At 46.7% G+C, this 115,343-nt stretch carries 98 protein-coding genes and 2 tRNA genes (1 of these 100 cut by a window edge); 47 read left to right on the top strand and 53 right to left on the bottom strand.

Going from position 1 to position 115,343, the window contains the following annotated elements; translation table 11 throughout:
* Window positions 1–2,106: the 5' portion of a putative PEP-binding protein gene (locus ACQ4M5_RS08645; protein ID WP_430675180.1), read on the bottom strand. Its footprint begins 48 nt before the window's first position; 2,106 of the gene's 2,154 nt are visible here — the first part of the coding sequence; the start codon lies at window positions 2,104–2,106; its stop codon lies beyond the left edge, outside the window.
* A 335-nt stretch (window positions 2,107–2,441) separates the two neighbouring features.
* Here ACQ4M5_RS08645 and ACQ4M5_RS08650 point away from each other — a divergent pair, with 335 nt between their 5' ends.
* The 3 genes from ACQ4M5_RS08650 to ACQ4M5_RS08660 all read left to right on the top strand — a co-directional run bounded on the left by ACQ4M5_RS08650 (window position 2,442) and on the right by ACQ4M5_RS08660 (window position 9,938).
* Entirely contained in the window at window positions 2,442–3,098 is a 657-nt protein-coding gene (locus tag ACQ4M5_RS08650; RefSeq protein WP_430675181.1) for a ComF family protein, read from the top strand.
* Between the two features lie 359 nt (window positions 3,099–3,457).
* Entirely contained in the window at window positions 3,458–6,577 is a 3,120-nt protein-coding gene (locus ACQ4M5_RS08655; protein WP_430675182.1) for a PAS domain S-box protein, read from the top strand.
* 13 nt (window positions 6,578–6,590) lie between these two features.
* Window positions 6,591–9,938, top strand: coding sequence for a PAS domain-containing hybrid sensor histidine kinase/response regulator (locus ACQ4M5_RS08660; RefSeq protein WP_430675183.1), 3,348 nt, complete (start codon window positions 6,591–6,593; stop codon window positions 9,936–9,938).
* Between the two features lie 136 nt (window positions 9,939–10,074).
* Here the strand turns inward: ACQ4M5_RS08660 and gatA are convergent, their stop codons facing one another.
* Window positions 10,075–11,523 (bottom strand): Asp-tRNA(Asn)/Glu-tRNA(Gln) amidotransferase subunit GatA, encoded by a 1,449-nt coding sequence (gene gatA, locus ACQ4M5_RS08665; protein ID WP_430675184.1) that lies wholly within the window; start codon window positions 11,521–11,523, stop codon window positions 10,075–10,077.
* 61 nt (window positions 11,524–11,584) lie between these two features.
* On the opposite strand from gatA, the gene ACQ4M5_RS08670 reads away from it, so the two are divergent.
* The 3 genes from ACQ4M5_RS08670 to xth all read left to right on the top strand — a co-directional run bounded on the left by ACQ4M5_RS08670 (window position 11,585) and on the right by xth (window position 14,289).
* On the top strand, window positions 11,585–11,917 hold the full coding sequence (locus tag ACQ4M5_RS08670; protein ID WP_430675185.1) for a hypothetical protein: 333 nt from the start codon (window positions 11,585–11,587) through the stop codon (window positions 11,915–11,917).
* Between the two features lie 296 nt (window positions 11,918–12,213).
* Window positions 12,214–13,464, top strand: coding sequence for a protein kinase domain-containing protein (locus ACQ4M5_RS08675; RefSeq protein WP_430675186.1), 1,251 nt, complete (start codon window positions 12,214–12,216; stop codon window positions 13,462–13,464).
* 36 nt (window positions 13,465–13,500) lie between these two features.
* Entirely contained in the window at window positions 13,501–14,289 is a 789-nt protein-coding gene (xth, locus tag ACQ4M5_RS08680; RefSeq protein ID WP_430675187.1) for an exodeoxyribonuclease III, read from the top strand.
* Between the two features lie 199 nt (window positions 14,290–14,488).
* Here xth and ACQ4M5_RS08685 read toward each other — a convergent pair whose 3' ends face one another.
* From ACQ4M5_RS08685 to ACQ4M5_RS08695, 3 genes are read right to left on the bottom strand one after another with little or no spacing between them, the layout of a single operon-like run.
* Window positions 14,489–15,184, bottom strand: a complete 696-nt coding sequence (locus tag ACQ4M5_RS08685; RefSeq protein ID WP_430675188.1) for an SDR family NAD(P)-dependent oxidoreductase — start codon at window positions 15,182–15,184, stop codon at window positions 14,489–14,491.
* A gap of 10 nt (window positions 15,185–15,194) precedes the next feature.
* Window positions 15,195–15,608, bottom strand: coding sequence for a hypothetical protein (locus ACQ4M5_RS08690; protein ID WP_430675189.1), 414 nt, complete (start codon window positions 15,606–15,608; stop codon window positions 15,195–15,197).
* Window positions 15,605–16,288: a GNAT family N-acetyltransferase gene (locus ACQ4M5_RS08695; RefSeq protein ID WP_430675190.1), complete on the bottom strand. Its 684-nt coding sequence runs from the start codon at window positions 16,286–16,288 to the stop codon at window positions 15,605–15,607. Before ACQ4M5_RS08695 ends, ACQ4M5_RS08690 begins: the two co-directional genes overlap by 4 nt.
* Window positions 16,289–16,384: 96 nt before the next feature.
* On the opposite strand from ACQ4M5_RS08695, the gene ACQ4M5_RS08700 reads away from it, so the two are divergent.
* On the top strand, window positions 16,385–16,975 hold the full coding sequence (locus tag ACQ4M5_RS08700; RefSeq protein ID WP_430675191.1) for a TetR/AcrR family transcriptional regulator: 591 nt from the start codon (window positions 16,385–16,387) through the stop codon (window positions 16,973–16,975).
* Here the strand turns inward: ACQ4M5_RS08700 and ACQ4M5_RS08705 are convergent.
* Both ACQ4M5_RS08705 and ACQ4M5_RS08710 read right to left on the bottom strand, forming a co-directional pair.
* Complete coding sequence (locus ACQ4M5_RS08705) at window positions 16,963–17,862, bottom strand: Uma2 family endonuclease (protein WP_430675192.1); 900 nt, start codon at window positions 17,860–17,862, stop codon at window positions 16,963–16,965. The two genes, ACQ4M5_RS08700 and ACQ4M5_RS08705, sit on opposite strands and share 13 nt — an antisense overlap.
* A gap of 31 nt (window positions 17,863–17,893) precedes the next feature.
* A complete protein-coding gene (locus ACQ4M5_RS08710) occupies window positions 17,894–18,646 on the bottom strand; it encodes a TIGR00297 family protein (protein WP_430675193.1) in 753 nt (250 codons plus the stop codon).
* 98 nt (window positions 18,647–18,744) lie between these two features.
* Between ACQ4M5_RS08710 and ACQ4M5_RS08715 the strand changes: the two genes are divergently transcribed.
* On the top strand, window positions 18,745–19,137 hold the full coding sequence (locus ACQ4M5_RS08715; protein WP_430675432.1) for a VOC family protein: 393 nt from the start codon (window positions 18,745–18,747) through the stop codon (window positions 19,135–19,137).
* Here the strand turns inward: ACQ4M5_RS08715 and ACQ4M5_RS08720 are convergent.
* From ACQ4M5_RS08720 to ACQ4M5_RS08730, 3 genes are all read right to left on the bottom strand, one after another.
* Window positions 19,134–19,919, bottom strand: coding sequence for a hypothetical protein (locus tag ACQ4M5_RS08720; RefSeq protein ID WP_430675194.1), 786 nt, complete (start codon window positions 19,917–19,919; stop codon window positions 19,134–19,136). The two genes, ACQ4M5_RS08715 and ACQ4M5_RS08720, sit on opposite strands and share 4 nt — an antisense overlap.
* A gap of 152 nt (window positions 19,920–20,071) precedes the next feature.
* A complete protein-coding gene (gene recR / locus ACQ4M5_RS08725) occupies window positions 20,072–20,683 on the bottom strand; it encodes a recombination mediator RecR (protein ID WP_430675434.1) in 612 nt (203 codons plus the stop codon).
* A 33-nt stretch (window positions 20,684–20,716) separates the two neighbouring features.
* Complete coding sequence (locus ACQ4M5_RS08730; RefSeq protein WP_430675195.1) at window positions 20,717–21,067, bottom strand: histidine triad nucleotide-binding protein; 351 nt, start codon at window positions 21,065–21,067, stop codon at window positions 20,717–20,719.
* 85 nt (window positions 21,068–21,152) lie between these two features.
* On the opposite strand from ACQ4M5_RS08730, the gene ACQ4M5_RS08735 reads away from it, so the two are divergent.
* Window positions 21,153–22,679: a YifB family Mg chelatase-like AAA ATPase gene (locus ACQ4M5_RS08735; protein WP_430675435.1), complete on the top strand. Its 1,527-nt coding sequence runs from the start codon at window positions 21,153–21,155 to the stop codon at window positions 22,677–22,679.
* Window positions 22,680–22,690: 11 nt separating this feature from the next.
* Window positions 22,691–23,890, top strand: coding sequence for a DUF2252 domain-containing protein (locus tag ACQ4M5_RS08740; protein WP_430675196.1), 1,200 nt, complete (start codon window positions 22,691–22,693; stop codon window positions 23,888–23,890).
* 35 nt (window positions 23,891–23,925) lie between these two features.
* Here the strand turns inward: ACQ4M5_RS08740 and ACQ4M5_RS08745 are convergent, their stop codons facing one another.
* From ACQ4M5_RS08745 to ACQ4M5_RS08765, 5 genes are all read right to left on the bottom strand, one after another.
* Window positions 23,926–26,331: an AMP-binding protein gene (locus ACQ4M5_RS08745; protein ID WP_430675197.1), complete on the bottom strand. Its 2,406-nt coding sequence runs from the start codon at window positions 26,329–26,331 to the stop codon at window positions 23,926–23,928.
* Window positions 26,332–26,502: 171 nt separating this feature from the next.
* Window positions 26,503–27,093 carry a Uma2 family endonuclease gene (locus ACQ4M5_RS08750; protein WP_430675198.1) on the bottom strand — a complete coding sequence of 197 codons (591 nt, stop codon included), beginning with the start codon at window positions 27,091–27,093 and terminating at the stop codon, window positions 26,503–26,505.
* A gap of 48 nt (window positions 27,094–27,141) precedes the next feature.
* On the bottom strand, window positions 27,142–29,235 hold the full coding sequence (locus tag ACQ4M5_RS08755; protein WP_430675199.1) for a DUF262 domain-containing protein: 2,094 nt from the start codon (window positions 29,233–29,235) through the stop codon (window positions 27,142–27,144).
* A 118-nt stretch (window positions 29,236–29,353) separates the two neighbouring features.
* A complete protein-coding gene (gene metH / locus ACQ4M5_RS08760) occupies window positions 29,354–32,989 on the bottom strand; it encodes a methionine synthase (protein WP_430675200.1) in 3,636 nt (1,211 codons plus the stop codon).
* A gap of 457 nt (window positions 32,990–33,446) precedes the next feature.
* Window positions 33,447–33,635 carry a hypothetical protein gene (locus ACQ4M5_RS08765; RefSeq protein WP_430675201.1) on the bottom strand — a complete coding sequence of 63 codons (189 nt, stop codon included), beginning with the start codon at window positions 33,633–33,635 and terminating at the stop codon, window positions 33,447–33,449.
* A 150-nt stretch (window positions 33,636–33,785) separates the two neighbouring features.
* On the opposite strand from ACQ4M5_RS08765, the gene ACQ4M5_RS08770 reads away from it, so the two are divergent.
* From ACQ4M5_RS08770 to ACQ4M5_RS08785, 4 genes are all read left to right on the top strand, one after another.
* Complete coding sequence (locus ACQ4M5_RS08770) at window positions 33,786–34,613, top strand: alpha/beta fold hydrolase (RefSeq protein ID WP_430675202.1); 828 nt, start codon at window positions 33,786–33,788, stop codon at window positions 34,611–34,613.
* A gap of 278 nt (window positions 34,614–34,891) precedes the next feature.
* The gene (locus tag ACQ4M5_RS08775; RefSeq protein ID WP_430675203.1) at window positions 34,892–35,749 is read left to right on the top strand and encodes a peptidoglycan DD-metalloendopeptidase family protein; all 858 of its coding nucleotides are present in this window, start codon (window positions 34,892–34,894) and stop codon (window positions 35,747–35,749) included.
* Window positions 35,750–35,752: 3 nt separating this feature from the next.
* Window positions 35,753–36,463, top strand: a complete 711-nt coding sequence (cobA, locus tag ACQ4M5_RS08780) for a uroporphyrinogen-III C-methyltransferase (RefSeq protein ID WP_430675204.1) — start codon at window positions 35,753–35,755, stop codon at window positions 36,461–36,463.
* On the top strand, window positions 36,460–37,254 hold the full coding sequence (locus ACQ4M5_RS08785; protein ID WP_430675205.1) for a uroporphyrinogen-III synthase: 795 nt from the start codon (window positions 36,460–36,462) through the stop codon (window positions 37,252–37,254). Before cobA ends, ACQ4M5_RS08785 begins: the two co-directional genes overlap by 4 nt.
* Here ACQ4M5_RS08785 and ACQ4M5_RS08790 read toward each other — a convergent pair.
* The 4 genes from ACQ4M5_RS08790 to ACQ4M5_RS08805 form a co-directional block, all read right to left on the bottom strand.
* Window positions 37,233–38,630, bottom strand: coding sequence for a cytochrome P450 (locus tag ACQ4M5_RS08790; RefSeq protein WP_430675206.1), 1,398 nt, complete (start codon window positions 38,628–38,630; stop codon window positions 37,233–37,235). The genes ACQ4M5_RS08785 and ACQ4M5_RS08790 overlap by 22 nt on opposite strands.
* A 105-nt stretch (window positions 38,631–38,735) precedes the next feature.
* Window positions 38,736–40,025: a hypothetical protein gene (locus ACQ4M5_RS08795; RefSeq protein WP_430675207.1), complete on the bottom strand. Its 1,290-nt coding sequence runs from the start codon at window positions 40,023–40,025 to the stop codon at window positions 38,736–38,738.
* A complete protein-coding gene (locus ACQ4M5_RS08800; RefSeq protein ID WP_430675208.1) occupies window positions 40,019–40,663 on the bottom strand; it encodes a CatB-related O-acetyltransferase in 645 nt (214 codons plus the stop codon). Before ACQ4M5_RS08800 ends, ACQ4M5_RS08795 begins: the two co-directional genes overlap by 7 nt.
* 212 nt (window positions 40,664–40,875) lie before the next feature.
* Window positions 40,876–41,382, bottom strand: coding sequence for a pyridoxamine 5'-phosphate oxidase family protein (locus tag ACQ4M5_RS08805; RefSeq protein ID WP_430675209.1), 507 nt, complete (start codon window positions 41,380–41,382; stop codon window positions 40,876–40,878).
* A 356-nt stretch (window positions 41,383–41,738) separates the two neighbouring features.
* Here ACQ4M5_RS08805 and ACQ4M5_RS08810 point away from each other — a divergent pair, with 356 nt between their 5' ends.
* On the top strand, window positions 41,739–41,867 hold the full coding sequence (locus ACQ4M5_RS08810) for a hypothetical protein (RefSeq protein ID WP_430675210.1): 129 nt from the start codon (window positions 41,739–41,741) through the stop codon (window positions 41,865–41,867).
* Between the two features lie 19 nt (window positions 41,868–41,886).
* On the opposite strand, the gene ACQ4M5_RS08815 is transcribed toward ACQ4M5_RS08810, so the two are convergent.
* Both ACQ4M5_RS08815 and ACQ4M5_RS08820 read right to left on the bottom strand, forming a co-directional pair.
* Window positions 41,887–42,297 carry a hypothetical protein gene (locus ACQ4M5_RS08815; protein ID WP_430675211.1) on the bottom strand — a complete coding sequence of 137 codons (411 nt, stop codon included), beginning with the start codon at window positions 42,295–42,297 and terminating at the stop codon, window positions 41,887–41,889.
* Window positions 42,298–42,363: 66 nt separating this feature from the next.
* The gene (locus tag ACQ4M5_RS08820; protein WP_430675212.1) at window positions 42,364–42,528 is read right to left on the bottom strand and encodes a hypothetical protein; all 165 of its coding nucleotides are present in this window, start codon (window positions 42,526–42,528) and stop codon (window positions 42,364–42,366) included.
* A 381-nt stretch (window positions 42,529–42,909) separates the two neighbouring features.
* Between ACQ4M5_RS08820 and ACQ4M5_RS08825 the strand changes: the two genes are divergently transcribed.
* Window positions 42,910–43,269, top strand: a complete 360-nt coding sequence (locus tag ACQ4M5_RS08825; protein WP_430675213.1) for a hypothetical protein — start codon at window positions 42,910–42,912, stop codon at window positions 43,267–43,269.
* Between the two features lie 84 nt (window positions 43,270–43,353).
* Window positions 43,354–44,049, top strand: coding sequence for a DUF4079 domain-containing protein (locus tag ACQ4M5_RS08830; protein ID WP_430675214.1), 696 nt, complete (start codon window positions 43,354–43,356; stop codon window positions 44,047–44,049).
* Between the two features lie 2 nt (window positions 44,050–44,051).
* On the opposite strand, the gene ACQ4M5_RS08835 is transcribed toward ACQ4M5_RS08830, so the two are convergent.
* Window positions 44,052–45,080 (bottom strand): DMT family transporter, encoded by a 1,029-nt coding sequence (locus ACQ4M5_RS08835; protein ID WP_430675215.1) that lies wholly within the window; start codon window positions 45,078–45,080, stop codon window positions 44,052–44,054.
* 102 nt (window positions 45,081–45,182) lie between these two features.
* Between ACQ4M5_RS08835 and ACQ4M5_RS08840 the strand changes: the two genes are divergently transcribed.
* Both ACQ4M5_RS08840 and ACQ4M5_RS08845 read left to right on the top strand, forming a co-directional pair.
* Entirely contained in the window at window positions 45,183–45,701 is a 519-nt protein-coding gene (locus ACQ4M5_RS08840; protein WP_430675216.1) for a DM13 domain-containing protein, read from the top strand.
* A gap of 257 nt (window positions 45,702–45,958) precedes the next feature.
* Entirely contained in the window at window positions 45,959–47,008 is a 1,050-nt protein-coding gene (locus ACQ4M5_RS08845; RefSeq protein WP_430675217.1) for an AI-2E family transporter, read from the top strand.
* 123 nt (window positions 47,009–47,131) lie between these two features.
* Here ACQ4M5_RS08845 and ACQ4M5_RS08850 read toward each other — a convergent pair.
* Window positions 47,132–47,203 (bottom strand) — tRNA-Thr (locus ACQ4M5_RS08850).
* A gap of 100 nt (window positions 47,204–47,303) precedes the next feature.
* Here ACQ4M5_RS08850 and ACQ4M5_RS08855 point away from each other — a divergent pair.
* On the top strand, window positions 47,304–47,570 hold the full coding sequence (locus ACQ4M5_RS08855; RefSeq protein ID WP_430675218.1) for a DUF3493 domain-containing protein: 267 nt from the start codon (window positions 47,304–47,306) through the stop codon (window positions 47,568–47,570).
* Between the two features lie 2 nt (window positions 47,571–47,572).
* On the opposite strand, the gene ACQ4M5_RS08860 is transcribed toward ACQ4M5_RS08855, so the two are convergent.
* On the bottom strand, window positions 47,573–49,210 hold the full coding sequence (locus ACQ4M5_RS08860) for a DUF1565 domain-containing protein (RefSeq protein WP_430675219.1): 1,638 nt from the start codon (window positions 49,208–49,210) through the stop codon (window positions 47,573–47,575).
* A 248-nt stretch (window positions 49,211–49,458) separates the two neighbouring features.
* On the opposite strand from ACQ4M5_RS08860, the gene gshA reads away from it, so the two are divergent.
* Window positions 49,459–50,598, top strand: coding sequence for a glutamate--cysteine ligase (gene gshA, locus ACQ4M5_RS08865; protein ID WP_430675220.1), 1,140 nt, complete (start codon window positions 49,459–49,461; stop codon window positions 50,596–50,598).
* A gap of 94 nt (window positions 50,599–50,692) precedes the next feature.
* Here gshA and ACQ4M5_RS08870 read toward each other — a convergent pair whose 3' ends face one another.
* A complete protein-coding gene (locus ACQ4M5_RS08870; RefSeq protein WP_430675221.1) occupies window positions 50,693–51,115 on the bottom strand; it encodes a type II toxin-antitoxin system VapC family toxin in 423 nt (140 codons plus the stop codon).
* The gene (locus tag ACQ4M5_RS08875; protein ID WP_430675222.1) at window positions 51,112–51,345 is read right to left on the bottom strand and encodes a hypothetical protein; all 234 of its coding nucleotides are present in this window, start codon (window positions 51,343–51,345) and stop codon (window positions 51,112–51,114) included. Before ACQ4M5_RS08875 ends, ACQ4M5_RS08870 begins: the two co-directional genes overlap by 4 nt.
* An 89-nt stretch (window positions 51,346–51,434) precedes the next feature.
* Here ACQ4M5_RS08875 and rbsK point away from each other — a divergent pair, with 89 nt between their 5' ends.
* The 4 genes from rbsK (at window position 51,435) to ACQ4M5_RS08895 (ending at window position 56,569) form a co-directional block, all read left to right on the top strand.
* Window positions 51,435–52,382, top strand: a complete 948-nt coding sequence (rbsK, locus tag ACQ4M5_RS08880) for a ribokinase (protein WP_430675223.1) — start codon at window positions 51,435–51,437, stop codon at window positions 52,380–52,382.
* Between the two features lie 378 nt (window positions 52,383–52,760).
* Complete coding sequence (locus tag ACQ4M5_RS08885; protein WP_430675224.1) at window positions 52,761–53,144, top strand: response regulator; 384 nt, start codon at window positions 52,761–52,763, stop codon at window positions 53,142–53,144.
* Between the two features lie 16 nt (window positions 53,145–53,160).
* The gene (locus ACQ4M5_RS08890; protein WP_430675225.1) at window positions 53,161–55,455 is read left to right on the top strand and encodes a PAS domain-containing protein; all 2,295 of its coding nucleotides are present in this window, start codon (window positions 53,161–53,163) and stop codon (window positions 55,453–55,455) included.
* A gap of 220 nt (window positions 55,456–55,675) precedes the next feature.
* Window positions 55,676–56,569 (top strand): DMT family transporter, encoded by an 894-nt coding sequence (locus ACQ4M5_RS08895; RefSeq protein ID WP_430675226.1) that lies wholly within the window; start codon window positions 55,676–55,678, stop codon window positions 56,567–56,569.
* A 49-nt stretch (window positions 56,570–56,618) separates the two neighbouring features.
* Here ACQ4M5_RS08895 and ACQ4M5_RS08900 read toward each other — a convergent pair whose 3' ends face one another.
* On the bottom strand, window positions 56,619–57,869 hold the full coding sequence (locus ACQ4M5_RS08900; RefSeq protein WP_430675227.1) for an aminotransferase class I/II-fold pyridoxal phosphate-dependent enzyme: 1,251 nt from the start codon (window positions 57,867–57,869) through the stop codon (window positions 56,619–56,621).
* Between the two features lie 125 nt (window positions 57,870–57,994).
* Between ACQ4M5_RS08900 and ACQ4M5_RS08905 the strand changes: the two genes are divergently transcribed.
* Together ACQ4M5_RS08905 and ACQ4M5_RS08910 are read left to right on the top strand one after the other, a co-directional pair.
* Complete coding sequence (locus tag ACQ4M5_RS08905; RefSeq protein ID WP_430675228.1) at window positions 57,995–58,813, top strand: acyl-CoA desaturase; 819 nt, start codon at window positions 57,995–57,997, stop codon at window positions 58,811–58,813.
* Window positions 58,814–59,185: 372 nt separating this feature from the next.
* Window positions 59,186–62,092: a tetratricopeptide repeat protein gene (locus ACQ4M5_RS08910; RefSeq protein WP_430675229.1), complete on the top strand. Its 2,907-nt coding sequence runs from the start codon at window positions 59,186–59,188 to the stop codon at window positions 62,090–62,092.
* A 68-nt stretch (window positions 62,093–62,160) separates the two neighbouring features.
* On the opposite strand, the gene ACQ4M5_RS08915 is transcribed toward ACQ4M5_RS08910, so the two are convergent.
* From ACQ4M5_RS08915 to ACQ4M5_RS08930, 4 genes are all read right to left on the bottom strand, one after another.
* Window positions 62,161–62,987 (bottom strand): IS5 family transposase gene (locus ACQ4M5_RS08915; RefSeq protein WP_430674732.1). Its coding sequence is split into 2 segments (ribosomal slippage): window positions 62,161–62,600 and window positions 62,600–62,987, totalling 828 coding nucleotides; the frame shifts between segments, so codons are not numbered across the junction.
* 180 nt (window positions 62,988–63,167) lie between these two features.
* Complete coding sequence (locus tag ACQ4M5_RS08920) at window positions 63,168–65,060, bottom strand: CHASE2 domain-containing protein (RefSeq protein WP_430675230.1); 1,893 nt, start codon at window positions 65,058–65,060, stop codon at window positions 63,168–63,170.
* A gap of 15 nt (window positions 65,061–65,075) precedes the next feature.
* Window positions 65,076–65,744 carry a response regulator gene (locus ACQ4M5_RS08925; protein ID WP_430675231.1) on the bottom strand — a complete coding sequence of 223 codons (669 nt, stop codon included), beginning with the start codon at window positions 65,742–65,744 and terminating at the stop codon, window positions 65,076–65,078.
* 212 nt (window positions 65,745–65,956) lie between these two features.
* Window positions 65,957–67,876: an NCS2 family permease gene (locus ACQ4M5_RS08930; RefSeq protein ID WP_430675232.1), complete on the bottom strand. Its 1,920-nt coding sequence runs from the start codon at window positions 67,874–67,876 to the stop codon at window positions 65,957–65,959.
* A gap of 341 nt (window positions 67,877–68,217) precedes the next feature.
* Here ACQ4M5_RS08930 and ACQ4M5_RS08935 point away from each other — a divergent pair, with 341 nt between their 5' ends.
* From ACQ4M5_RS08935 to ACQ4M5_RS08950, 4 genes are all read left to right on the top strand, one after another.
* Window positions 68,218–69,180 (top strand): SGNH/GDSL hydrolase family protein, encoded by a 963-nt coding sequence (locus ACQ4M5_RS08935; protein WP_430675233.1) that lies wholly within the window; start codon window positions 68,218–68,220, stop codon window positions 69,178–69,180.
* Between the two features lie 44 nt (window positions 69,181–69,224).
* Window positions 69,225–69,530, top strand: a complete 306-nt coding sequence (locus ACQ4M5_RS08940) for a hypothetical protein (RefSeq protein WP_430675234.1) — start codon at window positions 69,225–69,227, stop codon at window positions 69,528–69,530.
* A 121-nt stretch (window positions 69,531–69,651) separates the two neighbouring features.
* Window positions 69,652–70,206 carry a C39 family peptidase gene (locus ACQ4M5_RS08945; protein WP_430675235.1) on the top strand — a complete coding sequence of 185 codons (555 nt, stop codon included), beginning with the start codon at window positions 69,652–69,654 and terminating at the stop codon, window positions 70,204–70,206.
* Between the two features lie 270 nt (window positions 70,207–70,476).
* Window positions 70,477–72,036: a peroxidase family protein gene (locus ACQ4M5_RS08950; RefSeq protein WP_430675236.1), complete on the top strand. Its 1,560-nt coding sequence runs from the start codon at window positions 70,477–70,479 to the stop codon at window positions 72,034–72,036.
* A 461-nt stretch (window positions 72,037–72,497) separates the two neighbouring features.
* Here ACQ4M5_RS08950 and ACQ4M5_RS08955 read toward each other — a convergent pair whose 3' ends face one another.
* Complete coding sequence (locus ACQ4M5_RS08955) at window positions 72,498–73,163, bottom strand: response regulator (RefSeq protein WP_430675237.1); 666 nt, start codon at window positions 73,161–73,163, stop codon at window positions 72,498–72,500.
* Window positions 73,164–73,474: 311 nt separating this feature from the next.
* Between ACQ4M5_RS08955 and ACQ4M5_RS08960 the strand changes: the two genes are divergently transcribed.
* Window positions 73,475–75,850, top strand: coding sequence for a CHAT domain-containing protein (locus ACQ4M5_RS08960; RefSeq protein WP_430675238.1), 2,376 nt, complete (start codon window positions 73,475–73,477; stop codon window positions 75,848–75,850).
* A 540-nt stretch (window positions 75,851–76,390) separates the two neighbouring features.
* On the opposite strand, the gene ACQ4M5_RS08965 is transcribed toward ACQ4M5_RS08960, so the two are convergent.
* Entirely contained in the window at window positions 76,391–76,777 is a 387-nt protein-coding gene (locus ACQ4M5_RS08965) for a nuclear transport factor 2 family protein (protein WP_430675239.1), read from the bottom strand.
* Between the two features lie 22 nt (window positions 76,778–76,799).
* On the bottom strand, window positions 76,800–77,915 hold the full coding sequence (locus ACQ4M5_RS08970; RefSeq protein WP_430675240.1) for an alpha/beta hydrolase family protein: 1,116 nt from the start codon (window positions 77,913–77,915) through the stop codon (window positions 76,800–76,802).
* Between the two features lie 251 nt (window positions 77,916–78,166).
* On the opposite strand from ACQ4M5_RS08970, the gene ACQ4M5_RS08975 reads away from it, so the two are divergent.
* Window positions 78,167–81,028, top strand: coding sequence for a filamentous hemagglutinin N-terminal domain-containing protein (locus tag ACQ4M5_RS08975; protein WP_430675241.1), 2,862 nt, complete (start codon window positions 78,167–78,169; stop codon window positions 81,026–81,028).
* Between the two features lie 64 nt (window positions 81,029–81,092).
* On the opposite strand, the gene ACQ4M5_RS08980 is transcribed toward ACQ4M5_RS08975, so the two are convergent.
* From ACQ4M5_RS08980 to ACQ4M5_RS09000, 5 genes are all read right to left on the bottom strand, one after another.
* Entirely contained in the window at window positions 81,093–82,427 is a 1,335-nt protein-coding gene (locus ACQ4M5_RS08980) for an MFS transporter (protein ID WP_430675242.1), read from the bottom strand.
* A 92-nt stretch (window positions 82,428–82,519) separates the two neighbouring features.
* Window positions 82,520–83,473 carry a GNAT family N-acetyltransferase gene (locus tag ACQ4M5_RS08985; protein WP_430675243.1) on the bottom strand — a complete coding sequence of 318 codons (954 nt, stop codon included), beginning with the start codon at window positions 83,471–83,473 and terminating at the stop codon, window positions 82,520–82,522.
* A 63-nt stretch (window positions 83,474–83,536) separates the two neighbouring features.
* Window positions 83,537–83,716, bottom strand: coding sequence for a hypothetical protein (locus ACQ4M5_RS08990; RefSeq protein ID WP_430675244.1), 180 nt, complete (start codon window positions 83,714–83,716; stop codon window positions 83,537–83,539).
* A gap of 239 nt (window positions 83,717–83,955) precedes the next feature.
* Window positions 83,956–84,267: an S-layer homology domain-containing protein gene (locus ACQ4M5_RS08995; RefSeq protein WP_430675245.1), complete on the bottom strand. Its 312-nt coding sequence runs from the start codon at window positions 84,265–84,267 to the stop codon at window positions 83,956–83,958.
* 154 nt (window positions 84,268–84,421) lie between these two features.
* Window positions 84,422–84,706: a Nif11-like leader peptide family natural product precursor gene (locus ACQ4M5_RS09000; protein WP_430675246.1), complete on the bottom strand. Its 285-nt coding sequence runs from the start codon at window positions 84,704–84,706 to the stop codon at window positions 84,422–84,424.
* A 347-nt stretch (window positions 84,707–85,053) separates the two neighbouring features.
* Here ACQ4M5_RS09000 and ACQ4M5_RS09005 point away from each other — a divergent pair, with 347 nt between their 5' ends.
* From ACQ4M5_RS09005 to ACQ4M5_RS09015, 3 genes are all read left to right on the top strand, one after another.
* A complete protein-coding gene (locus ACQ4M5_RS09005; protein WP_430675247.1) occupies window positions 85,054–85,284 on the top strand; it encodes a hypothetical protein in 231 nt (76 codons plus the stop codon).
* A 300-nt stretch (window positions 85,285–85,584) separates the two neighbouring features.
* Window positions 85,585–86,214, top strand: a complete 630-nt coding sequence (locus tag ACQ4M5_RS09010; protein ID WP_430675248.1) for a hypothetical protein — start codon at window positions 85,585–85,587, stop codon at window positions 86,212–86,214.
* A gap of 335 nt (window positions 86,215–86,549) precedes the next feature.
* On the top strand, window positions 86,550–88,931 hold the full coding sequence (locus ACQ4M5_RS09015; RefSeq protein ID WP_430675249.1) for a filamentous hemagglutinin N-terminal domain-containing protein: 2,382 nt from the start codon (window positions 86,550–86,552) through the stop codon (window positions 88,929–88,931).
* A 2-nt stretch (window positions 88,932–88,933) separates the two neighbouring features.
* Here the strand turns inward: ACQ4M5_RS09015 and ACQ4M5_RS09020 are convergent, their stop codons facing one another.
* A complete protein-coding gene (locus ACQ4M5_RS09020) occupies window positions 88,934–89,677 on the bottom strand; it encodes a DUF928 domain-containing protein (RefSeq protein ID WP_430675250.1) in 744 nt (247 codons plus the stop codon).
* 79 nt (window positions 89,678–89,756) lie between these two features.
* Window positions 89,757–92,435 (bottom strand): CHASE2 domain-containing protein, encoded by a 2,679-nt coding sequence (locus ACQ4M5_RS09025; protein ID WP_430675251.1) that lies wholly within the window; start codon window positions 92,433–92,435, stop codon window positions 89,757–89,759.
* 206 nt (window positions 92,436–92,641) lie between these two features.
* Between ACQ4M5_RS09025 and ACQ4M5_RS09030 the strand changes: the two genes are divergently transcribed.
* Window positions 92,642–93,991 carry an AAA-like domain-containing protein gene (locus tag ACQ4M5_RS09030; protein ID WP_430675252.1) on the top strand — a complete coding sequence of 450 codons (1,350 nt, stop codon included), beginning with the start codon at window positions 92,642–92,644 and terminating at the stop codon, window positions 93,989–93,991.
* 126 nt (window positions 93,992–94,117) lie between these two features.
* Here the strand turns inward: ACQ4M5_RS09030 and ACQ4M5_RS09035 are convergent, their stop codons facing one another.
* The 7 genes from ACQ4M5_RS09035 to ACQ4M5_RS09065 form a co-directional block, all read right to left on the bottom strand.
* Window positions 94,118–94,399, bottom strand: a complete 282-nt coding sequence (locus ACQ4M5_RS09035) for a hypothetical protein (protein WP_430675253.1) — start codon at window positions 94,397–94,399, stop codon at window positions 94,118–94,120.
* 57 nt (window positions 94,400–94,456) lie between these two features.
* On the bottom strand, window positions 94,457–95,332 hold the full coding sequence (locus ACQ4M5_RS09040) for a C1 family peptidase (protein WP_430675254.1): 876 nt from the start codon (window positions 95,330–95,332) through the stop codon (window positions 94,457–94,459).
* Between the two features lie 135 nt (window positions 95,333–95,467).
* Window positions 95,468–97,486 (bottom strand): type 2 lanthipeptide synthetase LanM, encoded by a 2,019-nt coding sequence (gene lanM, locus ACQ4M5_RS09045; RefSeq protein WP_430675255.1) that lies wholly within the window; start codon window positions 97,484–97,486, stop codon window positions 95,468–95,470.
* Window positions 97,487–97,604: 118 nt separating this feature from the next.
* A complete protein-coding gene (locus ACQ4M5_RS09050; protein WP_430675257.1) occupies window positions 97,605–97,916 on the bottom strand; it encodes a Nif11-like leader peptide family natural product precursor in 312 nt (103 codons plus the stop codon).
* Window positions 97,917–98,073: 157 nt separating this feature from the next.
* On the bottom strand, window positions 98,074–98,391 hold the full coding sequence (locus ACQ4M5_RS09055) for a Nif11-like leader peptide family natural product precursor (RefSeq protein WP_430675258.1): 318 nt from the start codon (window positions 98,389–98,391) through the stop codon (window positions 98,074–98,076).
* 287 nt (window positions 98,392–98,678) lie between these two features.
* Window positions 98,679–102,386 (bottom strand): hypothetical protein, encoded by a 3,708-nt coding sequence (locus ACQ4M5_RS09060; RefSeq protein ID WP_430675259.1) that lies wholly within the window; start codon window positions 102,384–102,386, stop codon window positions 98,679–98,681.
* Between the two features lie 126 nt (window positions 102,387–102,512).
* Window positions 102,513–104,165, bottom strand: coding sequence for an ABC1 kinase family protein (locus ACQ4M5_RS09065; RefSeq protein WP_430675260.1), 1,653 nt, complete (start codon window positions 104,163–104,165; stop codon window positions 102,513–102,515).
* 256 nt (window positions 104,166–104,421) lie between these two features.
* Here ACQ4M5_RS09065 and ACQ4M5_RS09070 point away from each other — a divergent pair, with 256 nt between their 5' ends.
* A complete protein-coding gene (locus tag ACQ4M5_RS09070; RefSeq protein WP_430675261.1) occupies window positions 104,422–104,904 on the top strand; it encodes a hypothetical protein in 483 nt (160 codons plus the stop codon).
* Window positions 104,905–105,111: 207 nt separating this feature from the next.
* On the opposite strand, the gene ACQ4M5_RS09075 is transcribed toward ACQ4M5_RS09070, so the two are convergent.
* On the bottom strand, window positions 105,112–106,710 hold the full coding sequence (locus ACQ4M5_RS09075) for a SpoIID/LytB domain-containing protein (RefSeq protein WP_430675262.1): 1,599 nt from the start codon (window positions 106,708–106,710) through the stop codon (window positions 105,112–105,114).
* 236 nt (window positions 106,711–106,946) lie between these two features.
* On the opposite strand from ACQ4M5_RS09075, the gene ACQ4M5_RS09080 reads away from it, so the two are divergent.
* From ACQ4M5_RS09080 to ACQ4M5_RS09090, 3 genes are all read left to right on the top strand, one after another.
* A complete protein-coding gene (locus ACQ4M5_RS09080) occupies window positions 106,947–107,207 on the top strand; it encodes a ParB N-terminal domain-containing protein (protein ID WP_430675263.1) in 261 nt (86 codons plus the stop codon).
* A gap of 70 nt (window positions 107,208–107,277) precedes the next feature.
* Window positions 107,278–107,754 carry a Dps family protein gene (locus ACQ4M5_RS09085; protein ID WP_430675264.1) on the top strand — a complete coding sequence of 159 codons (477 nt, stop codon included), beginning with the start codon at window positions 107,278–107,280 and terminating at the stop codon, window positions 107,752–107,754.
* A gap of 303 nt (window positions 107,755–108,057) precedes the next feature.
* Window positions 108,058–108,393 carry a XisI protein gene (locus ACQ4M5_RS09090; protein WP_430675265.1) on the top strand — a complete coding sequence of 112 codons (336 nt, stop codon included), beginning with the start codon at window positions 108,058–108,060 and terminating at the stop codon, window positions 108,391–108,393.
* Here the strand turns inward: ACQ4M5_RS09090 and ACQ4M5_RS09095 are convergent.
* The gene (locus tag ACQ4M5_RS09095; protein ID WP_430675266.1) at window positions 108,390–109,463 is read right to left on the bottom strand and encodes a tetratricopeptide repeat protein; all 1,074 of its coding nucleotides are present in this window, start codon (window positions 109,461–109,463) and stop codon (window positions 108,390–108,392) included. The two genes, ACQ4M5_RS09090 and ACQ4M5_RS09095, sit on opposite strands and share 4 nt — an antisense overlap.
* An 88-nt stretch (window positions 109,464–109,551) precedes the next feature.
* On the opposite strand from ACQ4M5_RS09095, the gene ACQ4M5_RS09100 reads away from it, so the two are divergent.
* Together ACQ4M5_RS09100 and ACQ4M5_RS09105 are read left to right on the top strand one after the other, a co-directional pair.
* Window positions 109,552–109,878 carry a YbjQ family protein gene (locus ACQ4M5_RS09100; protein WP_068391825.1) on the top strand — a complete coding sequence of 109 codons (327 nt, stop codon included), beginning with the start codon at window positions 109,552–109,554 and terminating at the stop codon, window positions 109,876–109,878.
* A 172-nt stretch (window positions 109,879–110,050) separates the two neighbouring features.
* Window positions 110,051–110,701, top strand: coding sequence for a hypothetical protein (locus ACQ4M5_RS09105; RefSeq protein WP_430675267.1), 651 nt, complete (start codon window positions 110,051–110,053; stop codon window positions 110,699–110,701).
* Between the two features lie 99 nt (window positions 110,702–110,800).
* Here the strand turns inward: ACQ4M5_RS09105 and ACQ4M5_RS09110 are convergent.
* Window positions 110,801–110,874, bottom strand: a tRNA-Arg gene (locus tag ACQ4M5_RS09110).
* 38 nt (window positions 110,875–110,912) lie between these two features.
* On the opposite strand from ACQ4M5_RS09110, the gene moaC reads away from it, so the two are divergent.
* Both moaC and ACQ4M5_RS09120 read left to right on the top strand, forming a co-directional pair.
* A complete protein-coding gene (gene moaC / locus ACQ4M5_RS09115; RefSeq protein ID WP_430675268.1) occupies window positions 110,913–111,419 on the top strand; it encodes a cyclic pyranopterin monophosphate synthase MoaC in 507 nt (168 codons plus the stop codon).
* Window positions 111,420–111,544: 125 nt separating this feature from the next.
* Window positions 111,545–111,709 (top strand): hypothetical protein, encoded by a 165-nt coding sequence (locus ACQ4M5_RS09120; RefSeq protein WP_430675269.1) that lies wholly within the window; start codon window positions 111,545–111,547, stop codon window positions 111,707–111,709.
* Between the two features lie 81 nt (window positions 111,710–111,790).
* Here ACQ4M5_RS09120 and pirA read toward each other — a convergent pair whose 3' ends face one another.
* The gene (gene pirA, locus ACQ4M5_RS09125; protein WP_430675270.1) at window positions 111,791–111,943 is read right to left on the bottom strand and encodes an arginine synthesis PII-interacting regulator PirA; all 153 of its coding nucleotides are present in this window, start codon (window positions 111,941–111,943) and stop codon (window positions 111,791–111,793) included.
* Between the two features lie 431 nt (window positions 111,944–112,374).
* On the opposite strand from pirA, the gene ACQ4M5_RS09130 reads away from it, so the two are divergent.
* Together ACQ4M5_RS09130 and ACQ4M5_RS09135 are read left to right on the top strand one after the other, a co-directional pair.
* Entirely contained in the window at window positions 112,375–113,742 is a 1,368-nt protein-coding gene (locus ACQ4M5_RS09130; protein ID WP_430675271.1) for a glycoside hydrolase family 76 protein, read from the top strand.
* 52 nt (window positions 113,743–113,794) lie between these two features.
* Window positions 113,795–114,685, top strand: coding sequence for an ion channel (locus ACQ4M5_RS09135; RefSeq protein WP_430675272.1), 891 nt, complete (start codon window positions 113,795–113,797; stop codon window positions 114,683–114,685).
* Here ACQ4M5_RS09135 and ACQ4M5_RS09140 read toward each other — a convergent pair.
* Complete coding sequence (locus ACQ4M5_RS09140) at window positions 114,642–114,860, bottom strand: hypothetical protein (protein WP_430675273.1); 219 nt, start codon at window positions 114,858–114,860, stop codon at window positions 114,642–114,644. The genes ACQ4M5_RS09135 and ACQ4M5_RS09140 overlap by 44 nt on opposite strands.
* Window positions 114,861–115,343 lie beyond the last annotated feature (483 nt).

A 115,343-nucleotide genomic window follows, 5' to 3' on the forward strand; every position in this document is an offset into this window, starting at 1 on the left:
GATCGAACGATGTGCCATTTCGACCGCTGATAAATTCACCGAAATCGCATCGACTCCCCATTCCACCCAGCGATCGACTAATTCTGAAGTGAGCGCTGCTTGAGTTGAAATCGAACAGGGAATGTTCAATCGATGCGCGGATTGGATCAATTGCTCGATCGCGTTCATCACAGCCGGATGACTTTCATCAAACACTTTCGCCATTGCACTCTGATCGCGATCGACTCCCAACATCAACTGAGTTAAATCACTTGTGCCAATACAAATTCCTTGAACACCTGCTTTTACATAATCGGGCAACAAAAACAGCACTGAAGGCACTTCTGCCATGATCCACAATTGGAATTGAGCATGATCGAATAGTCCCGCTTGTTCCACGCGACGACGACAAAACGTGAATTCCTCGATCGTTCGCACAAATGGGAGAATCAATCGCAAATTCGAGCATCCCGCATCTAAGGCTTGTTGGAGCGCTGCAAGTTCCAAATCAAATCGAGTAGGATCTTGCAAATAGCTAAACGTTCCTCGATTTCCGAGCATTGGATTCGTTTCGGATGGCGACCCTTGGAATTCGTGCGATCGCACATCTAAACTGCGATAAAACACCGGACGCGGGGCAAACGATTCGGCAAAGGTCTGAATCTGTTTCGATAGCTGATCAGAATTAATTTTTTCTAGCGTTCTTCCTAGCATTAACTCTGATCGTAATAGTCCAATTCCATCAATATCACTTTCGGCTGAAACTGAGATTGAATTTAGTTGGCTTATATTGACCATTAACTGTGTTGCCGTTGCATTCCAAGTCGTACTCATTTGAGTGGTTTTAGATGTTGCTCTAGAAATCTGACTTGCGATCGTCACAGAGCCAGTACTTCCATTTACCGCGATCGTCTCTCCGGTTTGAATCCGTTGTGTTGCGCCTTCTGCCCCCACGATCGCAGGAATGCCCATTTCTCGCGCTAAAATTGCGCCGTGACTGGTCATTCCACCTTGCTCAGATACGATCGCAGAAACGTACTTGAGTAACGGAATCCAATCCGGCAAAATCATTGGTGTAACCAATACAGAACCCGCAGGAATAGGAGCATCCGAGAGTTTCAAATCAGTCAGGACAAAAGCAGCCCCGATCGCGTGTCCAGGAGCCGCAGCAAGTCCTTTCACGATCTGATCCTGATTGAGACTCGTCTGAGAAGGGGGATTCAAATTTGAGTAGCGCACGGTCGTAATGTAAAGCTGTGAATCGTAAAATTGCCAATCTAGAGCAGCGGGAAATTGCAGCATCTGAGTCAGAGAAAGAATCTCCTCTCGTTGCTGGGCGTTTAAAACAGGAGCAGTTTCGTTCATCGATGATCGCGTTAATGCTCCATCAATTTGATACGCGATCGTTTGTCGTCCCGCTTGTTGGAATTGGATCTGGTCTTCAGAAATCTTGTAAATCTCAGGCAGCACTTCCCCTCGTGCGATCGCGACTGGTAATCCGCGAGTTGCAATCACTTCCCAATTCGGGGGTGTGCCTTGAAGTGAACCGGATGCGATCGCGCTTCCAATCGGTTGAATCAAAACGGCAAAGTGAATTTGATGCAGTTCAATCTTTGCGCCTTGCCAATAGACTAAGTTTCTTGCTCGAAATAAATCTGCCCATAGTTGTTTAAGCGCGATCGCTAATGAATTCTTTTCTGAACTACAAATCTGTGGCTCGATCAAATCAGCGAGTTCTTGACTCGGAAGTTCAGTGTTAAACACGATCGACGGACGTAAACTCACTGCCCCAAGCTCTGGAAGCTTCGAGAGTTCGGTCTGAATCTCTGATAGCCATGACTCAGGTAGTTCTGCGTGTTGAATGGTTTGGCGAATTTGACGTGCGATCGTTTGAAGCTGCTGCGAATCTTCAAGATTCAATCGCAACGAAGAATAAGGTAAATCCGCAAAAAGTGGCTGAATCCAGTGAATTGTTTCGAGAAAATTGCGAAATCGAGCGGCAGACAGTACCACGCTTGGAAGCACTGGAAAGCCTTTCTGAGCAACCACGCTGAGATGAAGCGCTTGTTCTCCGACCTGCGACTGATGCTGAGATTCAATTTGATCGAGAGAAAAAAGTGTGTCCACTGTAACTGTTTAACAGCATGATTTTTGATTGTAGGGGGACACGATCGAGTGATCTGGAATTCCTCAGAATAAATGAATGTTTGCGATCGGGCATCTTAAGAGGATGTTTGAGAAGTAATCGTTCATCGCATTCACCCGCCCGGAAATGAATCTCCGGGCTAATTGTGGGAAGCCCACTAAACTGGGCTAAGAACTCCGAATTACGCTCCCAGTCCGCTTCAGCGGGGTTTCCTCTATCAGCCCGGAGATTCATTTCCGGGCGGACTGGCAACGCAGCAAAGCCGCTTTTTATACTTTTCAAACATCCTATAACGCTAAGGTTCTGGTTACTCCAAATGTTCGGCAATTTCTTCAATTTCGTCCTGCAAAAATCGTGTTCGTTATGCGATCGCTCTACATCTGAGCAGTTTTGTCTCGATTGCCAACGCCGTTTAGAGCGCGATCGTCTTCCCAATCCCGCCCAATTTTGGAATCAACAGCCGAAACTATTCGTTTGGGGAAACTACACAGATACCTTGAAGCGCACGATTTCAAGATTGAAATACGATCGACATCCAGAACTCGCCATCCCACTTGGAGAAGCTTTGGCTCGATCGTGGTTAGAAGCGAATTTAACTCGAAATAAATTAGCGATCGTTCCAATTCCACTACACATTGAGAAACAAAAACAACGCGGATACAACCAAGCTGAATTAATTTCTCGCGCCTTCTGTAATGTCACCGGAGATTTACATCAGCCTTTAGGATTAAAGCGAATTCGAGCGACAGAAGCACTCTTTAATCTATCGCCAAAACAACGGGAACAAATGCTATCTCAGGTGTTTGAGATTGGGAAAATTTGTTGCGATCGTCAAGTTCTTTTAATCGATGATATTTATACCACTGGAGCAACCGCCCGCGCTGCAATTCAAGTCCTACATCGACATCAAATTCGAGTGTTAGGAATTGCCGCGATCGCAACTCCCATTCGAGAACCGCGATCGACTTTATAGACCTTATAAATAATTCTTCAACTCCTTCGAGTTCAGGCAGCAGCTTAGGTTCATATACTGTATCAACTTGTACTTAGCATCCGCAGTTGTGCTGATTGTAATTAACGATTATGGTATGAGCAGACTTAATGCGTTAGGGTAATGCGAAGAACTACCTAAGTGATGTTGTTAGCAGTAAAACCCTGCCTTCGGGATGAATCGCAGCCGCTCAACCTGTGGAGCCATTCGCCTCCTGTTGTTTTGCCTGTATCCCATGAGTTTTGTCTGCAAGTGTTCTGCTGACTAAGCATCCCCGATTCTACAGTTCCTATCGTCATCGACTCAGATAGCTTGTTTACTGTTGACCAGGAAGTTTACCAATGATACGCCCGTCTCTAACCCTGTTACTGATCGAGAATCTTACTCTTGATCGAGAGCAGTATCGCCATTATTTATTGTCAGATACTAATAGTAACTATCAGGTGTTAGAGGCGGAAACCGCGATCGCAGGGTTGAATTTGTGTCGGACGCATCGCATTGATGGCATCTTACTCAATTATCTATTACCAGATGGAAATGGTCTAGCTTTTTTAGAATCTCTTCATGCTCAGAGTAATGGAAGCTTCCCGCCTGTAGTAATGGTGACAGGGCAGGGGGATGAAACGATCGCGGTTCGAGCAATCAAACTAGGCGCAGAGGATTATCTCGTCAAACGGCAACTCACGCCAACTTTGTTGCGCTCTACAATGCGAAGCGCGATCGAGAATGCGAAGTTACGACAACAACTGCGGCAAAGTGACGATCGCTTTCGAGTGTCGATCGAAAATATGCTCGATTGCTTTGGGATTTTTTCGGCGGTTCGAGATGAGGCGGGACAAATCCTCGATTTTCGGATTGATTATCTCAATGCAGCCGCACTTGAAGCGAATCGCATGACTCGGATGGCGATCGGGAAAGGCTTGTGTGAAATGCTTCCAGCACATCGAGAAACAGAATTGTTTGATGACTATTGCCGCGTGGTGGAAACTGGAACGCCATTAAGCAAGGAAAGTTTGATTTATACAGATGTCTATGGACAACAACAACTGGCAAGAGCCTTTGATATCCGAGCCAGTAAATTAGACGATGGCTTTGTGGCATCCTGGCGCGATGTCACGGAAAAGAAGCGATCGTGCCAAGCGCTAGAACAACAAGCTCGTTTGCTCGAAATGGTGGCTGATGCGGTGATTGTCCGCGATCGCAATAGCGCGATCGTGTCTTGGAATAAAGCGGCAGAGGAACTGTATGGATGGCAGCGAGAAGAAGCGATGGGCAATGTCACCCACACTTTTCTTCAGACGCAATTTCCGACCCAGATGGATATTGATGCGATTTTGCTTCAGGACGGACGGTGGCAGGGGGAACTCACTCATACGTGCAAAGAAGGCAAGCGGATTATTGTAGAGAGCCATCAAGTATTAGTGCGCGATCCAGCAGGCAGACCCGCTGGATATCTCGAAGTAAACCGCGATATCACCGATCGCAAGCGTACCGAGGCTGCTTTGAGGGAACGAGATCGACGGTTTCGAGAAATTTTCAATACGACTTATCAGTTTGTCGGACTGCTAACCCCAGACGGCATTGTGCTAGAAGCGAATCAAACTGCGCTGGATTTTGCTGGCTTGACTCGTGAAGCGGTGATTGGTCGTCCGTTTTGTGAACTTCGCTGGTGGACGATTTCACCCCAAACGCAGCAACAACTCCAAGACGCGATTCGTCGCGCTAGAGAAGGGGAATTTGTGCGCTACGAAGTGGAAGTTTTGGGAGCCGGAGAAGCGACTACGATCATTGATTTCTCGCTCAAGCCTGTGCGCGATGAATCCGGTCAAGTGGTGCTGCTGATTCCAGAAGGTCGGGATATTCACGATCGTATTCGTAACGAATACGATCGTATTCGAGATCAGCAACGTTTACGAGAGTCTGAGGCACGATTGCAACTTGGTGTGCAAGTTGCGGGAGTTGCTTTGGCGCGATTTAATTATGCAACTCATACGGTTGAACTCTCGCCCGAAGCGGCTGTGATGTACGGGTTGCCGAGCGATCAATTAGTTGTGAGCCGCGATCGCATTCATGCGACCTTCCACCCCGAAGAACGAGAAACGATGGAGCAAATAATTGCTCAAGTGCTTGATCCTGCGGGTGATGGCTGGTTTGAACGCGAGCATCGCGTTGTTTGGTCAAACGGCGAAGTGCGTTGGCTCACGGTTCGCAGACAGGTGTTCTTTGAAGAAGTCAATGGTGCAATGCGTCCGAGCTATGCGATTTTAGCCGCGATCGACGTGACCGATCGCAAACAAGCCGAAGCAGAACGCGATCGCTTGTTAGCCGAAGCCGAAGCTGCCAACCGTAGCAAAGATGAATTTGTTGCACTGGTCGCTCATGAACTGCGATCGCCACTGAACTCGATTTTGGGTTGGGCAAAACTGTTGCGAACTCGCTCCTTTGATGCCGCTACGATCGCGAAAGCCCTGGAAACGATCGAGCGTAATACCAACGCTCAGGTGCAACTGGTGGAAGACCTGCTCGATATGTCTCGGATCGCCAGCGGAAAGTTATCGATCACTTTGGCTCCGGTCAGTCTGGCAGCCGTGATCAATACTGCGATCGAGATGGTGCAATTGCAAGCGCAAGCAAAACAGATTGAGATCAGTACTCAAATCGCTCTCGCGCCTCAGATTTCTGGCGACTACAACCGTTTGCAGCAAGTTGCCGTGAATCTGCTTACAAATGCGATTAAGTTCACTCCAGAAGGCGGACGAGTGGAGATCGGACTGACACAAGTTGGAACTCAAGTGCAATTACAGGTGAGCGATACCGGAAAAGGCATTGCCCCCGAATTCTTGCCCCGGATGTTTGAGCGCTTCCAGCAAGGGCAAAAGAACGCCGGATCAAAAGACGGCTTGGGATTGGGTTTGGCGATCGTCAAAAACTTAGTCGAACTGCATAACGGAACGATCACAGCAGATAGCCCCGGTCTGGAACAAGGCGCAATCTTTACAGCGTGCTTTCCGATGCTCAGTACTCCTGCGATCGTGCAGGAATCAGTGCCGCACTCGATTAACACCGCTTCTCTGGCAGGGATTCGCGTGTTGGTTGTGGATGATGAACCCGATATGCTGAATTTGATTGCATTCGTGCTAGAGGACTACGGTGCTGAAGTGCGATCGGCGACCCATGCCGCTGGAGCCATTTCACTGTTGAGCGAGTTTGATCCAGATATTCTACTCAGTGATATTGCTATGCCGGGAGGATCAGGCTACGACTTGATCAAAGAGATTCGCCGCTTAGAAGTGGTGCAACATTTTGCCTATCAAATTCCCGCGATCGCGCTCACGTCTTTTGCGAGTACAACGTATGAAGAGCGATCGCTACAAGCCGGATTTCAGCGGCATTTGACGAAGCCTGTAGACCCGGAGCTATTAGTTAGAAGTATTCTAGATCACGTAAGATTAAAACGATAAATAAGCAGATGGAATGAGGCGATCGCACTGGTTTACGAGGTTAAAACGCTGGTTTCTTTTGAGTGACGATCGAGGGCAACAGATTGCACGAATTTCTAGCGCCGTTGTAATTTCGATCGGTTGCCTCGTCTTGCTCGGTTGGGCGTTGAAGATTCCACTGCTCAAAACGCTGGGAGCAGGCGGCAATATGAGAGCGAATGTTGCCGTGGGTCTGATTCTCGCGGGCGTTTCCTTGGGTCTAATCGCTCGAAAGCGGTTTAACCGACAAACTGTTTACATTGCGAGAGCTTGCACAACAATTCTGGGCGCGATCGGAGTGCTGACGCTGATCCAATATGCGACAGGCTGGAATTTTGGCATTGATGAACTGCTGTTTCGAGACCCCTTTCCCTATCCACCGCTCTATCCGGGTCGAATGGGTCTGCCTGCGGCAATTAATCTGAGCTTGATTAGTATTGCTCTTTGGCTATCGAGTGAGGTGGAAGATTCTCAAAATCGCGACTCCCAAGTTCAATTTCCTCGCACATGGATTGCTCAGAGTTTAGCCGCGATCGTCAGTGTGATTTCCCTGCAAGCTTTAGTTGTTCGCGCCTACGGGCTGCCGTTTGCTTCTCTGTTCGGTTCTGCTGTCACCGCAATGGGTGGACATACTGCATTTGCCTTTATGGTCTTAGGTATCGGGGTTTTAGCACTCAAGAGCGTTGATCCCAAGGAAGGAACTGCTACGCAACGCGGCTGGATGCGAATCATCACCAGTGACTCAATCGGCGGCATGGTGGCACGGCGATTTCTTCCGGTCGCGATCGGCTTGCCATTGATCCTTGGTTGGCTGATTATGCAGGGTCGTCGAGCAAACTGGTATCCTCCTGGCTATGGCACCTCGCTGATGTCGATCGCGTTCGTCGTGGTGTCGGTTGTCTTAATTGTGTCTAGTGCAGATCGGCTGAATCGAGTCGATTACGATCGCAAACGATCGTCCGATCGTTTGCGATCGTCGGAAGAACGGCTTAAACTCGCGCAGATTGCCACCAATACGGGGAGTTGGGAATGGAATGTGCAAACAGGCGAACTCTTCTGGTCGGAATCCTGTTATTCGTTGATGGGTATTTCCCAAACTGAAACCGATTTGATGGCAGTCTTCTTATCGAGAGTTGATCCAGAGGATCTCCCCCACATTGAGGCGATCGTCCAACAAATTACCTCGATCGAATCGCTTGACCTGGAGTACCGCTATCTCCATCCAGACCGAGGAACGCGCTGGCTTTTCAGTAAATATGCGATCGCTCCCGATAATCCGGCAATCGTGCGGGGTGTTGTGATTGACATTACAAACCGCAAACAAGCCGAACTCGATCGCGTCCAAGATCAAGAAACGATTCAGCAACAGTTTGCAGAAATTGAGGCAATCTATCACACCGCTCCGATCGGGCTTGCTGTTCTCGATCGAGATCTCCGGTTTGTTCGCCTGAATCACCGATTAGCGGAAATTAATGGGCTATCGGTTGACGCTCATCTCGGTCGCACAGTGCGCGAAATCGTTCCCAACTTAGCGGATGAGGTCGAGCCATTATTTCGCCGCGTATTGGAAACAGGAGAACCATTGCTGAATTTAGAGCTTGCGGGTGAAACAGTGGCACAGCCTGGAGTGCAGCGTACTTGGATTGAAAACTGGTATCCGCTTCAAGATGCAACCGGACGCACGATCGCCATCAATGCCGTGGTTCAAGAAATCACCCAACGCAAGCGCACCGAAATCACTCTGCGCGAAAGCGAATCCCGTTTCCGCACCTTAGCCGATAACATTTCGCAATTAGCTTGGATTGCAGATGCCAGCGGTTGGATCAACTGGTACAACCAACGCTGGTTTGATTACACCGGAACCACGATCGAACAAATGCAGGGCTGGGGCTGGCAGACTGTCCATCATCCGGATCATGTCGATCGCGTCGTTGCTCATTTTCGTCACTGCTTTGAAATTGGCGAAACTTGGGAAGACACCTTTCCGTTACGGGGTCGCAACGGTCAATACCGCTGGTTTCTCTCCAGAGCCATTCCGATCCGCGATGACCAAGGAACTATCCTGCGTTGGTTTGGCACGAATACCGACATCACCGATCGTAAAACCCTGGAAGAAACTCTAGCCACACAAGCCGAGGAACTCCGTCAAGCAAATCGCCTCAAAGATGAATTCTTAGCAGCGCTCTCTCACGAACTGCGAACACCGCTGAATCCTATTCTCGGTTGGACAAAGATGATGCGATCGCAACGACTCACGCCTGCTAAAACAACCGAAGCACTTGAAATTATTGAACGCAATGTGAAACAACAAATCAGCTTAGTCGATGATCTGCTCGATGTTTCACGGGTGATTCAAGGCAAACTGAAGCTGAAATTGCAGCCCGTCGATTTAACTACGATCGTCAAAAGCGCGATCGACACGATTCAATTTGCAGCACAAGCTAAACGCATCGAGCTTGAAGTGAACAATGGCACGATATTGCCTGTAATGGGCGATCGCGATCGCTTGCAGCAAGTGTTCTGGAACTTACTCAACAATGCAATCAAGTTCACTCCAGAAGGCGGACACATCCAAATCGATCAGTTCATGGATACGAATCGCAATGGAACTCAGTCCGCTCAAATTCGGATTACCGATAATGGCATTGGGATTTCACCAGAGTTTTTGCCCCACGTGTTCGATCATTTCCGCCAAGCCGATGGCAGTGAAACACGGGAGTATGGCGGCTTGGGGTTAGGACTCTCGATCGTGCGGCATTTAGTCGAGCTACACGGTGGCACGATAACAGCAGAAAGTTTTGGTGCAGGACAAGGGGCAAGTTTTACCGTGAGCTTACCATCAAGAAACTTAGTAGCAGTGAGCAGTCATCCGATCACACCAACTTCTAGTGAGATTGATTCGACTCCACTACCAGAACTGGAGCCGTCTGACTCGGTTTCCTCAGCACCAATGACTGGTTCAACTGGGGCGCTTGCTGGACTCCAGATTCTAATTGTGGATGACGATCGTGACAATCTCGATCTGTTGCGCTTTTTGCTTCAGGCGGATGGTGCGATCGTCACGGCACTGACTTCTCCCCAAGCTGCGCTCGATCGCATTGCTCAAACGCCATCCGACTTGATTATCAGCGATGTGGGAATGCCACAAATGAGTGGGTATGAGTTGATCCGACGAGTAAGAGCCTTACCGCAAGGGAGCCGAATTCCGGCACTTGCTCTGACTGCCTTTGCTCGAACGGAAGACCAGGCGGAGGCACTTCAGGCAGGATTCCAGAGATACGTAACTAAGCCTGTCGATCCGATTGAACTGCTCTCCACGCTGCTGCAACTGCTGCAACCGTGACGTATCTTGCCCGCATCAATTGCAGCAGGATAACGCGGGCATCCAAAAGTCTTATAGATTCCTAAAAGTCCTGAATTGTTCAAGCTTGCGGCTTTTGTAGTTTATTGTCCGAAGCCGCAAGCGCGTTCGGAGCCGTTTACAGGTTTGGAATCCGCGTATGCCAATCGGTCGATCGCTCATACGCTGACGCAACTTGGAAAATCTGATCTTCTCTCAACACATTGCCGATAATCTGAAGCCCGATCGGTAAACCTTGCGAATCAAATCCACAGGGCACACTCATCCCCGGCAATCCTGCTAAATTTACCGGAATCGTCATCAAATCGATCAGGTACATACTCAGAGGATCTTGAGATTTATCGCCTAACTTAAATGCGGTCGTCGGTGCAGTTGGTGAAACTAACACATCGACTTGCTCAAATGCCGCTTCAAAGTCTTGTTTGATCAGCGTTCTCACCTTCTGCGCCTTCAAATAGTACGCATCGTAATATCCAGCCGAGAGCGCATACGTTCCGATCATGATCCGGCGTTTGACTTCCGCCCCGAATCCTTCCGATCGCGTTTTCGTATACATCTCCATCAAGTTCTCAGCATCTTCGATTCTGGCTCCATATTTCACCCCGTCATACCGCGCCAAATTCGCAGAAGCTTCAGACGGTGCAATGATGTAATACGCTGCAATTCCGTAGCGGAAACGAGGACAGGAAATCTCTTTAACTTCGGCTCCTAAAGCTTTGAGTTGATCGATCGCGCTCATGACCGCTTTTTCCACTTCTGGATCAAGCCCTTCGCCAAAGGTTTCTTTGATGATGCCAACTCGCTTTCCTTTGAGATCAGAAGTCAAAAATTGCGTGTAATCGGGGACTTCGACTTTCAGGCTGGTGGAATCTTTCGGATCGTATCCCGCGATCGCATTTAACAAAATCGCGGCATCTTCTGTCGATCGAGCAAACGGACCAATCTGATCCAGCGACGACGCAAACGCCACCAATCCATACCGCGAAACCAATCCATAAGTCGGCTTCATCCCGACAATTCCACAGAACGAAGCAGGCTGACGAATCGATCCACCCGTATCAGAACCGAGTGCGATCGGACATTCTCCTCCCGCAACCGCCGCTGCCGATCCCCCAGACGATCCGCCCGGAACCCGTGACGTATCCCAAGGATTTGCCGTTTTCGCAAACGCAGAAGTCTCAGACGATCCGCCCATCGCGAATTCATCGAGATTCGTTTTGCCAACCATGACTGCACCCGCATCGATCAACTTCTGCGTCACAGTCGATTCATAAGGCGGCACAAAGTTTTGCAGAATTTTCGAGGCGCAAGTGGTCGGAACGCCTTGAGTACAGAGATTATCTTTAATTGCGATCGGAATTCCTGCGAGCAATCCAATCTCATCTCCTGCGGCAATTTTGGCATCGATTCGTTTCGCCAATTCCAAAGCGCGATCGCTCGTCACCTGCAAAAAACTATGCAGTTTCGGTTCCAATGCCTGAATCTGATTAAGTGACTCTTGCACAATTTCAACTGCCGATCGTTCTTTACTGATGAGTTGTTGATGCAACTCGCGAATGGATGCCATACAAAATTCCCTTGTTTAAGATCTGCCAAGTTAACAGTATAGGGGGGATGGTTAAATTCTGGTGCTTCAAGTTCTGTGCCAAAATCAAAGAACTCATCCTCGATCGGAGCTTGCTGCCCAGATGAATTCAGCCGATTTGAGAACCAAGCTATTAGAAGAGATTAGAAGGACTCCCGACGATCAACTTGTTCAGCTTTACCAAGTCATTCAAACCTTTAAATCTCATCCAAACAGTGACGCAGCGTTAGATCCGATGTCTTTCGCAGGCTGTTGGGCAGATTTGCCAGATAATGTTTATCAAGATTTGCTTGATGAAATTGGCGATCGTCGTCAAACTGCTTTCTCTGAGAGACACGATCGTGAAATTCGCTTCAATCCAGCGTTGCTTTGGTGAATAATCTTGTGCTTGTCACCCGCAACCAGCGTCACTTCGGTCGGATTGAAGCATTAACACTCCAAGACTGGAGCCAATCGAGTTAGATAGATTACAGCGATCGGAGCGTTAGAAACCAGGGAACTTCTGGGAATTTTGAGACCAGATAGTTTGCTCTATTCCGAATAATTTCTGCATCAGTTTTGAAGCCCTGAGTTACATTGATTACATCTTTTCTCAGGTCTTCATCCGTATCTAATTCCTGAAAGCAATGTCATTTCTGTGTTTTCTTTCGTCCAAGCTTCTGTGGCGTGAATGTGATTACTTTAACTCTCTTACATCCAGTTCAGCTAACGCCCGTCCAGCACTGGACTTTTGATGAATCCGCAATCGTTCGCGTGGGTCGATCGACGGATAATCAAGTCGTGCTGTATAGTGCGGTTGTCTCTCGCTACCATGCCGAAATTCGGCGGGTGAATTCGTCTTGGGAATTGGTCAGTCTCGGTGCAAATGGTACATATTTTGAAGGCAAACGGATTACTCAATTGCCTGTGCGCGATGGCATGATTTTTCGATTAGCGCGATCGGGTCCGAATCTCCAGATTCACCTCGGTCGCCCTGATTCTACCAGTGTAAAGAGATCGCTTGAATCGGTTCGTGTTCCTGCGCTCAATCTTTCCTTCAATGATGCGGAAGAAGACAAAACACAACCGTTGCTGAAAATGCAGACGATCGTGACGGATTCCAAAACCACGATGGATATGGATTCGCCGAGTGAAGATAGGGTTCGCAAGCAGGACGATTCTGTGATCGGGAACTATTACTCGATCGAGCTTCTCAGCCAAGGGAAAGTCGGCATGACTTATCTGGGTCAACGATCGGGCGAAACGGTTCTGATCAAAACGCTGAATCCAACTTGGATCAATCATCCGCAGGCACTTTCTCTGTTTGAGCGTCAGGCGAAAATGCTCAAGCAGGTGAATCACCCTGGGCTTCCTCGATGGCGAGATTTTTTTCGCATCGACGGGCAGCCATTCCTCGTCACCGAAATGATCGAAGGTAAGACGTTATATCAGCACATTCTCGATCGTGGAAAAGTCGATCTCAAACAAGCGATCGCTTGGATGATCGAGGTGTGCGAAATTCTCGATTATCTCCACGATCAATCTCCTCCCGTTCTGCATCAAGATATCCGTCCCCAAAATCTGATCTACCGCGCTCATTCCACTTCTTCATATCAGTTGGCGCTGGTTGATTTTGGGAGCGTCCGAGGATTGGATCTCGATGAAGCTGCCGCTGCTTATCTCGCTCCAGAACAAAAGAATGGGCAGGCGACTTACTTATCAGATCTTTATGCGATCGGGACGACCCTTGCTTTCTTAATTTCCGCCCAACAACCGCATTTGTTCTATCGGCAATGGCGGCAGGATTATCGCTTCAGTCCCGATTTGATTCCGGGATTACTGCCTGAATTGCTCGAAGTGTTGTATCAATTAACCGAACCGAATCCAAGCGATCGCTATCAGTCTGCACGAGAAGTAGAAGCGGCGTTAAGAGCTTTGATTTAATGCGATGATGGAATCCGTTTGATTTCTCATCGACTCATGAAGATTGCAACCTGGAATGTAAATTCGATTCGGACACGCCTTTCTCACGTCACAGACTGGCTAAAAGAGAATCCGATCGATCTTTTATGTGTGCAAGAAACGAAAGTCGTCGATGAATTGTTTCCGCATGATGCGATCGCGGAAATTGGCTATCACGCTTATGCGTTCGGGCAAAAGAGCTATAACGGCGTGGCACTGATTAGTCGATCGCCCTTAGAAAAAGTCGATATGGGATTCGGGGCAATTCTTCCGGCTGAAAAAGTCGGTGATTTAGATGATCAAAAACGGGTTATCAGTACCGTTCTCAATGGTGTTCGGATTGTCGATCTCTATGTTCCAAACGGTTCAGCGATCGGCAGTGAGAAATACGAATATAAATTGCGTTGGTTAAAACTTCTGCACGAATATCTTCAAGTATTGCTCGAACAATCTCCTTCTCTTCTCGTTTGCGGTGACTTTAATATTGCACTAGAGGATATCGATATTCACAATCCGAAAGGACGTGAAAAACAAGTCATGGCAACCGATGTAGAGCGTGAAGCCTTGCGCCATGTTTTAGAGTTGGGACTGTCTGATGCGTTTCGGAAATTTACCACCGAAGGCGGACATTATAGCTGGTGGGATTATCGATCGATGGGTTTCCGTCGCAACGCAGGCTGGCGAATTGATCATCACTATCTCACACCCGATTTGTATGAACGGGCGATCGCTTGTGTCATCGATCGTGCCCCCCGCGAACTCGAACAACCGAGCGATCATACACCCGTGATTGTTGAACTCGCCTGAGAGAACGTTTGGCAAGTTTCGTTCATTGCATTCACCCGCCCGTGACTGAAAGTCCGGGCTAACCGTGCGAAGTCCTTTGAAAAGGACTGGAAACCCTGCTCTAATCCACTTTTAGTCCCTTCAGTGGACTTCGTTCCATTAGCCCCGAATTCATTCCGGGGCGAGTCAGGGCAATGAACGAAACGTTTCAAACACTCTTCTAAGCCCAAGTTCCTAGCATTGCAGGCACATCAATCTCTTTAATACAGGTCGCTCTTGAAACAGCGAGAACGCAATCGATAATTTTGAGCAAATCACTTAATGGAATTGCTTCACCACCCAGTAAAGCATCAGATTCAAGTTCGGCTAGAACTTCGGGCGTTCCGACATTTCCAGGATTGATCACCGTTACGCCGATTTTTTGCGATCGCAGTTCTTCCCGTAACGAATGCACCACTCCACGCAATCCAAACTTAGAAGCACTATTCGCCACCTCTCGCCCTGGAACATTTTCACGCCCACTTAGCGCTCCCATAAATGTGATCTTCGGATTCTCAGATTTCCGCAGTGCAGGCAATAGCGCTTTCACCAGTCGAATTGGAGCCACTAAATTCACAGCAATCACATTTGCGATATCAGCATCCGAGCAGTTTTCAAACTTGTATTGATTCGTAAACGCATGAGTTTCCCAAGTTCCGCCCATGTAGAGCAGTGCATCTAAGGGATCGTTGTCGATCGCTTTCGCCACCGTTTCCACCCCAGACAAACTCGACAAATCGGCTTGAATCCATTCTCCGATCGGAGATGCCGATCGCGACACCGAGATCAATCGCTCCGTCTGAGAAGCCAAATGTTCCGCCACAGCAAGCCCAATTCCTCGACTTGCACCTGCAACAAGTACTGTTTTGAACACCATAAAAGTTTTCCTATTTAGTTAAAACTCTGCGAGGAACAAAGAGCAATATCAATGCCGCACATTCCAACAGTAAAGCAGCGATCGCAGTTGAAGTGAGTTTGAGTAGCCAACCGTCTGCTGAACCAAATAATCCTGCCGTGCCGCTCAAATAAGCAGAAACAATATCGGTAGAATCGATCGCGATACAGCCAGCTAAAAGCAACTTAATCGCTGTTTTGTCTGCAAATACAACCAGCATAGAAAGCACCATATCCCGAATTGCCCAAGCCCGAATTGCATACGGCATCTGAGGATTAGCAGAGAGCGAAAGCCCAATTTCTTCCATGAACACAGGCGGATTAAGATAGCCAAATGCACTCAGGCTAAACCGAATCACACACATCAGTCCGATTAGTACGGCAATGTACCAGGTTTGATCTCTCATTCTTGCTCCTTCAATGCCATGCAGAACTTAGTAATGCCAGGAAAGTTAATGTCATACTGTTTGCTGAAATAGTCAGCATGAAAACTGAGATACGGCTTAAACCCGATCGATTCATAAGTCCGCCGCGCCACTTCATTCCCGTGGATCACCATGATTCCTGCATGAGAATGCTGCTGTGCTTTGCCTTCTTCGAGCAAGGCTTTGAGCAACACTTTTCCCAAGCCTCGACCCCGCGCCTCTGGAACAACCGCTACATATTCAATAATCCAAGGTGCTTGAGCTTTGAGAAAATCAGGTCGAAACTCATGACCCCAATAGGTTTCGTAACGATCGCGAAATTCCGCTGTTGTTTTTTCTGACCAGTTGAGATCTTGAGCGATCGCTTTCAGTTTCGCCAACTTCAACGGACGGTAATCTTCCAAGTGGGGCGTGTAACCTGCTGCTGCTGCAACGGGCTTTCCGTCCTCTTCCAAAATCAGAAAATCACTCGCATTGCCCCAGTTAGACGCATCGGTTCTTAGCATTGCTTCGATAAATTCTAGAGCGCTGATTTCTGTTCCCTTCAAGATCTCTTCCCAAAAACAGTAGTTCAACGGGGGAAGAGAGGCTTCATACTGGATTCTGGCAAGGAAAGGGATATCTGCGATCGTGCCTCTACGAGTCGTTAATGTCGCTTGCATGATGGCATCCTCAAGAAAGATACAATCTGTATGTATCTAAACTACAGAATGCCTTTTTACTTGTCAAGATACAATCTGTATGAATGTTAAATTGCTATGTCTGCCAAACTAACCAAGGCTGAACAGACCTTACGAACTCGTCGGGCGATCCTCGATCGAGCACGTCACCTTTTCGCAACGAAAGGCTATGCCGCCACCGGAACCGAAGAGATGATTCGTGAATTAGGGATTACTCGCGGCGCGTTGTATCACCAATTCGGGGATAAATTAGGCGTTTTCAAAGCGGTAATCGCAGAGGCTTACGATGAGATGACCCGATATATAAATGTGAAAGTAGGCGCGATCGCAGATCCGTGGGAGCAGTTAATTCTTGGCTGTCAGGCGTTTCTAGAAATTGCCCAGCGCGAAGATTTGCGACGATTAGTCTTTATTGAAGCTCCTGCTGTGTTAGCCGCAGATACTTTAGTGCAGTTTGATCAGAGAGGGTTTGGACTGCTGCACGAATCGATTCAAACCGTAGCGGCTCAAGGGAAATTAAATACGATCGATGCTGAAGGATTTGCCCATTTAGTGAATGGTTCGCTGAACGAACTCGCTGCGTGGGTGGCGCAATCCAACGATCCTGAACGATTGAAAACCGCTCAGAAGTTAGTAGAAATTCTGCTAATTCGGCATCAAGGCAATTGACTTCTAAATTCACCGATTACGGTTTCGGATAATCCGGTAAGTTGGGCGATTTGCTCGATCGACATTCCCGATCGCAATAAATTCACCACAACCTGTCTCAACTGAGATTCTGCCTGTTCTCGCGCCTGTTGCTCTTGGATTCGTAGTTGTTGCTCTTGAGCGATGCGTTCTGTATACGCTGGAATCCAGTTGCCATCGGCATCATACCAACGTATCCAAGAGCGGGTCACACCCTCAAATTTGCCGTACCACACACCCAAACCAATTCCGAGTAAAGGAAGCCAAACGCGCGGATTTTCTCGATCGACCCTTTGTTCCTGATATCGCCCGTCGATGAATTGGAAAAACCGCAGGCGATTACTGTACCGACTAAATACAAAATAGTACGGGACTTGCAGAATTTCGCCATACACCTGTAATTTGTGCGGCGGTTTGATGCCTGTTTCATCGTCTTCGATCGTATAAGGCGGCAGATCGTGCGGAATGTCCTCTTCAATCAGTTCATCCGTGAACGCGCCCAAATCTTCAAATTCTCGCCCTGGTGAAAGTAATTCGACGACAACGCTAGGCGATCGACCTTCATCCCATGCGACATAACTCAATCTGAGATCTTCTTGCGCGTAAAGTCGTGGAACATCGACCACGAGAAACCAATCGGGGCGTTTGTGCCAGCGAGGATGATCGGGAGCGTAGTAGAGATTAATATCTGTACCCGTAAAAATGCGATCGCTCTCATAATCCGCCAATCGCAGTGTTTGACTGAGCAATTGCGGTTGAATGTCATGAAATTCGTCAGGCAAACTGGACTCCCTTGGATCTTCGCTCGGCAGATCATACATGGTCAGAAGCTTCTGATTTACATCGGGAAGTCTCAAGTTCGGCTGCATGATAAAACCCTCTAGAAAGCTTGTTCTTATTCTAAAGCACGAGTCCGATCGCAATTGCCACGATCGCGCCAATCAGCGTATTCAAAATATTCACGACATCGTGAGTGAGAAACGGAACTTTATCTTCGATCGTGGCTCCGATCAAACTCTCGATCGTAGTCGCAACAAACGCCGCGATCGCACAAATGCCAATCCCGATCGGGCTAATCAGTCCGAGCAACCAGCCGACAATTGCGATCGCAACTGAGCCAATTACTCCTGCGATCGTGCCTTCTAAACTCACAGCTCCTTCAGTTCCACGTGGGACAGGCTTCAAAGTTGTAATTAAGAAAGTTCGCTGTCCGTAAGCTTTTCCGATCTCGGTTCCGCAAGTATCAGACAGCTTGGTGCAAAAACTGGCAACGAATCCTAATTGCAAGAGTGGAATTAGATCGATCGCGATCTGCTGGGTTGCCAACACAAAGACTAAAACCGCACAAATCGATCCAACTAACGCCGATCCCCAAACGTTTCCGGCTCCTCGCGCTCCCGATCGCGCTTCTGCAATTCCCAACGCTTCTTTCTGTTCCTTTCCGATAAAAGTCACACCAGACCCAACCAAGAAATAAAACATCACTAGCAAATAGCCTTGCCAACCGAGACAGCCCCAAACCAAGACTCCGAGAATCCAAGCATTCGCCAATCCGCCCGGAGTCAAAAGTTTTTTCGGCACGATCGCAGCCACTCCAAGCAAAACGGTATTCACCGCGATCGCAATCAGCCAGTCAGAAGGATTTAGAGGCATGATTCACAGAACAAAATTCGCCATAATTGATTCTGACATCTTCTTAGGCGTTGATTATGTCTTCAGTGCTGTTTCACTTAGCATTTCCAGTTCGCGACATTCCTACAACAAAAACCTATTACGTAAACGGCTTAGGCTGCGGGTTAGGACGAGAAAACGATCAATCTGCCATTCTCAATTTGTATGGGCATCAACTCGTCGCACACGTCACACCCGACGAAATCGCACCGCAGAAAGGCATCTACCCGCGTCATTTTGGGCTAGTTTTCACCGACGAAGCGGATTGGAAAGCACTGCTCGATCGTGCCCGACAAAACCAACTGAAGTTTTACCAACAACCGAAACAGCGCTTTCTCGGAACTCCGCTCGAACACCGTACCTTTTTTCTCGTCGATCCCTTCGGTAACTTGATGGAATACAAATATTACGCTCATCAAGATGCCATTTTTGGATCGCAAAGCTCGAATCAGATTGGCGATCGCGAAAATTAATCGATCGGCTGACGATTCACTTCTTGAGGAACCGCTTTCATCTGATTTCGACGCTTCAACCAGGTCAAAATAGGCAAAATTGCAGCCGCAAACATCGGTGGAGCGGGAACGGTCGCCACTGCTTCACTATTCGTGAATCCGCGCACCGTGACACCCTGATCAAACTTCCGCTGATAAGTTCCCTCAATATAAGCAAAGCCTTCTTGCTGCTCTAATAGTGAAATGTTGACGTAGTTCGTATCACTGACTCTCAGTTGGAAATCTGTAGGCGACCACAAATCAGCCTTAAACGAATCTACGATCGTAAATGGATCGTCGTTTTTATAGATTTTGAAGCCTACAAAACTATGCGCCTGCGCGATTTGACCGGGATCAGCAAAGGTCAGCATTGCGAGTGTCGCCCTGAAGTTGAATTGGAAGCAACCACAACCCGCATCAAATCCAATTCCTGTTTGCGAGTAGCCCTGACTCTTAGCCGTTGGCTCGTTCGTGACAATCCCGACTGTCGAGAGCGCGAACGAGGACTGCTCGACGAAATCAGGGGTCACGATCGCATCCGCATCAGCCACCGCACCTTGACTTCCCGCAGGCGTAATCGTGGTGCGTCTAATGGTTTCAAACGGATCTGAATTGGCTGGCAAACTGAAATTTTCCAGAATCAGTTCTCCGCTGGTGGCAGCAACAGCGGCTGCATGACTTGGAGAAATCGCGATCGTTGAACTAAATGCGATCGGGGCAGTGAGAATTAGGCTTTGAATAAGTGTTTTTGCGGGCAATGACATTCCGTAAAACTCCTGAACAATCTGGGGCAGCAAGAGAAACGATCCGCGATCGTAAAAAAATAACGCTACCCAAAGTTCTACGGAGAGAACGAGTAGCGTCCGACACTTATTAATTTTCTATACTGAAACTTCACACAATGGGGTGAGCAGGATTATTCCAATTCCCGTCTGCCTTCGAGCGCTCTTGCCAAAGTCACTTCGTCCGCGTACTCCAAATCCCCGCCCATCGGCAACCCAAACGCGATTCGAGTCACACGAGTAAACGGCTTGAGCAAACTTCCGACATACAGCGTAGTCGTTTCCCCTTCAACGCTTGGACTAATCGCTAAAATCACTTCCTCAACCTTCTGTTGGCTCACGCGGCGAACCAGTTGTTTGATGTTGAGTTGTTCAGGTCCAATGCCATCGATCGGCGAAATCAATCCACCTAAAACATGATACTTTCCACGATATTCCCGCGTTTTCTCTAGCGCGATTACATCACGAGAATCCGCCACGACGCAGATCGTTTTTGTATCTCGCTGCGGCGATCGACAAATATCGCAAACGGGTTCTGCTGACAAATGACCGCACACGGAACAGTACCCAACCTGTAGCTTTGCTTCCATCAACGCCATCGCCAAAGCTTTCACTTCTTCTTCAGGGCGTTTGATCAAGTGCAAGGCTAATCGTTGGGCTGATTTGGGACCAACACCAGGGAGGTGCTGCAATTGCTCGATCAATCGAGCTAAGGGACGTGTGTAAACCGTGGCTTTTCCTCCGATTTCGGGCTAGTACGATCGTAGCGCAAACCGCTTCTATCCGGGGGGCCAACTCATCGATCGACCACCCAAAAGATGCAGGTGTAGATGATACACGGTTTGCCCGCCATCTTCGCCAGTATTGATGACTACACGATACCCGTTGGTGAGTCCTTCTTGTTCTGCAACTCGTTTAACGGTGAGCAGCAAATGTCCCATCAAGGCGTGATCGTTTGATTCGGCATCGGCAAGTTTCGCGATCGGTTGTTTGGGAATCACGAGAATATGAACAGGGGCTTGCGGATTCACATCGCGAAAGGCGAGTGCCAAATCATCTTCGTAAACAGTGTCGGCAGGAATTTCTTTGCGAATAATCTTGCCAAAGATCGTGTCGTTCGAGTCGCTCATATAGCTTAGTCGAATGAGTGCGCTGTTATTGTATCAGTCGCTTGTTCTGGGTACGCTACCGATACAAAATGAGTCGGAAAAAAGTATGTTGGCACGAGTTTGGAGTGCGTCCCTGGTGGGCATCGACGCGGTGAAAGTGGGCGTAGAAGTCGATGTTTCGGGGGGCTTGCCAGGGATTGTCGTGGTTGGATTGCCCGGAACTGAAATTCAAGAATCGAAAGAACGAGTCAAAACTGCGATTAAGAATGCGGGTTTTGTCTTTCCGATGCGGCGTATCGTGATCAATCTAAGCCCCGCCGACTTGAGAAAAGAGGGACCTAGCTTTGATCTGCCGATTAGTGTGGGAATTTTAGCGGCGGCAGAACAGATTCAAATAGATGGATTGGATGAGTATCTATTTTTGGGTGAGGTTTCTTTAGATGGAAGTTTGCGTCCGGTTGCGGGAGTTTTAGCGATCGCGGCGGCTGCGAAATCTCTCGGCATTTCCAACTTAGTCGTGCCTGCTGATAATGTTCGAGAAGCCGCTGTCGTAAAAGATCTCAACGTTTACGGATTCAAGCATTTATCGGAAGTGGGAGCTTTTCTAAACGATTCCACAGGCTACATTCCGGCTCGAATCGATGGGGAACTTGAGCTTTCAGAAATGCAGTTTTCGGCTCCCGATTTACGAGATGTCAAGGGACAAGCTCATGCTCGTCGCGCTTTAGAGATTGCGGCTGCGGGTGGACATAATTTGATCTTCGTTGGACCTCCTGGAAGTGGAAAAACGATGTTAGCGCGTCGATTGTCCGGGATTATGCCGCCGCTAGAGTTTCAAGAAGCGCTCGAAGTGACTCAGGTTCATTCAGTAGCGGGATTGCTCAAGGAGAAAGGATCGCTGATTGGAGTTCGTCCGTTTCGCAGTCCGCATCATTCGGCTTCTGGTGCAGCATTGGTCGGAGGAGGCACGTTTCCTCGACCTGGAGAGATTTCGCTGGCTCACAGAGGAGTCTTATTCCTGGACGAACTCACAGAATTTCGACGGGATGTATTGGAATTTCTCAGACAGCCTCTAGAAGATGGAAGCGTAACCATTTCTCGAACACGGCAATCTGTCTCATTTCCAGCACAGTTTACTTTGGTTGCCAGTACCAATCCTTGTCCGTGTGGATTTTATGCGGATACGGTTCAGCCCTGTACTTGTTCACCGAGAGCGCGAGAGCAGTATTGGGCAAGGCTTTCAGGTCCGCTGATGGACAGAATCGATCTGCAAGTGGGTGTGAATCGGTTGAAGCCTGAAGAAATTACTCAACAACCGACCGGGGAAGATTCGGAAACGGTGCGATCGAGAGTTCAACAAGCTCGCGATCGCGCTTCTCAACGCTTCCAAAACACCCCACTCCGCTGCAATGCCGAAATGCAGAGTGCTCATTTACGCGAATGGTGCAAATTGGACGATGGAACGCGATCGCTGTTAGAAAATGCCATTCGTCGGTTGGGATTATCAGTACGAGCAAGCGATCGCATTCTCAAAGTGGCAAGAACGATCGCGGATTTAGCAGGCGATGACAATCTACAAGCGCATCATGTTGCGGAAGCTGTTCAGTATCGTACTATCGATCGAATGCAATAAGGTTCCCTCCAATGTCATATCCAAGCGTTGTCGATCGTATTGTCGAGTTTAATCAAGGACGCGATCCTGAACTGTTGAAGCTGAAATACAAAGCGATGTCAAAAGATGCGTTTGTGTTTCTGCGTGGGACGTGTCATTTGTTCTATCAAGATTTACCGATTGAAGATGTGTTTCAATCTGCTCCTCCAGTTTGGAGTTGTGGCGACCTTCATTTGCAGAATTTTGGCACGTTTAAGGGGGACGATCGCTTAGTCTATTTCGATGTGAATGATTTCGATGAATCGCTGTTAGCACCTTGTACCTGGGACATTACGCGACTCATGACGAGTACGATCGTCGGTGCTCATACGCTGAATATTAGTGATGAGGATGCACTTCAACTTTGTCAGGATTTGCTTGAAATTTATACAAAAGAATTATCGACTGGAAAGGATCGAACCGTTCACAATGAGGTTTCAACTGGACTCGTGAAAGAATTGCTCACGGCTCTAAAAACCCGTAAACGCAAAGATTTTCTAGACGAGCGCACAGAAATTAAGGGAAAACGTCGATCGCTAAAATTAATCGAGGGTAAAACGAAACCTGTTACAGAGATTGAGCGCCAGAAAGTGACCGATGCGATCGGTCATTCTGCTGAATCGCGAGAAAATCCGCAGTTCTTCAAAGTGCTGGATGTCATGCACCGAATTGCCGGAACTGGGAGTTTGGGACTCGATCGATATGTGATTCTAGTCGAAGGTAACGGCTCCCCAAATCAGAATTACTTGCTTGATCTCAAGGCATCGCGCCCGTCTTCTCTGCGACCTTACACGCCTTATCCGCAACCCGACTGGAACAATGAAGCAGAAAGAATTACAGCGATTCAGGATCGATTTCAAGAGTCTCCCCCTGCTTTATTAACGCCATTGGTCATTCAGAATCAGCCTTATGTCCTGCGAGAACTGCAACCGACTGCCGATCGTGTCAATCTCGAAAGTAAAGACGGCAAGATTAAACACCTCAAAAAAGCGATCAAAACGATGGCAGAAGTAACCGCTTGGGGACAGATGCGAAGCACAGGACGGCAAAACTCTGCGATCGCGGATGAGTTGATCGCCTTTGCTGCCACTGCTTCAGAATGGCATCCGATTGTGATGGACTATGCTCGATCGTATGCTGCCCAAGTTGAACGAGACTATGAAGAATTCAAACTCCAATCTGGGAAACTTTGAGCGTTTGCAGTCGATTCATCAACCGCTAAAGCGCCTTAAATTGTGCTCGGTGCAACAGTCGTCGATCGACGTTTTGCCAGAAATTTCTGAACGGCTTGAAGTCCCGCCCACACAAGTATCCCGCCGAATAATCCTGCCGCTGTGTTTAACCAAGGATTCAGAATTTCAGCGACATTACTCACAAAGTGAATGAAAATCATGTGAAATAGATAAATGTGGAACGTTGCTGCACCAATGGTTTGCAGTGGAGACTTCAGAATTTGTGGAATCGCAACTATTGGTAGCCAGAGCAGCAATGTTCCACCAACTAACATCCAAATCGCATAGCTGTGATTCAAAGCGGCGAAAATCGGCACGATTGCCCAAAGGATCATTGTGGTTATGACTCTCTGTTGTTTGGTTTTGGCGAACTGAATTGTCCAACCTAGTGCAAAGATCCAGAACAACATGTGTGGGACTCGATCGTATAAATAAGTTGTGTTCCAAATTGAGGAAATTCCAACTTTTGCGATCGCACCTACCATGACTGTGGTGATACCAAATTCCCAAGGTGAGACTGTGGCAAATCTGCGGACAGGTTTCACAACAAATAACAATGAAAATCCAATGATGACTTGGACTAACAGATTGATAAACCAAATTGGAAAGATCGAAGTGACTTCTGGATCAATAAAGTTACTCACCAGAAACAATACACCAGGATTGAATTCGCGTTTCCAGAGTTGATAGGCGATCGAGATGATCAAGTACGGCGTGACTAAGTTTTTCAACAATGAGAAAATCGGCTGAATCACTCGACCTTTGAACAATGCCTCAGATTGGAATCGTGCTAAATTTGCTCCTGCAATCATCAGTAGAAGAAATGCGCCGCCCGCGAAGTTCATCAAATAAGCATGATCCGCAACGACGACTGTAATCGCCAATGCTCTCAAAATAATGTTGGTTTCAATCGGACTAAACCGATCGTGCTGTGGAGAAAGCTGTTCTAATTGTGCGATCGACAGTCGTTCCCATCCTTGTGGCAGATAGCCCAAGTGCCGCTCAAATTCCATTGCAAGCTGAACATAAGAAAGCGAATCGCCGCCCAATGTAATAAAGGTATCTTCAGGATGAACTTGGCGCAGATTCAACACTCGACAAAATGTAGCTGCGATACTTTTTCCATTCGTAGGAACTTCAGAAGATTGCTCTACGGTTTGCTGGCTATACCATTCTGCAAGCTGACGACGTTGAACCTTACCTGTTGCAGTTTTAGGAAGCTGATCCACTTCAACAACCGCGATCGAATTCCCCGCATTTACGCCAAAAGCTTGAGTTGCTTGGGAAACTGCTTCTCTAAGTTCGGATTTGTCGATCGACACATCAGGAGTAACTGCAACTAAGAAACCATCGCCTCTCAATGGATCGGGTTTACGACAGATTGCAATTCCAGGGTGATATCCAATTTGGCTAAATAGCTTCGTTTCGAGTGCTTCAGGCTGAATCTTCAGACCACCACAATTGATCACGTCATCGGCTCTACCTTTGTAGTACAGCTTGCCATTCTCTAAGCTGCCTAAGTCTTTTGTAGTGAGCCAACCGTTTTCATCTTGAATTGGAACTTCTTCGCCATCAATCAAATAAGCTCGTGCGACGTGATTTCCACGAATTGCAATTTGTCCACTTTCAGTTAATTTGATTTCAACATTACTGCAAGCTACGCTGCACGGAGTGTTCGCAGATCCAACTGATTCGAGTGCATCGCCTTCGGTTTGATGAATTTCGAGCAATGTCGATCGAGAAGCTTCGGTCAATCCATAGTGCTGCACAATCCGGGCTTCAGGAAACAAAGCTTTGAGCGCTTCTTTCTCTTGACGGCTCATATACTGGCTGCCGATTTCAATCCATCGAACGCGCTGCCCTGCACTTCCGATCAAATCCGTATTCGAGAGCAGAACGCGCCACAAGCTTGGAACTGCCGAAATTGCGTTAATCTCTCCTTTTTTCAGCATCGCGCCAATTTCTGCTGGATTAAAGCCCGATTCAGGAATAAAAAATCTTCCACCTGCGGCTGCGATCGCACGACACCGCCCAAATCCAAACGAGTGATAGACCGGAACGCCAATATATTCGCTAATTGTGTCATCGACTTGCATCAGGCGATTCAGCCGTGTGACGACATCGGATAGATTCTGGTGACTGAGAAGAACACCCTTGGGCTTGCCTTCGGTTCCGGACGTGAAAGACACGATCGCCGTTTCAGAACTGTTAGAGCCTTGAAAAGATCGAGTCATCCATGCGCCACCAGCTTGAGGAGTGAGGACGCGATCGACGTTGGCAGCAGAAATACGATCGTGATCTTCCTGATGCTTCAGAGGCACAGCAATATCACCTGCTTCTAAGCAGTTGAACATCGCATCTACGTACTCGGTCGAATTTACGGATACGATTCCGATACGCATTATCGATTTTCTACGAAGTCCTTCAGCCGTCATGCCTGAGTCTCCAAGCCAGTTCTTGCCGTCTCAGACTAGCCGATTATTGAGTTTTGACAAAGGGATTGAGTCCAGTCTTTGTCATATCAAAATATTTGTGATGATTTTGAGTCCGTAATTTCACCAGAGTAATTTCCCTTATTCCATGTTTGGCTCCGGATCGAGAGAGATGCCTGCATAAATCTCAGTTAATTTTAATTCAGCCTCGATCGTGCCGAATTTCAGAAGTTCATCGATCGATTCATAGCTGCGATAAATCCAAAATCCTTGGTCAGTTTTCGTGTATTGCTGAACTTCTACAAGGTACTGATTCACCAGAATATATTCTTGGAGTCCGGGTATCGATCGATAGTATCTAAACTTATCGGTCATGTCGTAATCTTGAGTTGATTTTGATAAAACTTCGACAATGAGTTTCGGATTGAGAACAGTATCAACTCGATTTTGGTAAAGAACAGGTTCACCTTCGATCACCATCACATCAGGATAAACAAACCTCCGATACTGCGGCAGCCACAATCGAACATCGCTGGAGAAAAAACGAAATCCTTGGCGGCGCAATTGAGTCTTCAAAGCCCAAAAGTTCGTAATAATCTCATTGTGATTTAGCGATCCGCCCGTCATTGGAATAATTTCTCCATCATGATACTCACTCTTAAACTCAGCCTGTTCTTCAAGAGTCAAGTACTCTTCGGGCGTGTAGTGCTTTGAAAATTCAGTCGCTTGCATCGGAATTACTCAAACTCTACTCTCTTTAATGTAAGCGATCGTAGTCTGTCAGGATACCAACGTTGTAACGTCCTCTTCATCAATGCTCCAATCTGATTCTGAAATCCCGATCGTGGCTAGAATCCTTCTGCAATAAACAATATGCTGTTTTGCCGAGCTACAGTGATGTACCCAAACTCCATTTGATAGTTGATACCAGTCTTTTGGATAGTTTTTTCCTTCAATACTGTCATCAAAAATTCCGATCGCTTGTCTGATTCTGTTGAAATCCTGTGGACGATTGTGTAGAACCCATTCCACCGTCGAAGTGCGAACTTGTCGCCAAGTTTTATTTGGAATATCAATCCGCTCTCCTAAAATCGTGATTGCGATTGGTTTTCCATGAACGATTTTCCCAATCGCGATTGGTTCTCCTAAAGCCGACCAAATTTCTAAGAATTTCTCGGATAGAAAATCTGCTCGATCTAAAATTGCTTGTTCATCCCATCTTTCAATTGAATTGGAAAAATAGTCCTTATTGAGACGGAATTCATGTTCTTCAAGCCTCTTTTTCTTCAAGGAAAATGCAGAATTTGAAAGGGCAGAATTCCATTCTTGGGTTAATAACGTTAGATTTCCAAATGTGTTGAGATTGTCCTGATGAACTCGCTCAAAATTCTCCCCTAACTCTGTTTTCCATTCAGAATTAAGAGTTTGCGGCATGATGTGTTCGACTGTTGGAGTTGCATTTAGAGTCGTAATACCGCCAGCATTTCGAGAAAGATGACGATTAATTGATTCGAGAATTAAGCAAATCTTTTCGCGACTCCGATCATCGTAGATATTAATGGATCGAATTGATTGCTGAACTCCTTGATCAGACGGATAGTTCTTAGAAATTAGAATCTTCTTCAGTGCTTCGATAAACGTAATTTCTTCACCATTTATTTCATCTTGAATATCACGCCAGAGAGGTGGAAATACTTTGCTGAGATCTTTAGTCTGCTCTCGGCAAACATAGCGCCGAATCATATAATTTTCCAGAATCGCCAGAATTTGCTTGAATTGCACATCTGTCAATTTTTCCTGTTCATAGTTCTCATAAACAAGCAATAGAAAAGAATAAGCAGTTTGAATTTCTAAGATGTTCAAACGATGTAGCGCGTGACGAATCTCTAAATTTTTCTCGTGTTCTGGGCGTAAAAGCTTATTGTAATGTTCGGCAAATCGACGTAACAGAGAAATTTCATTAATGAATTCTGCATCCGTTTGAAACTCTTCACAGCGATCGCGAAATCTTGCATAGGTATGTGCCTCGCTACAAACTCCACGCGATTGTGTTGCAAGATAATGTCTGAGAAAAGCAGTCAATTCTCCAATGCGCGATCGTCCAACAATTCGACTTTCTTGTAATAAATGCTCGACTTTTTCCCACTGCTCTGTAAATACTTTCTCTTGCTGTGCAGGGGGTAGCTTCATTGCAATATAGTTACGCGCTAAATCTGCTTGAGAAAGCGGTTTCCCTTTTGCGTTTAAGCTTTCAAATATTTTGTAAGGACTCTCATCTCGATTCAACTCGATAAAAACAACTTGAAAACAGTTCGACACTGCAAAAAAGAATCTCTCAGCCTCGATCGCGCCATCGGTCAAGAGTTTGCCTAGTTCCTTGTGTAAATAATGATAAGCAACTGGAATTTTTGACTCAGTGATCTCAACTTGAGTCTTTTGGATGAGGGAAATATAAGCTTGTCGATCGCCATATTTATTAGTAGGAAGCAGCTTGAAATAGATGTCTCCTTCCGTCTCAGAGTTCACCAAATATCTTTGAATCTTAGCTGCGATTTTTGGCTCAGTGCTTTCGATCAAATCTCGAAACGCGCACAACAATAGAGAAATGGTAGTGAGTCTCTGCTGTCCATCAACTAATGTAAAAGCCGTAATCAATCCGCTCCTAGTTCCGCTATTAATAACAACCAGAGATCCTAAGAAATGCTCAGGTTCTTTGTTCGGATTGAACTCTTCGTAAATTGCGATCGCATCATCTAGCAACGTTTGCCAGTTTGATTTGTCCCAACTATATTGGCGCTGAAAATGAGGCAGTATGTATTGAATGTCTCCTCCGCTGCTAAAAACTTTGGAGATTTTATAGCTATCTGCTTTCATTGAGCGCTACCTATATCGTTTGATACTTCAAACAGGATAGCCGAACTTACTAAAACAGAGCGCTTTTATTCTCAAAATCGATAGCAGGATGTAATTATCTACACCCTGCTAGTGAGGTTTACGCGCTGAAGTACTTCGCCGTTGGGTGATACACCACAAATGCAGTCGTGGATTGTTCTGGATAAAGCTGTTCACTTTCATCCATCGACATTGCAATTCGCTCTGTATCAAGTAGTTCTAGCTGCTTAAACTGATCCGATACATTCGGACAAGCAGGATAGCCGAAACTATAGCGCGACCCTTGATAACGCTGCGCTAACATATCGCGAATGTTATCGGGTTCGAGATCGCCAAAGCCCAATTCATGACGGATTCGAGCGTGTGACCATTCTGCTAAAGCTTCCGCCATCTGTACCGCCATGCCGTGGAAGTAGAGATATTCAGTGTAGTTGTTCGCTTTGAATAGTTCTTGTGCGACTTCAGTAGCAATGTGTCCCATTGTTACAGCTTGCATCGGGAGAACGTCGAACTGATTCTCAGAAATCGGGCGGAAGAAGTCAGCAATGCACAAACGGCGGAGTGACTTCTGACGCGGGAATGTCCAGGTAACGATCGGGGTAGCAGTTTCAGGCGTTAAGCCTTTCTCAATTACGCTCGGATCGTAAACATGAACAGAATTACCTTCAGCGGTACAAGGGAAGTAACCGTAAATCAGGTGAGGATGCAATAGATTTTCGGTGCGAATTCGCTCTTTCCAGCGATCGAGAACTGGATAGACTTTCTCTGCTAAGAACACGTCGTATTCTTCCTTCGTTTGGTCTTTCGGCTTGCGGAATTGCCATTGTCCAACAATCAAAGCTTGCAGATCCAAGTACCAGAAGAGTTCATCTACCGAGAGATCTTCTGGGTTGAGAACTTTCGTACCCCAGAAAGGCGGCGTTGGGCGCGAGATATCAGTCGCAACTGCTTCCGATCGCACTAAATCGATCACTTCCGGTTCGTCAGATTTCTTCTCTGGTTCGCCGTTTAGTTCACGTTCGGCATCTTCGATCGCTTTCCGTCCCTTTTGATTGAACTGAGCAAATTCACCTTGGAATCCTTCGTTATTGCTCCAGTGCCCGTCTTTCTTAGCAGGCATCAATCGATCCATGAAAGTCAGATCTGCGAACGCATCCCGACCATAAATCACTTGACCGTTGTAAACATTCTGGCAATCTTCGTAGACGAATTTCGGAGTGAGTGCTGCACCTCCGAGAATCACCGGAACTGAAATGCCTTTTTCGTTGAAGACTTCCAGGTTCTCTTTCATGAATGCGGTGGACTTTACGAGCAATCCACTCATCGCAATACAATCCGGTTTGTGCTGGTTGTAAGCATCTACGATCGCATCTACAGGCTGTTTAATGCCTAAGTTAATCACTTTGTAACCATTGTTAGTCAAGATGATATCGACAAGGTTTTTACCAATATCGTGAACATCACCTTTCACAGTTGCAATCAAGAACTTACCTTTACCACTATCATCGCTCTCGGTTTTTTCCATGAATGGTTCGAGAAATGCAACAGCAGATTTCATTGTTTCCGCCGACTGCAACACAAACGGTAATTGCATTTGACCAGAGCCGAACAATTCACCCACAACTTTCATGCCATCAAGCAAGAAAGTGTTGATAATGTGCAACGGCGCATAGTTTTCTAATGCAATCTTCAGTGCATCTTCTAATCCAATCCGTTCACCATCAATGATGTGTTGCTTCAAACGTTCTTCAACAGGTAAATCTGCCAAAGTATTGTTCGATCGAGCATCTTTCGCGCTCACTCCTTCAAACAATTGAGTCAGCTTGGTGAGCGGATCGTAAGTGCAAATATCCCCCTCAAATCCGCGTCGATCGTAGATTAGATCCAGACAAACTTTTTGATGTTCAGGGTCGATTTTCGCGATCGGTAAAATCTTCGCGGCAGATACGATCGCGCCATCCATTCCCGCGATCGTGGCTTCATGCAGAAACATCGAATTCAACGTAATCCGAGCCGCTGGACTCAGACCAAAAGAAATATTCGAGACTCCAACCATGAAATGCACGCCCGGAAGAGTTTCGTGAATCATCCGAATCGATTCGATCGTTGCCTTCGCATTCTCGCGGTCTTCTTCGATCCCAGTTGAAATCGGCAATGCTAACGTATCGAAAAAGATTTCATGTGGTGGAATTCCAAACTCTAAGGCATCTCTGTAAGCTCGTTGTGCGATTTGGAATTTTTTCTCGGCGGTTCGTGCCATTCCATCTTCGTCGATCGTACCAATGACGACTCCCGCACCGTACTCTTTCGCAAGCTCTAAGACCTTGAAGAATCGTTCATCTCCATCTTCATAGTTCGTTGAGTTGAGAATGCACTTCCCGCCCGCAACTTTCAAACCTGCTTCCATCTTTTGCCATTCGGTCGAATCCAGCATCAGAGGCAGCGTCACATTCGTTACGAGTCGCGACACGATTTCCTTCATGTCACGTTCGCCATCGCGCCCAACATAGTCAACGTTAACATCAAGAACGTGTGCGCCTTCCTTGACTTGAGATTTCGCGATCGCCATTAATCCATCCCAATCATCTGCATTCAGCAATTCGCGAACTTTCTTCGATCCACTCGCATTCAATCGTTCACCCACAATGAGGAAAGAATTATCCTGCTCGTATGGCTGTGATGTGTAGATTGATGCTGCTGAAGGTGTGTATCCGAGTGTTGGCCTAGGTGTTTCAGATTCGTACACTTGACCATTCATCCAAGCGCGTTCATCAATGCGAACTTTCCGCGCTTTGGGTGTCATCGTTGCCGCAGCTTCTGCGAGTGCTTGAATGTGTGCGGGACGAGTTCCACAACAGCCCCCGATCACTTGCACACCCCAATCTTCAATGAATCTGTGCAACGCCATCTGAAGTTCAACAGGGGTCAACTTGTAGTGAGCATGACCACCGACATTTTCGGGTAAGCCTGCGTTGGGAATACAAGAGACAACGAACGGCGCATTTTCGGTCAAATATTTGATGTGTTCTGCCATGCGATCGGGACCTGTCGCACAGTTCAAACCGAGAATGTCGATCGGGTACGGTTCCAGAATCGCTAATACGCCACTGATATCGGTTCCGACGAGCATCGTGCCCTGAACTTCCATCGTCACCGAAACCATCAGCGGACGACGCTCTCCTTTTTTGGCAAAGACCGCTTCAACTGCGTTCAATGCTGCTTTGATTTGCAGCACGTCTTGACAAGTTTCGATGATGAATAGATCAACTCCACCATCAAACAAGCCTTCTGCCTGAACGGTGAATGCCTCTTTTAGTTCGTCATACGTAATATGTCCGAGTGTCGGTAGTTTCGTTCCAGGTCCGATCGAACCCGCAACAAATCTAGGCTTTTCAGGCGTTGAAAATTCTGCGGTGCATTGTTTCGCCAGTTCTGCGGCTTTTTTGCTCAAGTCATACGCCATCTCTTGCAGTCCGTATTCTGCCAGCACAAGCGGACTACTGCCAAACGTATCGGTTTCGATCACGTCTGCGCCTGCGGCAAGAAAATCGCGGTGAACTTTCGCGATCGCGTCCGGTTTGGTATGAATCAGATACTCGTTGCAGCCTTCATACTCGGCTCCACCAAAATCTTCAGCCGTCAAATTCTGCGACTGGATATTTGTTCCCATTGCACCATCGAAGACGATAACGGGACGCTCAGGACTGTGAAGGCGGGCAAGAAAGGCACTATTCATAGCAGAAACTTCAGAAACGAAAGGACAGATTTGAGTATTAACCCTGAGTTCTCTTTAAGAGGGTGTTTGAGAAGTCATCGTTTATCGCATTCACCCGCCCGGAAATGAATCTCCGGGCTAATCAGGGAAGCCCACTAAACTGGGCTAAGAACTCCGTATTGCACTCCTAGCCCGCTTCAGCGGGGTTTCTTCCATTAGCCCGGAGATTCATTTCCGGGCGGACTCGCAACGCAGCAAAGCCGCTTTTTATCCTTCTCAAACACCCTCTAAGTTTTATGGGTAATCCGTTTCAACGCAAGGCAGCTATCATGACGCTTCACAATAGCTACACAATTTTAACTTTGACATATTTTTTGGGAAAGCGCGGTTTATCGCATCGTTGAATCTTTAGATCCCAAAATTAAAAGGCGCTCCCCGGATGAGGAACGCCTGCCCAAATTAATCATTGAATTTCAGATTAGCTCAAACCCACATTGCTACGATCGTAGCCTTCGATGGTGTTGCTGGTCTTGTTGTGAACAACATGTGCGGATTCTGAAGGCATTCCAATTTCGCTGGCTTGGCGAGTCAACATGGACTGCTCACGGTTCCGAATCATTTGACGATGACGCACCATCAATGCCCGTGTTTGATCTTGAATCGACATACTCTGCTCTCCATTTCTGCTTACTTGATTAATATAACAGATAAATTCTGTATCAGAAACTACAAAAAGATAGTTGTGTCATAGATTCCTGACAATTATTCTGCACCCGAAACGCGGTAAGCTCACTCAAGCAGTACAGGAGAAACGGAAATGGCTGAGGGCAAGCGGATCGAGGTTGGATCGTTGAACTGGTGTTATCGCGAAGCAGAACCGATGAATCCGAGCCGAACTCCGGTAATTTTGCTGCATGGTCTGGTTTCTCAGGGGTACAGTTGGCGGAATGTATTGCCGAATTTGGCAGAAGAGGGATTTAGAGCGATCGCACCCGATTGGATTGGCTGTGGGTATTCGAGTATGCCGGATCGGAGAGATTTTGCTTATACGCCCGATGCGTTTATTGAGGCACTCGAAGCTTTGATTGCTCAATTCGGATTTGAAAAAGTGTCGATCGTATCCCAAGGTTTTCTCGGCTCAGTCGGGATTCAATACGCGCTCAGACATCCAGAGCAAGTTGAACGACTGGCGATTTTCAATTGTCCGATCGCTCAAGATGCGAAACTTCCCTGGAAGCTGAAACAAATGGGAATTCCGCTCGTGGGCGACATGATGACGCAAGATCCGTTACTGGTCGATCGAACTTTAGAAGGGGCAGGTGGCTATCGAATCGAAGACGAAGATTTAGATGTGTATCGTCGCCCTTGGTTGAAAACTTCGGATGTGGGTCGATCGTTGCTGGCGATTATTCAGAATTTGCAGCTTAAACAAGTCACGGCAGAAATCGAATCCGGTTTGGCGAATTGGCAGAATCCGTTGCTGATTGGATGGGGAAAGCGCGATCCTTGGTTATCGATCGACCTTGCCAAATCATTTCGATCTCAACTGGTGGAACTCGATGAAGTTGGACATTATCCGCAAGAGGACTGGCACGAAAAAGTCAGCGAGGTTCTAATCCCGTTTCTAAAACAGCAGATTGTTTAGCTTATGAGATTGTGAATTTTGGTGCATTCGTTCATCCGACATTCCGCCCGGAAATAAATCTCCGGGCTAATTGAGGGAACCCCTCTAAAGAGGGCTGAAACTACAATCTGAGGGGGCTTCAGCCTCCTTTCTCCGATTAGCCCGGAGATTCATTTCCGGGCGGACTCAATCGCAGCGACAATCCTCATCAACACAAAGTTTTGAACAGACTCTAGCCCATTCTGAAACAACCAGGTGCTAGACTCGTTCAAAAACGGCAGCACTATCTTGATTAAGTCATGCAGTATCGTGGGTGGCTCCTGGTTGGAGTATTGAGTTTTGGAACAGTGCCCGTCGCACAATTACAAGGATTGGCACAAGAATCAGGCTGTCCGGCTGCCGCTTTGTCTCGGTTGTCCCGGCACACCGTGAGATCGGGAGAAACATTGGAATCGATCGCGTCTCGCTACAATCTAATCCCAGCGACGATCATGGGACTAAATCCGAATGTCCGATCGGGGAAAGCAACTCCCGGACAAACGCTTTTGATTCCGCCTTACAACGGAATTCGCGTCGAAGTTCCCGCTGGACAAAGTTTGAAACAGTTAGCAGCACGATATCGAGTTCGCCCAGATGTACTGTATGAAGTAAACGGCTGTCAGCGATCGCCAAAAGTTGTATTTGTTCCTGGAGTCAATTGGTCGCCGAATGAAGGAGCAGCCCCAACATTAGTCGGGGTTTCGAGTGTTTTATCTGGGTCGCCATTAAAAGGAAATTCTGCGATCGCGCTTGGTTTTGGTTGGTATTTGCCAAATGGAGCAACGAAACCCGTTTTTCATAGTGGCATCGATATCTTGGCGAATTTGGGCACTCCAGTTCAAGCGATCGGGGATGGAACGGTTGCCTTTGCGGGAAATCAAGGCGCGTATGGAAACTTAGTCGTGATCAATCATCAGCAAGGCTATCAAACCCGATATGCTCAGTTAGCCAAAATTAACGTCAAAGTGGGTCAGAAAATCAAGCGAGGCGCGATCGTTGGAACGATTGGACAAACTGGAACTCCGACGACCCCACAGCCGCATTTGCATTTTGAAGTGCGATCGAATTCTAAATTAGGATGGGTTGCAGAAGATCCGCTCGCATTTATTCGGCGGTAAATGATGTCTGGCAAAGTTTTCCTAGTTGGCTCTGGTCCCGGTGACATCGGCAATCTCACGATGAGAGCTTATCAGTTACTCACTCAAGCTGAAGTTCTCGTGTACGATGCCCTGGTCGATTCTCAATTTCTCGAACTCGTTGCCGAAACTTGTCTCAAACTCAATGTCGGCAAACGGGGCGGACAACCGAGCATGAAACAAGCAGACATCGATCGATTACTCGTCGAACAGTGCCAACAAGGAAAACAAGTCGTGCGGCTCAAAAGTGGTGATCCGTTCATTTTCGGGCGCACCACTTCAGAAATTCAAGCCCTCAAATCGGTAGGTTGCGCTTACGAAGTCGTTCCCGGACTTTCTTCCGCCTTAGCCGCTCCCTTATTCGCCAATATTCCTCTGACTGATCCCGTTCTCAGTCGAGGATTCACGGTCGTTACAGCCCACGAACCCGATCGACTAAACTGGCAAGCTCTCGCCCAATTAGACACCCTCGTGATTCTAATGGGAGGAAAACATCTTCCCTTAATTGTCGAACAGCTACACCATCAGGGAAAATCAGAAGAGACTCCGATCGCGATTATTCGCTGGGCGGGTCATCCAGAGCAAGAAATTTGGAGCAGTACACTCTCTGAAATCCTTTCTCTGGTCAATCCTCAGCGATTGTCGCCCTGCGTGATCGTCATTGGAGAAGTTGTTAGACTACGATCGTTTTTATGAAACTTCCTTTATTTGAAACAACGATTGTTGTCACTCGTGCAGCCGGACAATCGAGCCAGTTTGCGTACTCGCTGCAAAATTATGGTGCAAAAGTGATCGAGATGCCCACGATCGAAATTGCCGCGCCTTCAAGTTGGGCGGAATTGGATCAAGCGATCGCAGTTCTGAATGAATTCGATTGGCTGATTCTGACTTCTACGAATGCAGTCGATTACTTTTTCGAGCGGTTGGCAACTCAGCTTCAGGATGTTCGCGGATTAGCAGCGATTAAGACCGCAGTTGTGGGTGAAAAAACAGCACAACGACTAAGACAGCGCGGTTTGCAGCCTGATTTTATTCCGCCTGAATTTGTCGCGGATGCAATGGTCGTGAATTTTCCCGAATCGGTGGAAGGGAAAAAGATCTTATTTCCTAGAGTCGAAACGGGTGGGCGAGATGTTTTAGTCAGAGCGTTTAGCGATCGAGGTGCGATCGTGACTGAAGTTGCCGCTTATCAATCGATCTGTCCAAAAATTCCAGATATGAAAGCGATCGCAGCACTCCAAGATCATGCGGTTCATCTAGTGACCTTTGCCAGTTCCAAAACGGTGAAACACTTCTGCGAACTGCTGCAACAATCGATCGGGGAAGATTGGACTAAACGTTTAGAAACAGTGAAATTTGCGTCGATCGGTCCTCAAACTTCTAAAACTTGTCGAGCATTGCTAGGACGAGTTGAGATCGAAGCGACAGAATTCACTTTAGATGGATTAATCAAAGCAATTGTCGCTCAAGCTAATTCACTGAAATGATTCTGTTGTGCGATCGCTTCTGTGGAACGAACAGGTTTTTGTCCCACAATCTTAATTTTCACGCCTGTACCGGGAGCTAATGTCACTCCTCGACGGCGCGGAACTTCAGGACGACGATCGACTAATGCAAGCTCATAGTTTGACAAAATCGTTGCTAAAACTAGCTTCATTTCAAACATTGCGAGTGCTTCCCCAATACAACGCCGCGCCCCGCCTCCAAACGGCATGAACTCATACGGTGAAAACTGCCGCTCTAAAAAGCGCTCTGGCTTAAATTGGTGCGACTCTGGATAGAGATCTTCACGGTGGTGTAGTAGATAAATGCAGCCTACAACCGCCGTTCCGGGCTGGAGTGGATAGCCCAATAGTTCCAGTGGCTCCTTCACGATTCGGCTAAAGGTCAACATTGCAACCGGGTACAGTCGGAGTGTTTCATTACAAACGGCACTGAGATAAGGTAGTCGAACGATCGACATTGGATCAGGATTCTCACCGAGCGCTTCGATCTCTTGCAGCAACTTCTCGCGCACATTTGGTAAGTGATGCACCCAGTAGAGCGCCCAAGCCATTGCTGTCGCAGTTGTTTCATGTCCTGCAAACAGCAAAGTCATCAATTCATCTCGAAGTTCCGAATCGCTCATCGGTTCCCCGTTTTCATCTCGTGCCGCCATCAGCATCGAAAGAATATCCACTCGATCGCTGTTATCTTGCTGGCGACGATCGGCGATTTCGGCATAAAGCAGCGTATCGATCTCGCCACGATCGCGCAAAAACCGTCCCCAAGGCATCCAGGTTCCCCAATCGCGCTGCATCCAGGGGAAGAACAAGAAACTAGCACTCAAAGGATTGTGGAAAAAGTCACACATCTTAGTAATTGCAGCTCGAATTTGCTCGTACCGCTCTCCCTCAGTCACGCCGAACACCGTCTGTAAAATCACTTGCAAAGAGATTTCTTGCATTGCCGATCGCGCATTAAATGGTTGTGCGATCGCGTACTGACTCATCACTTTCTCGGTTAATTGACGAATCAGATCACCATAATTCCGCATTCGATCGCCATGAAAGGGAGGCATCACGAGTTGGCGACGGCGCTTATGTCGATCGTCACTCAACATAATCACCGAGGCATCCCCGATCAGTGGAGAGAGAATCCGATTGACTTCACCTGGGGCTACAAAGCGTTTACGATCGTTCGTCAGAATTTCTTGAATTGCTTGTGGATGATTCACAAACACGAGATGCTGACCTGAGAGCAGACCTGCTGAAAAGATATCAGGATGTTGCTGCGCCGATTGTTCCATATAGCCGACAGGATCAGCAACCCACTGCCATTCCTGAAGTAATAACGGGTTACGGAGCACATTCGGTAGATTCATAAAACTCTCCACTGCAAGGTGAGTCAGGCTTTGTTCAAGATTGTACCAAACGTTCAGTAGATGTTCTGATGAGCACCGTGGCGAATAGAATTCGGTGGGCGTTTTCTAAATCTTGAGATTCGCGACAATTTCTTTCAAATGTGGTTCAAACTGTTCCAAGTTCGCAAGCTCTCTAAACACGCTACTTTGAGCGGCGGGATCATAGCCAGTAACAACGATTTTTAATTCATTATCAAATGCCATATAGCTCACGTATTTCTCGCGAACTTTACCCGTCGCATCAATGCCCGTAAAGCCATATCGCAATCCTGGAACAGAGCCAAATTTCACTTCTTCAGGAGTTTGCACCCGAACTTTGTAACCTTTGCCGTAAGCTGTAGCCCGATCGCGTTCGATCGTTTTGTAGTAATCCGCAATCACGATTCTCAATGCCTCTAGCACTTTTGCTTTATCACTCGGATTGCTATAGGTGAACAATCCAGGAACTAATCCACGCTGGTCGAATTCGCGTGACAGGATTGGAGACTTATCGAATTGCCAGCGCTGAAGCTCAATACTACCGAGCAGAGGCATATTGCGAGACACACAGAGGAAAGAACTTTCGCGATCGCAAGCACTCACACGCCATCCCGCAGGTGCAGAAGTCTTTCCAAGAATCGTCAACCAAGGATTATTCAATGCAGTCAACGTGTCATAAAGCGGTGTTCCATCATTTGCTAACACCACATAGCGATACTGCCGAAAAGCATTTGCTAGATAAGGCTTTAGTTGCGTAAAACCATCTGCATTCCGAACAGTAACTTCAAAGTATCCGCCTTCTGGAACCCAAGCAATCCACCATCCTTGTTTCGCTTTGTCATAGCCCAGAGTTTCCCAGAATTTAAGCCTTGCTCTGCGTTCATCTTCAGGGTGAATGCTTTGATTGACTTTGCGCCAGCTTGGTTGTCCTGAATTCCGCAGAGCATCGCGCAACATTGCGATCGGCATCTGAACCGGGGGACGAGTCAGATACCAACTATAACGATCGCGTTCTGTGAGAAGGTATGTTCGAGTACAGCCATCGTACTGCGCGGAAACTAATCGCCCATCTGCGGTATACACTTCATAGGTTGAGCCTTCAAGCCTCAAAGTGTTGAGAATTTGCCGTTTAGCGGGTCCTGTTTGAGCATCGAAGACTGGCATTAAAGTGATTCGTCGATCGCTAATCACACCGAGCATTTTCTGTCCAAAAAACTCATTAGGGTCATTCTTAAGCTGGTTCGCACGTTGTCGAACTTCAGCATTAACTACCTCAGGAGGGCGACCAAAGCCTGCACAGTTGGCTTGAACGGGATGAGAAGCAATCGTGACACAAGAAGCAGCAACAATAACCGGGAGAAAAAATCGTTTCAACATAGCTCATGAAGGGCGTACAAGGCTTGGATATCATTCGACATGATTAGAGGGATAGCTTGAGTAATTTTCTCAATCTCCCAATTCCACCAGCTAATTTCGAGGAGTTTAGCAACTTCAGCATCACTAAATCGTTTCCGAATTACAGTTGCAGGATTGCCACCTACGATCGCATAAGCTGGAACATCTTTCACTACAACAGACTTGGCTGCAATTACGGCTCCATCTCCGATTTTGATTCCAGGCATGATCAGTGATTCATAGCCAATCCAAACATCATTTCCAATCACAGTATCGCCTCGACTGGGAAGATTGAGCAGTTGATCCATCGAGCTTTCCCATCCATTCCCAAAGATCGGGAACGGATAAGTCGAAATGCTGTCTAGCTTGTGGTTTGCGCCGTTCATGATGAATTTTACGCCTGTAGCGATCGCGCAAAACTTTCCAATGATTAAGCGATCATTGCCATAGTTGTACAAAACATTGCGCTCAAATCCTTCTGGATCAACCGGATCGTCATAGTAAGAGTACTCTCCGACACTGATATTTGGAGCCGTGATGCAATCTTTGAGAAAGCACACCCGTAGATGGTCAGGAATTGGATGTTTCTGATTGGGGTCAGGACCATTTGGGTGTGCCATGATTGTTTTCTCTACACTGTAACGAATGTGCAGATTAACAGTTGCATCTATAGCAATCCTAAGTTAGTGATGAAGTAGGGATAGTTGTGAAGAAGTAGGGGGTGGGGAGTGGGGTGTGGGGTGTGGGGTGTGGCTCCCGTTTTGATTCCTGACTCCCTACTCCCTACCCCCCACTCTTTCCAATGTTTACGACTCAAATAGGAGCGCTATATCTATTGCAAGTTGAGTTTTGCGTATTCAGTCGAATCCTCGGTTTCACCTGTGGTTGCTGCTTTCACAAAGCCGATCGTTTTAGCGATCCAGCCTGCGGGCGCATCCCAATATTCTGCTTTGATTGCGTTCACTTTTAGCAATGCAATATCTGGCTCATTCAGTTCTTGTGGGAACCAAGCTTTGAGTTCTGGCTTCCAAAGTTCCTGCATCTTGGCGCGATCGCGAACCAGTTCAGCCATTCCAGAGAGTGAAACATAGCGTTGCTTGTCTGGTGCTGAAAAACTGACATTTACCTGATGATGGTGATTTACTTCTGTCACTTTGTGCGAACTAGCGTAAGTAAAAAACCACAAATCGCCATTCGCTTCGACTTCACTGTTTGTTGCCATCGGACGGCTCCGAAGACTACCATCATCATCGATCGTGGTCAACATACAATAATTAATGTCTTTGATCATCTCTCGCAGCTTTTGCAGAGATTGATTAGAATCGGTTGCGATCGTCATTTCTAAAGTTCCTCTGAATGAGTTTACTTAGTTTATGAAACGTTGCGCTAGATGACTTCTTCCTCTTTACGGGTTTTGAATACACTTTTAGAGGATGCTTTAAAGCGATTGAGAAACACGTCTTTATCAACCGTTCTCCAGCCTTTGATGCAATCCTATTCAACTATAGCAATCCTATCTAAGTTGTGAAATGCTCCAAAGCCCCCTAAATCCCCCATTCTGGGGGACTTTGAGAGAGAAAATTCCCCAATTCTAAGAAGTCCTCAGAGTTCAAAGTCCCCCAAATTTGGGGGATTTAGGGGGCACGATCAACCCTGCATTTCACGACTAATTTAGGACTGCTATATGTAGGATTGATGAGTGTATTGATGCAAGGAATTGCCATTCGTTCGCTGATTAAACGAGTGTGTAAATGGAAGCTAACCTTAGCCGGACTAGGATTGATAGTCCTGGGCTACTGTGGTATTGCGATCGCGGTCAAATAGCGTGGAACGCAACATCAAATTAAACATCTTTGCCGCGTTTCAACCACCAAAACCAGTTGCCACCGATTCGAGTGTGGTTGATTTTTGAGGTCGTGTCGCGAAATGCTGTCTGCAATACATCAGAATTAGGCAGCTTACCGCCGGGGAAGTAGGCAAAGCCAAACTGATCAAGGCAGCCAGTGATAAAACAGGTTTCTGACGTTTGGAATTGCATTCCATCGGCAACTTTCTTGATCGCTTGAGCTTGAAACACTCCCACCTGACGCGGGGATGTGGTTGCTGGTGCATTAGATTGTAGAACTTGTTGGGCAAACTGGTTCATCTGGGAACGACTCATCACAAACGCCAATCTCAGAGGGATTTGTAGGTTGATCAGGAGAATTGTGACACCCACAAGAACAGGAAATATCAATACGATGCGCCAGTTCATCGCGTTCTTGGCTACGTGCGATCGCGCTCTGAGCAATGATTGACACAGACGAACTGTTGCGGCAAGCTAGATGATCCCGACAACAAACCAAAGGCACAACGTTGCTAGACGGAACATCGGATCAACTACGCCTTTGAATACTGCGGCATAAAGGGTTGTTAGGCAGGCGAGACAGACGATCAGGGGAGCTAGCCAACCAGGTAGGAAGATACGATGAATCACTCTAGTCATGGGAGGATTGAGAGTAATAGGAGGGAGGCTTTAAGCGGGTATCTGAACAATAAAAAGAAAAAAGACCAGGTGGGCAATACACCATCAGTAACGATAACTTAACTGCACTCAAAACAACAGAAACATTACAGAGACACTCACAGTTCAGTTCAACAAGTGCGATTTCTCTCCCGTTCCTGATATGGAGCAGTTTCTCACGCGCTGAGGGTCTACTGGAAAGCTGCTCCGTTTAGGTAAACGATTTTGTCAAGGATGATCTTCTATGAATTTTTTTTCACAGACTATTCATTTCGCATTCATGCTCGACCCCGAAAGTAATAAGTGTAAGGCAAAGAAACCTTACTGCACACCTTAACCCTAATTCAATTCGGAGGTTTAACTATGAAGCGTGTCATTCTTTCTGCTTTGTCAGTGTTAACTCTTTCTAGTTTTGTTGCTCCAGCTGCATTTGCTGAATCACCCACTGAGCAGAAAACAGCCGTTGTTTCTTCCACATTGAATCGATCGACCTCGTTGCAAGTCACACCCAATGTCTTAGTCACCTCAGCCTATCGGGGAAGCTATCTCAATCAAGGCATTCCTAGCCATGCTCAACTGCATCATGCGTATGTGAGTGGACAAGTGACGGCTGAAGATCTGATTCGAGTCGCGATCGCGCAAGGACAACTTTCACCAGAAGCGCTTTCGGATACTGGCTATGTCAATACGGTCGATGCAAAGTTGGGATCGTTCAGCCAGTAGTTAGGGACACGATAGATCGGTAGAGATGTCTTGTAGAATTGTCTCTACCGATTTCGGCTGCCAACGTTCTCAATGGAGTGTTCTATGCAGATTGAAGATGTCGCAGGATTGATTCATCCCCTGATTGCAGTTGCGTTTGTGTTTCCGATCATTGGAATTGTGACGAACTATGCTTGGCAGACTCGGCAGCGTCGTCTTGGAACGGATAAAAGTAGTAAAAATAAGATTGCTCCGGGTGTTGGTGCAGAACATCTGCGATTGGGACAATTGCTGAGTAATGCAGTTGTAATGGTTTCGCTGGTTGGATTAGCTCATCCGATCGTATTCAAAATGATTGCGAGTAATGCTTGGGGACAAGAGCCGCTTCGAGTAGTGTTTGTTGGAACTGTGTTTGGATTGACGATCGCATCTTTAGCAGGTTTGAATCGGGCTAGTAATCGACTCTGGCGGGCTGTCTTTGCGACTTTAACCGGAATGGGAATTATTTTACTCGGCTCTCAGCCTGAAGTGTTTCGCCGCGAGTTTGAGTGGTATGTCTCGCACTATTACTATGGTGTAGCAGTTTCATTGTTGATGATTTTTTCGCTGGCGATCGTTCCCGATATCTATCGCGATCGCAAAAATCGCTGGCGTAATATTCACATTATTCTCAGTTGTCTTGCTCTTCTATTCTTTATTGGACAAGGCTTTACCGGATCTCGCGATTTGTTGGAAATCCCGTTGAGTTGGCAAAAATCGCATATTCAAAAATGCGACTTTCAGAAGCTAACTTGTCCATGAGTTCACAGTCCTTTAAAGCCCGTTTTGTTTTCAATGGTTTGTACGATCGAGGCTGATTTCGGAACGGTTCGCGATTTCTGGTGAGCGATCTGACTCAGCCCGATTCCGACTAACACAATGCTACCTCCAATGTAGTGTGCCATTGTCGGAGTCTCGCCCAAAATTAAATAAGCAAAAGCAACACCCGCGATCGGGGTAAACGAACTAATCAAGGATGCTCTTGAAACAGTAGAGCTTTGCAATCCTAGAAGCCAAAACGACTGACCGAGTACAACAATCACGGTTCCATAAACGAGCATCCACTTCCATAGAAGCGGCGCAAACACATCCATAAAGTGATGATGACCATAGAGTAGGAGAGCAAGGACAAAGAAAACAACTGTACCGAATGCGGTGCGAACAATGCTATAGAGTCCAATCGGAACTTGAGTCAGTTTTGTTTTAGAAATCACGGTCGAAACTGCAAGCGCGATCGCACCCAGCGCTGTCAATGCTTCCCCTTTTCCAAAGCTTAATCCAGCCATCTCAATCATTTCTGTAGGGGGCTGCAAAAGTACAGATAGCATGACCCCGATTAGAACCACGATCGCGCTTAATTGCTCAAGGAGAGTAACCCGTTCTTTCAGTAACCAGATTGAAAGAATAAGTGCGATCGGGGGTTCTAGTCGCCCAACTAACACCACATTATTTACGGCAGTCAAAGAAAGGGCTTGAAAAATGAATGCGGGTGCGATCGCGCCCGACAACATGGCAACCGTAATCAATCCCGTCCATTGTTGCTGTGACAAATCCTTGAGTAATCTGAGTTGCTGTCGATGCAGTAAAACAAGGACAAACAATGCACAAATGTTACCGACAAACAGAACATTACACAGCGAGACGGGATTTCGCCCATCAATCAAATTTTGCGCTCCAATGTCCGTTACTTTGCGGGTGACAGAATTTGCAGCCCCAAAAATCAGGACAGCAAGCCATAGATACACCTGACCTGGAATCGTTCGTTTGAATCGATCGACGAGTTGTTTGAACATGAATTTCTTTTCATGAACCGTTCATTTTCGCTTCATACCAGTCTGCGATATTCACTGTCATAAGGCAAATCGAAACCTAGAAGACCTCAAGGAGTTTTTGACATGAAACGCCGTTTTCGTTACGTGCTACTGTCCTGCCTCGTTGCGATCGTCATTGCAAGCTGCGGAGGAAAAGCAACGACCCAAACCCCCAGTCCAGTGCCCCAAAGTACAGCGATCGCTTCTCCAACGACACCACAAGCTGCAACAGCAAAATCGAGTGTGATTTCTTCTGGTAACTTTGTGAACGGCGAACACCCAACCCAGGGCACAGCAGAAATTGTCAATCAAAACGGCAAGCGAATTTTGCAACTGAATGACCAATTTAAGACTTCGACCTCTGGACCTGATCTCGTCGTGGTGCTGCATCGTTCTGCGAATGTTATTGGAGAAACAACGCCACCTGCCTATCCGCTTAAAGAGGGTGACTATACAGTTCTTGCGCCGTTGAGAGCATTCAGTGGAGCGCAAAGCTATGAGATTCCAGACAATCTGAACTTAAACGATTTTCAATCGGCAGTGATTTGGTGTCGTCGGTTTAACGCGACCTTTGGCTCTGCCGCCTTGAAATCTAGCAGCTAGGATTTGACCGATTATGAAAGAGACATAATCCTTGCCGAAGCTACACACCTCTGCTCCTGCTGAAGTTCCATCTGACTCGCTAAGAGCAGAAAAAAGATCTGACTAGAAGCCTATCGCTTAGAGGTAATGATACCTGAGATAGATGGACTGACTACCCTGAAAAAGCTAAAACCCGCAATGGAACTAATGAAGGAGGCACAAGTAGGAGTTGAAGAAGCTGAATCAATGATAGAAGGTTTAAAGGTGTAGCAAAGGTTATGAATCGAGAGCCAGAACCGAAAAATCATTCACCTCTATGGAGTCGGATTAGCACGAATTCTTTAGTTCGTTTTCTGCTATTCTTTGCATCCGGTTGGGCATTTGTTACCCTCTTTCAATACTTTGAGTATGTCATCTTCGTGTTTGCGATTTCAGCAATTCTAGCCCTGATATTGAGCTACCCGGTGCGTTATTTAGAACGCTTTGTGAAGCGAAGTATTGCATTAGGTCTAGTCATTGCTTCAAGTCTAATCATTATTCTTGTTGCGGTTGTTGCGATCGCGCTCACGCTAACGAATCAAATTCAGCAGTTGATAACACTATTACTCCAAACTCTCAATACCGCGAACAATCCATTTGATCAATTGCAGAATGCGTTAGTAACCCGAAACATTCCGCTGAATCTGGATGCGATCGAAGCTCAGATTCGCAATCTATTTACAATTGGATTGAATTGGGCGGTGACTTCTCTGCCGATTCTGTTTCAGAATTATGTCACATTTATCATTATTCTCGTTGTTGCCTTTTTCATGTTGATTGATGGTACAAAGCTGTGGCAACTTGTTCTAAAGTTAGTTCCGCCTCAACATCGAAGGCGAGTTGCAACCTCGGTACAGACGAACTTTGCCGGGTTTCTTCGGGGTCAGTTGCTGATCTCGTTTTTGCTGAGTGTTGCTACCTTTCTCGTGTTTGTGCTGTTTCAAATTCCGTTCTCATTTTTGCTTGCGGTGACAGTCGGTGTATTTGATTTGATTCCTGGAATTGGTGCAACCTTGGGAGTGACACTCGCTTGCTTAGTTATTCTGGTACAAAGTGGCTGGTTGACTGCGCTTAAAGTTCTAGTGATTTGTGTGATTCTGCAACAACTACAAGACAATCTACTTTCGCCGCGTGTGATGCAAAATACAGTTCATCTTAGTCCTGTGATCGTGTTTTTTGCGCTTTTAGTTGGAACACGAGTTTCAGGATTACTAGGTATCTTTTTATCGGTTCCGATCGCAGGTGTGATCGTTAGTCTATTAGAAATTGAAGAGGCACAAGGAGATTGAGTACAGGAGTTGTAAAATCCTGCAATTTACTAGGTCTAATTTTATAGACAGAGGCTTTTATGCAAAAAAATCGCAACCCTGTGTTCGTTGACTTTCAGAAAGTTCGCTGTATTCTGTTCAGAAAGCCGATGGCGGGATTTGAACCCGCGACCGCTCGATTACGAATCGAGTGCTCTACCCCTGAGCCACATCGGCAAAAAGCTTCAGAAATTATAACAGGTTATCGATCGCACAATCACATGATTTGCACAAAATTCCATCCCGTGACACGATCGAGAAAATCATACCGCCTTTTATGAGTCAACAATCTGAACGCTTACGCCAATCTGACCCCGAAAAATACGCTCGATTAAAAGCCGAAGCCGCCGCACCCTATCGCGGATTGCGGAAATTTATTTATATTGCCTTTGGTGGATCAGGCGCGATCGGGGCACTGGTCTTTTTTGCTCAAACGATCGTAGGGCGAGACCTCGAAACCGCAGTTCCAAATCTCGCCCTACAAGTTGGACTCGTTGCCCTCATGGTTTGGCTATTTCGGTTAGAAAGCCGCAAAACCCGTTAGGACTATCGCGCTCCCACGACATAAGGAGAAGGAATCGCTTGAGCTTTTCCTTGAGCAACCAGCGCTTGATAGATAAACGCCGCTACTTCTCCACGAGTCGCTTCCCGATTCGGATTAAGCTGTCCGACGGTCGGATAGTTCACCACAATCTGACGCTGAGTTGCAGCCGCGATCGGACCTGTTGCCCAACTTGGAATCGAAGCTGCATCTTGGAAGCGCGAGAGCAAACTGGGATCGCCTGCACCGTATTGCAAGCCATTCGACAAAGCGACTAAGGCTTGAACTTTCGGAATTCGCTGATCTGGGCGGAACGCGCCACCAGGGAAGCCTGCCATGAAGCCCGCACGAGAAGCCGTTTGAATGGCTCCAAAGCCCCAGAAATTACTGCGAACATCGGTGAAATTCACGGCTGGATTTCTGGGGGCTGGACTAAAGGCTTTTGATACGATCGTCGCAAATTGAGCGCGAGTCACCGGATCATTCGGTTTGAATGTGCCATCGGGGAAGCCTGTGATAATGGCTTGAGAAGCAAGAGCTTGAATGTACTGCTGTGCCCAATGCCCCTGAATATCAGAGAATGCCGTATTTGTCCCGCCTGCAACAAAGTTAATTCGACCTGCAATCTTTTTCGGATCGATGCTGTTACCAACGGCTTGCAACGTATTGCTTGTCGTGTTGTTGAGATCCACTCCAAGCGGCTTGCGCTTTGCATCTCTGCCATTGTTGCGGATGGTATTGTTGCCTAAACTATCGGCAGTTCCCAAGTCAGGAAATGCACGATTTAGGACAACGATGCCATCGCCTAAACTATCGGTGATCACATTGTTGCGGAGGATCGGACGAGTGGAGCCATCCATATAGATGCCCGCTTGGTTTTGTGTGATCTGGTTGCCTTCAAGTCTGGGGATGGAATTGCCACCGAGCGCTAGTCCGAATCCAGTATCGTTAAAGACATTATTTCTGATCACGCCGCGTGAACCGCTCGTGATCGAGATGCCATTGCCGCCATTTTTCGTAAATACGCTGTCTGCAACGATCGGGTTCGAGTTTCCAGTTGCAAATATACCTTCACGGTTGTTATTGGTAAACGTGCTATTGGCAATAATGCCATCGACATCTTCGACCCAAATCCCGGTTCCGCGTGTCGCAGTGTTGGTGACAGTCACGCCCCGAATCTCGCTACCATTGGCGGCTCGAATGGTTGCATTTTGTTGACCAAAGGTTTTACTCAAGGTTGCTCCACTGCCTTGAATCACAACGTTTGCACCTTTGCTGTTTTCGTCGCCGCGCAGGATGACACCCGGTTTCATCACGATCGGGAATTGTTCACCGCTTTGCTGCGTGTAGTTGCCGGGTGCGAGTTGAATTACGGTGCCTGCATTGGCTTGCTGCATCGCAAAGGTGATCGTGCGAAATGGAGCCGCATCAGTTCTTCCAGAGGTCGCTTGATCGCTTCCTGTGTTGGGATTGACGTAGAGAACTGAGGTTACAGCGGGCGGGGTAGGAGTGGTCGGAATGGGAAGTTGGCTAACCGCAGGAGCTTGGGCGATTAGCGGAGTGCTAAGAGCGAGTAAAGCGAGTAGTGCTAACTGGGTAGGAACGATCGTGCGGAACATAGAATTTTTGCGGGTGCGAACCATAAGTCCTCTCATCTCAGAGTGGTGAATGCGGCATTGTGACTAATGAGGGATGACAAGCGAAGGTAGATGCAAGTTCCCTAATTCGTAAGCTATTGCAATATACACAAGCTAACGAAAAGTGGCGCATCTGTAGATCGTCAGGATTTTACAAAATTGTGAGAATTTAGCGATCGTTCTTCTCTTGATAGTGGTTTCTCTACGGTTTTCCGAGATACTGGGAAAGGCGACAGTCAAAAGTGAGAGTCACTATGCTATCGAAAGGATTTGAGATTGAGGTGTATACCGGAACCCCGCAAGGCGATATCGTCGGACTGTCGGATCAGATTGTGGCAGCGCTGGATGGTTTTGTGCGTGAGCCGGATAGCCGCAATGTGGAATATACGACTCCGCCTTGTTTTCGGTATGAGCGATCGCTGTGTGATTTGGTGATGCCGCGCCTCCACTTGCGGCAATTTCTCAAGTCGAAAGGGGACTATACGCTGATTCCTGGAAGTACGTTGCCGCTGAAGGGACAGGGCGATCGCTTTTGGCGGTCTGATCCTGCAAATCCTTATCACGATTATATTGAACAAACTTACGGCACAAAAGTTGTGACTGCCAGCGTTCACATTAATGTTGGTATGAGTGATCCAGAGACATTGATGAGAGCGTGTCGATTGGTGCGAGTGGAAGCGCCGTTATATTTAGCTTTGAGTGCTGCTTCTCCGCTGTTTAATGGTGAAATGACTGGATATCATTCAACTCGTTGGGGATTGTTTCCGAAAACGCCTGCTCATGTGCCGCTGTTCGAGAGTCATGCTCACTATATTCGCTGGACAGAAGAACAAATTGCGATCGGAACCATGCAGAATGTCCGTCATCTCTGGTCTTCAGTGCGTCCGAATGGTGATCGACGACCTTACAACTTGAATCGGTTAGAACTGCGAATCTGTGATTTAGTTTCTGATCCGATCGCGCTTTTAGCCATTACTGCATTATTAGAAGCTCGATTGCATCAAGTGATCGAAAATCCGAGTCTTGATCCGCTGGAATTAAGCCAATTGAGTCCAGAAGATTTAGTTGAATTGACGAATGAGAATGAAGCGGCTGCTTCTCGATCGAGCCTGGATGCCGAGTTGAGACATTGGAAAGATGGACAACCGATTTTGGCGCGGGACTGGATTGAGCAACTTTATGCAGAAATGTTCGCGATCGCGAAACCCAAAGGATTTAGCTGTTTCTTATTGCCCGTGAAGAAGATTCTGCGAGAAGGCAATGAAGCGATGCGCTGGATTCAAATGAGCGAACAAGGATTAGACAGTCGTGAAATTATTATGCGATCGATTGAAGCGATGCAGGTTCGGGAAGGAGAACTCGAAGGGCAAATTTGTCGATCGCTCGTGGCTTGAATCTTGTCGATCACTTTACTAATGCGGAAAGTGTTCGATCGCAAATTCAACGCAATTCGGGGCAGGGTTAAACCACGAGATATTACTCGGTTTTCTAACTTGCAAAAGGATTGAGAATTTGAACCCCTGTTTGATCAAAATCCTTCTCATTGCGAGTAACGAGGCAAAAAGAGCCTTGCAATGCGATTGCAGCAATTAAAGAATCAAAGATCGGCAATGTTCTGCCCTGGGACTCTAATCGACTGATGAGATCTCCCCACAGCAGCATTGTCCCTGTGTCGAGTTGAATGATTCTCTCTTGAAACTCAATCAAAAGATTCTGCGACAGCCAGGTTTCTAAATCATTTTTTCGCCGAGAAGCTGGCATTTTGCTAACTCCTTTGGCGATTTCTCCGATCGTGATGACGCTAAGATAAATCGTCTCTCGCCGCTGACTAGACAGCCAATCAATTACTCCAGAATTTGGTTGTTTAGCTGCGGCTTCGGAGATTGTGCATGTATCTAGCAAATATCTCATGGCATAAAGCGATCAAGAATCGGACTCTGATCGCGTGAAAGATCGAGTTCTCCACTTGTGATCGCTTCACCTAGTGGAGAACTTTGGAAAAAGTCAACCAACGTTTGAGAAGCGTCGCCCTTACTAAGGGTTGGCTCAGACTTCAAACTGTGTGCCAAAAGTTCAATTATCCGGAGCTTTTCTGTAGGGCTAAGTGCAAGGAGTTGCTGCTCTAGTTCTAACTGTGTCATTCACTCAGGTTTTATAGCGGTTTGTATGTTCTAGTTTAATCGACCTGATGGAATGAAGCTTTCTCGCTCGTTATAATTCACCCTCAGAAATGCTGATATCTTTAAGCTTTATGACTCGATCGACGATTATTTTCGGCAGTATCAATATGGATCTCGTGGCGCGGGTTCCTCAGTTACCTAGACCCGGAGAAACCTTGTCAGGATATTCGTTTTCAACGGTTCCGGGAGGAAAGGGAGCCAATCAAGCGGTCGGAGTTGCAAAATTGGGTGGATCAACTCAGATGGTCGGGCGAGTGGGTGGCGATGCGTTTGGCGAAGAATTGCTAAAGAGTTTGCAAGAGGCGGGAGTTCAGACGGATTTAGTAACAGTCGATCGATCAGTTTCGTCTGGAGTTGCGATGATTGCAGTGGATGATCAGAGCGAAAATCACATCATTGTGATCCCAGAGGCAAATGGCAACGTTGATGAGCAAGATCTTGAAAAGCTTGAATCTGCATTAACGGATTCATCGATTTTGCTATTGCAGCTTGAGATTCCCATTACGATCGCTGAATCTGCTGCTCGAATTGCGAAACAAATCGGTGCAACAGTGATTCTCGATCCCGCTCCTGCACCTGCGAATTTTCCAGAAGCACTTTATTCTTTGATTGATATTCTGACTCCGAACGCGATCGAAACTGCTCAATTGGTAGGATTTGCGCTTCAGGATCAAGCAGATGTCGATCGAGCCGCGACAATTTTGCAACAGAAAGGGGCGAATACGATCGTCATTAAGCTTGGTTCCCAAGGAGCATTCTGCGCGACAGAACAAGAGCGATTCTTTGTTCCAGCCTTTTCGGTGAATGCGATCGATACGGTTGCGGCTGGGGATGCGTTTAATGCAGGATTGGCAGTCGCATTATCAGAAGGATTACCAATTCGGGAAGCAATCGTTTGGGGAGCGGCAGCGGGAGCGCTTTCAACGACAAAATCGGGAGCGCAAACTTCGTTAGTCGATCGAGTAACCTTTGATCAATTTCTCAAGCAAAAACCCTGAGTCTCTGACAACTCAGGGCGGACTTCTGACCAAACCTTACTAGAGAGAGGAGAGTAGGTTCTTGATGATTAAACTGTACAAAAGATCACCCTCACTTCGTCCCTTCCTTAAGAGCAGAATCGCTCCTCAACAAAAGTTAGAGAGTTTTATAAACTGGCTCATGCTATTGATAGAAGGCGAATAGAAATGTACGGTGGCGTACTTAAATTTTCAAGCGCAGCAAATCCGATCGAGTTTTAAGCTTTTCCACGTTTGCCAGAAAAACTTCTCCCCCCTTAGATGGACGACTGCCCCTACCGTAAGACGTAGCCTAGATTTCACTCTGAAATTCTTAAAAATTCCTCTAAGGCTCTTCTTCGCAACGGGTAGCAATTAAAAATGGAATCATTGCAACGAGTCAACATTTTCATCGTGGACGATGATCCTGATACACGAGATCTTCTGCGATTTATGCTGGAAGGAGAAGGAGCGATCGTCACTGTTGCGACGAATGCAAAAGAGGCTTTATCCCTGCTAGAAAAAGAGTTGCCAGCGGTTTTGGTCAGTGATGTCGCCATGCCTGAGATGGATGGATTTCAACTGATTGAGCAAGTTCGTGAACTTCCTCAAGGTGAAGAACTTCCTGCGATCGCATTAACCGCTTATGCCCGCGAAGAAGATCGGATGCAAGCGATCACTTCGGGTTTTAATGATTACCTCACAAAGCCAGTAGATCCGCTTGAATTAATGCGTCTGATTCAGCGATACTGCTTACCAACCTAAGTAAATTTAGTATTGAATGTTCTCTGAATCTTCGGTCTTAATCGTTGACGATGATCAGTTCAGTTGCGAAGCTTACCGTCGCTGTTTGTCTGATTGTCCATTTGGTGTTGTAGCACTAAATTCTATCGAAGATGCGGTGAGAACTTGCCGTGAAACGTCGATCGACGTAATTCTATTCTCGGATCTGGCATTTATTGAAGCAATTAAATCTGCATTGGGTGATTTGCATCCGCCCTTGATTTTGATGACAAAACAAGGGGATTCATCGATCGCAGTTCAGGCGATGAAACAGGGTGCAGAGAATTATTTAGTCACAGATTATATTACTGCTGAACTTTTAGAAATCACGCTACGAAGAGCGATCGAGCAATCACAATTCAAACGCGAACTCACTCAAAAATCAGAAAAAGATCGGCAGTTTATTCAACAACTCACGGATGCCATTCCTGGGATTCTTTACATTCACGATTTAACAACTAGTCGCAACATTTTTGTGAATCGCCAAATCGCTAATGCTCTTGGCTATACCCCAGATCAAGTTCAGGAAATGGGCAGTGATGTTTTGCCAAAATTAATTCATCCAGATGATTTTGAGCGGGTTCCTCAACATCTGGCACAGTTTCAGACCGCTGCAAATCATCAAGTGTTCGAGTTTGAATACCGAATGCAATCGGCAGATGGTGAATGGATTTGGTTTCACACTCAAGAAGTCGTGTTTCGTCGATCGTCAGAAGGTGTACCGATCGAGATCTTGGGATTAGCTCAAGAAATCATGCAGCGAAAGACGTTGGAATTGTCTTTAACGAGATCGAATGAACGATTTGAACTAGCATCTGAGGCGGTTCAAAGTTTGGTGTATGACCTCGATTTGATTACTGGAATCGTAGAGCGAACTCGTGGTCTAGCCGATGTGGTGGGATATTCGCCAGAAGAAGCAGAACCAACGGTCGAATGGTGGCGCGATCGAATTCATCCTGATGATTTGGCATCATTCGATCGAGAAGAGTTTTTTGAACGAATGAGAGATCAAGATCGGTTTGAAGGAGAGTATCGGATTCGACATCGAGATGGATATTATGTTTGGGTGCAAGAACGCGGCATCGTCTTGCGGGATGCGAATCGACGACCGATCCGAATGGTGGGAAACACGATCGATATTAGCGATCGTCGATCGGCAGAACTAGCACTGCGAGACAGTGAGGCGAAATTCCGTCGCTTAGCGGACTCGAATTTGATCGGGCTTTTCTTTGCAGATTTCAGCGGACAAATTTATGAGGCGAATGATGCCTTTCTAAATCTGCTAGGCTACACCCGCGAAGAGTTAGAGACTGGAGTACTCAATTGGATGACTTTGACTCCTCCTGGCTATGAAGCACACACGTTAGAAGTCGAAGCCCAGTTGAAAGCGACCGGAATTGCTCCACCTTCTGAGAAAGAGTACTACCACAAAGACGGGTCTCGTGTTCCGATTTTGATTGGCACTGCGATGATGGAAGGACGCGAACAGGATGGATATAGTATCTGTTTTGTGTTGGATTTGCGCGATCGAAAACGGGCGGCTCAAGAGCGGGAAAGACTGTTAGCAGAAGCAGAAGCGGCTCGTGCAGAAGCGGAAGCGGCAAATCGAAGTAAGGATGATTTTTTGGCGATCGTCTCTCATGAATTGCGATCGCCTTTGAATTCGATTTTGGGCTGGTCGAAACTGCTGCAAGCTCGGACGTTTGAGCCTGAAACAATGAAAAGGGCATTGTTAATCATCGAGCGAAATGCTCAAGTTCAGGTGCAACTGATTGAGGATTTGTTGGATGTGACTCGAATGGTTCGCGGAACGGTGCGAATTGCGCTCACTCAGGTTGATCTCGCGCCAGTCGTGGAAACAGCGATCGCGAATGTGCAATTGTCGGCAGAAGCAAAAGGAGTAATTGTACGATCGCAGATTGAGCAATCGATCGATTCTGTAACAGGTGATCCAGCTCGATTACAGCAAGTGATCACAAATCTATTAACGAATGCAGTAAAGTTCACTCCGAGTGGTGGTCGCGTTGATGTTGAATTAAGCGTTGTAGATTCATCCACAGTTGAGATTGTGGTGCGAGATACTGGAAAAGGAATTGAGCCAGAATTTTTGCCGCATGTGTTCGATCGATTTTCTCAGGCAGATGATGATTCTAGTCGCTATAAAGATGGATTGGGCTTAGGATTAGCAATCTCGCGTCACTTGGTCGAATTGCATAAAGGAACAATTTGGGCGGACAGTGCAGGACGAGATCAAGGCGCAACGTTTACAGTCCGATTGCCGTTAGCCAATTGAATCTCGGAGCATGTTTGAAACGTATAAAAAGTTTCCTCGCTTCGTTGCGATTTCGCCCCGGAATAGAATTCGGGGCTAACAGAACGAAGTCCACTAAAGGGGACTAAGAACCAAATTAAGTCGAGTCTTCAGTCCTTTTCAAAGGACTTCGCACCGATAGCCCCGAATTCCATTCCGGGGCGGATGAATGCAATAAACGATACTTTTCAAACATGCTCTTATGCGATCGACAAATCTCACTTTAACGATCGTGCTGACGATCGGAATTCTCTCCGTTTCCACAGCAGCAATTCTGATTCGATTGGCATCCAATGTTTCAGGCGCTTCAGGAGTCGGATTTAGTCTGGTATTAGCGGCATCAAGGTTGTCGATCGCGGCTCTGTTTCTCGTTCCCACTTGGAGATCGTTCCAACCCGCTTCACCGAATGCGATCAAGTTTGCGATCGGGGCTGGAATTTCTTTAGCGGTTCATTTTGCAACTTGGATTTCGTCGTTGTCGTATACGTCGATCGCCGCTTCTACAACGCTCGTCACCACGAATCCGCTTTGGGTCGCACTACTTAGTTGGTTCTGGTTTCGAGAAAAGCCAACTCCTGCAACTTTTTTAGGAATCGGAATTGCAATGGTTGGTGGAATTCTAATCGGATTCGACGACACAAGCCAAGATGGATCGAATCCGCTGTTAGGAAATGGATTAGCGATCGTCGGTGCGTGGGCAGCAAGTTTGTATCTGTTACTGGGAAGAGAAGCCCAGAAAGGCTTAAATGTAGGGAGTTATGTAACGGTTGCTTATACGACTGCTGCAATTGCACTATTTCCTTTGCCGTTCCTATTTGGTTCTCCGTATCTTGGCTATCCCGTTCCTACTTATGTCTATATTGCGTTAATGGCAGTATTTCCGCAATTAATCGGACATACGAGTTTTAATTGGGCGATGCGACATTTACCGCCCACGATCGTGACCTTGATTATTCTTTTAGAACCTGTTGGATCGACAATTTTTGCGATCGCATTTTTCCAAGAAATCCCTGGAACGCAGATCATTATTGGTGCTCTGGTTCTGTTGGTGGGAGTTGCGATCGCAATTTTAGGAAATTCTGCAAAAGTGTCCTGATCTACGGGAATTCTGAAGTAGTAGATATTGGTAGATGCACCCTGATTAATTACCCCTGACTTCGGTTGGGGGTTTTTTGTTGCAAGGCTTCGATCGCAGCTTCAAGTGCGATCGCTACATGCGTCCAATGCGTTCCTCCTTGGCAGAACACCACATAAGGTTCTCTCAACGGACCATCCGCCGAAAATTCCGAAGTACTGCCATCGACAAACGTTCCGCCCGCCATCACCAATTCGCTTTCATATCCCGGCATTCCAGACGGAACCGGATCGAGATAAGACCCGATCGGGGAATTTTGCTGAATCGATCGACAAAACGCAATAATCTTCTCCGGTGAACCTAGTTTAATTGCCTGAATCACATCGCGTCTCGCTGCAAATGGAGTCGGATTTACCGGATAGCCTAACTTGTCAAACACATACGCGGTTAAATGATTGCCTTTCATCGCTTCCCCGACCATTTGCGGCGCGAGAAACAATCCTTGAAATAGAAGCCGATTTTGATCAAACGTTGCCCCTCCAGAACTGCCAATTCCTGGAGCCGTTAACCGACAAGCTGCCATTTCCACCAAATCCGCTCGACCTGCGACATATCCGCCAGTCGTAACGATCGTGCCTCCGAGATTCTTGATCAACGATCCTGCAATCAAATCGGCTCCTACCGCAGTCGGTTCACGATCTTCGACAAATTCGCCATAGCAATTATCGACAAAGCAAACCGTATTCGGATTTTGCTCTTTGACGATCGCAATAATTTTCTCGATTTCCACGATCGATAAACTCGGTCGCCAAGAATAACCACACGATCGCTGAATCGATACCAATTTCGTCTCCGGTCGAATCGCCGTCTGAAGCGCGTGCCAATCAATCAAACCTTCTGGGGTCAATTCCAACTGGCGATAAGACACGCCAAGATCCTTGAGCGATCCTTGATTCTCGCCTCGTAATCCGATCACTTCCTCTAACGTGTCATACGGTGCGCCTGCCACACAAAGCATCTCATCCCCAGGACGGAGAACACCATAAAGCGCAGACGCGATCGCATGAGTGCCAGAAACGAATTGAACCCGCACGATCGCGGCTTCGGCTTGCATCACTTCCGCGAATACTCGATCGAGCACTTCTCTGCCTAAATCATCATGACCATAGCCAGAGACACCCGCAAAATGGTGAACGCCCACTCGATGATTGCGGTATGCGCTCAACACCTTATATAAATTTTTCTTGACCTTTGCGTCAATACCAGAAAAGATTTCAGATAGTGCTTTTTCCGCTTCTTTTACCAGAATCGAGCCGTTCATCATCTGCCTCGTTAATTAAAAGTTACAGTGGAGATTGCGCCGTCCCGAACTTGAACTCGTCTTCGGTTAAAGCGGGTTCTATTGTCGCGCAGATCGAGCATCGTATTCCGTTTAGAGACTTTTTCATGACTATCGCAACTTCTGAAAAACTGAAAATAGACTATCCCACGCTCGCCTTCATGGTGGCAATTCACATTGGCGCATTGTTCGCCTTTTTGCCTGGAAACTTTAGTTGGAGTGCTGTTGGACTTGCCATCTTTCTTCACTGGCTCACCGGGGGGCTAGGGATTACTTTGGGATGGCATCGTCTCATGAGTCACCGCAGTTTCCAAGTTCCCAAATGGCTCGAATACACGCTGGTATTCTTTGGGTCTTTGGCAATGCAGGGCGGTCCGATCTGGTGGATTGGGTTACATCGCCATCATCATCTTTATTCTGACAAACCCAACGATCACCACGATTCGACCAAAGGCTTCTGGTGGAGCCACATGGAATGGATGTTGCGGGATGTCCCTGCTGAAAATGAGATTCCTAAGTTCACCAAAGATATTGCTGATGATAAGTTCTATCAGTTTTTAGAGAATTATTTCGCGCTGATCCAAATCGCATTGGGTGTTTTGCTTTATGCGATCGGGGGTTGGTCTTTTGTCACCTGGGGTATTTTCGTCCGCTTGGTGTTGGTGTATCACTGCACGTGGTTGGTGAATAGCGCGACTCATAAGTTTGGCTATCGCACGTATGATTCAGATGACAATTCCACAAATTGCTGGTGGGTGGCTGTCTTGGTGTATGGCGAAGGCTGGCACAACAATCACCACATGTATCAATACTCTGCCCGTCATGGTCTGAAGTGGTGGGAAGTTGATATGACCTGGATGACGATTCGTTTGCTGCAAATGTTAGGGCTGGCAACGAAGGTGAAATTGGCAGAAGATAAAGCTTAAGGTTCTCTTTTTCATCCCAAAGAATCCCGAATGCGTCTCTAAGTGACATCGTTCGGGATTTTTTGTGTTCATTCCTCCTTCAGATTGGAATGTTCCCTCTTGAAGTGGCATCATCTATTGAAAAAGAGGAAACGATCGCTCTTTAAGTGGCATCATTCATCAAAAAAGAGGAAATGTCCTCTTTTGTTCTGAGAATGTCTATCAAAAAAGAAGAAACGATCGCTCTTATAAGAGGAAACGATCGCTCTGTAAGAGGAAACCGAGGCAGTTCAGCATAGAAGATTGGCTCTTTATGGAGAAACGCCGATATTTTTTGGAGAAATACTCGTTCTCTGTGTAGAAAAGATACAGAGCGATCGCGGAGTTGCCCCAATGAATGCTGGATCGAAGAAGGATTTTTTTGTCAGCTACAACCAGAACGATCGACGAATCGCAGAATGGATCGCGTGGGTGCTAGAGGAAGAAGGGTATTCCACCGTGATTCAGGCTTGGGACTTTGGCGCAGGTGGGAACTTTGTACTGGATATGCAGCAAGCAGCGATCGACGCAGAAAGAACGATCGCGGTTTTATCAAGAAATTCGCTGAAATCAGAATTTGTCCAAGCAGAATGGGCAGCCGCGTTTAAGCGAGATCCATCTGGAAAGGAACGCCGACTGATGCCGATTCGAGTAGGAGACTGTCAGCCTCTGGGATTGTGGGCACAGATTGTTTATGTCGATTTAGTAGGGAAAGAAAAGGAAGAAGCGAAGGAATTGATTCGATGTGCAGCAGTCGCAGCCGTAAAGAAGGTGCGCGGAAAGCCGAGCCAAGAGCCAGAGTATGTCCTGTCTTCTCACAAACCAGAACCGATCTATCCGCCCTCGATCGCTCAGAATCTCCCCCGAATTAACGATGTGTTTGTGGGTCGGGAATTGGATCTTGAAGAACTTCACCAGAAACTGCAAACAGGAAGGGCGACAGCGATTTCTGCGATCGCGGGAATGGGCGGGATTGGTAAAACCGAATTAGCCGCGCAATATGCAGTGCAACATCGAGATCTGGGAACTTATCCGGGTGGGATTTGCTGGCTGAAAGGTCGCGAGGAGTTAGGAACGCAAATTGTCGGATTTGGTCGATCGAGGTTGCATCTTTCTATCCCTGAAGAGGTGGAGTTAAGCGAACAGGTGCATTTGTGTTGGGCACAGTGGCGAGCTGAAGAATCACTGATTGTATTTGATGATGTGCAGGAGTATGTGGAGATTGAGCCGTTTTTGCCGCCACAACGATCGCATTTCAAAGTGCTGTTGACGACGCGATCGCGCTTTGGCTCTCCGGTACAAAATCACGAAATCAAGGTACTTTCAGAAGCGGCATCGTTGAATTTATTGAGAGCGATCGTATCTGATGAACGAATCGATCAAGACCTAGAGACAGCAAAGCAGGTTTGTGAATGGTTGGGCTATTTGCCGTTGGGATTGGAGCTAGTTGGGCGGTATTTGGCGCGACGGAAAGGAACGTCGATCGTGAAACTTTGGGAACGGTTGCAGGCGCAGAAGTTAGCAGCGAAGGCATTGCTAGAGGCGGAACCCGGAATGACGGCATCTTTGGGAGTCACAGCGGCGTTTGAGTTGAGTTGGCAGGAATTGGATCTGAAGGCGCAACAGTTAGCAGCACTTTTAAGTCTGTTCGCGCTGGCTGAAATTCCGTGGTCGCTGGTTCAGGCTTGTTTACCGGAAGCAGATGAGGAAGAATTAGAGGATTTGCGCGAAGAACAGTTAGTGAATTTGAGTTTACTAAGCTTCGAGGGTGGAGAGAATTATCAATTGCATCAGTTGTTGCGGGAGTTTTTTGCGGTGAAGCGATCGCAGATGCCAGAAGATGAAGAATGGAAGCGATCGTTTTGTGCGGTGATGAGTGCGATCGCAAATCAGATGCCAACGACCTGGACACTCGCATCGATCGAGCAGTTTTCAGCGACGATTCCACACCTTAAAGAATCAGCGACAACCTTAGAAGCTTGGTTGGCAGATGAGGATGTTTATAAGCCTGGAAATCGGCTTGGTCAGTTCTATGAAGGACAATCAGTATTTTGGGAAGCAGAGGAATGGTATCTGCACTGTCGATCGCTCTTGACTCAGCGATTAGGCAAGAAACATATCGGTATGGCAATAAGTCTGAGTAATTTGGCAAGATTGTATCAGTTGCAAGGACGGTATGAGGAGGCTGAACCGCTCTTTACCCAGGCTTTGGAATTATGTCAATCGCTCTTTGACAAGTACCACCCGTACATAGCACTAAGTCTTAACAATTTAGCATTATTGTACGAGTCGCAAGGACGGTATAAGGAGGCTGAATTGCTCTTCATTCAGGCTTTGGAACTACATCAATTGCTCTTTGACAAGAACCGTCCAGAGGTGGCAACAAGTCTACACAATTTGGCAAGATTGTATCGATCACAAGGACGCTATGAGCAAGCCGAACCACTCTTCATCCAAGCTTTGCAGTTAATGAGATCGCTCCTTGGCGAGAATCATCCCGATGTGGCAACGAGTCTGGGCAACTTGGCAGAACTGTATTTCTTACAAGGACGCTATGAGGAAGCTGAACCGCTCTATATTCAGACCTTGCAGTTAACACGATCACTCTTCGATGAGAAACATCCCCATGTAGCAGCGAGCCTGCACAATTTGGCAGCATTTTACAAATCGCAAAGATACTATGAACAAGCCGAATCGCTCCTGATTCAGGCTTTGGAATTAAGGCGGTTCCTCTTTGGCGAGAACCACCCGGCTGTAGCAGCAAGTTTGCACAATTTGGCAGAATTGTATCGGTCACTAGAACGCTATGAGCAAGCTGAACCATTCTATTTGCAGGCTTTGCAGTTGATGCGATCGCTCCTTGGCGAGAATCATCCTGATGTGGCAACGAGTTTGGGAAATTTAGCAGGATTGTATCGGTCACTAGAACGCTATGAGCAAGCCGAATCACTCTTTATTCAGACCTTGCAGATTCACCAACGAATATTAGGACAAAACCATCCCCATGTTGCTGCCGGACTGAATAATCTTGCAGGACTTTACATAACATTAGAGCGCTTTGCAGAAGTTGAGCCATTGTATCTACGAGCGATCGCTATCCTCTATGAGCAACTGGGAGCAAACCATCCCACCACAGAAACCGCTTGGGGGAACTTTCTTGAGTTCTTAAGGCAAGTGATACAGCGCGATCGCACCGCAGAACTCTCGAATCATTCGATAACACGATCGCTTCTCCAACAACTTCAGAACGAAGAATCGTAGAGGGTCGATCGTAGGAATGGAGAGAGCGATCGCACGACAGTGCCCGTACAATAGACCTCCTGCACGAATCAAATTGGATGAGCAAGCTCATAGTTCAGCAAGCCTGCGATCAAGTTGAACCGTAGCCCAAATCGCCTGCGACGGTTACGGTAGCGCTCCGATAAGATGCGAAAAATCTTCAACTTGCGAAAGGTATGCTCCACCGTGATACGAACTTGCGCTAATTGTCGATTAAACTGACGTTCTTGCTTGGAGAGCGGACGCTTGCGCGATTTTTTGTAGGGCGTACAACTGTAAGCATGAAGTCTGGCGATGCCTTGATAGCCTCGGTCTGCCACCCAGAGTTGCTCAAGTTGGGTCGGCAACTGCGAGTCCTTGAACAAGCGGAAATCATGCTTGCGCCCTTTGCCAAATGCGGTGCAGACAATTTGACCGCTGAAATAGTCTACGACGACTTGCGCTTTTAGTGTGTGCCATTTTTGCTTACCACTGTAGTAAGGTCGCTGTTTTTTTTTGGACGTTCAATCGGACTTTCGCTGACATCAACTAACAGGAGGTTCCACCCTGCATCAGGCGAGTGCAGCGCCTTCTTGCCCGGAAGCCGAAATTCGCCCGACCGAATCAAACTGTTCTCAACTTTCCGCACAATGCGCCCCACGGTCGTTTCATGAATCCCCCAACTTTGTCCGATGTGGAACTGAGTCCGATACTCGCGCCAATATTCCATCGCAATCAAGAGTTGATCTTCGACTCCAAACTTGCCTTGTCCGCCTCGTTTGCCTTTTCGGATCAGCTTGGGTTTGAGAATTTCAACCATTTTCTCGAAGGTTTCACGCTTCACTCCGCACTTGCGTTTGAACGATTTTGGTGGCAGGTGTTGAATGCGATCGTACATTTGATCAGTCTCCTGAGTGGCATCTAGTCCTCTTTTCAGGAGTTCAAATCTGTGATCAGGATTCGTGCAGGAGGTCTAATCCCCCTACGAGTGCTTCCTAGCATAAATAGAAACGGTCAAAAATACTAGGTGTTTATCTGTAAGTTTGGTTTGCGGGAAAGTGCAATCTATCAGTCGCCTTTATTTCCAAAACCATCTGCGATCGACTGACCAATTTAGCTCACAGACTGTTCCTCTCAGTTGATTTGGATAACGCTGGAACTTTCCGCCGAGTTGTTTTGCCAAGTTCTGTGCCAGTTGTGTCCCCAAGCCCGAATTCGGACTTCTATCTGACGAGCCGATCGTCGCTAAGCCGTTGTCAATGACTCGAATCACTTGCTGGTTGTCTTCCTGAGTACATATCACAGTTAGGCGAGTCGCTCCAGTAGCGTGTTTTCCAACATTGCAGAGTGCTTCTTCGAGAAATCGGCAGAGTCCTCGTTTATGCTCCAATCGCAAGTTTCGAGTGTTTAAGGGATCGAATTGAACAATTTTAGATTTGAGCGTTTTGAAGTGAGGTAATTCTTGCTCTAATGTGTTGCAATACACTTTGTAAAGTAATTCATGCAGGGGTGCTTGTAAGGCAAGTTCGATCGCGCTACCTAACTGTAAGTGTGCTTCAGTCTCGATCGTTTCTCGCTGTACTGACTCATAAATCGATCGTAATTCTTGACTCAACCGCTGCAACTCTGATAGAAATGACGGCGCTTCTTGCGACTGAGCCATTCTAAGAATCTGAACTAATGTTTGCAGGGGTCCACTATGAATTGCATTAAAGGTCTGTTCGATCACAAATTGTCGCTCCTCTAATCGCAGTTGCAGTTCTTGTTCACGACGGTAAAACATGGCTGCAGTTAAGCCAGTTCCATTCAGTACCAGAATCAGCAATACCGGAACGATCGGCACCCACCATCCGAATAGAAGCAATCCATAGCTAATCGCGATCGCACTAGCACAAAGCAAAATTAGTCCAAGAAGAATTTTCCAGGGCGATCTCACAAATCGTCCGAAACTCATTCCCAACAGTCCCCACGCCACGATCCAAACTAGCTCCCATCCTGGTGCCCAAACTTGTAGTAACGGTCGCTGATCTAGCACTGCACTAAGAATCTGACTGATGGCATGTGCTTGCATTTCAACGCCATACACTCGCCCCGGATTGATCCCTACGATCGCTCCAGAACTCGCCAGATCTTTCGCACTGAGAGACATCACACCCACAAGCACAATCTTGCCTCTTAGCCATTGTGGATCGACTCCTGCCTCAATCTGGGCGAGAGACAGTACCCGAAATGGCATTGCCCCCCTGCGAACATTGAGCAAAATCTGATTGCCCCCTGCATCTACGTTGACATATCCACCAAAGTTAGGCTGAACTCTCGTCAGTTCGACGCTCCCAAATCTCATGGCATCCGGATCACGAATGCCATTCTCTAGCTCAATTCCTTGGGCAGCTAGATAGTGTTCTGCGAGTCGGGTCGTGAACGCAAAACGGTACTCTTGCTGCGGATTATGAGCACCGATCAGACTGCGACGCTGAAAGCCATCTGCATCCAAAACCGCATCGGCAAACCCAACTTGCTCAGACGGCAGGGCAGGCGGCGGTGCAACGGTAAAACCGCTACGATCGGGAAAAGCAATCTCGACTCCAAACACGTTCTTGGTCGTGCGAAATAGCGATGATAAGGCTGCATGACCCGGTTCAACGGGCACATCCCGTACAATATCGAGACCGATCGCACTCGGTTGATACGTTTGTAATCGCTGGATCAACTCAGCCAAAACGCGATCGGGAATCGGGTAAGTTCGAGCACGTTGAATATCTTCTTCGGTAATGCCTACAATCACAATGCGTTCGTCTTGGGGTTCTGGTGGGCGCAGTCGGAGAAATTTGTCTAACGTGACTAATTCCAAAAACTGAAGCGACCCAGTTAAACGTGCAAGAATGATGCCAACGATGACCGCAAGACCTGGCAGCGCACCCCGTCGTCTACGATTCATCGCAATGATCATTTCTCTTAAGAACTTAGACATAAAATCGTAAAACGCTTAATCTAGCAGTCCTTCTTCTCTGGCTCGTAATTCCGTTTGAATTCTCAAATTTTTGTTGTCATCCGGATACACCTCCAACACATCCCGAATCTTTGTCCAGTAGTATTGCACCGTTCGTTCTGAAACATTCATTCGTTTGGCGATCGCGGTATCCTGCAAGCCTTCTTGAAATGCCAACTGCAATACCTGCATCCAAGACGGTTTAAGTTGTACCCCGTTCCGGATCTCTTTCGGCGTGTAAGTTCGCTCTCGCAGCGACCAATCTATCATGGTCAGCATATCTTTTACTGGCTGACTTTTATCCACGACTGTGAATCCGCCCTGATGATTATCGATCGACGGTTTGAGCCAGATGAGAGTGCGAACATGAGCACTTTGAACGACAAGGTTCAAGTGGGGATAGCGTTCCATTAAAACTTTGAGCAGTTGAAGTCCAGAGTTTGCTTGGGCAACTTCTCCGATCGCATCTGGCATCACCAAATCGACAATCACCAGATTCGGGTGAGCTTGTTCAACCTGCCGTAGCGCTTCCTGTGCGGTTGGAGCGGTCAAAATTTCCGCTTGTGGATGCGCTTGCTTCAAGATGTTAAGTGTGCCGCCTAAGACGAGCGCATGGTCATCCACGACTAAAAAAGTTTGTTTTTCTGGCTGAGAAATTTGGGACATTGTTCACTTCCAACAAACAGGAGCGATTACAGTTCGTGCAAAGCATAACTTCGCAAGAACAAGATATCTCCTTACAGTAGACGAATCCTTTCGATCGTGCACTGCGACTGTGAGCCAGATTATGCTGTGGAGATCCGCAGCCAAGTTTGCGGGAAAGCGCAATCGAATCTACGGTGCGTTCAAGGTATTGTTGATATGTAATGAAGATTTCTCTAAGTCTGCATTGTTACCAGTGTGAAGTAAGCAACGGAAATTCCTGCCAAAACTAAACTCGATAGTAGTTTTCGTCGCTCTCTCTGAGCAATGACCACAACCGCATGAGCAATAAATCCTGCTGCCATTCCATCCGCGATCGAGAATGTGAGGGGTGTAATTAAGATCACGAGAAATGCTGGAATTGCTTCTGCTAAATCATTCCAATTAATCGATCGTACACCACTCATCATCAAGACCCCAATCATGATCAAAATAGGAGCCGTCGCAAACGCAGGAATCGCAGCAAACAAGGGTGTGAACAATGTTGAGATGAGAAAGAGGATTCCAACCACGATCGCAACGAATCCACTCCGCCCGCCTTCAAAGATGCCAGAAGCAGTTTCTAGATACGGAATCACTGGAACGCTACCGACGATCGCACCAAAGACAGTTCCAAGTGCGTTAGAGAGTAGGGATTGCTTAGAGCGGCGTAGCTCTCCATCGGGCTTAATGCAGTCGATTTGTTGCCCTAATACATTGAAAGAACTCATCGTATCGGACAAGGAAACAAACAACAGCACAAAGACGACTGCTACAAAATTTCCCAGTTGTGCCCCATTGAGATATTGAATTCCAGCGATCGCTTGTCCAATCAAATCATGAGGCAACTGAGGTAGAGCAAGAATGCCATGAGGCAGTGGTGCAACTCCAGTGAGCCAACCGATCGCAGCCGTACCAAAAATCACGAACAGGAACGCGCCCTTGACCTGTCGCACCATCAGCAATGCAGTTAATAAAATTCCAAAAATACCCATTAGCGTCGCAGGCTGTTTCAAGGTTCCTAAACTGGTCAGTGTGGCAGAATTCGCAACAATAATGCCTGTACCGACCTGAGAAGAGGTTACTTTTCCTGACAGAGCAATATACGAGAGGAACAAACCCAAACCAATCACCATTGCTTGTTTGAGCGAATTGGGAATGGCATCATCCAGGTGGCGACGGAGCGGACTTACAGACAAAGCCGTGAAGAGAATTCCCTCGACTAGGACAGCGGTGAGTGCTAATCGCCAATTCATGCCCATGCTGAGCACGATCGAGAAAGTAAATAGCGCACTGATGCCAGTCCCCGCCCCTAAGACAAACGGATAGTTCGTTAGCAATCCAATGAGGAAGCTAGACACCGCAGCACAAAGCGCGATCGCGACTAGAATCTGAGCAAATAGATCGCCGCTCTGCTGTAAAAATATCGCATTCCCTAGGATATGAGCATTCACGACGAGAATCGGAGCCGTAGTCATAAAGATAGTAAAGCCAGCGAGTAGTTCGGTGCGATAGTTCGTGCCCAACTGTTCAAACTGGAAGAACTGACCAATGCGATCTGAAGGTGAAAATCTAGAAATTTGTCGATTCATAGAGCAAAGATTAGGTGTAATGCCAAGCTGCTGCCTGACTTGTGAAATGGTGCAATGTTGGTACGTGCTGAAATCCGTTTGATTTAGATTTCTCAAGGGGAGCGATCGACCGTAGCTGAAGCCTGCATCAAAGTGAGGGGAGACTTTCCAAGGAAGGCGATATTTTTTGGGATATAGCTGTGAGGAAACCAGCTTGTACAGGAGTTGATGTATCCCATTCGCTTGCGTTGTGTTGCCCATTGTAAAACCGCCAACAAAGGCTTCATCTGCGGGAGAATGTCCCCGGTTGAGAATGGCGTGAAGGCTATCATGACCGTAAAGGCTAGTCTTGCCGGGTAATGCGATCGCGCTATTCACATCTTCAAAGACCCAGACAATCCAAGGCTCATCTTCTGGTCGATCGGTAGCTAACTGTTGTACAGCATCATGCAGACTACAAGAATCTGGGTCAATATAGAAATCCGGAGCAATATGATCATCTGGTAAGGATTTGAATTGATCAGTCAAATTTAATGAACTATTCATCTGAGAGTTCTGGGTTATGAGTAGGAATAGAGGAACAATCAGGCTTAACTAGCTTTATCGTAGAGATTTAGCTCAAGCGATACATCTAAAGAACGTCCCGATCTTTACGCAACGAAATAGAGTCAATCTAGTTAACATTCGTTGATTGACTGAGCATGATTACTTAGGTCTTTTGTCGCAGTGCTAGACGTGTTGGTGGCGATCGCTTCTCTACAAGACGAAAGTTAACAAGGGCTACTTTATTTCGTTTAGCGGAGGTCAAGACGATCTCCAGATGATTCTTCTCAGTTCAATCTCTAGGATAAAAACAATTCAGCATTGAGACTGAACAGGAGAACAGCATGATTAATAGTTTCCAATTGATTGATGCTTATCGAGGTTTAGCGATCGATCAATCTTCTCAAGATGCTCACATTGATGCCTTTCTAGATCATCTAAAGCCTGACGAACTACAAGGAGACTACCGCCGATTTTCTCAGCTTTTTGTGTTTGGAGATAGTCTATCAGACATGGGAAATACTTTTAAGCTCACAAAGCAAGCATTCGGGCAAGGAATTCCACCTGCGCCGCCTTATTTTCCAGGACATTTTTGTAATGGTCCGGTTTGGGTAGATTATCTTGCTCGCTTTCTCAAACTGTCTAGTTGTGAACATACGACCTTTGCGATCGCAGGAGCTACAACAGGCAGCATCAATACTCTTCCTGATACCCCTGCAAATCTGGTTCTCCCTGGATTGCAGCAACAAATCGAGACGTTTATCACATCGCTCGAAGGAACCCAAGCAGATTCAGATGCACTCTATGTGATTTGGGCAGGTGCAAATGATTATTTGAGTGGACAAATTACAAATCCAACCGGATCGATCGAGAACTTGATGCAGGCAGCAAAAAACCTGATTGATGCAGGCGTTAAAAATCTCATGGTCGCGAACTTACCTAGCTTGGGAAAACTGCCAAAACCGAGACTAGATAGCGATCGTGCGAAGGGTCTCAATGCTTTGACGAATGCCCACAACGCATCATTAGCAACAGCACTTCAAGCTTTACAACAATCTGTTAGTTCTGAGGTGAGCATCATGCTTTTTGATGTCAATTCCTTACTGGAGCGAGTACTGGCTGAACCTGAACAATTTGGGTTTACCAATGTTACTGATGCTGAAATGACTGTATTGGCTGACCTTCGGGGCTATACCGATAAATTCTTTTTCTGGGACGCAGTTCATCCAACGACGATCGCGCATTTGATTCTGGCAAAAGAGGCAGTCTCTCTCTTAGCCGTAAAGACTGAAGCACTTGTTTGCTAATTCATTTCATAACGCTCATCTATTTCTACAACAAGGAGATTACTATGCCCGTCGCTACTATTTTGTCTATGCTCGCAAACTCTCGTCAAATGATCGACACAATCAACAATGCTTGTACCGCAAAAGGTCTACCGCCAGCGCTCAAGATTGGGGAGAATATCACTGACATTGAAGGACATCGAGATTATCGATTTGAAGGATTTGGGCTGATTGCAGGGTTTCCTCCGAGACTTTCATTCTGGGTTCATTACAAACCAGAAAGCTCTGAGCACATCAATATGGGCAGGTTCACAATGCCGATTAGTATTGGCAAACTTTCTGAAATTCAATCCCTGATTGGGCAAGTGTAACGCCGATCTTCAAGGTAAAAAGTTGGTGTTGCGATCGCTAAAAATAAACAGCGATCGCCAAAATTACAACCATTCGCCCAAAGCAAGGGGCAAAATCTTTTCAACTCAAACTGGAGAAATCATGAGCAAAGTCTTATTGTCTGTTCCGTACTTTTCGCAAGTAAACAATGCAACGGAGTATCACGGTGCTGGATATCGCCAATGTAATCTCACTGTTCATGCAATGGCGATCGATTTTCTGACGAAGGGAGCGTTGAGCAAAAAGGCGAAGGAATTAGGCTTCTGTGAGCCTGAGAGCTACTACGGTAAGCTACTGGCGAAGTACGGAGACACCATCCAGCATCCGCCCCATACGCAGTGCATCGCTCAGGAATTTGGAATTGAATCAGAGTGGCGGTATAACCTACGCAAGACGGACTTGATCACCCAGTTAGACAAGCAGATTCCAGTGCCGATGGGTGTTGCCTACAAGGAAGGAGGACATATCATTCTAGCAGTTGGCTATGAAGAGGCGGGATTGTTAGTGCATGACCCTTATGGAGTGAGACATGGCGCATTGAATCGCTATGACGTGGGTGTAAAAGGCGCGAATGATCGCTATACCTGGAATTTGCTCAATCAAATTTACTGGGATCAGGGCAGCAATAGCGGCTGGGGAAGAATCTTTGTTCAATAAAGCGATCGCATTATACCAAATTGATTTTTGAGTGCTACAGATTCGCGTTGCCCCCTAACCCCCAATTCTGGGGGAACAAGAATCAAAGTCCCCCAGAATTGGGGGATTTAGGGGGCTTCCAAAATCTGTGGCATGAATAGATTGATTTGGTATTACTTCTGAGCGGGTATTGAATCCTTGAAAACAGGGGACAGAAGCCCGCTCAGGATAAACCAAGCTAAGTTCGATCGTGCTAAGTTGCTCAAGCTATCAAAATTCTGCGAGGTTGCTATGGCAAGAGACACATCTAGAGATGGATTTCGCAATCAATTACAAAGCTTTGCACTGACTAATTTTGCAGAGTTGTGGAACATTGTGCAAAGCAATGATTTTCTAAAACGTCAGATCAATAAATTTATTACGAACAATGCGATTTATGATGCGCCAACTCGTCCTCATCCTTTCAGCTTAATGGCTCCCTATACCTCTTGGGACTCTTTAACCGATCGTACTTACACGGGGCGGCACTTAGCTGCTAAACCCGAATGCAATCAGGAAAATCTGCCCCAACTTCAGGAACTAAGTTTTCTATTCAAGAAAAAGGGCGAAACCAAATACTCAGATAAATCTACGCTGCTATTTCCTTACTTTGTTCAGTGGTTTACCGATGGCTTTCTGCGAAGCGATCGGAACAATCGGATGAAGAATACTTCTAACCATCAAATTGATTTATCTCCAGTGTATGGTTTGAATCGGAAATCCACAGAATTATTGCGATCGCATCAAGGTGGTAAGCTCAAAAGTCAGATCCTCAACGGCGAAGAGTACCCGCAATTTTACTATGCAGATCCAGAACGAGGCATTGCAAAACCGGAATTTGCAGAACTCTACACTCCTGTTCCCCAAGAGCAAGAACGTCCACCAGCACAAAAGGCAAAACTGTTTGCAATGGGTGTAGAGCGAGCGAATGGGCAAGTTGGCTATGTGATGCTGAATGTGCTTTGTCTACGAGAACATAACCGGATTTGTGATTTACTAGCTCAAGAGTATCCGACTTGGGACGATGAACGTCTGTTTCAAACGGCTAGAAATACTGTGATTGGCATTTTGTTGAAGCTAGTCATTGAGGAGTATGTCAATCACTTAACGCCTTATCACTTTAAATTCATTGTTGATCCCGCAGCTTTTACAAATGAACGCTGGTATCGGCAGAACTGGATGTCGATCGAATTTACGCTAGTGTATCGCTGGCATAGTGCACTCCCCGATCAGTTGAGATATGACAATAAACTCATGCCCATGCCTGAGACATTATGGAACAACGATTTATTGATCAATAAAGGATTAGGAGCACTGTTTGAAGAAACTTGCACTCAACCTGCGGCGCGAATCGGATTGCATAATACGCCTGAATTTCTGGTTTCGGTTGAATTAGCAACGATCGATTTCGGGCGGCAGGCGCAGGTTGCCAGCTACAACGATTATCGTGAGATGTGCAAGTTTCCGCGAGTCACTGATTTTGATCAGATTACAGAGGATGAGGAAGTTCAGCAAGAACTGAAACACCTTTACGGTCATGTGGAAAATCTCGAATTCTATGTTGGGCTATGCGCCGAAGATGTGCGAGAAAATTCTGCTCTAGCTCCGTTGATTGGTCGATTGGTCGGAATTGATGCTTTCTCTCAGGCATTAACCAATCCGTTGTTAGCTCCAAGTATCTTCAATCCGCAAACATTTTCTCCGTTGGGATGGGAGATTTTGCAAACCACGAACAGCTTATCTGATTTAGTTAATCGTAATGTGCCTCAGGATAAGCGGTTTAACGTGACATTCTACCAAAATCGAAGTTGACAGCCGGCTTAAAGAATCCGAACATTTATTTGCAGTAGACTTCGTTTGGTTAGCTCACATCTTGCACCAATCTCAAGAAGACGATTTCTAGATGTTTCATTCACTGCTCCATTCCGCCCTCGATTGAAATCGGGGCTAATTGAGGAAAGTCCACTGAAGTGGACTCAAGCATTACAATCTGGCTCTCAGTCCTCTGAAGAGGACTTTCCTCTGTTAGCCCGGAGATTGATCTCTACCGTGTACACACAAGACTGAGTCGCTTCGTTTCGAGCGGCTAGTGCCCCCTAAATCCCCCAAATTTGGGGGACTTTGAGATCGAAAAATTTCTAGAAGCCTAGAACGGTTTCACCCTTCAAAGTCCCCCAGAATGGGGGATTTAGGGGGCGAAAGAGTTCTGCAACAACAGATTAATCAATTTGTGTGTACACAGTAGAGATTGACCTCCGGGTGGGGCGGTAGACTCACAGAACGATCGAGGTTGCATAGATAGCAAGCTGCGATCGATTCCGAAAAGACAGACGACCTAATAATCGAGTCACATAAGTTTTGACCGTACCTTCTGCAAGATGTAGCTCAGATGCAATTTCGCGGTTTGTACAGCCTTGACCAATCAGACGTAAAATATCTTGCTCTCTGGGGGTAAGAATGACTCTCTCTATCTCTGGTTGACTCACAGGAGTGGGAATATTAGTCAGCAGCTTTTCCATCAATCCTGGAGCCATTTGACTATAGCCGCAGTGAATTAGCCGAATTGCTTTTACAAGTTCCGAAATTGGCATATTTTTTAGTAAATATCCTTTTGCACCTGCCTGAATTGCTCGGAGAACATCTAAGTCTTGTTCGTATGTGCTTAATGCTAGAACTTTAGTCGATGGCAACTGATCGAGAATAGATCGAATTGCATCCCAACCATCTAAACTGTCGATTAACACAACATCAGGCTGCAAAACTTTGAGTTGTACGATCGCGCTTTTTGCATCTGCGACACTGCCAACAATTTGAAAGTCAGATTCCATCTCTAACATCGCTTTCAGCCCAGTACGCATGAGGCTTTGCGGATCAATCAATAGAACTCGAATCGTCGAAGCTTTGATTTGGGTTGTCGGAGTCAGTTCTGAGGTCATCATGGCATTCACTTGAAAAGAGCATTTCTGTCACCTCCTCATCTTGGTCGATCGACTTCGTTTTTCAAATCCATAAACCTCATCTAAAACCTCATAAGATTTTCGTGATAGAAATCCACTCTAGTATTATTTGCAGCACTGGATACTGATATTAAAAAATGGAATTTCTATTGTTCAGAATCGTTGCTCAAATTGGCTTATTGTAATCTTTGAAACCCGCATTGAAAAAACGAGCAATTCCTGATTGAATAAGAAAAAATATTGTGCTGGTGTACCGATCGCAGAAATATAGCAGTTATACAGGGGGTTATGTAGTGAGACAACGAAAGCGATCGAGAATTTGGCATCTAGCAATTCTCGCTATGTTGCAATTCTTTTGTGTTGTCGCTTGGAGCACTTTTATCCCAGGAATTGCTCAAACGGTGGCGAATCCTTCTGTGATTGCTCAAGCTTCAAAGAATGGTTCACCCGAATTAATTCGCGCTCAAACATTGAATACTCAAGGTGCAAATCAACTTGCATCAGGACAAGTAGAGGCAGCACTCGAAACCTGGAAACAAGCCGAAGCAGCATACAAAGCAGCGTCAGACGAACGGGGAATGCTCGGCAGCCAACTCAACCAGGTGCAAGCTCTTCAAGCGCTTGGACAGTATCGACGGGCTAGAACGAATTTAGAACAAATCAATGCTCGATTACAAAGCTTGCCTGATTCTGTTTTGAAAGCTGATGGGCTTAGAAGTTTAGGAATCACACAGTTTAGAGTCGGTGATCTAAAAGAATCTCAAGCGACTTTGCAGTCTAGTTTGACCCTCTCTCAGCGCTTAAATTCAGATCAGAGCTATACATTACTAGCATTAGGTAATGTGACTAGAGCACTTAGGACACGTGAGAAAAAAGAGAGCGGAAAAACGAATGAAGCGATCGCATTCTATCAACAAGCCGCGACTCTAGCGCCTGATGCTCTAACGCGATCGCAAGCCAAACTCAATCAGTTGAGCCTTTTAGCCGAAACAAACCCAACGCTCAATCAAGCGCCTCTAATTGCAGAAGTTCGATCGCTACTCAAGACTTTACCGTTGAGTCGTGCATCAATCTACGCTGAAGTGAATTTAGCAGAGAGCTTGACGAAACTGAAAAATCAGGATCAACAAGCGATCGCACAAATTCTCGCCAATGCGACTAAACAAGCGCGAGAACTCAAAGATCCGAGAGCAGAAGCTTACGCATTAGGACAATTAGGGCATCTCTATGAAACACTGCGCCAATGGTCAGATTCCCGCAAAGTCACCGAAGAGGCACTAAAAATTGCTCAAACAATTCAGGCGAATGATATTGCAGTCTCTTGGCAATGGCAGTTAGGACGAGTTCTCAAACAGCAGGGACAAATCCCGGATGCGATCGCGGCTTACAATCAAGCGGTCGATACGCTCGCAATCCTCCGAAGCGATCTGATTGCAATGAACCCTGAAGTCCAGTTTTCTTTCCGAGAGCAAGTCGAGCCGATTTACCGCGAGTTAGTGCAATTACTACTGCAAGACGATCCGAACCAAAAGACGCTACAACGAGCCAGAGAAGTGGTCGAAGCACTTCAACTCGCAGAACTTAACAATTTCTTTCGAGAAGCTTGCTTAGATGTGAGACCGCAGCAGATTGATCAAGTCGATCAAAATGCCGCCGTTATTTACTCGATTCTTTTGCCCGATCGATTAGCAGTAATTCTATCGCTACCCGGTCAGCCGATTCGCTACTACACTCCCTCAATCCCATCCGACTCTGCAACGATCGAGAAAGCCTATGATGATCTCTTTGCTACCCTTAACCCATTTGTTGCCAGCCCAAATCCGCTCCGCGCAAATCAGCAACTCTACGATTTTTTAATTCGCCCCATTGCAAAAGATCTTGCTCAAAGTCAGGTTAAAACGCTCGTATTTGTTCTCGATGGTGTTCTGCGCGGAATTCCGATCGCAGCTTTACATGATGGTCAACAATACCTGATTGAACAATACAGCATCGCTCTATCTCCTGGTTTGCAATTGTTACCTCCGCGCTGGCAACGGAGTACACTAACCGCCAGAGTACCTTCAGATCAGTTGCAAACTCTAGCAGGAGGAGTCTCTGAAGCCCGCCAAGGATTTACAGCACTCCCTGGCGTAGTGAAAGAAGTAGAGCAAATTTCGACATTAGTTCCAACAAATGTTTTACTGAACCAAGCTTTTACACGCACTCAGTTTGAAGGCAAAGTCGAAACCGTTCCCTTTCCGATCGTACATCTTGCCACACATGGTCAGTTCTCCTCTGAAGCAGAGAATACCTTCTTGCTAACCTGGGACGGGCGCATCAATGTAAAAGAGTTTGACCAACTGTTAGAAGGTCGCAATCGTCAGGATCGTAGACCGATCGAACTCTTAATTTTAAGTGCTTGTCAAACTGCGACCGGAGATAAGCGAGCGGCTTTGGGACTTGCAGGAGTAGCCCTTCGCTCTGGTGCAAGAAGTACGATCGCAACGCTTTGGTCAGTGCAAGATAACTCTACCGCGATTCTGATGAGCCAACTTTATGAAGAACTACGTCAGCCTGGAACGACTTTAGCTGAGGCACTGCGACGCGCACAATTGAAGTTATTGCGATCGCAAGATTATCAACAACCTTTCTACTGGTCGCCCTTTGTTTTGGTGGGCAACTGGCAGTAGATCAACGACAGAAAGCTAAGAGGGCGTTTGAAAAGTATCGTTCATTGCATCAATCGCCCCTCGAATGAATTCGGGGCTATCGGAACAAAGTCTGTTGAAACAGACTGAAGAACCTGAGTTCGGGTTAATCAGGTGCTTGAAAAGATATCGGTTGACGCATTTACCCGCCCGGAAATGAATCTCCGGGCTAATGAAGGAAACCCCGCTAAAGCGGGCTGAGCGCGTAAAACAAAGTTCTTAGCCCGCTTTAGCGGGGTTGCCCTGATCAGCCCGGAGATTTATTTCCGGGCGGACTTGCAACGAAGCAAAAGGGATTTGGCTAGGGCATGTCCACCAATTTCTCATCCCGAACTCAGACTGAAGAGACTGCTACGACTGGCTTTCAGTCCCCTTCAGTGGACTTCACTCCGATAGACCGTGATTTCCAATCACGGGCGAACTACAATCGAAGCAAAGACCTTCTTGTACTTCTCAAACATCCTCTAATATTAGACCTGCTTTGAAAATAGATTTTCATGTAGGAGATCTATTGACTGCTCTCTAGCTCCGAATTTGAGCCATCATTGCTGCATCATCCCAGTAAGAAGAAACTTGCTGGATTTTTCCAGATTCGTGTATTTCAAACACACTAATCCCTTCACCCGTTCCCTGCTTGCCGCTCTTTCCTAACGCTCGCATCGTCCATTTCACTGCTGCTCCATTCCCTGCAATGAAAACATTGTCTTGAGAGAGTTCTAGCTTCTCAAACGCCTTTGAAAGCAGTCCAAAGAAAGCTTTAGCATTTTCACGCGCTTTACTCGGTGGATTGCCCACGGGATCATAGATAATCGCATCTTCTGTAAAGTTCTCCGTCCATGCTTCTATGTCCATCGTTTGAAGACTAGAAAAGTACGATGTAACCAGTTTTTGAATTAGCTCAGGTGACATGGGATTTTTCCTCTACCGCGACTCAATTTGCATTGTAACAACGAGGGTAATCATAAGAGTTTTTATGCCAAACTCCATCAGGTTGACTGATCACACTAACATTTGGCTCAAGTGCATCACCGATGTTGTAGATGTAGTTGAAAGCACCTTTGTTATCTTGTAAATGTGCTTGCAAAAACAAGGCACTCCAACGGGCGATCGTGTCGATCGCAGTGTCTTGATCTAAAGTCGGTCGATTCGGTTCGCGGACTAAATTATCCTCATTGGTAATGCCGTAGTGATTTGCGCCTGCGATCGTAATCAACGCTTTAGGTGGATTGCGAATTTGATCATAGGTGTTTTCGCTAGAGAAAGGTTGCACAACGCCATCGCGATCGCCCAAAATTAAGCCAAGTGCGACCCCTTGATTGTTCACGGGTTGAAAAACATTCGTCACTTGATCTCGAAAGCTCGCTCCGTAGAAAATACCTGCCATCAGTTCCGGTGGTTTCGTGTAACTATCAGAACAAATGCCAAGGAGACAAACCTCTTCTTGACTAGCACCCAAACCCACCGCACCGCCAAAAGAGTGCCCCAACAATCCTAATTTCTCGGTATCCACAATTTTAGCGATCGGAGAGCGAGGATTGGTATCTTCCGATCGCATCTGCGCTAGAACATCATTGATCTGCTGCTGTTCAGCGAGTAGTCCTGTAAGTGATTGCCCATTTGGAAGCGCGATCGTTCTTTCGTTATTGGGTACGACGACGATAAAGCCATAGCTTGCAACTTCCGAAGCAAACTCTGAGTAGTCCGCTTTATCCACCAGTGCGCCTTGTAATAGTAGCGCGATCGGGAATTCTGTCTTAGATGAACGAGGGACAACTGGATAGTAGATATCAGCAAGATCACCGTCAGCCGCAATTGTAGTCGTAAATTGAGTTGTCTTTTTGTAGATAGGTTCTGGGCTAAAGAACTTGGAGGAGCAATCTTTAAGGTAACTGGAGCAAGAGCCACGACGACCGAATGATTTTGCCTGAGTCGTAATGTCATCAATCAGGGGTTGTCTTCGGTGGTAAACATTCTCGAAACACAATGCTCTGTTTTCCTGTAAGCTAATATCAGTTATAGATTGAGTGTTGAACATAGATAGTTTCATTTCTGCATTTGCTTGCTGATCATCTTGGCGGTTTCCTCAAGATTTTGAAATCCATAAATCTCATGCAAAATCTCATATTTACTCATAAAAAATATGACCGATGTTGCCAAAAGTATTCGTGTTGCTAATCCCGATCAAATCTGCTTGAATGACCGAAGTAGAGTCTGGGAAAGTCCGGTTTAGGTTGATTTCTTTCCCTAAGCGAATGGCATAGGTTTACCTCTATTCGATACATCACTAAGGAATGCGTCATGATTCACCGGAACTTACTCGCTTGGTGTCTTGGAATCAGTGGACTTTTGATGGCTTCACCCGCGATCGCTCAACTCGTTCCCGATAGCAGCTTGGGATCAGAATCGTCGATCGTCACTCCCGGAACAGTCAATGCTTTACCTGCTGAGGTAATTAGCGGAGGGGCACAGCGGGGGACGCTCTTGTTTCATAGCTTCCGCGATTTTAATGTTGGCGATGGTGGGCGCGTTTATTTTGGCAATCCGACTGGAGTTGGGAATATCTTTACACGAGTGACCGGAACAACGCCCTCGAATATTTTCGGCACGTTGGGTGTAAATGGGGGTGCAAGTTTGTTCTTGCTCAACCCAAATGGGATTTTGTTTGGTACGAATGCGCGGTTAGATATTCGCGGCTCGTTTGTGGCGAGTAGTAGCGATCGCTTAATCTTTAACGATGGATTTGCCTACAGTGCCAGCACTCCACAAGCGCCACCTTTACTCACGATTAGTACGCCAATTGGGTTGCAGTATGGAAATCGTGCGGGGGAAGTGCGATCGCAAGGTGCAATTCTACAAGTTCAAAATGGTCAAACCTTAGCTTTAGTGGGCGGTAATGTTGCAATCGAGGGTGGGCAGTTACTCGCACCTGGAGGACGAATTGCATTAGGCGGCATTTCAGAAGCGGGAACAATCGGATTGAATTCGGATGGGAGTTTGAATTTTCCTGATTCCCTTGTACGCAGCGATACTGTGCTGACGAATGGTGCTTTGGTCGATGTTACTGCTGGTGGAGGGGGTGAGATTGCGATCGCCGCTCGTAATCTCGAAATGAGCGAAGGCAGTCGTCTTCGAGCCGGAATCGGAGCAGGGTTAGGATCTGCACAAGCACAAGCTGGCAAGATCACCATTCAAGCCGCAGAAAACGCCGCCTTTCAAAACTCATTCATCGAAAATTTAGTTGCTGATAACAGTATCGGCAATGGTGGAGACATTGAGATTGACGCGCGATCACTGTTTCTGAACAATTCACCGATATCAGCTAGCACGTTGAGTGAAGGAGCAAGCGGGAATTTGACTGTGAAAGCCACTGAATCGGTACAAGTTATTGGAATATTATCATCAGATGATGAGTTTCCTGGCGGCTTGTCTACTCGAACTCGAAGTCGTGGCAATGCAGGAAATGTAAGCATTGAAACGAGAAATCTCATCGTCCGTGACGGGGCAGTCATATCATCTAGTACTTTTGGTGAAGGAGCAGGCGGGAATTTGACCATGAAAGCCACTGAATCGGTACAAGTTATTGGAGAGTCGGCAGATGGTCAGATTGGTAGCGGCTTCTTTGCTCTGATTAGAAGTTTTAGCGATGGCGATTCAGGGAATATAAGCATTGAGACGGGAACTCTCATCGTTCGCGATGGAGCACAAATATCAACTGCTAACTTTGGTGAAGGAGCAGGTGGGAATTTGACCGTGAAAGCCACTGAATTGATACAACTCATTGGAGAGTCGCCAACTGGTCCGTTTCCCAGCGGCTTGTTTACTCAAACTCAAGATCGTGGTAGTGCAGGGAATCTAATCATTGAGACGGAAAATTTCATCGTTCGCGATGGGGCACAAGTATCATCTGGTACTCGTGGTGAAGGAGCAGGTGGGAATTTGACCGTGAAAGCTACTGAATCGGTACAACTCATTGGAGGGTCACCAGTTGATCAGGCTCCCAGCGCCTTGTTTTCTCGAACTGAAAGTCGTGGCAATGCAGGGAATATAAGCATTGAGACGGGAACTCTTATCGTCCGCGATGGGGCGCAAGCATCATCGGGTACTCGTGGGGGTAGTGGAGCAGGCGGGAATTTAACCGTGAGTGCCGCAAATTTGATACAAGTCATTGGAACCTCAAGCGATGGTCAATTTCCCAGTCGCTTGACCGCAAGAACAACGGCGAGCGGCAATGCTGGAGATATTGCGCTGAAAACCAGGCATCTCATAATTGAGAACGGGGGCGATGTCTCCAGTCAACAAACGACTGCAACGGCAACTGGAAACGTTGGCAATATTCGCATTCAAGCAGAATCGCTGTCTGTTGGAAACAATGCAACTCTCACCGTCGCAGACAGCAGAACGATCGTTGCTCCTCAAAGAACCGCATCTGTTGGCAATATCAACGTTCAGACCAACACGCTGAAGGTCGATCGCGGCATCATCTCTGCCGCAACTGCCAGCACTGATGGCGGGAACATTGGTCTAGACGTGCAGGACGTATTGCTATTACGGAACGGAGGGCGAATCTCGACCGATGCGGGAACGGCTCAAGCGGGCGGCAATGGAGGCAATATCACCCTGAATAGCAACTTCATTGTCGCGGTGCCTGAAGAAAACAGTATTATCTCCGCGAATGCCTTCACGGGTCGCGGCGGTAACATTCGCATCACCACGCAAGGACTGTTCGGGATTGAGCCTCGATCGAGTGCTACCACTGGATTGAGCAGCATTACCGCGAGTTCTCAGTTTGGCATCAGTGGCACAATTACGCTAAACACGCCTGATGTTGATCCGAGTCAAGGCTTAGTGCAGTTGCCCACGGAGTTGCAAGACACGAGTGGATTGATTGCCTCCACTTGTCCAGCCGATGAGGGTAATTCGTTTGCGATCACAGGACGGGGTGGAATACCCGAAGATCCAAGACAACCGTTAATGAGCGATCGAGTCTGGCTCGACGATCGAGCTTCCACCCAAACCTCGACTCCCAGTCCTCAACCTACGATCGTAGAAGCTCAGGGCTGGGTACGCGATCGCAATGGCACAATCGCGCTAGTTGCAACCTATCCCAGTGGCACGACCCAAGCGATTCACTCTCCTTTCTGTGCAGTGCGATCGAGATGAATTGATCCTCTCAGCAATCCTCGATCGTGCTAGTAAAATACACTCGATCCCGACTGCTAAATTTCTATAGTTCGATTAGAGATGAGGATTTGAGTAAGCGCGTCATGATCACAACAGCAATCAGATTCAGCAATCCCAAAATCATAAATAGAAATCCAATGCCTCGTCCCGCTCCTGTTCCAATCAAGACTCCCACACTGCCTGCCAACAATCCTTGTTCAGCCAGCAATGGTTCAAATATCTGTTCTGCGATCGCACCCATGCTCAAGTAAGCAATGATTGAGGGGATATTCTCGATCATGCGCTTGATGCCAAAGATGCGTCCCTGCAACTCAGAATCGACCTGACTCTGCCAAATCGTTTGGGCACAACTCAGTGCGATCGGGTAAGTAAACATATAGCCAAATCCGCCCAGTGCAGCCAGCAGAATCGAATGCTTCAATCCGCCGAGCAGCAAGAAAAAGCCTTGCAATGCAACTGATCCCAGTACGCCATGAATCTTGTTCTGAAAGCCACCCCAGGCGCTCATTGCGATGCTTCCTAACAACCAGCCGCATCCACACATTGATATCACGATCCCTAGCTGAGTGGTCGATGCAAAACTCAGAACCAACGGGGAAAATAGCACTTCTAATGCGCCTAATGAGAAGAACATCACGATCGCAAGTCCTAGAAGTTTAACCAGGAGTCGATGCTGAGAAACATACTGCCAACTCATCTGCAAGTCGCTGAAGATTGTGATTTTGCTTGCAATCGATTGATGTTCAGGGAATCGGATCATCAACAGAATCACTAGAGAAATAAGAAAGCTAATGAAATCAATCCAGAGAACGTCTTGAATTTGAAGTGTGACGAGGAGCAAGCTTGCTAGTAAAGGCGCGAGAATCTGAGAACCTGCTTGCGCGAGTTGGATCAATCCGCTCACTTGTCCCCAATATCGCGCCGGGGCGAGTTGTGAAACGGTTGCCGAAAACGCTGTGGCTTGAACCACCATGAAGCTCGATCGCATGAGCAGAATTGGATAAATCAGCCAGCGATGAGCTTGGGAAGTTAGAATCAAGATCGCGATCGCAAGCGTCAATAGTCCTGCTCCACTATCGCCCAGGATCATCGTCCAACGCCGACTCCAGCGATCCGCTAAGATCCCAGCAAACGGCGCAATCAAAATCTCTGGTGCGTAGGTGCAGAGATAAATCAATGCGAACTGAGTGACTGAGCTAGTTTGCTGATATACCCAAATCCCTAGCGCAAATCCGGTCAGCCGAGATCCGATCGCAGAAAGGAATTGCCCAATCCACAAGCTCAGAAAGACTTTCTTGCGCTGCGTCAAATAACGATCGACTTTCTGAAGCGGAGACGACTGAAGAAGATTAACAATAGGATGGGGCTTGTTCTCCATTTTTGTTACCTGCCAGTACATGGACTTCTAATTGAGAACCCTTAAAGGCTTGGTGTAAGATCGCGAGCATCACTGCTAATCGGATTGATAGTCTAAACAGTGGCGAGAGTGCTAGAGGGTGTTAAAACCTTGCTGGCTTTCCAGGTTTGATGAATTTCAGTCAAGTAGGGAGTTAGACGGCGATGAACAAAATTGACCATTGCAGCGTTGTCAAGCAGGACGATGAAGATTCCCTTGGTGACTTGTCGATCGTGAATCTGTTGACGGACGGCAGTGGCAAGCAGTGGAATGGCTCGACCCGCTGGCTGGAGATCGGGTCTGACATAGAGGGCACTATAGCGCACTGTATCTACAGCAATTCGATGCACAATGTTCCAGCCAACCACTTGTCCTTGATGACGCAACCCGAAACTAATGCGTGGCTCGATCAGATGTTCTTCACGAAATGGACAGAGTTCAGCAGGATAGTTTAAGAGACTACTGCGTTGCTGTTGAATGGTTTCACGGTCTTGAAGCGTCAATTCTGACCAAGGAAAGGGGGTTAAGGACGTAGGCAGTGGGTAGTTTAACCAAGGAGCATTCCGAACCAGATCCCGCTGGATGACGCACATTAAGCTAAAGGGAGAACCTGGAGACCAGTTGAGTTGCTCTAGGATTCGGTCTAGCACAGGGGTCATCAGGTTAACGGTGTAATGTAACTCGACTTCAACACACCCTGCATCGATTAAAGTTTGCTCCATGCGATCGAGGAGCGCTTTCCCCAATCCTCGACAGCGATGGGCGGGTTTGACATAGAGGGAACAGATCTTTGAACGTCGATCGTGGGGTGAGTACTCGGCTAAAATTAATCCACAGGGCTGTGATTGGTATTGGACACCGATGGCAAAGGTATTTTCGTTGATCGCGCTCAGTTGAGAACGAAACATGGGGAATGTTAACTGCTCATAGGCAGGAGCAGTCACAGGGTCTAAAATGTGGAACTCATACATACCTTGATAGATTGTTCTATGTTGAGATGAATACAAAGGTGGCTGGGTTAACTTCATGGGGACTGAAGCAGCGATCGGGAGAGACTGCCTGAAACAGTGAGCGCCACCTTAGAAGCCAGCCTAATTTGTTGTTCTGTATTGTCCTGGATATCCTTCAGACCAACCTTTACGGTGTCCTTTACGATATTCTTCTTCCTGCCCTGGAAATTTCTCTGGAGATGACTGTCTTCCACAATATCCATCTCGATACCCTGCTTGGTAGGCTTGAGAGGTTGGTTGAGAAAAATTGTTCCAAAACATAAGTTATTCCCTCGCATTTCTGAGTGAGCATCGTTTAGCAAATGTTGATCAAGGCTGACTACAGAGAGCAAATCCTTCAGATTGTTCTACCTTGCAGTGACACAAAGGTGGCTGGGTCAACCTTACTGGAATTGAAACAACGATCGAGGAAGGCTGCCTGGGAACAGTGAGTGCTGCCCCAGGAGCTAGTGGTCTAGTAACGAACTGGGAGACTGCAAAAAAGTCGTGATATTTGAAGGCTATGCTGCCTTTGAAGCTGCGATCAGTTCTTTGAGTCGATCTTCTGAATCTGCGACTGAAGCTGCGATCAATTCACTGAGTAGTTTTTCTGAATCTGCGGCTGAAGCTGCGATCACTTCATTGAGTCGATCTAATCCTCGATTCAGCAGCGAAACGGCTTCGGCTCTCGACAGAGGTTCATTCGGTCTAAATGTTCCGTCTGGATTGCCCACACTGATACCATAGTCTTCAATTAGAGATTTCAAATCCTCGAAGTAGCAGTCGGTAGGGTTGACATCTTTTAGTTGGCTAACTGAGGTAATATCAGTCATGTTTTTTCTCCTTAAAGTCTTATCATTCAGCTACAAATTGCTTCGTAGCTATTCCTGAGTAGCGTTGCTATAGTTCTCAGCATTTCTGTATAACATCTCAGTAAACCTGCTTTGAAAATAGAAGATTTATCTTAAAAGCAGGTCTACTGTTCTGTTATTTCGTCATAACTGGGCGGAAGGCAATATCTGAATGAGAGCGATCGAGAGAGTCCCCAACTTCAATAGATTCTCCTGCAAATGCCAGTTCGATTTGGAAGGCAGCTAACGCCTCTTCCTTAGTGAAGAAGTAGCCTTGTTCTTTGCCTAACTCAACTGCTAGCTCACACAGGTTTTCCGGAGTCGTTGCTGCTTTGAGTTGCTCTTGCAGCATCGGGTCTTTCAACACCTGAGTGTAGAACTGTTGCAGATCCGTTGTCGTTTTGGTGGTCATTGTCTTCATGTATTTTCTCCTTAGTCGTACTGAGTTTCCTGTGTCTCAAACAATTCAAACGGTATTGGCGGCTGAGGTTAGCAACTGATGCACCCTGTCGATATCAATTGAGTTGGGTGCGAGTACCAGGTTGTTGTTTGATTCACACTAACAATCCTAGAAGCGAATTAATAATTCTCAAATCCATAAATCTCATATCAATTCTCATGTTGTAAAAGTCATCCGTGTTGCCAATTTGCGATCGAATTTGCTTAACATAGATAAAACCTAGAGTTCACAATTAGCGCAGAATGCAACTCTGAAGGAACAGCGCCAGGGTAGAGAGTCGCGCTAAAGCACATCATTGAGGATGCACTATGATTCGGTTTTGGAGGTTGGGATTCGGGCTGGTGACCCTATTCGGATGGAGTGATCCCGCGATCGCTCAAGTTGTGCCGGATCAGACCTTGCCTGTGGGAGAGCGATCGCAAATTTCGGGCGATCCCAGCATTCAAATCGACGGTAGCGCTACCCGTGGCAATACTCTATTTCATAGCTTTCAATCCCGACAGGCAGTAGTGCCTCGTTCAACAAGTGCCGAAGGTTAATTAGAACAGTTGACTTTTGTTTAGAATTGATCGAGACGTTTTGCAGATGTTTCTCTGGCATCAAATCTCTACGATAAACATAGTTCAGATTGCAGGTGATGAACACTCTGAGCATCCCTTCGTTCACGATGCAATCGATTTTCTAATCAGTTGAACACAGACAAATCTAATAGAACTGATTCGTTCAAGTGCAACGTGTTGCGATCGCTGAAAACTAATGGTAGGGTTTAACCACGATTTCTTGCTTAGATTGAGCGATCGCTGAGTAGTCTTTTGCATTATCCATCAGGGGGATTTCCAATGTCGCTATCTCATGGTTTGAGGAACGAACACCTTCAAGAAGAAGAAGCGGTAAAATTACAAGCTTCTGTAGATGCGATGAAGCAGCAAACGGGATCGGAAAGAGCAAGAGCAATGGGGATAGCCGCGCTTCTTTTAGAAAACAATCAGAATCTTTCAGCGTTTGCAGTTCTGCAACATCTTATCGACTCTGAACAGGATTTAGTAAGCACTTACTACTATCTTGGGGAAGTTTCTGAGAACGCTAACCAGTTCGATGAGGCTCAAAAGAATTACAAGATCGCTGCTCGGCTTGCTTCAGAAGTGCTGTGCGCTGCAAAAGCTGGGTTAGCCAGAGTAGAAGCAGAACCTGATCAGAAACAAACACGGCTCCTAAGCGCAAAAGCTGCTTTTGAGGTTTTGCAAAAAATAACTAATGATGATTTTGTCCCAGTACGAGGTGGAGAGCAGAAAGGCGATATGGTCGCTCTGCTTAGTCAGCTACTTCCTGAAGCGGACAATGAGAAGGAAAAAAAACAGCTAATATTATTAACGTGTACGGGAAACCAATGGGAAATCCAATGCGGCAATTGCGGTCCTGGTCGTAAATGGGTGGCTGGTGGTATTTGCATTAAATGCGGGGGAGGATGACAAAGGGTAATAACTGATTATTCTGAGACAATTTCTTCACTTTCTCCTTTAAAGGGTTAAAACACCTGTCTAGAACCCACCGTTCGCGTTAGCGACTATTTATAGTAATTGATCCTTAGATCTAAACTGCGGATAGTGTATAAAGGCAGATTATACCGCTGTTTGCAGTTTGAGATCGGCTCTAAAACGCTACGAATAGTGTTATGCGAACGATGGGTAGAAAGCTGCGATAATGAGTACCCGCTTGCAGCCCAGTGCTTCTGACCTAAATCTTTTGTACAAGAGCTATGAAAGAGCAATACGGGAAGCTGTGATAACTCCATACTTATGAACAAATGAACAAGCCTACCTATCGTTTTTGGTTTGCTGCCTTAGTTTCACTTTTCTTGCTAACTGAAGCAACCTGTTCTCAGGCACAAATTTCTAGCGATGGAACAGTGCCTACTGAAGTTACCAACTCAAATGGTCGCGACTTTGAGATTAATGGTGGTAGACAAATTGGCGGGAATCTTTTCCATAGCTTTGGTAATTTTTCAGTAATCACGGGTGGTTCAGCAACCTTTAATAATTCATTAGATGTTCAGAATATCATTAGTCGAGTTACAGGTAATTCCATCTCCAGTATTGATGGTTTGATCTCAGCCAGAAGCAATGCCAATTTCTTTCTAATTAATCCAAATGGAATTATTGTTGGCGCTAACGCCCGCTTGGATATTGGTGGCTCAGTCGTATTCAGTACAGCCGATCGTCTGAACTTTGCTGATGGAAGTTCTTCCAGCGCAACGAACACTGAAGCCCAGGCTCTGCTGACGATCAGCGCTCCGATTGGATTGCAGTTTGGAAATAATCCAGGAAAAATCGTTAGCTATAGTCTATCTGAAGACCCTCAAGTCCGTCCTGACAAAACATTAGCGCTTGTGGGCGGCGATATAGTGCTGGATGGTGCCTATCTATTAGGTGCTCAAGGGGCAAGACTTGAAATTGGGAGTGTTGCCAGTAATAGCTTTGTTGGGCTAACTGCAACTTCTAAAGGCTGGAGACTAAATTACGATGCTGTGCGTGCTTTTCAAGATATTCAACTATCCAAAGCTGTGATTGGTGGAATAGACATTGACGATATTCAGTTGCTGGGTAGGCGGATTGCAATCAATAATTCGATAATCAGTACCCTGACCTCAGGGGCAAGCCCAAGTGGAAATCTTGTGGTAAGGGCTTCCGATTCAGTAACAATTAGCAATGACAGTACATTATCTACTACAACTGGTGCAATCTCAATTAGTTCCACCCAGCCAGGCGGTGATATCATTGTTGAAACGCCACGATTATTCGTTAACAGTAGATCTTCTATCAACGCGACGACTGAAGGACCCGGACAAGGTGGAAATATCTACGCGAATGCGCCTGAATCACTAGAAATAGATGGACAAGAATTTTTGACTCAACTCACCACTCAAACCTTCGGCAGAGGAAATGCTGGAGACATAAATGTAACGACTAAGAGATTGGTTTTGCGCGAGGGTGGGCAAATTACAGCCTCGGCTTCTTCCACAGCGTTTACTAGAACAGCAGTGACGGGCAATGCGGGAAGGATCAACATAATCGCTTCTGACTCAGTGGAAGTTAGCGGTCAAGGTGCATTAGAAGATTCACCTGTTTCGTCGGGTTTACTTGCTAGAACGAGGGGTTCATCTACTACTGGTAATGGAGGAAGCATACAAGTTAACACAGGTCGTCTATCACTTCAAGATGGGGGGGCAATATCAGTTGCTGCTGACCGAGGTAGTACTGGTCAAGCAGGTTCTTTGACGATTAATGCTACATCCGTGATAGTTAGCGGTTCCAACACTACAATATCTGCTAGTAGTACAAGCCCTAAGCCTGCTGGAGATGTAACGATTAATACAGATCAACTGCTAATCGGAAATAGGGCATCTATCAATGTGGATAGTCGGGCAGGTTCTGCGGGTAACTTATTCATCTCGGCTCGCTCTATTGAACTGACTGATCAGGGACAAATTGCAGCGACCAGCAACTTAGGAAATGGTGGTAACGTTGCTCTCCAAGCTAGCAATACGCTCTTACTTCGTAACAATAGTCAAATTTCCACTACTGCTGGAACGGCTCAAACGGGCGGCAATGGAGGCAACATCACGTTTAATGGCAGCTTCATTGTCGCTGTGCCTGAAGAAAACAGTACAATTTCAGCCAATGCCTTCTCTGGTCGTGGTGGCAACATTCAGATCACGACTGAAGGACTTTTTGGCATTGCTCCTCGATCGAGTGCAACTACTGGATTGAGCAGCATTACCGCGAGTTCGCAATTTGGCATCAGTGGCACAATTACGCTGAATACGCCTGATGTTGATCCGAGCCAAGGCTTAGTGCAGTTGCCCACCGAGCTACAAGATACGAGTGGATTGATTGCCTCCACTTGTCCAGCAGATGAAGGCAATTCGTTTGCCATTACGGGGCGCGGTGGATTGCCCGAAGATCCAAGACAACCCTTGATGAGCGATCGAGTTTGGCTCGACGATCGCGCCACAACCTCGGCTCTCCCTCCTCAATCGATGCCAACAATCGTAGAAGCTCAGGGCTGGGTTCGCGATCGTAATGGCACAGTTACGCTAGTTGCAAATTATCCCAGTAGCGCGATACCCGCATCTCCGTCCCTTCTCTGTGCCTTACTTAGCCGAAGTAAATCAATACCTCAACGATAAAGCTATCGCAGAGGTTCTGTCGCGATCGCATTCAGTCCCACTGTCGGCTGTATCAGAAAGTTCGTCCAGGTTTGATTCAGCGCTGAGTCATTTGGCTGCAATCGTTTTGCTTCTGCAAGTGCCGTGATTGCATCGTACCAGATGCCTTGTTTGCTATAAGTTGCTGCTTGCTGTAGTGCAGGTTGCGAATTGAGTCGTGTAGTAGGTTGCTTTCGACGCACCAAAGCGGACACAACCGGATCATTTGGGCTAGGTCGATCGCCACAGACTAGCACGATCGCCCACTGATAGTCTTTCCCAACTTCCAGAGGGGGCGAATCTTCAGCCGCTTGAATTCCAACAATTCCTGAAGTCCCAGTGATAGGAACAAAGCGTTGAGAATGAAACTGATTGCCTTGTTTGATGCTGAGCACGATTTGTCGAGCAGAGGTTTGTGGGACATACACCCAAAAAGTAGGACGGGCTGACCAAGTTAAACCAGAACGATCGCTAGGAACGAGAGCCGTGAGCGATGGCTTTCTGGTTGCTTGAGTGGTAGCAGAACTATCTTGTGAGCATTGCTGATTGTCCCGTGAACCTGCGCCTCTGGTTGTGCTGGGTGTGCCATCCTGGGGAGGTGGAGTAAACAGAATCACTGGGTTGGGAGATTGAGCGGTTTTCTGACTGCTCGACTGCGCGAATCCAGGATCAAGTCCGGATAGAAGAAACGCGATCGCTAAAAACGATGATACTGCTTGTAAACTCATATCTAGCTCTCCTGTATTGATATCGATAATCTTAAACGCGAATCGACAGTCACAAAATCCATAAATCCTATGCAAAATCTCATGCTTGATTTAACTGTTGGTCGATCGCAGCTTGATGTTCCTTCGCTTCCGATTGCTTCAAATACTCGATCGCAATTCGTCCAGCCGTTGGATAGTCTTGTCGAGCTTGCAACAGTAACCTTAAAGTGTGTTGAAATCGTAAGCGATCGAGTTGTTTATTCGTGACTAGCCAGAGTGCGATCGCGCTTCCCCACAGTCCCAATAGTGCAGGTGCAACAGGCAGCCACCATCCCCATAAAAGCGCCCCATAGCATCCTCCAACCAGTCCACCACTCGCGATTATTACAACAACGATGAGACGAGTCGGAGATTTAAATTGCCAACTGATTAAAGCTCCAATTCCTGCCCAAACTAGAATCCATAAACTTTCTGAAGGTTTAGACCAAGGGCGAATCAGAGGTCGTCCATCTAGAGCAGCACTCACGAGTTGGCTCACAATATTGGCGTGTAAAAAGACTCCTGGCATTGGTTGAGATGCACCAAACCAGCGATCGCTATAAGGGGTTTGAAACATATCTTTGACACTTTCTGCGGTCGTTCCGATTAGAACAATGCGATCGCGCAAATTTTCTGATGGAACTTGCTTCTTTAGAACTTGTTGCAAAGAAAATGTGGCAAAGTTTTCTTGGGTTCCGCGATAGTTCAGAAGAATCTGATAGCCCGCAGTATCCGCACCAACATAGCCGCCTTCATTGCGCTCTAGTCGATCGAAGGTTGCTTTTCCTAACCGTAAGCGTTGTCCCCCTAAAGACTCAGATGTAATTTTCTCAAAAGATAAATAATGCAGAGCGAGCCGGGTCGCTAAACTGTACTGAACATTATCTTTTGGAGAAATCGATAACAGAGCGCGACGTACTGTTCCATCACTGTCCTCAACTTGATCCGAGAAACCAACCTGTTGCGATTGGCGCAGAACGCGAGGGGGTGCAACTGGAGTTCCCACAACCTTCTCGATTCCAAATAGATTCGGTGTAGATTGAAAAACTTGAACTAATGCTTGATGTCCTGGCTCTACAGGCAAATCTCGATAGTTATCTAATCCGATCGCTCGTGGTTGTTGGGCTTTGATATTGTTAATCGCTTGAGCTAAAACGCGATCGGGGATCGGATAGCCAAATTGCTGTAGATCCGACTCCTCGATCATCACAACCGTGATCCGTTCATCCCGCGATTCTAGAGGTCGCCACCGCAGAAATTGATCGAATAGATTCAATTCCCAACCTTGCAGAAATCCCAGGACTCGGAGCAGTAGAACAGGCGCAGTCATCCCGATCGCAACTGTCGGAATCCAACGAGCGCGAATTCGCTGTTTCGGAACTTCCTGATTGGCTTTCTGTCTTGCTTCTGCTAAAAGTTGATTTGCCTGTTCGACCGCTTCTAGTGCGAGTTGTGCCTCTTGTTTCGCAAGCTCTTGACTTGCACCTAAAAACTGATAGTCCTGATCGGTGAGACTTTTTCCCAATGCCCAAATGAGCGCATCTTGCAAAGGTTGACCACGCAGTAGGCAAGAGCTATCTTGTTTTCCACTTGCAATCCAGGCAGCACAAAGTGGCGCATACGGGCGAAGATAAGACAATTGTTGATTAATCCACTCAGAATTGAAAATAGCCCGATAGATCGGATTTTTGACCACCAGTTGCCCTTGCTGATTTGCGACTAGCCCAGATAACAGAAGTTCCATTTGTTCGTCACTGCCATCAAAGGGAACGGCTGAATCTAACACTTGCTGATAGAGTCCCAGTCGCTTGAGCGATCGATCTGAATTGCTTAAAACGCGATCGCGAATCGTTCTCAAATGTTCTGGCTCATCCTGGAATTCCCAAGATTGAAGAATCTCCTGCTGCACAATGTCGGAAATCTGTTTGCGATCGTCTATTTCTGAATCTGAGCGTTCTACCACTAATCGACATAATTTCTGTGTCAAAAAAGGCTGTCCGCCTGTCCAAGTGAGAATTTCTTGGAGCGCAAGTTGGGGATCACTGACTGCACCGACTAAACCTTGTGCTAGAGACTGAGCTTCGGATTGTTGGAAGCCCTCGATCTCGATCGCGTGACCAATATTAAACGGCGTTCGCGATTGATCAATCATCAAATCCGAAGGTCTTGCTACCCCCAAAAAAGCAAACGTAAGTCGTTGGTACTCTGGTTGAAGACTACGGCGATTGTAGCAAGCCCGAATCAGGGCGAAAAAGTCCTGCACAGGAAACTCCAAACTACAAACACTATCGACCTCATCAAGAAAAATCACTATGTTCGGATGCGATTGATCCGCACGCTTAACGTCAGTGAGCAATACAGTCTCGATCCATTGTGCTAATCGCTGCACCGGGGAAAGATCCTGCCGCTCCTGCCACCAACTTTTCAAATTAATGAGTTGAACCAAATCAAACGCTTGCCAAAGCTCGACGGCTAATCCCTTGTACCACTGCTCTAGCGTTACACTCGTACTGCCAATTCGGGAAAGGTCGATCGCAGCACAGGCGATCCCATTTTCCTGAAGTTGATGAAAAGCCCTTACCATTAAACTAGACTTACCCATCTGTCGAGCATTAAACAAGTAGCAAAACTCACCCGTACTTAAGGCACGATAAAGGTCGATATCTGCCTGTCGCCTGACATAGTTCGGATCATCCCAGCGCAGACTTCCGCCGACTTGGTAATGGTTGATTTTATACATCTACTTCCTTGCGCCTTTAAGCCTGTTTTCAAATCAATAACTGATGTTTAATAATGGTTAAATCTACAAATCTCATAAAATATCTCATGAAAAAACTCATACGTTGATTTCCTCTGTGACAGAATTGCGGAGTTCAGGCGCGATAAGTTGTGGTCATCGCTGGTTTAAGACTGACACATTGATCTATGGAACAGGGACGGTTCTTTATGAAGCAGGATAATCTTTTTGAAACTCTTAACCGCGAACTCATTTCTCGTAACAACCGCCCATTAAATTCTACAGAAACACTGCTTCTTCAGGGAATTTGGCAGTTCCAAACCTATCACCAGATTGCCGACGAAATCGGTTACAGTCCTGGCTACTTAACCAATGTCGTTGCGCCAGAATTGCTTCATCGACTCTCACAAATCGCGGGTCAACGTCTCACCAAGAAAAACTGTCGGATTATTCTAGAATCCTTTATCGCTCAATCCATACCGGAACCAAGCGTAGAAACGCCACACGCGATCGCGCCAACAAACCAGATGTTGCCGTCTTTTCCCAGTGGTCCGATCGCGGTTCATTCTCCGTTTTACATTGCCCGACCCCCGATCGAAACCCAAGTCTTTGAAGAACTCCAAAAACCTGGGGCATTAGTGCGCGTGAAAGCTCCCAAAGAAATGGGAAAAACCTCGCTATTGTTGCAGGTGTTACATCAGCTTGACCAAGCAGGCTATCGTACCGTTTATCTCAGCTTGGAACAAATCGATCGAGCGATCTGTGATGACTTAAATCGTTTTTTACGCTGGCTCTGTGTCAGTGTGTCCCATCAATTGCAACTCGAACCCAAACTCGATGAGTACTGGGATGATGACATTGGCAGCAAAGTAAGCTGTACACTTTACTTCCGCAACTATTTATTAGCTCAACTAAATGCGCCGCTCGTTCTAGCCTTAGATGAAGTCAATCAGATTTTCGAGCATCCACTCGTTGCCCAAGATGTTCTACCTCTGTTGCGTTCCTGGTACGAAGAAGCCAAACGGCTCCCCATCTGGCAAAATTTCCGTCTGATGATGGCTCATTCAACCGAAGTGTATGTGCCGCTCCAATTGAATCAGTCTCCCTTCAATGTCGGGCTTGCTGCTCAGCTAACCTGCTTCAACCTAGAGCAAGTTCAACAACTCGCACAACGCTATCATCTCGATCTGGACAGTAATGAAGCCCAACAACTGATGAACTTAGTCGGCGGACATCCTGCCCTGATTCATGTTGCACTCTACTATCTCAGCCGAGGCGAATTCACCCTCGATCGACTACTCGAAATCGCCCCAACCTCAACAGGTATCTATCAGCATCATTTACAGCGTCACTGGGTCACACTCCAGCAACAGCCTGCTTTAGCTCATGCTTTCGGAAGACTTCTAAATGCAACTGAGCCGATTCACACGGAATCCATTCTCGCCCACAAATTGACCAGCATGGGATTGATCCATCAATCGGGCAATCAAGCGATCGTCAGTTGTCAGTTATACCAGCAATACTTTCAGCAAATGCTTCATCACAGTCTGTCATCGTGAGATCAACGAAATGATAAATGTTCGATCGCAACTTCTAACCATTAGCAAGCTGCGATCGAGTTAACAGTTCCAGACGGCTCGCGGTTTAACGATGCCGTCTGGCGAATACGAATTGAGCGCGATCGCTTAACTTTGGAGATCAGATTTGTTTGGACCCGGCAATCCATCTGGTGTGTAAATCGGTCGTTTCGCATCAACCCTTCCCAGAATGGTCAGCGTACTGGTTCCAAACAGCACAACAAGCTGAGAAATACTTGCACCATCAATTCTTTTGTTATCCACCATCTCACCAACCTTGGGCGCGATCGCAACAATCAGTGTCAGCATTGCTCCCCAAAATGTTCTGCTGGCAAGGATACTTTTCGGCATCGGTTTGTTTGCAGAAAGCGATTCTTGAGTCGTTGTCATTGTGATTCTCCTTGTTTTGTAAATGAACTGTTCAGCACTATTTCTTCTACTGCTGCCTTACTTCTTGATTTCAAATTCCCCTTTATCAAGCCAGTCCTGTTTCAACATCGTCCACCAATCCATCGAGAGTAAAGAAAAAGTAGGTCGATCGTGTTCTAAAACATAGTCGTAAGGGAGCCAACCGTACCCGTTCTCACCCCACTCGGTTCCCCAAGAGTTTCTGATGAGCAGCGCTCCTGTCGTTTCCATCCCTGTCGCATCAGTGTTCTTGATTTTGATTGTGTCATCGTAACCAACGGCTGCCATGTTATGACCTCCAACCCTGAGATCAGAATCCGTCGGAACTGGGATTTTTCCCGTAGTTTGGGACTGTAACATACAACTCTGGTAGCACAACATTCCAAACATCACAGGACGATTGGCAGCAAGATTTGCCTTGATTTGCTGCAAAACAACAGCTCTTGGTCTGTTTTTGATATCAATGCGAAAGTAGTCCATCGCTCGATATCGGCTGGCATAGCTATAGCAGAATGCTGGAGGTTCCTCGTCTAATTTCGATTCATCGTAAGCCCAGTATTCTTCAGGAGGTACGCCGAAGATAGCAAGCGCTTTCATGGTATCTCTCGAAAAAGCATTGGAATTGCCCGATACGCCCAGCAAGTTTCGGGTCACTTTGTAGAGAAAAAGTCTAGAAGCATTGAAATCATTGCCATACGCTCGTCTTTGAAAATACTCGACTAACGAGATTGCAGCATGAGCTGTACAGGAATTCAGATTCCCCTGATGTTCGATCGGCGAACACCATTCTCTTAAATCCACAGATGTTGGTAGCTCAGTCAGCACCTCGATAAAGTTTGTTTTGTCTCGATCGTCGGGTCTGTCCTGTAACCAACCTGTTGCTTTAATGGGTACGTGGAGTTGAACGTCAGTCATGGTTTTTACCTATTGCTAAACTTCAAAGATTGTTCAATCAAAACAGTCGATCGCTTCTCTGGGGTTGAGCATCTTGCTCACCTTGCATATAACTGATTCATGTATCCGTCTTGCCAACAAGACTGGCAGCGATACTTAACAGTGAAGTGGACGCGATGCTCTAGTCTGGAAGCTCTCTTGAATCAGTGCCACTTGCCGAATTAAATCTGCTTCTTCTAGCTCTAGCAATCGGGAGATAACTTGCTCGTAGCAGGGTGCTTTGAAGTATCCTAAAAGCGGTTGTTCTAATCCCACTGTTAGCGCATCGCTATCTGACTTGGCAGCGAAATAAGGAATATCTGACTGCTCCATTGCTTGCACTTCTGAAGATAAAATTGACCAAGCTAAAGGTTGATTTTGACACGTTAGAAAAACGCGAGATAGGATGTCTAGTTCGATACTGCGATCGCATCCATTTTGCAAATATTCGGGTTCTAAAAGGCTTTGTAGAATCATGGTATAAGCCTTAGTCGCCCGGAAAACGAATCGTACCTGCTGCCCGGAGAATTTAGCCAAGGGACTATTCTCTGCTAAAAGCGCCTCACGGTGCTGGATTAAGAAGCCATACATTTGACGAAACCCTACAACGATTTCATCAAGATATTTGCTGGGAGATAACGGCATCCCATTCAGCATGGGAACATTTTTCTCAGAAGGGAGCGCCAACGTCTCATAGGCTCGGTGCATATTGTCAGTATTGATCAATCTCCAGACCAGAACGCGATCTCTGAGTGCCGCGTCTGCATCAATACTTCCCAAGCCACTGACATCGTATGGAACAGGATTATTTTTATTAAAATCCCAATGAGGTAACAATCCACTGCGAAGCACTGATTTCTGTAGCAGATGATTATCAGAGGTTTGAAGCTGTTTTTCAGGCGATTCTTCCATATCACGGGCATCCGGGTGCATTAATGTTTCCATGTCGATCAGCACCCAATGTTCACCGCAGGCAATTAAGTTTTCGTAGTGACAATCGGTTGTATTCAGAACATAAAACAAGCACAACAGCATCCCTGACCGTTGATAGAAACGCTGTGCTGCTGATTCATCTTCAACGGGTAATTGCTCAACGTACTCTACCCAACCGTAGTTTGAACGATCGAGTACCTTCACGGTTTTGAAAGCTAAAGGTGCATTCCGTTGATTAAACCATTCTAAAAGCTGCTGATAGGCACTGTCTAACCCTAAGTTTTTGGGTTTATAAATTAGCTTTAGTCCTGATTCAAAAGTCAGACCCATGACACAGCGTCCGCGTCGATGAGGATCAGATAAGTTTGCTTTTATTTCAGTCACCTTTCCTAATGAGTAAGGGACGAAATGTTCCTTGTCCTCTTGTTCAGGCTGAAACATCTGCTGGATTTCAGCGATGTCTGTCTTTAGACGTTGCAACAATTCCGCTGTTAATTCTACCCAGAAATCGATTCGAGTCGCGATTAATCTTGCCAATACTGGATACTTTTGAAAGAGCGTGAGGAGTCCATCCTGCAAGAGATATTGAACAAAGGCTTGGTAGTAAGTTGTCTCTGGCTCAGGTTCTGTTTTTATCTCTGTCAGACTGAGTAAACGATATCCGAAGGGGCGAAAGTCATAAAACTCCTTCTCTAAGGTCTTATCACAGAGATTAACGAGCGAAATCAGCAACGATCGTTCTAGTTCTAAGTAGGCTTGCTCTGATAGCAAATTATGAGCGGATAAGTCTACCTGAGCCAATAGCTTTTGTCGTGCTACATCAATCAATGGCAACAGTAAATCTTCAAAGGGAAGTGGATTTTCAGAGTTAGTGCTGAGTGGAAATGGATCACTCGCGATCGGGCGTTGTCTAGGTGCTGATTTCCACTGTGAGGCAGTTGCAACAACCTGTTTTAAGGTTGTCGCCCAACCTGGTAGCGTTTCCCTCTCAGCAACAGCAACTGAGCTTCGACTTGAACGTGCTGCGTTGATCTCTATCCCATCCCATTGCAGCCGCTTCCGAAAAACTTCCTGGTCTCCTTGAGCGACAACCTGACACCAATGCTCCAGATATTGATTGAGTTGAGAATGATCACCGGAGTTGCAATACTCGGAAAAAGATCGAGCATTAGTGACAATCGTTGTGAAAGCAGATTCTGTCATTTTATTGCATCCTTGCATATCTAAAGAAGGAACTGAAGAGGCTCATTGAGGAAGAGCCTCCGCAGATTGCTTGAGTTAACTCAATGAGTTCGGACTTGCAACTTTTGCGATCGCAGAGTTAGGATGCTGTCCAGATGGTGTAAGCAAGATTGCCAATGCCGACAATACACAAAGGAGTTGAACCTCCTCCTACGGTTTCCAATTCCTCTTCCGTCAGCTTCTCACTAGGACTGCGCCCGGTTGTTTGAGCCGCTTGAGCCTGCATGTATGATGCGACATCCTCTTGAACAAAAGTATGACCTTTTTGTTTACCTAGCTCTACCATCTTGGTTTGGAAATCCTGCATGGAAGTAGAGGACTTCAATTGCTCTTGCAGAGCTGTATCTTTTGCTGCCAATTGGATGAATTGTTCGACGTTTGCTTGTGACATTTTGATACTTCCTTTGTGTTGTGTGGTTTGGGTGAAATAGAAGGGTTCACTGATTTCGTTACAAGAAGGAACTGGAGAGGCTCTTTCTCATCGAGCCTCTGCGAATTTTTTGAGTGAACTTAATGAGTTTGGGCTTGCAACTTTTGCGATCGCAAAGTTAGGAATTGGTGTATTTGTAGGCTTCGAGAGCAAGTCTGCCCAAACCGATAACACACAAAGGAGTTGAACCTCCTCCTACGGTTTCCAATTCCTCTTCCGTCAGCTTCTCACTAGGACTGCGCCCGGTTGTTTGAGCCGCTTGAGTCTGCATGTATGATGCGACATCCTCTTGAACAAAAGTATGACCTTTTTGTTTACCTAGCTCTACCATCTTGGTTTGGAAGTCCTGCATGGAAGCAGAGGACTTCAATTGCTCTTGCAGGGCTGTATCTTTTGCTGCCAATTGGATGAATTGTTCGACGTTTGCTTGTGACATTTTGATGCTTCCTTTATGCGTGGTTTGGGTGGAATAGAAGGGTTCACTGATTTCGTTTCCTGCTATTCGTGATCTTGCGAGTTGAATACTCGGTTTGACCTGTTTGCTAAGCGCTTTGCTTAACTGTCCCTATCGTAGAGATTCACCCCAAAAGAAACATCTGAAAAACGTCTCGACTCCCATTCAACGAAGTAAAGTCAATCGAGTTAACATTCGTTGATTGACTGAGTTTAATTGCTTAAGCCTTTTGTCAATGAGTGTAGTAGATACGAGGAGCGATCGAGAATCTAATCCCAGTCTTCTAGTTCTGTGAGCCAGTTCTGCATTAAAGCAGTCATCTGATCGCGTCGAGTTTCAAAGTTTGCAGCGATCGAGATCAGCAGAATGCCAAGACACAATCCGATGATCCATTTGAGTAATGAATACAATGCGATAAACACAATCAGTTGATTGATCGCATTGAGCAAAAAGACCAGCGTTCCAACGTACAAAAAGGCTCGAACTCGTAGCCCTAATCCAGCAAAAATCACAATCAAACTCACAATCCCAGGCAGGATTCCATAGTTCTCTTGAGTGAGTAACGCGGTGGCACAAATCAATCCCGCTCCACACAGACGAACATAATGACGCGACGATCGCTGTTGTACAAACGTCGGTTCGATTTGAGCGAAGTACAAAATCGATAAGCCGATCGGTAAAACCTGCCAAAACAAGCTTTCTACATTTAATTGGTGCAGTTGATCGAACACGAGCCAGTTCAACAGACCGACACTAAGATAAGTCCAGCGCACTTCACGCTGAATCGAAGCAACTAAGCTATAAAAGACGGCAATGACAATTAAGCTAACCGGATGAACAATTCCAGCCGTTCCAGCCAATACTAATAGCGGAAGTGCTAATGCTACCCGCTGCCAAGGTTGTCTCGCCCATCCCAATCGATCCCAAGGTAGCGCAAACAGTACAAATGCCGCGATCGCACTAATCGCTGCTGCATACGGTCGCACCACACCGCTAAAGAATCCACTAAACCAAGGCTTTGTGCTGAGATACCACATCAATCCCGCTGCTTCTAACAATCCTGCATACAGCCATGCTTCTGTTGCGAGTTGTACTGGACGATGCCGCGCTTGCCAAATTGCATAGAGTGATAGCACCATTCCAGTTGTAAATCCAACCAAAGCTAAAATCCCAGAGGAATCAGGCATAAGCAACGTCAGGAGTGCTGCAACACTTAGGAAAATGCTACTGATTGCCCAGTGCAAGTGAGCAAGGGGTCGAATGTCTTCTACACTCAGATTCAAAGCGCGAAGCATTCTCGATCGAGGAATACGATAGAGCAACATCAGAACTGCACCTAAAGTCGCGATCGCCATGAGTTGATCACTCATCGGCAATGTTCTGACCTGATACAACACCAGTTCATAAGCCGCGATCGAGGTTCCAATCACACCCGCATAGGTCAGAGGTTGATATTCTGATCTCCGTTTTCCGATCGCAATAGCAATCCAAGCAACTCCCAATGAAACTAAACCTGTCCATGCAGTAAATAACTGCGATCGCAGCATTAGTGCAAAGATTCCATAGGCGATCGGTAAGATATGCCACTCGATCGACAAGGGTTCTGAAGAATTGCGCCGTTGTCGAAGCTCTCCAAACAATTGAACAATAACCCCTAAGACCACATTTGCGACACATAACCGCGCCAGAGAAGGTTCAAACCATGCTAAACCTTCTGCAATCAGTAGCTCTAGTCCAATCCCAATTCCAATGAATGTCAAAGTTGAGGAAGCCTGCCAAGTGCGAAACACTAAAGCACTCGTCGTTAAACCAGCAGCAATCATTGTTAGAACATTCGGTAGCACACTCGTTTCATAGATTTGTACAGTACGTAGACTCAAGCTCACAAGAACGATCGCGCTCCATCCAATTGCCCATCTATCAGCGGCTTGTGCAAAAAGCGTGATGAAGTTCGATCGATGAGATTGTCCCCAGCGATAGAACTGCCACAGGATTGTTAATGCGATCGCACCGACAAGCAACCACGATTCCACAGTAAATCCTGGGAACCAATGCCAGATCCACCAACCGATCGCACTGAAACCAAACCCAAACGTGAGATAGGCAAGTTCAATCCTGGCTAAACATCGTGTGTTCACGAGCATTAAAACGGTTGCAAGACTTAAGCTCAACAATCCAGTTTCTCGATGTTGTATTGCTAAAGCTTGCACCATAAACAGCCCGATCGTACTTGTCCAACTCGCATCCGTTCGTCTCGATTGATCTCGAATGGCAATTCCAGTCAGGAAAGCTGGCACTAATATCCAAACGATCGCGAATTTAGGAGATGGTTCAAGAAATAGAATGTACGATAACGTTGCAACTCCAAAGCCGAAATACCAAGCACTCTGAGTCCAAATTCGATCTCTGAAGAGACTAAAGCTCCATTCAGCGATCGCAATTCCCAGAAAAATTGTTGCCCAAGTTGACTGTTCCAGATTTGAAAATCGCCAGTCGGTCGCAGCTACCAGCGTCATTAATCCAACAAGATGAGTCCCATAAACAAGCTGGATCGGATTGTGTTTCTGCTGAGTGAAGCGTCCTAAAGTAACTGTCGAAGCTAGAAGAGTGAGTGTGCGCGTTGCAGGAGCAAATGAGCTAATTGCAGTTAATCCAATTCCAAATAAAAGCGCGATCGATTCTGTAAATCTAGCAAGTTCAAATTTCTCATTGCGCTCTAACCAATTTGCGATCACAAGAATGCCAATCAAATACGGAAAGAGAACAATCCCTAACAGCGTAAACGGAACCGTTTGAGCTTGAGTCAGAGTGGTCGTAATGTTCACCACTTGAGATTGCAGCGAGTCAGGGACTAAGCGCCAAATTAACCAAATCGACTGCAATCCCACGACCAACAAAGCAATCACGTCGAACTGTCGCCAATACCGTTGGAGCAATTTCCACCAAAATAACAGTCCTAAGCTGCTGACTATCAATGCTTGCCATACGATCGTTCCCACAGAAACGAGCCAGCCAAATCCAAGTAATCCCGCGCTGATCGCCCAAAGCAGCGCGAGTGAATGTTGCTGTGCCACTCGTGCAACTAGCCATCCCACAATCCCAAATGCCAAACCAAGTTGAGCAATATCGATCCCTGCGATGAAAATAGCGCGGAAGAAAAGGAGGACGATCGCAACGATCGGAAAGACTAATCGCACAAAAGCAGTCGTCGGACGAACGGTAATGAATGCTGTAATTGTTCCGAGATAAGTTGCTAACAACGGCACATTTGCAAAACTCCAACCACACTGCAAATAGCTCAAGCCTAGATAGCTTACCAATGCAGAAGTAATGAGTGCTGAACTCGAAAATCTTTGCCGAAATACCGCGATCGCCATTCCACTCAGCATCATTGCAGCAATTAGCGCTGTCACGAGTGAAATAGATTGAATCGATTGCAGCAAAAAGCGATCGATCGCCCAAAAGTTGATGGGAACTAACAACAATGCTAAAGTCTGTAGCGTCGAAGCGGTGAGCCGTAATCTTGCTTGTCGCCCAGTCCAAAACGACACTCCCCAGAAACTCATCGTATAGCCGAGCAACACCAAATATTGTCCGATCGACGAAACGTTCTGCCACTGGCTTGCTGCAAGAACAGCAGATGAGATGATAACCAGAAATACACCTAATGCCAAGAGCCAAACAACACTCAGTTCTTGTTGGAACGATCGCGCAATCTGTTCCAATACATTCGGCTGTCTTGGAGTTGGGGGTGGAGCAGGACTTGGTAATGCTGGCTCTACGGGGCTAATAAAATCCGTTGTCGATCGAGCAACTGCAATTTCGGGCAGAACACTCGTCAAATATTGCTGACTGAGTTTTAGAATTTGTCGATCGCTCAACAGTCCAAGCTGTATCCAAAGCTCTAATCCCGTCAAAAAGTTGGGATGATTCGCATCTAGCTCTAGTACAACGCGACGATTCTCCGGTCGAGACATAGAAGCGCCTCCGGGCAGGGATGAAGTTGTCCTGAATGGATAAGCTTTACTCTACAGAAGCTCGATCGTTTCAGAAGGGTCACTTCGTCCGCTTCCTACATTGGCACATCAACTGTCATATTTGCACTATCGTAAAGGACCCGATCGTAGAATACTCAAAATCAGCCACAAACCTAGAAAACTTGCAGCAGCAAACAGCACATCGCTCACCCAATACACTTGACTTGATTGAGTATTCGCAGAAATAATCGCAGCTCCCATGATCAAAGAGCCAACCACAATACTAAAAGACAACCGATTTGCAGAAGAATCGATCGTGCGTCTAATGGGTTCTGCTTCTCGGATCGAAAGGTTCCACTGCAAGGTTTCAGAAGTCACTCGATCGAGCAATAGTTCCACCTGTCTCGGTGATTGCAGCGACAAGTTCTTCACATCCAATGCAGTTCGTAACAATGCAATTAAAGGTGCTTCTCCCACAATCTGCCGCTGAAATACTTCAGTCATCATCGGGCGAATCTTGTTCGGAATGTTGAAGTTTGGATCAAGCGATCGAGCAATTCCTTCCAAATTCGCGATCGCTTTTGCACAAAGCCCTAAGTTTCCAGGTACTCGAACTTTGTTATCTCGAACTACTTGCAGCACTTCATAGACTAGCTTACTAAAGTTGACTTGCGAAATGTTCAAACTATAGTAGCGGCGTAACAGTCGATCGAATTCCGTTTCTAGCTTCACTCGATTGATCGGTTGAACAGGTGGTGCAAGTTGCAGAACTAACTGAGTGCATCTTTGAGCATCCAAATTGACGATCGCTAACACCAATTCCAGAATTAACTGCTGTGTTCTCGGATCAAGTCGCCCAACCATTCCACAGTCGAGCAATGCAACTCGACCATCATTGAGATAAAAAACATTTCCAGGATGCGGATCTGCATGGAAGAAGCCATCTAAACAGATTTGCTGAAAGAATGCCCGAAGTAGCAAAGTCGAGATGTCTTCACGCTCTTGTAAGTCCGTTGTGCCATCAAATCCGATCGGCGGAAATGCAGAAAGTACAGCAACACCATCCAACCACTCCATCGCAATCAGCTTATCAGTGGTGTACTCCCAATAAATTTGCGGCACGACTAACTTTGTAGAATCAAACCAGCGAGTATTGCCAAGATTCTGTCTCAGCTGATCCGTGTAACGAGCTTCTTCAGTGAAATCGAGTTCATTTCTCAGTGCTTCCGCGAATTCTTCAGCGATCGACACAATATCGTAGTACTGCCCAAATTCCGTCTGCGCCACCAATCGCGCAATCAATCGAATCAGTGCAATGTCTTGTTCAACGACTGAACTTAATCCAGGACGCTGAACTTTGAGCGCAACTGGACGACCATCTTTTAAGACAGCCCGATGGGTTTGAGCGATCGAGCCAGCGGCAACAGGTTTGTAATTAATCGAGGCAAAGATTTCTTCGATCGGCTGATTGAATTGTTTTCGCAACATCACTTCGACTTCTGACCAATCCACTGGCGGCACTTCAGCCTGAAGCGTAGAAAGTGCGTCAATGTATTCAGCAGGCAGCAGATCGGGACGTGTACTCAGAAGTTGTCCCAGCTTGACGTAAACCGGACCCAAATCAACCAAAATATTTCGCAGCACCGCAGGCGGAGGAAGTTTCGGCTCATCTACTTTGCCACCTGTGAGCAGTCGCCGCATATAGTCCCATCCATTTCGGAAGACGACTTCTACGATTTCACCTTGACGAGAGCTAGTTTGGACAAGTCTAGAAAACATAGAAGCAATGGGTACGCGGTTCTGTTTCCTAAAGTAACGTAAACTGCGGGATTTCAGCTATCTACTTTGAGGGGGAGTGGGGAGTGGGGAGTGGGGAGTGGGGAGTGAGGTATCATCTGTTTTCTATTCCCTACCCCCTACTCCCTACCCCCTACTCCCCACTCCCTACTTCTTCGGAAAACCGATCAAATCGATCGCAGAAAAACAAGTTAGGCTAATAAATAATTGCGATCGATAAGTTCTCCTGGAGTGGCGCATGAATCGGTTTTGGAGCGTAGCAAGTAAAGCGTTAGGTAGTGTCTTTCTCTGCGGCGGTGGCGTGGTGTCGATCGCGCTTTCACTGTCAATTCTGGCGCTACAACCTCCGACCTGGGCTTTAACGATCTTGCTGATTTTTCTGGTGTTTTTTGGTCTAACTCCAAGCGCGATCGGGGGACTCTTACTTTACGCGAGTTCCAAGGCAAATCGTCACGCTATTCGCGATCGCTTTTTCCAATTGCTCCATCTCAAACAGGGACGAATTTCGCTGCTTGATTTTTCTAGAGCAACGCGGCTTGAGCCTGAAATTGCCCGTCGCCATTTAGATCTTTGGGCACGAGAATATGATGCCAATTTTGAGGTCAGCGATGCGGGTGAGATTTATTATGTGTTCTCGAATGAGATGATTCCGTTACCACCTGCTAGTCAACCGTTTGAAGTGGTTCGGCAAGTGGTGAGAGAAGTTTGGCGATCGTTCTAGAGGATGATTGAGATGTATAAGAATAGGCTTTGCTTCGTTGTGAGTCCGCCTGGAAATAAATCTCCGGGCTAATGGAAGAAACTCCGCTGAAGCGGACTGGGAGCCTAATACGGAATTCTTAGCCCAGTTCAGTGGGCTTCCCACATTAGCCCGGAGATTCATTTCCGGGCGGGGCAGCGCAATGAACGATCGCTTTTCAAACACCGTCTAACGATTCGCTGCTTGTTCGTTAGATCGATCGCGCCACAAAGTAATCGAACTATTAATCGGTTGCAGTTGCGTTCCAGGGAAGTAGAAGCTGAGAATACGATCGCTGGTCCAGCCCAATCGACCCAAGTTGTACGATCCAACCTGGCTCATTCCTACTCCATGTCCGAACCCGCCCCCTGTGAAGACAAAGCCCTTGAGCGTTTTCTTGTCCATCATCGCATCGACGTAGAACAAGGTACTCGCAGGCGCTTCAAATACGGTTTGGATATCGTCCTTTTCAAGCTCGATCGTGCCTGCATCAGTGACAATCTGAGACTTCAGAATTCTTCCGCCACTCGATCGCTGAGTAATCTGAATATTCTGAATCGTTTTGAAGTTCACCAAAGGATGCCGCACCGCTTTCAAATACTCTCGTAGCTCCTGATTTAATTGAGCGAGAGAAACTTGATACCGCCAGCGGAACATATCCGTCCCATCTTCGTTAAAGCCTTTCTTCTGATTAATAAACGCTCGGAAATTCCGCTCATCCGATAAACTTCGGGCTTGCAAATCCCATAGGGGATTGACCGAATCAACGACGGCTCTAAGATAAGGACGATCCCAACCATGCCAAATATCATTAAATCCAGCCGTGACACCGCCACTGGTTGACGAATAAACTGCATCTACGAGTTCATTTTGATACGTGAGAACCTTGCCGCGAGTTGCCTGAATCGCTCGATCGGTCGAAGCTGCGGCTCCCTCTAATCCTCGATACACCTGGCATTGAGTCGTCGCGCACAGTTGATAGTTATCGATCGTAAATCGTCGCAAGTTCCGCAGCGCATACGTTCGAGCTAACACTGCCTGAGCTTCTAACACAGGTTGAGGTGCCCAAGTTCCAATCTCATGAGGAACCACGCCTCTGAGATATGTTTCCACTCCGACAAAATTCACAAGCGTAAAGTTGCCATACGCATTCGGCTGAACTCGCAATACGCCACCATACGGGCGGTTGGGAATATCATCTTTTTCTCGATCGACCTGAATCACGCCTAATCCCGATGAAATATCCACCACATCGCGGGTATACCGGAACCCATTCAATACCCAACTCGGACGCGGTACTTCCTGAACCACTCGACTCTCAATCCGAGCCGTCTGAATCCCTTTCGCTTGCAAACTTCTGAGCAACAATCGCCGAACTAATGGCGTGTTATACACATCGCGCTTCGCCCAAACCTGCCATCGATCAGGCTGTGCAATTTCCACTTCAATCCCTTGCGCTCTCCATTCTTGCGCCTGATCTTCAGCAGACTCAAAACTCCGATGCGTACTAAAAATGATACGCTCCTCTACCACAGGCTGAGGGAGCTTCTGCATCACTGTTTCGAGTTTAATTTCTTGTGCCGTAAGTGTCTGCGGCTTGCCATTGGTATCGAATCGAATGGTTAATCGATCGCCAGAATTTGCCTTCAAACTCATCGCGTCTTGGGTTCGATCGCCAAATCGCTGCACGATCCCAACTTGAATTCCCACATCCGACTGAGCCTGTGTGGGTGTCGCAAATCCGACCAATGCAGCGAGACCGAGAATGAATGGATTGAGTTTAGTCAATGTCAGAACCAAGGGAGTCAAGCCTCTTTCTATTCAGGAAGGGGACGTGCGGCAGAGGTAAAAACCTGTGTCTGATTGTAATGGGAATTTCACGGATCAGAACGTCTCGATCGAGCATCTTTATGTAATCGATTTTCTCGGCATCGCTCTATGGCTCCGGAGAAATGATTCAGAAAAAAGCTTGCAAGTCGAAGTCATTATGAGTATGATATAGAAGTCGGGTGAAGAGCAAAGTCATGAAAGTTCAAGAGATCCCCATCAACCAAATTCGCCGCCCCTTGTTTCGGCAGAACGACCAAGAGAAAGTTAGAAATCTCATGGCATCGATTTCAGAGGTTGGACTACAAGAACCGATCGATGTCTTAGAAGTAGACGGACAATACTATGGATTTTCAGGCTGTCATCGCTACGAAGCCTGTAGCCGCCTCGGACACGAAACGATTTTATGCAATGTTCGTCGCGCTCCGAAATCTATTCTTAAACATCATTTAGCTTAAGTTTCGATGTGGCTGCGAGATAATAGCCACTACCGGAGCACTCACTCTCTTTTAATCTCAGGAGAAGATCATGGTTAGTCAAGTTGCAATTGGCATTGAAGATACAAAAAGACAAGCGATCGCAGAAGGGTTATCACGCTTGTTGGCAGACACTTACACGTTGTATTTGAAAACCCACAATTTCCACTGGAACGTCACAGGTCCGATGTTCCAAACCCTGCACACAATGTTTGAAACACAGTACACGGAGCTTGCGTTAGCTGTGGACTTGATTGCAGAACGGATTCGCGCTCTCGGATATCCTGCTCCCGGAACCTATAGCGAGTATGCCAAGCTGAGTTCGATCGATGAAACGCCTGGTGTCCCAAAAGCCACCGAAATGATCACGCTCTTGGTGCAAGGACAAGAAGCTGTGGTGAGAACGGCTCGATCGTTGTTCCCGCTTGTGGATGAAGCGAACGACGAACCGACGGCTGATCTTTTAACTCAACGGATGCAAGTGCATGAGAAAACCGCTTGGATGTTACGGAGCTTGTTAGAGTCCTAAGAGGGTGTTTGAGAAGTATAAAAAGCGGCTTTGCTGCGTTGCGAGTTCGCCCGGAAATAAATCTCCGGGCTAATGGAAGAAACCCCGCTGAAGCGGACTGGGAGAATCATTCGGAGTTCTTAGCCCAGTTTAGTGGGCTTCCCCCGATTAGCCCGGAGATTCATTTCCGGGCGGATGAATGCGATAAACGACTACTTCTCAAACACCTTCTAAGATTGCCGCACCGTAAGTTTTGAAGAAGCCGCTAGATTATTTGGATCTGGCGGTTTTTTCTTATGATCCAGAAAGCGAGAGGATTATCGAATGGAAAGACTAGAACAGTATCGCCAAGCAATTCGCCAACTTCTCACAGCGCAAGCAGATACCGAACAGCAACAAAGCCCGATCGAGTGTCAGTTAGTGTTTGATCCAGAACACGATCACTATCAATTACTTGATGTGGGATGGGATGGACTGAAACGAATTTATCATTGCTACATTCATCTCGATATCAAGGATGGAAAAATCTGGATTCAGCGCAACATGACCGAGAGCGATCTAGCTGCCGACTTAGTTGACATGGGAATTCCGAAGGAGGACATTGTTTTAGGCTTGCATCCCCCTTACAAACGGGCATATACAGGATACGGAGTGGCTTAACGCTTCGTTTCCTCGATCGCTTTTTCCGCCTGTTTCATTTCCTCAGTCTTACCTTGTTCTTCAAATAGCTTTCTCGCCATTTCAAACGCCTCGATCGCATCTCTGGGAAAATCTCGCGCTTTCAAGGCAATGCCCATCTGATAGTAAGCATACGCATTGTTCGGATCGAGCTTGACCACTTCTCGAAATACCATCACTGCTCGCATCGTTTCGTTTTGAGCGAGTGCCGTTTCTGCGAGGGCAAATTGAGCTTCGACTGAACTGGAATCGAGGTTGACCGATCGCTGAAATGCTCTGATCGCCTCAGCATTATTGCCTTTCTCTCGCAGAATCTTACCAATTTGCAAATGCAGTTTCGGATTGTTCGGATCAATTCGCACGGCTTGATTAAACGCGGCTAAAGCACTCGGCAAATCATCCCGCTCTAAAAGAGCAATTCCTAGCCCGATTTGAGTACTTGCTCTTCGAGGATCAAGGGTTGCGGCTGTTCGCAGAGAGGTAATTCCTTGGGCAACTCTACCTTGTTGAATGAGCATCAAGCCGATCGCTTCGTGCGCTGCTGCATTTCGTCGATCGAGCGATGCTGCTTGTTGATATGCCGCTAACGCTTGAGCCGTTTGACCCTGACGCGCTAATACCGTTCCCAGCCCCAAAAAGGCATTGACATTGCGCCGATCCAACTCAGTCGCTCGACGGTACGCCGTTTCAGCCGCGCTATCATTGCCCAAATTCGCCAAACTAAATCCGAGTGCATACACAAAATCTGCATTCGCTGGCTCTAGCGTCACGGCTTGTCGGTACGCCTCTGCCGCCTCTTGGAATCGACCTTGTTGAGCAAAGACAAAGCCTATTCCAGAGAAAATTCTGGGATTGCGTCTATCGATCGTTGAAGCGCGTTGAAAGGCTTGTAATGCACTATTCCAGTTTCGTGCCTCGACATACTCCCGCCCTTGTTCGATCAAATTATCCAACTCATTCGATTGAGCGCGGACCATTTGCGGCATCAATCCGAGGCAAAGGAACAGTCCAACAGAAAAGAGCGATCGACGAAGACGAAACATTTTCACCATACTAAGAATTACAAGAAACCCCAGAATAATCAGGAATGAGCGATCGAAGTTTGAATCTATTTAATCTGAGTTATCGAGTAGAAAAACCATGTTGATGACGACAACCGATGTGATCCAGAATGCAGTGATCGAATCATACCTTGGCATTGTCACTGCTGAAGTGGTTTACGGGACGAATGCGCTGAAAGATTTTTTTGCTGGAATCAGAGATATCATCGGCGGACGAACTGCGGGCTATGAGCGAGTGTTTGAACAAGGACAACAGAATGCGCTGGCTGAATTGCAAAAACGGGCGCAAAATCTGGGAGCCAATGCGATCGTGGGTATCGAAGTCAATACAGGGACAATTAATTTAGATCAATCTGGCGTTCTTTTGCTCATCACTGCAACCGGAACAGCGGTGAAAATTCGCTAATCGTGCGGATGTTCGCGATCGTGATCCCCGATATTTCTCTGGATATTTCTCTCTAACGATGGATCTACCTCGTCTCACTCTCGGTAGAGTTATTCTTCCGATGAAAACTCTACAGTGTTGGCAAGAGTAATTTCTTTGCAAATAACTATCCTGTTAGAGGAGACAATTCACAATGGCATATACTAATCGTCCGGTCACTGAAGCAGCAGTCATTCCAGTCGCAGGTGATTACCACGATCGCGTTCGTTGGGGTCCGATTATCGCAGGTTTAACCGTTGCATTAGTGTCTCAGTTGATTCTGAGCGCGTTGGGTGCAGCAATTGGAGCGACCTCGATCGCGAATTCGGGTGCACCTCGATCGGATGCTGGCGGCGTAGCAAGCGCAGTCGGAATCTGGGCAACGCTCAGTTTGTTGATTTCGCTGTTTTTGGGTAGCTGGGTGATGGCGCGGGCTTGCGGTCCGATGAATCGCAGTACGGCATTGCTCAACGGTGCAATTCTTTGGGCGACCACTTTGGCTCTGAGTGCTTACCTATTGGCAAGCGGTGTTTCGGGTGCGTTTGGTTTGGCGGTATCGAGTGCAGCGAACGTTGCCGGGGGCGCTCTGCCTCAAACAGGCTTGCCTGATGTGCAGCAAGGGGGCGGGAATGCAAATATTTCGGCTCAAGATGCCCGTAATATCGCAGGTACGACTGCAACCGCTGGCTGGTCGTTCGTGATTGGTTCGTTGCTTGGTTTGGCTGCGTCTCTTGCAGGTGCAGCAGTTGGAACTCGCAAGCCTCGTGCAACCACGGCTTATGCTGAGCCGAATCGCGGAATGTAAGGTTTGAAGTTTGATTCATTTCGCCCCTCAGAATCTGGGGGGCTTTTTCAGGTTTAAAAAACAAAAGGGATGTCACCAAGACACCCCTAAAATGTTAAACGGGCTAGGAGGGATTCGAACCCCCGACACCGTGGTCCGTAGCCACGTGCTCTAGTCCACTGAGCTACAAGCCCTTGTTAGCACTTATTTAATATACAACGTTCTGACCCAAATGACACAAAATTCTGAAAAATCGATCGAGCTTTCCCATCTCGATGCCGCTGGACAGGCGCAAATGGTTGATGTCTCGGCAAAATCGGCAACCGCGCGTCAGGCAACCGCGATCGCAAAAGTGCGAATGAAACCGGAAACGATGAACGCGATCGAGTCGGGCAATTCCCCGAAAGGCGATGTTCTCGGTACGGCTCGAATTGCGGGAATCATGGCGGCGAAACAAACCTCGAACCTGATTCCGCTCTGTCATCCCTTGCCGATTCAGAAAGTCGAGGTGAACATTTTGCCAAAACCGGAGCTACCTGGATACGAAATTCAGGCAACGGTGAAAATTAAAGCGGAAACGGGTGTGGAAATGGAAGCGCTGACGGCAGCTTCGATCGCGGCTTTAACCTTGTACGACATGGCGAAAGCGATCGAGAAGTCCATTACGATCGAGCAGATCTATCTTCTGAATAAAACAGGAGGCAAATCCGGAGATTATTCGCGGGAATCGGGTCAGTAAATTTTCGGTAAAGCGAGGATACACGGAAAGTTTTTCTGGGAAAATCTATATACTCAGAGAAACCCTGCTTGACACTGCCCCCAATTGTTCAGTTTCTCGGCATTTCCAAGTTGGTATCCTCGATCATGAAACAATTTAGTGAATTAGAACTTTCAGAAGCGCTGTTTAATTCGATCGCTCAAGCGCTGGAATCTTGCTGCCATTCTGGGAATTTATCGGCTGAAGAGTATTTATTACTGTTGGATTCGGTCTGGTTTACGCTCGATTTTGGTACTCGACTGCCACGATAAGCCATTCAAGGTGAGCCATTTCAGCCATTAAAAAAGCGCGGCGGGTGTCGCGCTCAGTTCGAGATTCAGAAAGTGAAGAGATTATTTCAGGTAGTTTGCTTCTGCTTCAAGCATCCGAAGCAATGCCTGATCACCACGAGCTTTCGCTGCATCCATTCGACGTTGCAGATTCCGCTGTAGGTTCTCACGATGCAGTCTTGAAACTTCTGCCGAGTGGAGACGATTTCTATTCATAACTTAATTTTTCCTAGAGGTCAGTTTTTCTTATCACCATGATTTAATTTTAGCATCAGTCCCTTGAAACGGTAGCTGTTGCTACAAAAAATTCACATTTTTTCTAACGTCAGTTCGGGTTAAGAGTTCTCCAATTCTAAAAAGGGTTCGTCCTTCAAAGTCCGCCAGGATGAGGGATTTAGGAGGCGAAGGATCTCGGCAATGACCGACGAATCAAGAATGATTCGACTTGTGTGTACACGGTAGGTTTCTAATCCGGGGCGGGCGAATGTGATGAACAAGAGACTTGAAAATGGCTTATTTGAGATTGAAGATTTAAGGTAACTTAAAATCGAATTCCAACACGAGGCGTTAAATTGCTTCTGTTTAGGTGAGGAGCAAATCTAAGTGATTGCGTTATAACACACAGTAGCGTGATTGGAAGAAATAGAATGTGTGCTGCAACTTATCGAGAACGAGCGGATGCGGGAATGGCAACGCTTCAAACGTTTTACAACACTGCAACGGGACTGTGGAATACAACAGGTTGGTGGAATAGTGCGAACGTGTTGGAAACCACGATCGATTACTGCACGTTTACTGATTCCTTAACGTATCGAACTAATATTTTTAATACATTTGAGAAGAACAAACGTAACAACTTCTTAAATGAATTTTACGATGATGAGGGTTGGTGGGCACTGACTTGGATCAAAGCCTTTGATCTCACTGGTGAAGCGCGATATTTGGATATGTCGAGGGTTATCTTTAACGACATGACCAAAGGTTGGGATAACAAGTGTGGTGGCGGGATTTGGTGGAACAAAGAACATAAGTATAAGAATGCGATCTCGAATGAGTTGTTTTTAGCGATCGCGGCTCGATTGTTTCTCAGAACTAGGGATCAGCGTTATCTTGATTGGGCAAATCGAACCTGGAATTGGTTTCGTCGAACGGGAATGATCAATCAAAATAATTTGATCAATGATGGTTTGAATGATCAATGCAAGAATAACGGTCAACCGACTTGGACTTACAATCAAGGTGTGATTTTGGGAGCGCTGATTGATTTGTCGAAGTGTACGAATGACCGATCGTTGTTGACGGTTGCACAATCGATCGCGGATGCAGCAACAAAATTTCTCGCACCGAATGGCATATTACGTGAACCTTGTGAGCCGAATTGTGGATTGGATGGACCGCAATTCAAAGGGATCTTTATGCGAAACTTGTCGGACTTGTATCGTATCGTGAACAAGTTAGCCTATCGAGATTTCATTCTTCGCAATGCCGATTCGATTTGGGAGGAATGTCGCAATCCCAAAAATCAATTTGGATTGTGTTGGGGACAGAAGTTCGATACTGCGGATGCGTCGCGTCAAAGTGCTGCGATGGATGCGTTAAATGCTTCGATCGTTGCGAGTCGAACTGCGATCGTATTGCAAGCTGAAACTTCTACACTTCATAGCTTAGTGTTAGAAGCGGTTTATACAGGTTACGAAGGCTCAGGGTATATTGCAGGGTGGAATCGAGATGGGCAATGGGTCGATTTTAATTTCACTTTGCCGAATGCAGGACGATTTGATCTAGTGATGCGTTATGCAGCAGCGGCAGGAAACGCGACTCGGTTTATCTTTGTGAATGGAAGAGCGATCGTGAATGCTCACGTTTTTCCTGGAACTGGAAACTGGACGGTTTGGAATACGACAACGATCCCGAATGTTGCGTTAAAAGCGGGGAACAACACAGTTTCTATCATTTTTAATCAATCGAAAGGAAGTCGAAACTGGTTGAATCTCGATCAGCTTATAATTCGGTGATCGGATTATTAGACTTTGCATGAAACTTCGATCGTTCCATGAGGGTAGACCCTTGAGACTCAGACATCGTAAACATCGCCGGATTAAGATTCACGTTGAAGAAAGTGGACGTTTCCAAATTGTAGGAATGAATGCGTGGTATTCCTACTGGCGTGATCCTTATCATTTGGTGCTGACGGTTCCCTGGATGGGGTTTTTTGCGATCGTGGTTGGGGTTTACTTGGGAATCAATGTTGTCTTTGCCTGGATTTATTTGTTAGGGGGAGACTGTATTGCGAATGCTACACCGGGGTCGTTTGTAGACTATTTCTTTTTCAGCATTCAAACCTTTGCCACGATCGGATATGGGGCAATGTATCCGAAAACGGTTTATGCTCAGTCGATTATGACGATCGAATCGCTAGTGTCGATGGTTGCGATCGCGATTCTCACTGGGTTTACGTTTGCTCGATTTTCGCGTCCAACGGCTCGTGTTGCCTTTAGTCAAGTTGCAACGATCGCGCCGCATGAGGGGGTTCCAACGTTGAGCTTTCGTGCGGCGAATCAACGTCGAAATCAGATTTTAGAAGCTCAGATGCGAGTGTATTTACTTCGAGATGAAATTACTTCGGAAGGACATTACATTCGTCGAATTCACGATCTGGCATTAGTTCGGAGTCAAACTCCAGGATTTGCACTCACTTGGTTAGTGATGCACCCGATCGATGAAAATAGTCCGCTCTATGGCATGAGTCCAGAATCCATGTCTGAAACGAATTGTTTGATTCAAGTGATGCTAAGTGGAATTGATGAAACGGTGGCTCAAGTGTTGCACGATCGACATGTCTATGTGCCACAAGAGATTCTATGGAATTATCGCTTTGTCGATTTAGTGTACAAAACTCCTGAAGGGCATCGATTTATTGATTACCAGCATTTTCATGATGCTGAGCCGATTCCGTAGAGGGTTCAACCGGGCGAACGACGACACGACCATTTTCAACGATCGTGCAAAGTTTGTGAGGATTGCGCTTCGGTTTTGTAAGTGGAGAGGGTGCAAAACTAAAGTGCTGGTTTAGAGTTTGTTGCGCCTCTAGAACTCTGACTGAGCCTGTACAAGATGCGGTAGGACAAGACATAAGAGTTTTATAGTTCTATTGTTTATTATGCGTCGATTCTGGGCAGAGACGATAGCGTATTTCACCTGTGGTTGGGTGTGGAGAATACGATCGCTTAATTCAATCATGTAGAACTTTGAGTTGGCTATGATTCCATCTAAAGTTGTGTCTGTTCTGATCTGGAATATTAAAAGGTTTGTTAGGAATATAACAAAAGTGGTTAGATTAATAAAGTGCGCTTATTGAGATATTACATCTGCTTTCGATTACGTTATCTTTCCTGTTAGGAACATAACAAAACTCGTTAGAGTAATAAAATAAGATTATCGAGATGTTATGTGTACTTTCGATTACGTTATATCTCTAATGGGAAACATGAGGAGATTTATCGAAAACAAATTACCCGCTGTCTTCGGCTTCGCTCAGTCAGCTAGAGATCGCGCCCTGAGCGAAGCCGAAGGGCAGTCTTTCAAGCGGTAAGCTCTTTCGTAGAAATCTCCTGAC

It is taken from the genome of Leptolyngbya sp. AN10 (assembly GCF_050565645.1).
GTDB lineage: Bacteria > Cyanobacteriota > Cyanobacteriia > Leptolyngbyales > Leptolyngbyaceae > Leptolyngbya.

What these genes read in the sequence shown, in the direction of transcription:
- ACQ4M5_RS08650 (WP_430675181.1), top strand. Translation starts at nt 2,442, where the DNA reads ATGTTCGGCAATTTCTTCAATTTCGTCCTGCAAAAATCGTGTTCGTTA.
- ACQ4M5_RS08655 (WP_430675182.1), top strand. Translation starts at nt 3,458, where the DNA reads ATGATACGCCCGTCTCTAACCCTGTTACTGATCGAGAATCTTACTCTT.
- ACQ4M5_RS08660 (WP_430675183.1), top strand. Translation starts at nt 6,591, where the DNA reads ATGAGGCGATCGCACTGGTTTACGAGGTTAAAACGCTGGTTTCTTTTG.
- gatA (WP_430675184.1), bottom strand. Translation starts at nt 11,523, where the DNA reads ATGGCATCCATTCGCGAGTTGCATCAACAACTCATCAGTAAAGAACGA.
- xth (WP_430675187.1), top strand. Translation starts at nt 13,501, where the DNA reads ATGAAGATTGCAACCTGGAATGTAAATTCGATTCGGACACGCCTTTCT.
- ACQ4M5_RS08685 (WP_430675188.1), bottom strand. Translation starts at nt 15,184, where the DNA reads ATGGTGTTCAAAACAGTACTTGTTGCAGGTGCAAGTCGAGGAATTGGG.
- ACQ4M5_RS08690 (WP_430675189.1), bottom strand. Translation starts at nt 15,608, where the DNA reads ATGAGAGATCAAACCTGGTACATTGCCGTACTAATCGGACTGATGTGT.
- ACQ4M5_RS08695 (WP_430675190.1), bottom strand. Translation starts at nt 16,288, where the DNA reads ATGCAAGCGACATTAACGACTCGTAGAGGCACGATCGCAGATATCCCT.
- ACQ4M5_RS08700 (WP_430675191.1), top strand. Translation starts at nt 16,385, where the DNA reads ATGTCTGCCAAACTAACCAAGGCTGAACAGACCTTACGAACTCGTCGG.
- ACQ4M5_RS08705 (WP_430675192.1), bottom strand. Translation starts at nt 17,862, where the DNA reads ATGCAGCCGAACTTGAGACTTCCCGATGTAAATCAGAAGCTTCTGACC.
- ACQ4M5_RS08710 (WP_430675193.1), bottom strand. Translation starts at nt 18,646, where the DNA reads ATGCCTCTAAATCCTTCTGACTGGCTGATTGCGATCGCGGTGAATACC.
- ACQ4M5_RS08720 (WP_430675194.1), bottom strand. Translation starts at nt 19,919, where the DNA reads ATGTCATTGCCCGCAAAAACACTTATTCAAAGCCTAATTCTCACTGCC.
- ACQ4M5_RS08730 (WP_430675195.1), bottom strand. Translation starts at nt 21,067, where the DNA reads ATGAGCGACTCGAACGACACGATCTTTGGCAAGATTATTCGCAAAGAA.
- ACQ4M5_RS08735 (WP_430675435.1), top strand. Translation starts at nt 21,153, where the DNA reads ATGTTGGCACGAGTTTGGAGTGCGTCCCTGGTGGGCATCGACGCGGTG.
- ACQ4M5_RS08740 (WP_430675196.1), top strand. Translation starts at nt 22,691, where the DNA reads ATGTCATATCCAAGCGTTGTCGATCGTATTGTCGAGTTTAATCAAGGA.
- ACQ4M5_RS08745 (WP_430675197.1), bottom strand. Translation starts at nt 26,331, where the DNA reads ATGCGTATCGGAATCGTATCCGTAAATTCGACCGAGTACGTAGATGCG.
- ACQ4M5_RS08750 (WP_430675198.1), bottom strand. Translation starts at nt 27,093, where the DNA reads ATGCAAGCGACTGAATTTTCAAAGCACTACACGCCCGAAGAGTACTTG.
- ACQ4M5_RS08755 (WP_430675199.1), bottom strand. Translation starts at nt 29,235, where the DNA reads ATGAAAGCAGATAGCTATAAAATCTCCAAAGTTTTTAGCAGCGGAGGA.
- metH (WP_430675200.1), bottom strand. Translation starts at nt 32,989, where the DNA reads ATGAATAGTGCCTTTCTTGCCCGCCTTCACAGTCCTGAGCGTCCCGTT.
- ACQ4M5_RS08765 (WP_430675201.1), bottom strand. Translation starts at nt 33,635, where the DNA reads ATGTCGATTCAAGATCAAACACGGGCATTGATGGTGCGTCATCGTCAA.
- ACQ4M5_RS08770 (WP_430675202.1), top strand. Translation starts at nt 33,786, where the DNA reads ATGGCTGAGGGCAAGCGGATCGAGGTTGGATCGTTGAACTGGTGTTAT.
- ACQ4M5_RS08775 (WP_430675203.1), top strand. Translation starts at nt 34,892, where the DNA reads ATGCAGTATCGTGGGTGGCTCCTGGTTGGAGTATTGAGTTTTGGAACA.
- cobA (WP_430675204.1), top strand. Translation starts at nt 35,753, where the DNA reads ATGTCTGGCAAAGTTTTCCTAGTTGGCTCTGGTCCCGGTGACATCGGC.
- ACQ4M5_RS08785 (WP_430675205.1), top strand. Translation starts at nt 36,460, where the DNA reads ATGAAACTTCCTTTATTTGAAACAACGATTGTTGTCACTCGTGCAGCC.
- ACQ4M5_RS08790 (WP_430675206.1), bottom strand. Translation starts at nt 38,630, where the DNA reads ATGAATCTACCGAATGTGCTCCGTAACCCGTTATTACTTCAGGAATGG.
- ACQ4M5_RS08795 (WP_430675207.1), bottom strand. Translation starts at nt 40,025, where the DNA reads ATGTTGAAACGATTTTTTCTCCCGGTTATTGTTGCTGCTTCTTGTGTC.
- ACQ4M5_RS08800 (WP_430675208.1), bottom strand. Translation starts at nt 40,663, where the DNA reads ATGGCACACCCAAATGGTCCTGACCCCAATCAGAAACATCCAATTCCT.
- ACQ4M5_RS08805 (WP_430675209.1), bottom strand. Translation starts at nt 41,382, where the DNA reads ATGACGATCGCAACCGATTCTAATCAATCTCTGCAAAAGCTGCGAGAG.
- ACQ4M5_RS08810 (WP_430675210.1), top strand. Translation starts at nt 41,739, where the DNA reads ATGAGTGTATTGATGCAAGGAATTGCCATTCGTTCGCTGATTAAACGA.
- ACQ4M5_RS08815 (WP_430675211.1), bottom strand. Translation starts at nt 42,297, where the DNA reads ATGAACTGGCGCATCGTATTGATATTTCCTGTTCTTGTGGGTGTCACA.
- ACQ4M5_RS08820 (WP_430675212.1), bottom strand. Translation starts at nt 42,528, where the DNA reads ATGACTAGAGTGATTCATCGTATCTTCCTACCTGGTTGGCTAGCTCCC.
- ACQ4M5_RS08825 (WP_430675213.1), top strand. Translation starts at nt 42,910, where the DNA reads ATGAAGCGTGTCATTCTTTCTGCTTTGTCAGTGTTAACTCTTTCTAGT.
- ACQ4M5_RS08830 (WP_430675214.1), top strand. Translation starts at nt 43,354, where the DNA reads ATGCAGATTGAAGATGTCGCAGGATTGATTCATCCCCTGATTGCAGTT.
- ACQ4M5_RS08835 (WP_430675215.1), bottom strand. Translation starts at nt 45,080, where the DNA reads ATGTTCAAACAACTCGTCGATCGATTCAAACGAACGATTCCAGGTCAG.
- ACQ4M5_RS08840 (WP_430675216.1), top strand. Translation starts at nt 45,183, where the DNA reads ATGAAACGCCGTTTTCGTTACGTGCTACTGTCCTGCCTCGTTGCGATC.
- ACQ4M5_RS08845 (WP_430675217.1), top strand. Translation starts at nt 45,959, where the DNA reads ATGAATCGAGAGCCAGAACCGAAAAATCATTCACCTCTATGGAGTCGG.
- ACQ4M5_RS08855 (WP_430675218.1), top strand. Translation starts at nt 47,304, where the DNA reads ATGAGTCAACAATCTGAACGCTTACGCCAATCTGACCCCGAAAAATAC.
- ACQ4M5_RS08860 (WP_430675219.1), bottom strand. Translation starts at nt 49,210, where the DNA reads ATGGTTCGCACCCGCAAAAATTCTATGTTCCGCACGATCGTTCCTACC.
- gshA (WP_430675220.1), top strand. Translation starts at nt 49,459, where the DNA reads ATGCTATCGAAAGGATTTGAGATTGAGGTGTATACCGGAACCCCGCAA.
- ACQ4M5_RS08870 (WP_430675221.1), bottom strand. Translation starts at nt 51,115, where the DNA reads ATGAGATATTTGCTAGATACATGCACAATCTCCGAAGCCGCAGCTAAA.
- ACQ4M5_RS08875 (WP_430675222.1), bottom strand. Translation starts at nt 51,345, where the DNA reads ATGACACAGTTAGAACTAGAGCAGCAACTCCTTGCACTTAGCCCTACA.
- rbsK (WP_430675223.1), top strand. Translation starts at nt 51,435, where the DNA reads ATGCTGATATCTTTAAGCTTTATGACTCGATCGACGATTATTTTCGGC.
- ACQ4M5_RS08885 (WP_430675224.1), top strand. Translation starts at nt 52,761, where the DNA reads ATGGAATCATTGCAACGAGTCAACATTTTCATCGTGGACGATGATCCT.
- ACQ4M5_RS08890 (WP_430675225.1), top strand. Translation starts at nt 53,161, where the DNA reads ATGTTCTCTGAATCTTCGGTCTTAATCGTTGACGATGATCAGTTCAGT.
- ACQ4M5_RS08895 (WP_430675226.1), top strand. Translation starts at nt 55,676, where the DNA reads ATGCGATCGACAAATCTCACTTTAACGATCGTGCTGACGATCGGAATT.
- ACQ4M5_RS08900 (WP_430675227.1), bottom strand. Translation starts at nt 57,869, where the DNA reads ATGAACGGCTCGATTCTGGTAAAAGAAGCGGAAAAAGCACTATCTGAA.
- ACQ4M5_RS08905 (WP_430675228.1), top strand. Translation starts at nt 57,995, where the DNA reads ATGACTATCGCAACTTCTGAAAAACTGAAAATAGACTATCCCACGCTC.
- ACQ4M5_RS08910 (WP_430675229.1), top strand. Translation starts at nt 59,186, where the DNA reads ATGAATGCTGGATCGAAGAAGGATTTTTTTGTCAGCTACAACCAGAAC.
- ACQ4M5_RS08920 (WP_430675230.1), bottom strand. Translation starts at nt 65,060, where the DNA reads ATGTCTAAGTTCTTAAGAGAAATGATCATTGCGATGAATCGTAGACGA.
- ACQ4M5_RS08925 (WP_430675231.1), bottom strand. Translation starts at nt 65,744, where the DNA reads ATGTCCCAAATTTCTCAGCCAGAAAAACAAACTTTTTTAGTCGTGGAT.
- ACQ4M5_RS08930 (WP_430675232.1), bottom strand. Translation starts at nt 67,876, where the DNA reads ATGAATAGTTCATTAAATTTGACTGATCAATTCAAATCCTTACCAGAT.
- ACQ4M5_RS08935 (WP_430675233.1), top strand. Translation starts at nt 68,218, where the DNA reads ATGATTAATAGTTTCCAATTGATTGATGCTTATCGAGGTTTAGCGATC.
- ACQ4M5_RS08940 (WP_430675234.1), top strand. Translation starts at nt 69,225, where the DNA reads ATGCCCGTCGCTACTATTTTGTCTATGCTCGCAAACTCTCGTCAAATG.
- ACQ4M5_RS08945 (WP_430675235.1), top strand. Translation starts at nt 69,652, where the DNA reads ATGAGCAAAGTCTTATTGTCTGTTCCGTACTTTTCGCAAGTAAACAAT.
- ACQ4M5_RS08950 (WP_430675236.1), top strand. Translation starts at nt 70,477, where the DNA reads ATGGCAAGAGACACATCTAGAGATGGATTTCGCAATCAATTACAAAGC.
- ACQ4M5_RS08955 (WP_430675237.1), bottom strand. Translation starts at nt 73,163, where the DNA reads ATGATGACCTCAGAACTGACTCCGACAACCCAAATCAAAGCTTCGACG.
- ACQ4M5_RS08965 (WP_430675239.1), bottom strand. Translation starts at nt 76,777, where the DNA reads ATGTCACCTGAGCTAATTCAAAAACTGGTTACATCGTACTTTTCTAGT.
- ACQ4M5_RS08970 (WP_430675240.1), bottom strand. Translation starts at nt 77,915, where the DNA reads ATGAAACTATCTATGTTCAACACTCAATCTATAACTGATATTAGCTTA.
- ACQ4M5_RS08975 (WP_430675241.1), top strand. Translation starts at nt 78,167, where the DNA reads ATGATTCACCGGAACTTACTCGCTTGGTGTCTTGGAATCAGTGGACTT.
- ACQ4M5_RS08980 (WP_430675242.1), bottom strand. Translation starts at nt 82,427, where the DNA reads ATGGAGAACAAGCCCCATCCTATTGTTAATCTTCTTCAGTCGTCTCCG.
- ACQ4M5_RS08985 (WP_430675243.1), bottom strand. Translation starts at nt 83,473, where the DNA reads ATGAAGTTAACCCAGCCACCTTTGTATTCATCTCAACATAGAACAATC.
- ACQ4M5_RS08990 (WP_430675244.1), bottom strand. Translation starts at nt 83,716, where the DNA reads ATGTTTTGGAACAATTTTTCTCAACCAACCTCTCAAGCCTACCAAGCA.
- ACQ4M5_RS08995 (WP_430675245.1), bottom strand. Translation starts at nt 84,267, where the DNA reads ATGACTGATATTACCTCAGTTAGCCAACTAAAAGATGTCAACCCTACC.
- ACQ4M5_RS09000 (WP_430675246.1), bottom strand. Translation starts at nt 84,706, where the DNA reads ATGAAGACAATGACCACCAAAACGACAACGGATCTGCAACAGTTCTAC.
- ACQ4M5_RS09005 (WP_430675247.1), top strand. Translation starts at nt 85,054, where the DNA reads ATGATTCGGTTTTGGAGGTTGGGATTCGGGCTGGTGACCCTATTCGGA.
- ACQ4M5_RS09010 (WP_430675248.1), top strand. Translation starts at nt 85,585, where the DNA reads ATGTCGCTATCTCATGGTTTGAGGAACGAACACCTTCAAGAAGAAGAA.
- ACQ4M5_RS09015 (WP_430675249.1), top strand. Translation starts at nt 86,550, where the DNA reads ATGAACAAGCCTACCTATCGTTTTTGGTTTGCTGCCTTAGTTTCACTT.
- ACQ4M5_RS09020 (WP_430675250.1), bottom strand. Translation starts at nt 89,677, where the DNA reads ATGAGTTTACAAGCAGTATCATCGTTTTTAGCGATCGCGTTTCTTCTA.
- ACQ4M5_RS09025 (WP_430675251.1), bottom strand. Translation starts at nt 92,435, where the DNA reads ATGTATAAAATCAACCATTACCAAGTCGGCGGAAGTCTGCGCTGGGAT.
- ACQ4M5_RS09030 (WP_430675252.1), top strand. Translation starts at nt 92,642, where the DNA reads ATGAAGCAGGATAATCTTTTTGAAACTCTTAACCGCGAACTCATTTCT.
- ACQ4M5_RS09035 (WP_430675253.1), bottom strand. Translation starts at nt 94,399, where the DNA reads ATGACAACGACTCAAGAATCGCTTTCTGCAAACAAACCGATGCCGAAA.
- ACQ4M5_RS09040 (WP_430675254.1), bottom strand. Translation starts at nt 95,332, where the DNA reads ATGACTGACGTTCAACTCCACGTACCCATTAAAGCAACAGGTTGGTTA.
- lanM (WP_430675255.1), bottom strand. Translation starts at nt 97,486, where the DNA reads ATGACAGAATCTGCTTTCACAACGATTGTCACTAATGCTCGATCTTTT.
- ACQ4M5_RS09050 (WP_430675257.1), bottom strand. Translation starts at nt 97,916, where the DNA reads ATGTCACAAGCAAACGTCGAACAATTCATCCAATTGGCAGCAAAAGAT.
- ACQ4M5_RS09055 (WP_430675258.1), bottom strand. Translation starts at nt 98,391, where the DNA reads ATGTCACAAGCAAACGTCGAACAATTCATCCAATTGGCAGCAAAAGAT.
- ACQ4M5_RS09060 (WP_430675259.1), bottom strand. Translation starts at nt 102,386, where the DNA reads ATGTCTCGACCGGAGAATCGTCGCGTTGTACTAGAGCTAGATGCGAAT.
- ACQ4M5_RS09065 (WP_430675260.1), bottom strand. Translation starts at nt 104,165, where the DNA reads ATGTTTTCTAGACTTGTCCAAACTAGCTCTCGTCAAGGTGAAATCGTA.
- ACQ4M5_RS09070 (WP_430675261.1), top strand. Translation starts at nt 104,422, where the DNA reads ATGAATCGGTTTTGGAGCGTAGCAAGTAAAGCGTTAGGTAGTGTCTTT.
- ACQ4M5_RS09080 (WP_430675263.1), top strand. Translation starts at nt 106,947, where the DNA reads ATGAAAGTTCAAGAGATCCCCATCAACCAAATTCGCCGCCCCTTGTTT.
- ACQ4M5_RS09085 (WP_430675264.1), top strand. Translation starts at nt 107,278, where the DNA reads ATGGTTAGTCAAGTTGCAATTGGCATTGAAGATACAAAAAGACAAGCG.
- ACQ4M5_RS09090 (WP_430675265.1), top strand. Translation starts at nt 108,058, where the DNA reads ATGGAAAGACTAGAACAGTATCGCCAAGCAATTCGCCAACTTCTCACA.
- ACQ4M5_RS09095 (WP_430675266.1), bottom strand. Translation starts at nt 109,463, where the DNA reads ATGGTGAAAATGTTTCGTCTTCGTCGATCGCTCTTTTCTGTTGGACTG.
- ACQ4M5_RS09100 (WP_068391825.1), top strand. Translation starts at nt 109,552, where the DNA reads ATGTTGATGACGACAACCGATGTGATCCAGAATGCAGTGATCGAATCA.
- ACQ4M5_RS09105 (WP_430675267.1), top strand. Translation starts at nt 110,051, where the DNA reads ATGGCATATACTAATCGTCCGGTCACTGAAGCAGCAGTCATTCCAGTC.
- moaC (WP_430675268.1), top strand. Translation starts at nt 110,913, where the DNA reads ATGACACAAAATTCTGAAAAATCGATCGAGCTTTCCCATCTCGATGCC.
- ACQ4M5_RS09120 (WP_430675269.1), top strand. Translation starts at nt 111,545, where the DNA reads ATGAAACAATTTAGTGAATTAGAACTTTCAGAAGCGCTGTTTAATTCG.
- pirA (WP_430675270.1), bottom strand. Translation starts at nt 111,943, where the DNA reads ATGAATAGAAATCGTCTCCACTCGGCAGAAGTTTCAAGACTGCATCGT.
- ACQ4M5_RS09130 (WP_430675271.1), top strand. Translation starts at nt 112,375, where the DNA reads ATGTGTGCTGCAACTTATCGAGAACGAGCGGATGCGGGAATGGCAACG.
- ACQ4M5_RS09140 (WP_430675273.1), bottom strand. Translation starts at nt 114,860, where the DNA reads ATGTCTTGTCCTACCGCATCTTGTACAGGCTCAGTCAGAGTTCTAGAG.